General features: G+C 71.5%; 107 protein-coding genes and 6 pseudogenes (2 of these 113 cut by a window edge). 39 read left to right on the forward strand and 74 right to left on the reverse strand.

The features are described from left to right. The 3 genes from OG455_RS37830 to OG455_RS42180 all read right to left on the reverse strand — a co-directional run. Nucleotides 1-956, reverse strand: the 5' portion of a protein-coding gene (locus tag OG455_RS37830; RefSeq protein ID WP_266301293.1) for a site-specific integrase. 499 nt of this gene lie to the left of the window's left edge; only the first 956 of its 1,455 coding nucleotides appear in the window; its start codon is at nt 954-956; its stop codon lies beyond the left edge, outside the window. Nucleotides 957-1,076: 120 nt separating this feature from the next. Further along, the gene (locus OG455_RS37835) at nt 1,077-1,538 is read right to left on the reverse strand and encodes a hypothetical protein (RefSeq protein ID WP_266301294.1); all 462 of its coding nucleotides are present in this window, start codon (nt 1,536-1,538) and stop codon (nt 1,077-1,079) included. A 1,041-nt stretch (nt 1,539-2,579) separates the two neighbouring features. Beyond that, nucleotides 2,580-2,726, reverse strand: coding sequence for a hypothetical protein (locus OG455_RS42180; protein WP_323185667.1), 147 nt, complete (start codon nt 2,724-2,726; stop codon nt 2,580-2,582). Nucleotides 2,727-4,229: 1,503 nt separating this feature from the next. On the opposite strand from OG455_RS42180, the gene OG455_RS37845 reads away from it, so the two are divergent. Together OG455_RS37845 and OG455_RS37850 are read left to right on the forward strand one after the other, a co-directional pair. Further along, entirely contained in the window at nt 4,230-4,928 is a 699-nt protein-coding gene (locus OG455_RS37845) for an HAD family hydrolase (protein ID WP_266301295.1), read from the forward strand. Between the two features lie 66 nt (nt 4,929-4,994). Then, a pseudogene (locus tag OG455_RS37850) lies at nt 4,995-5,131 on the forward strand (NUDIX hydrolase); the annotation flags it as partial. 158 nt (nt 5,132-5,289) lie between these two features. Here OG455_RS37850 and OG455_RS37855 read toward each other — a convergent pair. Beyond that, a pseudogene (locus OG455_RS37855) lies at nt 5,290-5,439 on the reverse strand (ATP-binding protein); the annotation flags it as partial. 139 nt (nt 5,440-5,578) lie between these two features. Here OG455_RS37855 and OG455_RS37860 point away from each other — a divergent pair. The 4 genes from OG455_RS37860 (at nt 5,579) to OG455_RS37875 (ending at nt 9,415) form a co-directional block, all read left to right on the forward strand. Further along, nucleotides 5,579-6,643 (forward strand): tyrosine-type recombinase/integrase, encoded by a 1,065-nt coding sequence (locus tag OG455_RS37860; protein WP_266301829.1) that lies wholly within the window; start codon nt 5,579-5,581, stop codon nt 6,641-6,643. Continuing rightward, the gene (locus tag OG455_RS37865) at nt 6,640-6,954 is read left to right on the forward strand and encodes a helix-turn-helix transcriptional regulator (protein WP_266301296.1); all 315 of its coding nucleotides are present in this window, start codon (nt 6,640-6,642) and stop codon (nt 6,952-6,954) included. Before OG455_RS37860 ends, OG455_RS37865 begins: the two co-directional genes overlap by 4 nt. Before the next feature lie 663 nt (nt 6,955-7,617). Then, nucleotides 7,618-8,589: a hypothetical protein gene (locus OG455_RS37870; protein WP_266301297.1), complete on the forward strand. Its 972-nt coding sequence runs from the start codon at nt 7,618-7,620 to the stop codon at nt 8,587-8,589. 43 nt (nt 8,590-8,632) lie between these two features. Then, nucleotides 8,633-9,415 (forward strand): 2-phosphosulfolactate phosphatase, encoded by a 783-nt coding sequence (locus OG455_RS37875; RefSeq protein ID WP_266301298.1) that lies wholly within the window; start codon nt 8,633-8,635, stop codon nt 9,413-9,415. On the opposite strand, the gene OG455_RS37880 is transcribed toward OG455_RS37875, so the two are convergent. Next, complete coding sequence (locus OG455_RS37880; protein WP_323185668.1) at nt 9,372-10,109, reverse strand: ATP-binding protein; 738 nt, start codon at nt 10,107-10,109, stop codon at nt 9,372-9,374. The genes OG455_RS37875 and OG455_RS37880 overlap by 44 nt on opposite strands. After that, on the reverse strand, nt 10,109-11,632 hold the full coding sequence (gene istA, locus OG455_RS37885; RefSeq protein ID WP_266301299.1) for an IS21 family transposase: 1,524 nt from the start codon (nt 11,630-11,632) through the stop codon (nt 10,109-10,111). Before istA ends, OG455_RS37880 begins: the two co-directional genes overlap by 1 nt. 192 nt (nt 11,633-11,824) lie before the next feature. Between istA and OG455_RS37890 the strand changes: the two genes are divergently transcribed. After that, nucleotides 11,825-12,004, forward strand: coding sequence for a hypothetical protein (locus OG455_RS37890; protein ID WP_266301300.1), 180 nt, complete (start codon nt 11,825-11,827; stop codon nt 12,002-12,004). Nucleotides 12,005-12,111: 107 nt separating this feature from the next. Here OG455_RS37890 and OG455_RS37895 read toward each other — a convergent pair whose 3' ends face one another. The 4 genes and pseudogenes from OG455_RS37895 to OG455_RS37910 all read right to left on the reverse strand — a co-directional run. Continuing rightward, a complete protein-coding gene (locus OG455_RS37895; RefSeq protein WP_266301301.1) occupies nt 12,112-13,287 on the reverse strand; it encodes a cytochrome P450 in 1,176 nt (391 codons plus the stop codon). Nucleotides 13,288-13,289: 2 nt separating this feature from the next. After that, nucleotides 13,290-14,537, reverse strand: coding sequence for an MAB_1171c family putative transporter (locus tag OG455_RS37900; protein WP_266301302.1), 1,248 nt, complete (start codon nt 14,535-14,537; stop codon nt 13,290-13,292). A 16-nt stretch (nt 14,538-14,553) separates the two neighbouring features. Further along, nucleotides 14,554-15,048, reverse strand: a complete 495-nt coding sequence (locus OG455_RS37905) for a regulator component (RefSeq protein WP_266301303.1) — start codon at nt 15,046-15,048, stop codon at nt 14,554-14,556. Between the two features lie 253 nt (nt 15,049-15,301). Next, a pseudogene (locus tag OG455_RS37910) lies at nt 15,302-15,420 on the reverse strand (beta-ketoacyl-ACP reductase); the annotation flags it as partial. A 456-nt stretch (nt 15,421-15,876) separates the two neighbouring features. Here OG455_RS37910 and OG455_RS37915 point away from each other — a divergent pair. Continuing rightward, nucleotides 15,877-16,299, forward strand: coding sequence for a helix-turn-helix transcriptional regulator (locus tag OG455_RS37915; RefSeq protein WP_266301304.1), 423 nt, complete (start codon nt 15,877-15,879; stop codon nt 16,297-16,299). A 90-nt stretch (nt 16,300-16,389) separates the two neighbouring features. Beyond that, nucleotides 16,390-17,046 (forward strand): hypothetical protein, encoded by a 657-nt coding sequence (locus OG455_RS37920; protein WP_266290265.1) that lies wholly within the window; start codon nt 16,390-16,392, stop codon nt 17,044-17,046. Here the strand turns inward: OG455_RS37920 and OG455_RS37925 are convergent. Then, the gene (locus OG455_RS37925; RefSeq protein ID WP_266290267.1) at nt 16,955-17,920 is read right to left on the reverse strand and encodes an IS5 family transposase; all 966 of its coding nucleotides are present in this window, start codon (nt 17,918-17,920) and stop codon (nt 16,955-16,957) included. The two genes, OG455_RS37920 and OG455_RS37925, sit on opposite strands and share 92 nt — an antisense overlap. 88 nt (nt 17,921-18,008) lie before the next feature. Here OG455_RS37925 and OG455_RS37930 point away from each other — a divergent pair, with 88 nt between their 5' ends. After that, nucleotides 18,009-18,509 carry a hypothetical protein gene (locus OG455_RS37930; RefSeq protein WP_266301305.1) on the forward strand — a complete coding sequence of 167 codons (501 nt, stop codon included), beginning with the start codon at nt 18,009-18,011 and terminating at the stop codon, nt 18,507-18,509. Between the two features lie 84 nt (nt 18,510-18,593). Here OG455_RS37930 and OG455_RS37935 read toward each other — a convergent pair whose 3' ends face one another. Continuing rightward, complete coding sequence (locus tag OG455_RS37935) at nt 18,594-19,040, reverse strand: helix-turn-helix domain-containing protein (protein ID WP_266301306.1); 447 nt, start codon at nt 19,038-19,040, stop codon at nt 18,594-18,596. 428 nt (nt 19,041-19,468) lie between these two features. Here OG455_RS37935 and OG455_RS37940 point away from each other — a divergent pair, with 428 nt between their 5' ends. From OG455_RS37940 to OG455_RS37980, 9 genes are all read left to right on the forward strand, one after another. Then, entirely contained in the window at nt 19,469-19,780 is a 312-nt protein-coding gene (locus OG455_RS37940; protein ID WP_266301307.1) for a transcriptional regulator, read from the forward strand. 1 nt (nt 19,781) lies between these two features. After that, the gene (locus OG455_RS37945; RefSeq protein WP_266301308.1) at nt 19,782-20,831 is read left to right on the forward strand and encodes a hypothetical protein; all 1,050 of its coding nucleotides are present in this window, start codon (nt 19,782-19,784) and stop codon (nt 20,829-20,831) included. Continuing rightward, nucleotides 20,831-21,538 carry an ATP-binding protein gene (locus tag OG455_RS37950; RefSeq protein ID WP_266301309.1) on the forward strand — a complete coding sequence of 236 codons (708 nt, stop codon included), beginning with the start codon at nt 20,831-20,833 and terminating at the stop codon, nt 21,536-21,538. The genes OG455_RS37945 and OG455_RS37950 overlap by 1 nt, the downstream gene beginning before the upstream one ends. A 109-nt stretch (nt 21,539-21,647) precedes the next feature. Then, nucleotides 21,648-22,211: a WhiB family transcriptional regulator gene (locus OG455_RS37955; protein ID WP_266301310.1), complete on the forward strand. Its 564-nt coding sequence runs from the start codon at nt 21,648-21,650 to the stop codon at nt 22,209-22,211. Next, a complete protein-coding gene (locus OG455_RS37960) occupies nt 22,208-23,353 on the forward strand; it encodes a DUF2637 domain-containing protein (RefSeq protein WP_266301311.1) in 1,146 nt (381 codons plus the stop codon). The genes OG455_RS37955 and OG455_RS37960 overlap by 4 nt, the downstream gene beginning before the upstream one ends. Before the next feature lie 92 nt (nt 23,354-23,445). Beyond that, the gene (locus OG455_RS37965; RefSeq protein ID WP_266301312.1) at nt 23,446-23,670 is read left to right on the forward strand and encodes a hypothetical protein; all 225 of its coding nucleotides are present in this window, start codon (nt 23,446-23,448) and stop codon (nt 23,668-23,670) included. A gap of 263 nt (nt 23,671-23,933) precedes the next feature. Continuing rightward, nucleotides 23,934-24,284: a MobC family plasmid mobilization relaxosome protein gene (locus tag OG455_RS37970; protein WP_266301313.1), complete on the forward strand. Its 351-nt coding sequence runs from the start codon at nt 23,934-23,936 to the stop codon at nt 24,282-24,284. Further along, on the forward strand, nt 24,281-26,029 hold the full coding sequence (locus OG455_RS37975) for a mobilization protein (protein WP_266301314.1): 1,749 nt from the start codon (nt 24,281-24,283) through the stop codon (nt 26,027-26,029). Before OG455_RS37970 ends, OG455_RS37975 begins: the two co-directional genes overlap by 4 nt. 115 nt (nt 26,030-26,144) lie before the next feature. Continuing rightward, nucleotides 26,145-26,543, forward strand: a complete 399-nt coding sequence (locus tag OG455_RS37980) for a hypothetical protein (RefSeq protein WP_266301315.1) — start codon at nt 26,145-26,147, stop codon at nt 26,541-26,543. A 296-nt stretch (nt 26,544-26,839) separates the two neighbouring features. On the opposite strand, the gene OG455_RS37985 is transcribed toward OG455_RS37980, so the two are convergent. The 10 genes from OG455_RS37985 to OG455_RS38030 form a co-directional block, all read right to left on the reverse strand. Further along, nucleotides 26,840-27,883: a hypothetical protein gene (locus OG455_RS37985; RefSeq protein WP_266301316.1), complete on the reverse strand. Its 1,044-nt coding sequence runs from the start codon at nt 27,881-27,883 to the stop codon at nt 26,840-26,842. A gap of 479 nt (nt 27,884-28,362) precedes the next feature. Further along, a complete protein-coding gene (locus tag OG455_RS37990) occupies nt 28,363-29,448 on the reverse strand; it encodes a YncE family protein (protein ID WP_266301317.1) in 1,086 nt (361 codons plus the stop codon). 269 nt (nt 29,449-29,717) lie between these two features. Further along, nucleotides 29,718-30,071: a hypothetical protein gene (locus OG455_RS37995; RefSeq protein WP_266301318.1), complete on the reverse strand. Its 354-nt coding sequence runs from the start codon at nt 30,069-30,071 to the stop codon at nt 29,718-29,720. A gap of 43 nt (nt 30,072-30,114) precedes the next feature. Beyond that, complete coding sequence (locus tag OG455_RS38000) at nt 30,115-30,351, reverse strand: MarR family transcriptional regulator (protein WP_266301319.1); 237 nt, start codon at nt 30,349-30,351, stop codon at nt 30,115-30,117. A gap of 111 nt (nt 30,352-30,462) precedes the next feature. Next, a complete protein-coding gene (locus OG455_RS38005) occupies nt 30,463-30,792 on the reverse strand; it encodes an esterase (RefSeq protein WP_266301320.1) in 330 nt (109 codons plus the stop codon). Nucleotides 30,793-30,887: 95 nt separating this feature from the next. After that, the gene (locus tag OG455_RS38010) at nt 30,888-31,100 is read right to left on the reverse strand and encodes a hypothetical protein (RefSeq protein WP_266301321.1); all 213 of its coding nucleotides are present in this window, start codon (nt 31,098-31,100) and stop codon (nt 30,888-30,890) included. 50 nt (nt 31,101-31,150) lie between these two features. Next, on the reverse strand, nt 31,151-31,423 hold the full coding sequence (locus OG455_RS38015; RefSeq protein ID WP_266301322.1) for a hypothetical protein: 273 nt from the start codon (nt 31,421-31,423) through the stop codon (nt 31,151-31,153). Then, the gene (locus OG455_RS38020) at nt 31,424-31,822 is read right to left on the reverse strand and encodes a hypothetical protein (protein ID WP_266301323.1); all 399 of its coding nucleotides are present in this window, start codon (nt 31,820-31,822) and stop codon (nt 31,424-31,426) included. A 106-nt stretch (nt 31,823-31,928) separates the two neighbouring features. Further along, nucleotides 31,929-32,192, reverse strand: coding sequence for a MarR family transcriptional regulator (locus OG455_RS38025; protein WP_266301324.1), 264 nt, complete (start codon nt 32,190-32,192; stop codon nt 31,929-31,931). Nucleotides 32,193-32,319: 127 nt separating this feature from the next. Further along, nucleotides 32,320-32,667: a DUF317 domain-containing protein gene (locus OG455_RS38030; protein WP_266301325.1), complete on the reverse strand. Its 348-nt coding sequence runs from the start codon at nt 32,665-32,667 to the stop codon at nt 32,320-32,322. Nucleotides 32,668-32,883: 216 nt separating this feature from the next. Between OG455_RS38030 and OG455_RS38035 the strand changes: the two genes are divergently transcribed. Then, nucleotides 32,884-33,150, forward strand: a complete 267-nt coding sequence (locus tag OG455_RS38035) for a hypothetical protein (RefSeq protein ID WP_266301326.1) — start codon at nt 32,884-32,886, stop codon at nt 33,148-33,150. Between the two features lie 7 nt (nt 33,151-33,157). On the opposite strand, the gene OG455_RS38040 is transcribed toward OG455_RS38035, so the two are convergent. The 13 genes from OG455_RS38040 to OG455_RS38100 all read right to left on the reverse strand — a co-directional run bounded on the left by OG455_RS38040 (nt 33,158) and on the right by OG455_RS38100 (nt 42,993). After that, the gene (locus OG455_RS38040; RefSeq protein WP_266301327.1) at nt 33,158-33,646 is read right to left on the reverse strand and encodes a hypothetical protein; all 489 of its coding nucleotides are present in this window, start codon (nt 33,644-33,646) and stop codon (nt 33,158-33,160) included. A 32-nt stretch (nt 33,647-33,678) separates the two neighbouring features. After that, the gene (locus OG455_RS38045) at nt 33,679-34,215 is read right to left on the reverse strand and encodes a hypothetical protein (RefSeq protein ID WP_266301328.1); all 537 of its coding nucleotides are present in this window, start codon (nt 34,213-34,215) and stop codon (nt 33,679-33,681) included. Nucleotides 34,216-34,241: 26 nt separating this feature from the next. Beyond that, nucleotides 34,242-35,090, reverse strand: coding sequence for a DUF317 domain-containing protein (locus OG455_RS38050; RefSeq protein ID WP_266301329.1), 849 nt, complete (start codon nt 35,088-35,090; stop codon nt 34,242-34,244). A gap of 20 nt (nt 35,091-35,110) precedes the next feature. Beyond that, complete coding sequence (locus OG455_RS38055) at nt 35,111-35,980, reverse strand: DUF317 domain-containing protein (RefSeq protein ID WP_266301330.1); 870 nt, start codon at nt 35,978-35,980, stop codon at nt 35,111-35,113. A 20-nt stretch (nt 35,981-36,000) separates the two neighbouring features. Beyond that, complete coding sequence (locus OG455_RS38060; RefSeq protein ID WP_266301331.1) at nt 36,001-36,804, reverse strand: DUF317 domain-containing protein; 804 nt, start codon at nt 36,802-36,804, stop codon at nt 36,001-36,003. Nucleotides 36,805-36,919: 115 nt separating this feature from the next. Beyond that, nucleotides 36,920-37,750: a winged helix-turn-helix transcriptional regulator gene (locus tag OG455_RS38065; RefSeq protein WP_266301332.1), complete on the reverse strand. Its 831-nt coding sequence runs from the start codon at nt 37,748-37,750 to the stop codon at nt 36,920-36,922. A gap of 13 nt (nt 37,751-37,763) precedes the next feature. Next, complete coding sequence (locus tag OG455_RS38070) at nt 37,764-38,912, reverse strand: hypothetical protein (protein ID WP_266301333.1); 1,149 nt, start codon at nt 38,910-38,912, stop codon at nt 37,764-37,766. Further along, nucleotides 38,909-39,565, reverse strand: a complete 657-nt coding sequence (locus tag OG455_RS38075) for a hypothetical protein (RefSeq protein WP_266301334.1) — start codon at nt 39,563-39,565, stop codon at nt 38,909-38,911. The genes OG455_RS38070 and OG455_RS38075 overlap by 4 nt, the downstream gene beginning before the upstream one ends. Beyond that, nucleotides 39,565-40,062, reverse strand: a complete 498-nt coding sequence (locus tag OG455_RS38080) for a hypothetical protein (protein WP_266301335.1) — start codon at nt 40,060-40,062, stop codon at nt 39,565-39,567. The genes OG455_RS38075 and OG455_RS38080 overlap by 1 nt, the downstream gene beginning before the upstream one ends. Further along, nucleotides 40,059-40,301: a hypothetical protein gene (locus tag OG455_RS38085; RefSeq protein ID WP_266301336.1), complete on the reverse strand. Its 243-nt coding sequence runs from the start codon at nt 40,299-40,301 to the stop codon at nt 40,059-40,061. The genes OG455_RS38080 and OG455_RS38085 overlap by 4 nt, the downstream gene beginning before the upstream one ends. Then, nucleotides 40,298-40,909: a DUF4913 domain-containing protein gene (locus OG455_RS38090; RefSeq protein WP_266301337.1), complete on the reverse strand. Its 612-nt coding sequence runs from the start codon at nt 40,907-40,909 to the stop codon at nt 40,298-40,300. The genes OG455_RS38085 and OG455_RS38090 overlap by 4 nt, the downstream gene beginning before the upstream one ends. Nucleotides 40,910-41,046: 137 nt before the next feature. Further along, nucleotides 41,047-41,715: an HAD family hydrolase gene (locus OG455_RS38095; protein WP_266301338.1), complete on the reverse strand. Its 669-nt coding sequence runs from the start codon at nt 41,713-41,715 to the stop codon at nt 41,047-41,049. A 66-nt stretch (nt 41,716-41,781) separates the two neighbouring features. Continuing rightward, the gene (locus OG455_RS38100; protein WP_266301339.1) at nt 41,782-42,993 is read right to left on the reverse strand and encodes an MFS transporter; all 1,212 of its coding nucleotides are present in this window, start codon (nt 42,991-42,993) and stop codon (nt 41,782-41,784) included. A gap of 1,024 nt (nt 42,994-44,017) precedes the next feature. Between OG455_RS38100 and OG455_RS38105 the strand changes: the two genes are divergently transcribed. Beyond that, entirely contained in the window at nt 44,018-44,725 is a 708-nt protein-coding gene (locus tag OG455_RS38105; protein WP_266301340.1) for a TetR/AcrR family transcriptional regulator, read from the forward strand. Nucleotides 44,726-44,743: 18 nt separating this feature from the next. Here OG455_RS38105 and OG455_RS38110 read toward each other — a convergent pair whose 3' ends face one another. The 13 genes and pseudogenes from OG455_RS38110 to OG455_RS38170 all read right to left on the reverse strand — a co-directional run bounded on the left by OG455_RS38110 (nt 44,744) and on the right by OG455_RS38170 (nt 64,718). After that, entirely contained in the window at nt 44,744-45,946 is a 1,203-nt protein-coding gene (locus OG455_RS38110) for a hypothetical protein (protein WP_266301341.1), read from the reverse strand. 51 nt (nt 45,947-45,997) lie between these two features. Next, nucleotides 45,998-47,239 (reverse strand): hypothetical protein, encoded by a 1,242-nt coding sequence (locus OG455_RS38115; protein WP_266301342.1) that lies wholly within the window; start codon nt 47,237-47,239, stop codon nt 45,998-46,000. Beyond that, nucleotides 47,239-50,703 carry a hypothetical protein gene (locus tag OG455_RS38120; protein WP_266301343.1) on the reverse strand — a complete coding sequence of 1,155 codons (3,465 nt, stop codon included), beginning with the start codon at nt 50,701-50,703 and terminating at the stop codon, nt 47,239-47,241. Before OG455_RS38120 ends, OG455_RS38115 begins: the two co-directional genes overlap by 1 nt. A gap of 39 nt (nt 50,704-50,742) precedes the next feature. Next, nucleotides 50,743-52,875, reverse strand: coding sequence for a hypothetical protein (locus OG455_RS38125; RefSeq protein WP_266301344.1), 2,133 nt, complete (start codon nt 52,873-52,875; stop codon nt 50,743-50,745). 12 nt (nt 52,876-52,887) lie between these two features. Then, nucleotides 52,888-55,707 carry a DUF6603 domain-containing protein gene (locus OG455_RS38130; protein WP_266301345.1) on the reverse strand — a complete coding sequence of 940 codons (2,820 nt, stop codon included), beginning with the start codon at nt 55,705-55,707 and terminating at the stop codon, nt 52,888-52,890. Between the two features lie 476 nt (nt 55,708-56,183). Further along, nucleotides 56,184-56,336, reverse strand: a complete 153-nt coding sequence (locus OG455_RS38135; RefSeq protein WP_266301346.1) for a hypothetical protein — start codon at nt 56,334-56,336, stop codon at nt 56,184-56,186. A gap of 147 nt (nt 56,337-56,483) precedes the next feature. Beyond that, complete coding sequence (locus OG455_RS38140; RefSeq protein ID WP_266301347.1) at nt 56,484-57,650, reverse strand: DnaB-like helicase N-terminal domain-containing protein; 1,167 nt, start codon at nt 57,648-57,650, stop codon at nt 56,484-56,486. Further along, complete coding sequence (locus OG455_RS38145) at nt 57,650-57,877, reverse strand: hypothetical protein (RefSeq protein ID WP_266301348.1); 228 nt, start codon at nt 57,875-57,877, stop codon at nt 57,650-57,652. Before OG455_RS38145 ends, OG455_RS38140 begins: the two co-directional genes overlap by 1 nt. A 27-nt stretch (nt 57,878-57,904) precedes the next feature. Beyond that, complete coding sequence (locus OG455_RS38150; protein ID WP_266301349.1) at nt 57,905-58,876, reverse strand: phosphoadenosine phosphosulfate reductase family protein; 972 nt, start codon at nt 58,874-58,876, stop codon at nt 57,905-57,907. Between the two features lie 527 nt (nt 58,877-59,403). After that, a pseudogene (locus OG455_RS38155) lies at nt 59,404-61,192 on the reverse strand (type IV secretory system conjugative DNA transfer family protein). Between the two features lie 95 nt (nt 61,193-61,287). Next, the gene (locus OG455_RS38160; RefSeq protein ID WP_266301350.1) at nt 61,288-61,935 is read right to left on the reverse strand and encodes a hypothetical protein; all 648 of its coding nucleotides are present in this window, start codon (nt 61,933-61,935) and stop codon (nt 61,288-61,290) included. Nucleotides 61,936-62,708: 773 nt separating this feature from the next. Further along, nucleotides 62,709-63,989 carry a hypothetical protein gene (locus OG455_RS38165; protein ID WP_266301351.1) on the reverse strand — a complete coding sequence of 427 codons (1,281 nt, stop codon included), beginning with the start codon at nt 63,987-63,989 and terminating at the stop codon, nt 62,709-62,711. A 177-nt stretch (nt 63,990-64,166) separates the two neighbouring features. Beyond that, on the reverse strand, nt 64,167-64,718 hold the full coding sequence (locus tag OG455_RS38170; RefSeq protein WP_266301352.1) for a hypothetical protein: 552 nt from the start codon (nt 64,716-64,718) through the stop codon (nt 64,167-64,169). A gap of 84 nt (nt 64,719-64,802) precedes the next feature. Between OG455_RS38170 and OG455_RS38175 the strand changes: the two genes are divergently transcribed. Both OG455_RS38175 and OG455_RS38180 read left to right on the forward strand, forming a co-directional pair. Continuing rightward, on the forward strand, nt 64,803-65,252 hold the full coding sequence (locus tag OG455_RS38175; RefSeq protein WP_266301830.1) for a hypothetical protein: 450 nt from the start codon (nt 64,803-64,805) through the stop codon (nt 65,250-65,252). Between the two features lie 153 nt (nt 65,253-65,405). Next, entirely contained in the window at nt 65,406-65,870 is a 465-nt protein-coding gene (locus tag OG455_RS38180) for a calmodulin-binding protein (RefSeq protein WP_266301353.1), read from the forward strand. A gap of 232 nt (nt 65,871-66,102) precedes the next feature. Here the strand turns inward: OG455_RS38180 and OG455_RS38185 are convergent, their stop codons facing one another. The 8 genes and pseudogenes from OG455_RS38185 to OG455_RS38220 all read right to left on the reverse strand — a co-directional run. Continuing rightward, nucleotides 66,103-66,882: a hypothetical protein gene (locus OG455_RS38185; protein ID WP_266301354.1), complete on the reverse strand. Its 780-nt coding sequence runs from the start codon at nt 66,880-66,882 to the stop codon at nt 66,103-66,105. A gap of 337 nt (nt 66,883-67,219) precedes the next feature. Continuing rightward, nucleotides 67,220-68,725 carry an ATP-binding protein gene (locus tag OG455_RS38190; protein ID WP_266301355.1) on the reverse strand — a complete coding sequence of 502 codons (1,506 nt, stop codon included), beginning with the start codon at nt 68,723-68,725 and terminating at the stop codon, nt 67,220-67,222. A 16-nt stretch (nt 68,726-68,741) separates the two neighbouring features. Beyond that, nucleotides 68,742-69,191 (reverse strand): DUF6238 family protein, encoded by a 450-nt coding sequence (locus OG455_RS38195; RefSeq protein ID WP_266301356.1) that lies wholly within the window; start codon nt 69,189-69,191, stop codon nt 68,742-68,744. Nucleotides 69,192-69,225: 34 nt separating this feature from the next. After that, entirely contained in the window at nt 69,226-70,698 is a 1,473-nt protein-coding gene (locus tag OG455_RS38200; protein WP_266301357.1) for an SCO6880 family protein, read from the reverse strand. A 140-nt stretch (nt 70,699-70,838) separates the two neighbouring features. Further along, nucleotides 70,839-72,272, reverse strand: a complete 1,434-nt coding sequence (locus OG455_RS38205) for an ATP-binding protein (RefSeq protein WP_266301358.1) — start codon at nt 72,270-72,272, stop codon at nt 70,839-70,841. A gap of 27 nt (nt 72,273-72,299) precedes the next feature. Then, nucleotides 72,300-72,995, reverse strand: a complete 696-nt coding sequence (locus tag OG455_RS38210; protein WP_266301359.1) for a hypothetical protein — start codon at nt 72,993-72,995, stop codon at nt 72,300-72,302. Continuing rightward, nucleotides 72,995-73,303, reverse strand: a complete 309-nt coding sequence (locus OG455_RS38215; protein ID WP_266301360.1) for a DUF6112 family protein — start codon at nt 73,301-73,303, stop codon at nt 72,995-72,997. Before OG455_RS38215 ends, OG455_RS38210 begins: the two co-directional genes overlap by 1 nt. Before the next feature lie 79 nt (nt 73,304-73,382). Then, nucleotides 73,383-74,087, reverse strand: a pseudogene (locus tag OG455_RS38220) (C40 family peptidase); the annotation flags it as partial. Nucleotides 74,088-74,138: 51 nt separating this feature from the next. Between OG455_RS38220 and OG455_RS38225 the strand changes: the two are divergent. From OG455_RS38225 to OG455_RS38250, 6 genes are all read left to right on the forward strand, one after another. Further along, nucleotides 74,139-75,119, forward strand: coding sequence for an XRE family transcriptional regulator (locus OG455_RS38225; protein ID WP_266301361.1), 981 nt, complete (start codon nt 74,139-74,141; stop codon nt 75,117-75,119). Between the two features lie 57 nt (nt 75,120-75,176). Beyond that, entirely contained in the window at nt 75,177-76,430 is a 1,254-nt protein-coding gene (locus OG455_RS38230; protein WP_266301362.1) for a hypothetical protein, read from the forward strand. Further along, the gene (locus tag OG455_RS38235; RefSeq protein WP_266301363.1) at nt 76,427-77,377 is read left to right on the forward strand and encodes a hypothetical protein; all 951 of its coding nucleotides are present in this window, start codon (nt 76,427-76,429) and stop codon (nt 77,375-77,377) included. The genes OG455_RS38230 and OG455_RS38235 overlap by 4 nt, the downstream gene beginning before the upstream one ends. A gap of 140 nt (nt 77,378-77,517) precedes the next feature. Next, a complete protein-coding gene (locus OG455_RS38240) occupies nt 77,518-79,707 on the forward strand; it encodes a hypothetical protein (protein WP_266301364.1) in 2,190 nt (729 codons plus the stop codon). 200 nt (nt 79,708-79,907) lie between these two features. Then, nucleotides 79,908-80,291 carry a hypothetical protein gene (locus OG455_RS38245; protein ID WP_266288802.1) on the forward strand — a complete coding sequence of 128 codons (384 nt, stop codon included), beginning with the start codon at nt 79,908-79,910 and terminating at the stop codon, nt 80,289-80,291. A 20-nt stretch (nt 80,292-80,311) separates the two neighbouring features. Further along, complete coding sequence (locus OG455_RS38250; RefSeq protein ID WP_266288800.1) at nt 80,312-81,316, forward strand: IS3 family transposase; 1,005 nt, start codon at nt 80,312-80,314, stop codon at nt 81,314-81,316. A 173-nt stretch (nt 81,317-81,489) separates the two neighbouring features. On the opposite strand, the gene glsA is transcribed toward OG455_RS38250, so the two are convergent. From glsA to OG455_RS38280, 6 genes are all read right to left on the reverse strand, one after another. Beyond that, nucleotides 81,490-82,863 (reverse strand): glutaminase A, encoded by a 1,374-nt coding sequence (gene glsA / locus OG455_RS38255; protein WP_266301365.1) that lies wholly within the window; start codon nt 82,861-82,863, stop codon nt 81,490-81,492. A gap of 52 nt (nt 82,864-82,915) precedes the next feature. Continuing rightward, complete coding sequence (locus OG455_RS38260) at nt 82,916-83,521, reverse strand: dihydrofolate reductase family protein (RefSeq protein ID WP_266301366.1); 606 nt, start codon at nt 83,519-83,521, stop codon at nt 82,916-82,918. A 360-nt stretch (nt 83,522-83,881) separates the two neighbouring features. Next, nucleotides 83,882-85,117 (reverse strand): MFS transporter, encoded by a 1,236-nt coding sequence (locus OG455_RS38265; RefSeq protein ID WP_266301367.1) that lies wholly within the window; start codon nt 85,115-85,117, stop codon nt 83,882-83,884. Continuing rightward, nucleotides 85,114-86,769, reverse strand: coding sequence for a condensation domain-containing protein (locus tag OG455_RS38270; RefSeq protein WP_266301368.1), 1,656 nt, complete (start codon nt 86,767-86,769; stop codon nt 85,114-85,116). Before OG455_RS38270 ends, OG455_RS38265 begins: the two co-directional genes overlap by 4 nt. Further along, the gene (locus tag OG455_RS38275) at nt 86,766-88,067 is read right to left on the reverse strand and encodes a DUF6271 family protein (RefSeq protein WP_266301369.1); all 1,302 of its coding nucleotides are present in this window, start codon (nt 88,065-88,067) and stop codon (nt 86,766-86,768) included. The genes OG455_RS38270 and OG455_RS38275 overlap by 4 nt, the downstream gene beginning before the upstream one ends. After that, complete coding sequence (locus OG455_RS38280; RefSeq protein WP_266301370.1) at nt 88,064-89,098, reverse strand: phytanoyl-CoA dioxygenase family protein; 1,035 nt, start codon at nt 89,096-89,098, stop codon at nt 88,064-88,066. Before OG455_RS38280 ends, OG455_RS38275 begins: the two co-directional genes overlap by 4 nt. A gap of 231 nt (nt 89,099-89,329) precedes the next feature. On the opposite strand from OG455_RS38280, the gene OG455_RS38285 reads away from it, so the two are divergent. From OG455_RS38285 to OG455_RS38305, 5 genes are all read left to right on the forward strand, one after another. Then, complete coding sequence (locus tag OG455_RS38285; protein WP_266301371.1) at nt 89,330-90,175, forward strand: hypothetical protein; 846 nt, start codon at nt 89,330-89,332, stop codon at nt 90,173-90,175. Nucleotides 90,176-90,249: 74 nt separating this feature from the next. Beyond that, the gene (locus OG455_RS38290; RefSeq protein WP_266301372.1) at nt 90,250-90,477 is read left to right on the forward strand and encodes an acyl carrier protein; all 228 of its coding nucleotides are present in this window, start codon (nt 90,250-90,252) and stop codon (nt 90,475-90,477) included. Between the two features lie 5 nt (nt 90,478-90,482). After that, nucleotides 90,483-91,010 carry a 4'-phosphopantetheinyl transferase superfamily protein gene (locus OG455_RS38295; RefSeq protein WP_266301373.1) on the forward strand — a complete coding sequence of 176 codons (528 nt, stop codon included), beginning with the start codon at nt 90,483-90,485 and terminating at the stop codon, nt 91,008-91,010. Nucleotides 91,011-91,528: 518 nt separating this feature from the next. Further along, the gene (locus OG455_RS38300) at nt 91,529-91,669 is read left to right on the forward strand and encodes a hypothetical protein (RefSeq protein WP_266301374.1); all 141 of its coding nucleotides are present in this window, start codon (nt 91,529-91,531) and stop codon (nt 91,667-91,669) included. Nucleotides 91,670-92,281: 612 nt separating this feature from the next. After that, nucleotides 92,282-92,650 (forward strand): hypothetical protein, encoded by a 369-nt coding sequence (locus tag OG455_RS38305; RefSeq protein ID WP_266301375.1) that lies wholly within the window; start codon nt 92,282-92,284, stop codon nt 92,648-92,650. Nucleotides 92,651-92,695: 45 nt separating this feature from the next. Here OG455_RS38305 and OG455_RS38310 read toward each other — a convergent pair whose 3' ends face one another. Further along, a complete protein-coding gene (locus OG455_RS38310; protein ID WP_266301376.1) occupies nt 92,696-94,243 on the reverse strand; it encodes a Na+/H+ antiporter in 1,548 nt (515 codons plus the stop codon). Nucleotides 94,244-94,501: 258 nt separating this feature from the next. Between OG455_RS38310 and OG455_RS38315 the strand changes: the two genes are divergently transcribed. The 4 genes from OG455_RS38315 to OG455_RS38330 all read left to right on the forward strand — a co-directional run bounded on the left by OG455_RS38315 (nt 94,502) and on the right by OG455_RS38330 (nt 99,499). Next, nucleotides 94,502-95,356: a universal stress protein gene (locus tag OG455_RS38315; protein WP_266301377.1), complete on the forward strand. Its 855-nt coding sequence runs from the start codon at nt 94,502-94,504 to the stop codon at nt 95,354-95,356. Nucleotides 95,357-95,610: 254 nt separating this feature from the next. Next, nucleotides 95,611-96,849: an APC family permease gene (locus OG455_RS38320; protein WP_266301378.1), complete on the forward strand. Its 1,239-nt coding sequence runs from the start codon at nt 95,611-95,613 to the stop codon at nt 96,847-96,849. Between the two features lie 288 nt (nt 96,850-97,137). Next, entirely contained in the window at nt 97,138-97,611 is a 474-nt protein-coding gene (locus OG455_RS38325; RefSeq protein WP_266301379.1) for a hypothetical protein, read from the forward strand. A gap of 310 nt (nt 97,612-97,921) precedes the next feature. Further along, complete coding sequence (locus tag OG455_RS38330; protein WP_266301380.1) at nt 97,922-99,499, forward strand: metallophosphoesterase family protein; 1,578 nt, start codon at nt 97,922-97,924, stop codon at nt 99,497-99,499. A 150-nt stretch (nt 99,500-99,649) separates the two neighbouring features. On the opposite strand, the gene OG455_RS38335 is transcribed toward OG455_RS38330, so the two are convergent. The 6 genes from OG455_RS38335 to OG455_RS38360 form a co-directional block, all read right to left on the reverse strand. Next, the gene (locus OG455_RS38335) at nt 99,650-100,633 is read right to left on the reverse strand and encodes a PfkB family carbohydrate kinase (RefSeq protein WP_266301381.1); all 984 of its coding nucleotides are present in this window, start codon (nt 100,631-100,633) and stop codon (nt 99,650-99,652) included. Next, nucleotides 100,630-101,619 (reverse strand): zinc-dependent alcohol dehydrogenase family protein, encoded by a 990-nt coding sequence (locus tag OG455_RS38340; RefSeq protein ID WP_266301382.1) that lies wholly within the window; start codon nt 101,617-101,619, stop codon nt 100,630-100,632. The genes OG455_RS38335 and OG455_RS38340 overlap by 4 nt, the downstream gene beginning before the upstream one ends. A gap of 28 nt (nt 101,620-101,647) precedes the next feature. Continuing rightward, entirely contained in the window at nt 101,648-102,451 is an 804-nt protein-coding gene (locus OG455_RS38345) for a carbohydrate ABC transporter permease (protein WP_266301831.1), read from the reverse strand. 116 nt (nt 102,452-102,567) lie between these two features. Then, nucleotides 102,568-103,515 (reverse strand): carbohydrate ABC transporter permease, encoded by a 948-nt coding sequence (locus OG455_RS38350; RefSeq protein WP_266301832.1) that lies wholly within the window; start codon nt 103,513-103,515, stop codon nt 102,568-102,570. Nucleotides 103,516-103,541: 26 nt separating this feature from the next. Next, a complete protein-coding gene (locus OG455_RS38355) occupies nt 103,542-104,906 on the reverse strand; it encodes a sugar ABC transporter substrate-binding protein (protein WP_266301383.1) in 1,365 nt (454 codons plus the stop codon). A gap of 145 nt (nt 104,907-105,051) precedes the next feature. Continuing rightward, nucleotides 105,052-105,813 (reverse strand): DeoR/GlpR family DNA-binding transcription regulator, encoded by a 762-nt coding sequence (locus tag OG455_RS38360; RefSeq protein ID WP_266301384.1) that lies wholly within the window; start codon nt 105,811-105,813, stop codon nt 105,052-105,054. A 136-nt stretch (nt 105,814-105,949) separates the two neighbouring features. Here OG455_RS38360 and OG455_RS38365 point away from each other — a divergent pair. Next, nucleotides 105,950-108,100, forward strand: a pseudogene (locus OG455_RS38365) (BTAD domain-containing putative transcriptional regulator); the annotation flags it as partial. A gap of 1,225 nt (nt 108,101-109,325) precedes the next feature. On the opposite strand, the gene OG455_RS38370 reads toward OG455_RS38365, so the two are convergent. The 5 genes in view from OG455_RS38370 to OG455_RS38390 are tightly spaced (at most 24 nt apart) and all read right to left on the reverse strand, a layout consistent with a single transcriptional unit that may run on beyond the window. After that, nucleotides 109,326-110,069, reverse strand: a complete 744-nt coding sequence (locus OG455_RS38370) for a response regulator transcription factor (RefSeq protein WP_266301385.1) — start codon at nt 110,067-110,069, stop codon at nt 109,326-109,328. 24 nt (nt 110,070-110,093) lie between these two features. Further along, entirely contained in the window at nt 110,094-110,894 is an 801-nt protein-coding gene (locus tag OG455_RS38375) for a hypothetical protein (RefSeq protein WP_266301386.1), read from the reverse strand. After that, a complete protein-coding gene (locus OG455_RS38380; protein WP_266301387.1) occupies nt 110,891-111,616 on the reverse strand; it encodes a hypothetical protein in 726 nt (241 codons plus the stop codon). The genes OG455_RS38375 and OG455_RS38380 overlap by 4 nt, the downstream gene beginning before the upstream one ends. A gap of 14 nt (nt 111,617-111,630) precedes the next feature. Continuing rightward, entirely contained in the window at nt 111,631-113,127 is a 1,497-nt protein-coding gene (locus OG455_RS38385) for a hypothetical protein (protein WP_266301388.1), read from the reverse strand. A 22-nt stretch (nt 113,128-113,149) separates the two neighbouring features. Then, nucleotides 113,150-113,208, reverse strand: the 3' end of a protein-coding gene (locus tag OG455_RS38390; protein ID WP_266301389.1) for a hypothetical protein. It continues 217 nt past the right edge of the window; the window shows 59 of its 276 coding nt (coding positions 218-276); its start codon lies beyond the right edge, outside the window — the gene reads right to left on this strand; it ends in the stop codon at nt 113,150-113,152.

The raw sequence follows: 113,208 nt of genomic DNA on the forward strand, positions 1-113,208 counted from the left end.
CACAGCCACAACGGCTCCGGACCGTCGGGACCCTCGGTGAACAGCATCGCCCGCTCCCGCCAGGTCAACGAGTCCAGCAACCCCTCGAAGAGGACGCCGTCCCGGTCCCTCCAACGAACCTTGCGCTTGGGCCCCTGGGTCACCTCGGTGACCAGCCGCACATTCGTCAGCTCGTCGTAGCGGCCACGGGCCTGGGCCTTGCGCACTGCCCAGGCCCGCGAGGACTCCACGTACGACTCGATGTCGCGCACCGCCTCGGTCGAGCAGTAGAACGTCCGCGATGCCTTCGAGCGTGTAACCGCCCCCGACACCCGCCCGCGGCAGTAGCGGCTGTTGCCCAGCCGCGTGCCGGGGACCTCGAATGTCAGCAGCGAACCGCCTTCCTGGCGCCGCAGCCCTGAGGACACCGCCAGCCGCACGAACGCGGTGTTCCGATCCTCCAGCCGCCCCAGCCAGTCCGGCTCTACGTCCCCGTCCCGGGTGTGACCGCGCAGGCCGATGTCCGTCCACAGCCGCCACGTACGCGGCGTCAGCCAGTGCATGTCCGACACCATCGGCTTCTTCAGCCCGTCCGGAACCTCCCGCGTGCCACCCCGGGTGTCGGTAACCTGGCGCATCGTCACCGGACTCGCCGACACGTACCCCTGGTCCTTGGCCCACTTGTACAGGGCCGTGAACGCCGCCAGCTCCCGGTTCCACTTCGAGTTGCCCACCCGCGCCGGGTTCGACGGCGCGTCCAGCCGCCACGTCCCGTAATCCTTCAGATCCTTCTCGCTCGCATCCGTCCAGTGCCGGCCCCGCGCGGACAGAGAGGTCAGAAGCAGAACAATGTCCGTTGCGTAATTCCGCCGCGTCTCCCGCTCATATCCCCGGAAGACCGAGGACTGCCCGAAACGGCACAGCAGCGGATCGATCCGGAAACCCGGCCCAACGAATACCGCATCCCCCTCCTGCATCTCCCAATCCGCCGCCCCGACTCCTGGTGGACCCGACATCGTCAGCCAGTCCCGACCCACCCAGAACACTCGCCACCGCGACACCCGGCACTCCTCCTGTAGCGCTTCAACACGCTGACGCTATAGGGAATTGGTGCAGGCCAGGCAGAGCAGGAACGAGGCCGCGCAGCCGCCGCTCGGCGCGGGCCAGGGGCTGGCGTCGGGGTCCGCGCAGTCCGCGGTCGCGGTCTTCTGGTGTGCGGGGTCCGCGCGCTGCGTCAGGTGGGCGGCGAGGGTCACCTCGCGGGCCTGGTCCAGGGCGTCGGTGGCGCCGGCCGCGATCACTTCCACGGCCTCGTGCTGGATCCGCTGGTCGGGCAGCACGTAGCTGCGTTCCTGGGTGCGGTGCGTGTGCTGCAGGGGTTGGCCCTGCTCGGTCACCGCGGTCCGTCGCGAGCGTCGGAAGGGCTGCCCGGCGATGCCGTTCCGCACCGACCATGCTTGCGAATCGCCGTCGGTCAGGCCGAACGCGAGGGGGCCCACGGGGCGGGGCCGGTCCGGATGGTGGTGCTCGCGCCCCAGGTGGGCGCTGCGGCAGACCATGAGGTGGTCGGTGCCGGGGGCGAGCTGTTCGGCCAGGGCGCGCGCGGTGCGGGTCGCGGCCAGGGTCCTGGGTGATCAGCCGGCCCGGGGAGTGCGGCCCGGAGTCGGTGTGGAACTCGCGGGAGAACCAGTGGCCCGCCCCGGCCCGGCGCTTCTCAATCCGGACCTCGTAGGTCACCGCCTCCCCCGCGGCCAGAGCCGGGGAGGCGCGGGGCACGGGCAGGTGGTCGTAGACCGACAGGTTCCACCCGAACTCCGCGGTCAGCAGCACCCCCAGGCTGGTCAGCTCCGACCGCGACAAGAACAGCCGCCCCCACGTGCGGTCCCGTGACGTTCCGCCCAGCAGCCGGTGGTTGGTGACGTTGCCCCGGCTCCCCGCTTGCGGCGTGCGAGGAACGTCGCCGGTGCGGGCCAGGTGGTCCAGGACCCTTCCCAGACGCCACTCCTGACCGCCCTCGGCCGTCTCCCCAGCCCGCCAACGCTCCAGCAGGCGCTCGTTCTCCTCGATCCGCAGCAGCGCGGTCCGGAAATGGCGCCGCGCGATGAGCCTGATCTCGTCGAACTCCTCAGGTTCGTAGGACCGTGTCGTGCTGTCTGGCCTGGGAATCCGCCGAGCGAGCTCCTCTGCGGCTGGGCCGGCGAGCATCCGCGGATCCAGCCGCAGCAGCCCCCGAATCACCGTCAGAGTCTGCCGCCCACCCGGGGTGCCGACGTTCGCCAGCCGCCAGCGCCGCAGCGCGCCCGTTGTCAGATCCTCCAGATCCGCGGGCGGCGGCTGCAGCGAGGCCGCGAACCGGGAGAAGGCACCCACCATGCCCCACAAGCCCTTCGCGGTCGCACGACTGGTCCAGCCACGGCTGCGGGCCGCGAACACCGCGGCTAGAGAGCGCTGGAACGGCTCGGCCAGCGGCAGCGTCGCGAAGTCGAACACCGTCGCGTATCCGGCCTTGTTCACGAAGGTCACCCGCAGCCCGTCCGCCGCCAGCGGCGGCGCGCAGTGGAAGTCCGTCGGCGGCAGCGACGCGCGACGCCCACGGCCGCTCACCGAACCGCCTCCATCCGCGCGTCGATGTCCTGGATGCCGGCCGTCTCGCTCGCGATCCGCGCGAACACCGTGTCCAGGTCCTGCCCGTGCCCCGCGGGGCCGTCCCCGGCCACCGTCAGGATCGACGTCAGCCGCAGATGCATCACCGGAGCCAAGTAGATCCGCTTCGTCAGCTCGACGTCCGAATGCCCCAACAAGGGTCTGCACCAGGAACCACGGGTCGCCGAACAGCAGGGCGAAGTCCCGCCGCTCCGCGGCCGACAGACCATAGCGCCGCTCCAGCAGCTCGTTGAGCACGACGAGCATGTACAAGGCCATGGAATGCCTGGCAGAGTGCGGTGTGGCATAGGGCGCATACGCCTGGTGAAGGTCCCTCACCCGTTCAACCGGGGGACGCAGGACCTCCTCGCAGCGCAGGTTCGCACCCCGGAACACACCCTCCCAGGAGTGCGGCACCATCGGCAGCCCCTGCTCGGTCAGCCACAGCCACGCCGGCTCCGGGCCCTCGGGCCCCTCCACGAACAGCCACTGCCGCTCCTGCCACGACAACGCGGACAGCGCCCGTTCGCCGCGCACACCGTCACGGTCCACCCAGTGCACCCGCGGCTGCAGGCCCTGGGTCACCCTGGTGACCAGCCGCATCACCGCAAGCCGCTCGTATCGGCCGCACTGCTGGGCCCGGTGGACGGCCCACGCCCGCTCGCAGTCCTCGTACGCCTCCACCTGCCGCACCGCGTCCACCGACGCGTAGAACGTGCGGTCCCGCTTCGAGCGGGTCAGCGCCCCTGGGACTCGGCCATGGCAGTACCGGCCCCGCCGCAACGGCACCCGCGGCACCTCGAACGTCAGCAGTGCTCCGCCCTCCTGCCGCCGCAGCCCTGAACTGACCAGCAGACCCACGAACGCTGCGTTGCGCGTCTCGGTCCGCCCCACCCACCCCGGCGCCACCACTCCCTCGCGGGTGCGGCCCCGCAGGCCGATGTCCGTCCACAGCCGCCACGTGCGGGGCGTCAGCCACGACACCCGGTCCCTCCCGCTGTCCGGAGCTCGATCCCGGGCCAGCCCCACATCCACCGGCAGCGGCGTCACCCCAGCCCATCGGAACAGCAGCGTGAACGCCGCCGCCTCCCGGTTCCATTTCGATCCGCTGATCCGTGCCGGGTTCTGCGGCGCATCACACCGCCAGGCCCGGTAATCTCGCAGATCCTGCGGGCTGGCCTGCTCCCACCGCACATTCCGCGACCACAGGAAGTCCAGCAGCAGCCGGATGTCAGTCACGTAGTTCCGCTTCGTCTCGCGCTCCAACACCTGGAACCGTGACCGCCGGACGAAGTCCAGCAGACCCACGTCCACCCGGCAATCCGGGGCCAGGAAGACGGGATCGCCCGGCCGTAACCCCATCTGCGTCACCCGACCCGCCAGGTCCGATACCCCGGACACATTCGATCCCGGCAGGGCCTCCCAGCCCCACGGCTCCGGAACCCACTCCACGCGCCACCTGTCCACCGGTGTCCCTTCAGATCCCTTGAACAGATCCGATTTTGAGGGAAGACCGCATATCCAATCGGACTCCGTCAGGACCCGCAAGGACGTCCTGGGACGTGCGGCAGGCGACGCGCGCCCGATGCGCTGCCTAGGCTGGCCGGATGGCGCTCATCGTCCTGTGGGACATCGACCACACGCTCATCGACAACGCGGGTGTGAGCAAGGAGATATACGGCGCAGCGTTCGCGGCTGTGGCTCGGCGTCAGCCCTCAGGTCCCGCCGTGACGGACGGGCGGACCGATCGGCTGATCATGCGAGAGATGTTCGACCGGGACGGACTGGTGCAGCCGGATTGGGACATCGTGCAGGCAGCACTCGAGGCCGCCGGCCGCGAACGGTCCGAGGAACTGCGACAGCGCGGCCGTGCGCTGCCCGGTGCCCGGGATGTCCTGACCGCAGTTGGGAAGGAGCCTGGGATCATCTCGTCCGTGCTGACCGGCAATATCGCGGCGAATGCCCGGTTGAAGCTCGCCGCGTTCGGACTCGACGGTCTGGTGGACCTGGAGGTCGGCGCGTACGGCGCTGACCGTCTTGAGCGGGCAGCGCTCGTCCATGTGGCCTGCGACCGCATCCGCGCTGCGTACACCGTTCCAGGGAGGACGGTTGTGACGCTAGTCGGCGATACCCCGCGGGATGTTGAGGCAGCGCTAACGAACGGGGTTGAAATTGTCGCCGTCGCTACAGGGGTCAACTCCGCCGCAGAACTGCGCCGAGCTGGTGCCAGTGCGGTGCTACCGGATCTGACCGATACCGCTGCTCTGATGAGCCACTTCAAGTATCTCGCGGCCGAGGGGGGCTGAGGCATGGTCTGCTTGCTCCCTGTCCATGCGGCGGCGGTCCACCGAACGGCAGCGAGGAACCCACAGATGCCGGAGATCGTGAAGCGCAGCGCGAGGGCGGTCCTGCTTGATGGGGACCAGCTGGTACTGATCAAGCGGACGACGACAGCAGCGTCAAGGCCGCCTTGCACCGGGATCTCTTCGAGGAACTGGGTGCAACCGTGCACCCGCCGCAACTGGTGCTCTTGGTGACTGACGAGTTGGAGACCTGTCAACGGCCATCGCGCTCGCCCCACTGGCGGCCAGAGATTCGCCCCACCTGCGGTCTTCAGGACCGCCCCGGTGGCGGCCAGATAATCTCCCCGCCTGAATGAGGTGCTGGTCAGCTGAAGGGCTTCACTCCCTTGCCGGTGGTGGCCTGGGTGAGCCGGTAGCTGTCACCCTGGGTGACGACGATGTGGGCGTGGTGCATGAGCCGGTCGACCGTAGCGGTGGCCAGGGTCTTGGGCATGATCTCGTCGAACCCATCTGGGGCTGGCACTTGTTCCCTGCGGGGAGTCTGCCCTGTCACCTGGCCGTATCCCTCTCCTGCTGTCCTCGTTGAATCTCATGGCGGCATGTGGCTTTTCCAGGTGCTGCCTTGATGGTTCAGGAGCGAGGAAGGTGTGCCAATGGGCGAGGCGAGACTGCAGGTCATCGCGGGCGGCGCCGTCCCGCAGGAACCATTGACCACGGACCCGTGGCGCTTCCAGACCATCTGTGTCGACGCGTTCGTCGCCTCGTGGCGGGCCCGAGGGTTCAGCCCGGTGACCATCGACAACGACATCGGTCTGCTGGAACGGACCCTCACGGCGCTTGGCCGCCCCGCGTGGGAGGTCACGCCCGAGGACATCGACCGCGTTGTCGGCGATCTCGCGGTCCAGGGCCGCAAAACGTCGACCCGGCGCGAGTACGTGCAGATCTTCAAGGGCTTCCACCGGTTCCTGCAGGCCCGGAAGGCAGCCGAGATCGAGGCTGCCTTTGGTGTCCGACTGGTCTGCCCGGTCGATGAGTTCAACGCCTCCCGGCATGTCGGCGACGACTCCCCGGCCCTGCTGCCGCCCCCGACGCCCGAGCGGGTCACCGAGTTCTTCGACTTCATGAAGCGGCGGATCGCCACCGCCCGGAAGTACGGACCCGCAGCCCGGGACTATGCGATGTTCCGGACGCTGTATCACGCCGGCCTCCGCTCGGAGGAGGCCTCGCTGCTGGACCTGCCGGACCTGCACTTCACCCGCGGCCCGTTCGGCAAACTCCATGTCCGCTTCGGCAAGGGAGCCCACACCTCCGGCCCGCGGCCGCGGTGGGTGCCCATGCTCGACGGCCTGGACCTGGTGCTGAGATGGTTCCTGGAGGACGTGCGGCCCAAGTTCCCCGACTCGCCTGTCCTGTTCGCGGACGAGTCCGGCGGCAGTCTGCACCGCGGGACCATCCGCAACCGGCTGCGGTATCTGATGGAACTCGAAGGACGCCCGGCCGCCGAGCGATTCAGCCCCCATGCCCTGCGGCGGGCGTGCGCGACCCACAACTACGAACGCGGCGTCGACCTCGTGGCCATCCAGCAGCTACTCGGTCACTGGACGGTCAGTTCGACCATGCGATACGTCCGGCCCTCCGCAACGTTCATCGAGGACGCCTATCAGCGGGCCGTCGCCAGCACCTTGGCCGAGCTTACCGGGAAGGACTCCACGGCATGAAGATCCAATGGCGGCTGAGGATGGCCGCGGCCCAGCGCGAGGTATGGACGGGCACCGAACTGCGGCGGCTGCTGGCCGAGAGGGCCGGCCTGGAGCTGTCCTCGGCTTCGGTGTCGGCGCTGTTCACCAAGGAGCCCTCGCAGGTGAAGATGACCACGCTGGCAGCACTGTGCACCGCACTGGAGTGCACCCCCAACGACCTGATCGAGGTCGACACCACCCCAGTCGAGCGGCCGATCGCGCCGCCTCGACCGGTCGCCGACCTGCCGCAGGCCGCCTCCGCCCGTGGCCGGTCGATGCCGCCCCTGTGACGGCAGGTATTGATGGGTAAGAAGCAACGCGACTGCGTCACCTGCGGCGCCCCGGTCGGGTTCCTCGACCGCGAGCACTGCTGCCGCTGCGAGCGAAAGATGAGGGAAGAGGCTGCCAAGGCGACTTGTCCGTCCTGCGGTCTTGCCCGGGTGCTGCAGCAGGACACCGGCCGGTGCATCCTGTGCTCGCGCGTCTGCGGGCAGTGCGGGCATCCGGTGCGGTCCGCGGACAGCCCGCTGTGCCGCGACTGCCGTAACAGATCCCGGCGCCTGGCCGCCAAGCAGCCGTGTCCGCGCTGCGGCAAGCCGGGTCTTCTGCGCGCGGCGACCGGCTGGTGCGGGCCGTGCTCCCATCCAGGATCACCGAAGAAGCCGCCGCAGGTCTGCCGCGAGTGCGGGCAGCTGCGGCGGCATGAGGGACTGGGACTGTGCTCGGCCTGCTGGCAGAAGCACCCCGGCCGGCCGTTCATCCGCGCCGAACACCTCCGCGAGCATCTCTCCGAACCGCCATCCTGGCTGGGCGACTTCGTCGCCCACATCGCCGCGCGGCACTGCGTCTCGCGGGCCTGTGGCTTCGTCACCGACCTGGGACGGCTCTTGCAGGACGAGCACTCCAACTCGCCCCAGGCCCTGCTGGAACGATCACGAAGGCCAGGAAGGTCGATGGGTTCCTTCGCCCGCGCGCTGGAGGACTTCTTCACCCGCAACGGCCTGGCACTGCCCACTGACCAGGCAGACAAGCTGGCCGCAGGCCGCCGGCGGCGCCGCATCGAGGCCGTGCCGGGCTCGATGCGGCCGGCCGTGTCGGCGTTCGACACCTCCCGCATGCGAGCCCAGGACCGGGCCCGCCGAGCCGGCACCCGCCCCCGCAGCGACCACACGCTGGAAACCGCCCTGGCCACCATGCGCGACCTGGCACTCTTCCTGGCCACCAAGCAGAACAAGGACGACTGGGCTCTCGTCGATGTGCACGACATCGAAGCCTTCCTCGCAACGCTGCCCAAGGCCCGCAAGCGCCGACTGACGGTGCTGCGGCAGTTCTTCCGATTCGCCCGCGCCCACAAACTGGTGCTGGTCGATCCGACCCTCACCCTCACTGTCAAGGAAGCGAACGGCTTCCGCGGCCGGACCCTCACCCTCGACCAGCAGCGTCAGCTCTTCCAACGCTGGACGACCGACGAGCGCGTGCACCCGCACGAGGCCCTGGTGGGCGTGCTCGCCCTGCTGCACGGCGCATCCAGCGCAGAGGCCCGGATGCTGCAGGTCGGCGACATCGACGAGGTCGCCCAAACAGTCCGGCTCGGCAAACGGCCCCATCCCGTCCCCCTCGACCCGGCCTCCTGGACCGTGCTGCAGCGGTGCCTGGCCCACCGAGTGGCCTGGCGGACCGACAACCCCCACGTCATGGTCACCAAAGGAACGAAGGCCGGGCAGAGCCCGGCCTCAACTGCCTATCTCTCCCATGTACTTGACGACTGCGGCTTCCCGCCACGGATGATCCGCAGCACCCGCCTGGTCGACCTGGTGAACACGATGGACCCCAAGCTCGTCGCCGCCGCCTTCGGCATGGATCCCCAGGCCACCCTCATCTACCTCGCCGACCACGTCGATCCCGGACGGCTGCCGGGCCCGTAAACAGGCCACCCCAGTGATCCAATCGGTGAAATACTCGGTGATCATGAGTGACTGGTTCCTGCAGCAAGAGCACGGCGTCCGATTCGATTGGGGCCCCACCGGTGCCCAGCAGCTGGCCGAGAACGCCGCCTGCCTGGTAGTGGTCGACGTGCTGTCGTTCACGACATCGGTGACCGTCGCCGTCGAGGCTGGGACCCAGGTCTTTCCCTATGCCTGGCGCGATGAGACGGCGTCCGCCTTTGCCCAGGCGAGGACGGCGGTGCTGGCCGCTGGGCGGCGGGCCGCCACCTCGACCTCGCCGTGGTCCCTGTCGCCGGCGGCACTGCGGCAAGCCCCGTTCACACCCCGACTCGTGCTGCCCTCACCCAACGGATCCGCCATCGCCGCGGCGGCAGGCGATTCGACGGTGGTGGCGGGCTGTCTGCGTAATGCCACAGCTGTTGGACGATGGCTGGCCCGGCACCGCTATGGGACTGCGGAACGTCCCGTGGTGGTGATCGCCGCTGGTGAGCGGTGGCCGGACGGAACCCTGCGACCTGCGCTGGAGGACCTGCTGGGCGCCGGGGCGATCATCGCCGAACTGGGGTCGCAAGGCGTGGGCCCGCTGTCCCCCGAGGCAGCCGCCGCCAGGGCCTGCTTCACGCAGACTTCCGATGTCAGCGCTGCCGTGGCGGCCTGTTCCTCAGGTATCGAACTGATCCGGAGCGGGTTCGCCGACGACGTGGCCGTCGCCACCGAACTCGACGCCAGCACGATCGTGCCCGTCCTCACCGACGGAGCCTTCAGGCACAGCGCCGATGCCGCGAGGCCGCAGCCGAACCTGTGACGTTTCGGCGCTGCCTGGCACAGGTTCGCCGGAACATGTGCGCTTTGGAGGGGTGGAGGTTGCTGCTGACCGCGACCGAGCGCCGTTCGTAGGCCGCGTCGACCAGCCGGTAGAAGCCCTCGGCGGCGTCCGGCGAGACGGGCAGCAGGCCGATGTCGTCCACCAGAATGAGGTCCGAGCGGATGATCCTCGCCAGTGCCCGGGCGATCGAGTCGTCCGCGCGGTGTCGGCGGACGAGGACGCCGAGGTCCTCGATGGTGAACCAGGCGACCGTCATGCCGGACTCGACCGCGGCCTGGCCGAGCGCCTCGGTGAAGTGGCTCTTGCCCGTGCCCGACGGGCCGCAGACACACAGGTTCTCCCGACGGCCCACCCACTCAAGGGACTTGAGCGCGTCCTGGGTGTGCCGGGGGATCGCGGAGGCGGTCTCGTCCCAGTCGCCGAAGGTCTTGCCGCTGGGGAAGCCGGCCCGCTTGCGGCGGGTGTGCAGGTTCGCGCGGTCGCGGCCGGCGGCCTCCTCGGCCAGCAGGACCCTCACCACCTCGGCCGGGTCCCAGCGTTGGGCCTTGGCGGTGGGGATGATGTCGGTCAGCGAGCGGCGGATGTGCGGGAGCTTGAGCCGCTTGGTCAGTTCGATGGCCTCGGCCAGCGGGTCGCCGTTGGTGCCGTGGACGGTTCGGAGCGGGGTGGCCATCAGGACGGGTCGCTTTCGTCGTGGTCGAGCAGGGTGTTGAGGCCGAAGGAGGACCAGGCGGAGGTGCCCGGCTGGAGCGAGTGCTCCTCGCTGCGGCGGGTGGGTTCGGCCTGTCCGTGGACGGCCTGGTAGTCGAGGATCGAGAGCAGGTCCTTGTCCGCGAAGCGGCCGGTGACCGCCGCGGTGCCAAGCGCCCGGTCGACCTCCTCTGCGGAGAAGAGCTTGGCGAGGGCGACGGCCTGGGCCATCTTCGCCTTGATCCGGCGTGTGCCGGCCGCCGCTGCCTCCACCAGCCAGGACGCGGCGCCGGGGCCGAGTGCGAGGAAGGCGACCTCCTCGGCGCTGGTGGCCCTCGGCGTGCGGTCGGCTTCCTTGTTCTCGCGTGGCGGGTAGTGCGCGTCGTCCAGCACGGGCGAGCCCGGCTTGCCGGTCCGGTGCCGGGCGACCTCGCGGGCCGAGCCGCGGTCATCGACGGCGGTGACGACCAGCTCCTCGCCGTGGAAGCGGGCCCAGACCCGGGTGTCGATCAGCTCGTGCGGGACCGAGTAGCGCACCGCCTCCACCGAGATCGTCGCGTCCCAGTTGACCCGGCGGGTCGTGCCGAACGCCGCGGTGAACGGCTGCCTCGGCAGCGGGTGCAGCCGCTGGCGCTCCTCGGCGAGGCGGTCGACGGGCTTGCGTCGGGTCTCGCGGTGGGTGCGGGAGTTGACCTCCTCGCAGAACTCGCGGCAGGCGGCCTCCAGTTCGCCGAAGGTGCGGAACTCCTCACGCAGGTTCACGTCCTTGGGCACCAGGTCGGCCTTCGCGATCCGCACCGTCGCCTCCGAGCCGCCCTTGGACTCCGGGTCGGCCGGCACGCAAGTACGAATGGTCGTGCCGTAGTGCCGGGCGACCTCCACGATCTCCGGGTTGCGGACCGCGATCCCGGCGACGTGGTCGGTGGTCACCGTCTTCTCGTTGTCGGTGAGCACGTAGGCCGGCACTCCGCCGATCCGCCGCAGCGTGGCGTCCAGGCAGGCGGTGACCGTCGGCAGGGTCTTGTCCCAGATCGGGATCACCACCCGGAACCGGGACCAGGCCAGCCACGCGCAGAACAGCGTGGTCTTGCGGCCCTTGATCACCGGCCCGTCGCCGAAGTCGTACTGCAGCCAGAGCCCGGGCTCGGTCACCCATGGCCGGTAGACACGGCGCTGACCGGCCCTGAACTGGGCCTTCGCCTCGGCGACCGTGCGGCGGGTGGTGCGTTCTCCGCCCGTGAAGCCCATCGCGACGATCCGCCGGTGCACCACGTCCGCGCGGATGCGGCCCTGCGAGCGGACCACCAGCTCCTCGATCTTCGGAAGGTAGTCGTCGATCGCCCGGGCGCGGTGCCGGCGCTGGCCCGGCTCGTGTCCGGCCTCGCGCATCTTCACGTACCGGGCCACCGTGTGGTGGTCGCACCCGGCCAACTCGGCCGCAGCACGGTAACTACCTGTGAGGTCGTACGCCTCCAGGATCTCCATGATCTCCCTGCTGTTCTTCACCCGCTCCAGCGTCGCCGAGCGGGACCAATCGGGGCGAGCGGGGAGAAATATCTGGCCATACGCGGGGAATCCCGAGGCCGTAGATTGCGCCGTAAGTGGCCGCCAGCAGGGAGGATGTCATGGCCGCCGTCAGAGACCGGGATCGGCGTCCAGCGCATCCTCGCCGCCCGGCTCAAGGAGATGGACCTTCAGGTGCGAACCAGAACTGAGTTCAGCAAGCCCGAGCGGGGCAGCTACGAGGTCGTGCGCATTCCCTTCACCGCTGAGGCCCTGACCGCCATCGCGCTGATGCCACCGCAGCTGGCCGACTTCGTGGCGGGCAATACCGCGGCGATCCGCTCGGCGAGCGAGTGGCGAGCGGGACGTAGGTAGCGAACTCAGTGTTGATGTGATCCCTCGTGCCACAGCGGCGCCCTTCCACAGCCTGGCTGGCTGCTACCGCCGAATCCGCCCGGTCACGCAACAGCGCGAGGACGGACTCAAGGTAGGAGCGGAAGCGCCTCGAGGCCCCGCATGAGCCGTGTATGTCGCCATTTCAGCTCGGCACTGGGCACGGCGAGCCGGAGCTGGGGAAAGCGACGTGAGATGGCTCGGAAGGTGAGCTCACCCTCGGCACGAGCCAGCGGCGCCCCGAGGCAGCGGTGGATGCCGTGCCCGAATGCAAGGTGCCCGTTGGCGTTCCGGTCGAGGTCGAGTTGGTCCGGCTCGGAGAATCGGGTGGGATCGCGATTCGCGGCCCCGGGCGCGATGAGTACTGGAGAGCCAGCCGGAATCTCCGTGTTGCCGAGGTTGATAGGCCCGGTGGTGAAACGGAAGGTGGCCATGCTGATGGGGGAGTCCAGCCGCAGCAGCTCGTCGACAGCGGCCTCCGCCAGCTGGGGCTCCTGGCGCAGGCGGTGCAGCGAGGCCGGGGCCTGGAGCAGGGCCAGGAGGCCGTTGCCGATCAGGTTGGTGGTTGTCTCGTGTCCGGCCACCAGCAGGAGAACAGCGAGGGATAGGAGTTCGTCCTCGCTGAGCTGGTCCTCGCCGTCGCGGGCTCGGATCAGATCAGTGAGCAGGCTATCGTCGGGTGTTCGACGCTTGGAGGCGATGAGGTCAGCCATATAACCCGCGACGTGATGCGACGCGGAGTCGATCCGCTCAGGCTGCCCGGCCGCGAACAGGTCGTTCGACCAGACGCGCAGCTCTTCACGGTCTGTCTCAGGAACCCCCAGCAGTTGGCAGATCACCGTGACGGGGAGAGGGATGGCGAGGCTCTGGATGGCGTCGATCTGCTCGCCGGGCGTCCACTGGTCGAGCAGTTTGTCGACCAGGCTCGCGATGTACGGGCGGAGCCGTGCGACGGCTGCCGGGGTGAATGCCTTCGTGACGAGGCGCCGGAGTCGGGTGTGTTGCGGCGGATCGGTGGCGAGCATGCTCTGGGACACCGCCGGGTGCAGGCTCCGCCCGGTGTCCTTACCGGCGAAGAAGGCGGTCGTGTCCTTCGACAGCCGCGGGTCGGCGAACGCCGCTCGGGCCTCGGCGTAGCCGGTCACCAGGTAGCCGGGCCGGCCTTGGCCACCGGGCATCTTCATCACCGGTGCGGCGTTCCGAAGGGACGCGAGAGTGGGGTAAGGGTCCTGGAAGAAGGCAGGGTCCTGGAGCGGATTGTTCATGCTCATCCCTTCGCGGTCTCGAGTGTCGGGACCTCGTGTGCTGCCGCTCGGACGACGTCGTTTGCGGCATACGCCCGAGCCACCGAGCGTAGCCAGACCGTCTCGGCTCGCAGATCTCCCGCGCGGGCGGTGGTGCCGGGGGCCTGAGGTGCTCGCTCCGGTGCCGGCTCGCTGCCTGCCTTCAAGGCCCGGATGGCTGCTGCCAGGACAGCCGCCTCAACGATGGCGTCCCCGCCGGTGGTGCCAGCCAGGTTGCGCCGGGCCACCTCCCGCGCGGCGGCCTGGTGTACCGCGAGCGACCGGTAGGGCCGCAGAGAGAGGATGCCGTCGTTGATCTCGACGACGCGGCGGTGAAGCAGGAAGTCGGCCTCGCCGTCCGTCGTGGCGTCGGGTTCAAGGACGATCTCGGGCAGCACTGCGGTGAAGTCTTCCCAGAGCGGGTCGAGATCGGTGATCGACTGGCGCTCCCATCGACGGCGGAGGAAGAGCGTGATCGGCCAGATCGCGACGGGGAGCGTCAAGCCTGCGGTGATGAGCAGGACGCCGATGGCCGGCGCGGTGACGCTGAAGGCGCAGGACACCGGGGTGACCAGGCTCGTACAGCGCGGGCCGCCAGGGACGGCGTCCCAACCGAAGACTGCTGCAACGGCGTTGGTGGCCTTGTAGGCCGTGTAGAGCAGGGCGAAGATGCAACCGACTGCGGTCGTACGTAGACCGAGCCGCTGGCTCGCCCGGGTCGCGGTCCGCGACCTGGTCCAGGTCTGAGTGAGGCAGTCGTAAACCGCGTACCCGAGGTAGGCGATGTACGCGGCGGAGTAGACGTGCAGGGAGGTGGGCGCTTCATCGAGGTGGCCGTGGAGTTCCGCGGAGCTCCACCTGAGGCTGTTCGGGGTGATCGCGAAGGCGACGACCATCGTGATGACGGCTGTGGTGAGGAGCTGGAGACGTCGGCGAACCCGACGGCGCGCCTCGGCGGCATCGTGGTTGAGGTAGAGGAGCACGGAGGCGACGCTGGCTGCGGCGGACAGCGTCGCCGAGTTGCTCACCAGCCGGGAGAAGTCCGGCGTGACGGAGTCCTCCAGTGCACGGATCGCTGGGGCGTAGGCGCTGAAGGCGACCGCGAAGCACGCGAGGAAGGCGGACATGCTCAAGGTGCCGGCGGGACGCTGGCCGGGGCGGCGTCTGAACGCCCAGTAGAGCGACGAGGCCAGCAGCAGGATGGGCATGCCGCCGAAGATGGCGCTGATCATGGTCGGTCCTTCGGAATCAGGCGAAGATCGCGTCCCAGCGTTCGTCAGCGACTGTGGGCCGACGTGCTGGGAGGAGGCGTTCGCGGTAAACGCGCTGGCGGATGAGGGTGGCCATCAGTTCGGCCTCGCGCTCGTCCGTGGTGGTGTAGGCCGTGCGGCCGGACATGCGCTGAACGAGTGTCGGGTTGAGGCCGATGGCCGAGGTGACGTCGTCGCCGAGGGCGAGCGAACCTGGGTGGTCACAGAGGATGTGGCTGATCTCATGGGCCAGGATGTGCATCTGGTGGGCGGCTGATGTCCCCTGTTCGACGAACAGGACGTCCGCAGTGGGCGTCTCGACGCGGATGCCGCAGGGGGCGTCCGCAGCACTGTTCGGCAGGGCGCGGAGGACGATCGGCTTTCCGCGCATGGCGGCGACAGCCTGGCGGAGCTGCTGGGTGCCGAAGCGGTGGGGCAGTTCGAGGCGTGCGAGGCGCTCCTCGCAGGCCGCCCGCAGTTGGCTCTTGTCCATGATCTCCCCTTATAGGGAACGGTCGCTGGGGCGTGTCGGCCGGTGGGTGGCCGAGCAGAGGGGGTCGCGTGCAGCGGGTGGGAGATGGACAGCGAGTCGGCCACAGGGCGGTGCGTACCGACCCGCCGACAGCCGGTGAGGTCGTCGGTCGTGATTGGAACGACGGGCGTGCCTTGTCGCTGTCGGGGCGTCAGTGGCCCATCGCGACACCGCCGTCGACGGGAATCACAGCACCAGCTCCGAAGAGCCCGAAGGGAGGCTCGCCCGAGCGGTAGGTGACTGCGACACGGTCGCCTTCCTCGGTCATCTGCCGAGCCACCTCCAAGCCGTTCCCCGGCTTCCGCCGACTACCAGAACCGAACGTCCAGACATTCCCCGCTCCTTCTTGCACAACCAAGTCACAGGCCGGGCAGGAAGCACCACTTCAGACAACGAGCACGTTGTGCGGAACTGCTGCTTCCGGGAACCGGCGCCTGCTCACCATGCCCTGAGGTAGGAGGAAGTCTCACTTCCGGGAACTGGCGGTTCCGCTCACGGAGTGTGGCAGGACAGTGGCTTTGGTTGAATATTGAATGCAGAGCGCGATTTCGCATCGGGTTGAGGCGAGTGCCCTTGTGGCCAGTTGTAGGGCGGAGTGCACGGTGGCCGTTCGACTGATGTTTGAATGCGAGCCATGTTCCCAGTCCGGCCCATGGGCAATGGCTTGTGTACGTTCAGTGATACTGATCTTGGTGTCAAGATTTTCTGACACTTCGTCGCTTTTGGCGTGAGATGAGCCACAAGATCAAATAGGGAAGACGGTGCGGCGCCCCCGTAAAATAGCTCTTTATGAGCACCATGATCGAGGCGGCGCATCCGAGGGAAGTGCAAGTTGAGTCCCTGGGTGACCTGCTCCGGTATTGGCGCGGTCGCCTGGACCCCCAGCGCATCCCTGGCTTGGTTCGCGATGGGCGGCGGAGTTCGGGGCTGTCCCAGAAGGAAGTGGCTCGCCTCACGGGTGTGAGCGATCGGTGGTACCGCGAGCTGGAACTGGGCCGACAGGCGAATTTCTCCGCAGACTTCCTCGACCGTCTGGCGTTCACGCTCCGGCTGTCCGATGCCGAGCGGGGCGTCCTCTACCTGCGGGCTACGGATCGGGCGCCGGCGCCGCGCCGGAGCGCCGATGCACGGGCGATCCAGGCACTGGACGCCCCGATGCAGAAGCTGCTTGACAGTCAGAGCGTTGTGGTGAACCGCTCTGTAGCTCGATGAGCTGCGGTTTCCTCAGCACGGTGGTGTGTGGATGGCTTCTTCAGGGCAGCCAGCTGACGGTTGGTTGGGTCGGTGGTGGAGGTGTCGTTCGTGCCGTCGGTGATTGCGTTGCTGGAGCGTCGTGAGGCGCGGGCCCGGGAAGAGTTGGATGCCTGGCAGGAGCTGCTGCGCGAGGCCCAGGAGCAGGTGGCTGTCCATCAGGAGCGGTTGGAGTGTGCGCGGATCGGCCGGGAGGAGGTGCTGCGTGCGCTGGCGGAGGAGGCCGAGGCCGTGATGGTGCAGCCGCTGACTGCGGTGACGCCCACCGCTCGCGCGCTGGCGCCGGTGACGGCACCGCAAGTGCCGCCGCAGCCGCCGCACGAGGCGGGGGACGGCGTGCCGGAGCCGGCAGTGCCCGCGGTGCCTTCGGTCCTGCGGACGGGTTACGATCCGCGGCCGCCTGCGTGGCAGCCGGGCCTGGGCGTGGAGGTGCTGGCCGGGGCCTATCGGCAGGTCTTCGATGTGGTCGCGGGTGCGGGTGCCCCGGTGGCGGTCAAGGCGTTGACTGTCGCGCTGGGGCGGGACGCAGAGCGGCTGAAGGAGATCGAGAAGGTCCGTCACCGGGCCTATGCGCTGCAGGCCAGGGGCTGGCTGGGGCGGGTGCCGGGCGGGTTGTTCATCCCCGCGCCGGGCCCGGCGCGGGGAGCCGGTGCGGGCGGAACTCGGGCCAGTGCAGGCGCTGGCGGGCCATCCGCCGGCCGAGGGTGATCGAGGCGGCCCACCACACCATCTGCACGTGGTGGTCGTCGCGGCGCTCGTGGTCGCGGTTCAGGCGCCGCGAGCGCGAGAGCCAGCCGAGCGTGCGCTCCACCACCCACCTGCGCGCCAGTACCCTGAACCCCTTGGTTCCGTCGGTGCGCTTGACCACCTCCACTCTCACCCCGTGCGCGGCGAAGGCGTCGGCCAGTTCCTGGCCCTGGTAGGCGGAGTCCGTCCACACGAGTTCGAGCAGCCGTCCGGGCTCGGCCATGAATGCCTCGAGCAACTCCGGGGCGGCCTTGGAGTCGTGCACGTTGGCCGCGGTGACGGTGACCTCCAGCAGCAGTCCGCCGGTGTCGGTCAGGACGTGGCGCTTGCGCCCGTCGCGCAGCTTGCCGCCGTCGAAGCCGCGTGAGGTGGCCGGACAGGTCTCCGAGCCGTCCACGGACTGAGAGTCGATGATGCCCGCGCTCGGCTCCGTCGCCTTGCCCTGCTTCTTGCGCTCGGTGCGGCGCAAGCGCTGGTAGAGCTCGCGGATGTAGCCGTGGCGGCGCCAGCGGCGGAAGAAGTCGTACACCGCCCGCCAGAAGGGGTAGTCCGCAGGTAGATTGCGCCACTTGACGCCATTGTCGACCAGATAGCGCACCGCGTCGATCACCCCCCGGTGGCAGTGCGCCTCAGGGCGTCCGCCCTTCCCCTCCAGCCAGGCGGGCATCGGCATCGCGCCGCGGATCACCGCCCATTCGGCGTCCGTCATGTCGCTGTCGTAGCGCGGCGCGCGGTGCCCCTCCCCGATCGCCCCGTACAGGTGCACGTAGCAGTCACACCCCGGAGTGAGCGCAGTGGACTCGCCGGCACCGGGAGTGCTGAACTGGTTGGGCAACGGGCCTCCTCGGGCGAAAGCGGTCTCGACAACCAGCTCTCTACCAAGGGGCCCGTTGCTTCACGCCCAAGCGGTCACGGGCACCTGCGTGCGAACGCTCACCCTCCCCACCTGCAAACCTCGAACGCCGCACGGTTCACCACAACGCTCTCAGCTCCCGAACCCGGCCTACCTTTCCGACGAAGCCTGGAACATCTTTGGGCACAACCAGCCGCAAGCCGACTGGTTCCCCTGGATCCCCTACGAACCCAATCTCATGCGGTGGGCCTTCCTCTATCCGGAAGCCCGGGAGCAGTTGGTCAACTGGAGAGAGGACTGGGCCAGACCCTTCCTGGCTCAGATCCGCTTCGCTTGCGGTCAGCACCCCGAGAGTGAGCCGCTCAAGCAGCTCCAGCGCGATGTTCTGGCGGGAAACCCCGAGGCGCGCGAGATCTGGGACAGGCTTGAGGTGGTCGAGCATCCCGACGGTCATGAGCGCCGTCTGAGGCTCCCACATCACGGCGATCAAGAGATCGCGGTTCACATCATGGCCCTTGCGCCGCTCAGGAATTCGAACGCACGGTTCATCGTCCTCATGCAGTCGGATTAAAGCGCCACGCAGAAACGGCCGTGGGCGCATTCGAGTCAATAGCTCGAATGCGCCCACGGCCGTTTCTGCGTGGACGCGCGTAGGTCACTCATTCAAATCGAAGCCGGGGAAGTCGTCCCCAGCTGGCAGGCCCTCCAGATGCCGGGCCTGCGCGATGACCGTGTGCACCATCTTGAGGCTTGCCGTCGACAGGCCGGCGGACCGAAGCGCCACCTGGGCGATCTTCTCGTCCCTCATGGCCGCCACCAGCTGGATCTCGGCTTCCGTGTGCTCGGCGACCTCGTCGTCGAAGAAGTAGCCGGCGGGAACGCCGAAGAAGTCAGCCAGGGCCTTGATCGTCGCCATCTTCGGGTTGCCGCGTGTGCCCGTGCGAAGCTGCTGGATCCCGCTTGCGGTGATCGCGCCTTCGCCCGCCGCCTTGATGCCCTGGGCGACTTCGGCGTACGAGTACGGGCCACGGCTGTCGGGGTGGACCTCCCGGAACAGATGGTCCAGCCGCTCGGCGAAGGTCCGCCGCGGTCTCTCGGTCATGCCCACCTCCTGTCGTCCCGACGAGTCTAACCACTGCAGTGTGCGGATTGGTACCTCGGGCGGATTTGATCGACACAGCAGTTGACGAAGCAGCGCAACTGCAGTGTACGTTGTTCCCGCACGCAGTCGCTCAGTAGTTGATATCCGCTGGTGGCGAGGGGTGGAAACCACCCTGGACTGATCGCCCGGATGCCTCGTATGGTGCTGGTCCCGCAGACGGCGGGAGCCGCCGAGGGAGGAGAAGAGGGGCTATGGCCAACGGGCCGCCGTAACCACGAAGCCGGGGCGAAACGCGACCGGCGCCCGGGAGCTACCAACTCCTGGACGCCGGGCCGGCACCCATGAGGGCACCAATTCACAACTCGCGAGCGGCGGGGCTTTTGGACGAGAACCGCCGCATCGCGCTCCTACAAGCAACGGAGTATCGCATGCCCACCGCCGTGAGCGGAACCCTGACCTGCCCGGACAGCGACCGACAGAACCGCCTCGCCGTCCAGCTCGCCGGAATGATCCCCGGTGCGGTCAGCATCCGCGTCAGTCACACGGACCCGGCCAGGCGGTGGCCGGAGGCCCACGCACGGGCGACCGACGCCGCCGGGGAGCCGATAGCGCTGAGTCGTACCACGGCCAAGGTGGCGGCCCGCTGGATCCTGCGGGTCTGGCCGACCGCCGACTGGACCCGGGCGCACACGCTCGACCTCACCACCGGCGCGCTCGCATCCTCTGGCCGGGGGCGCTGACATGTCGCGGATCCGACCGGTCAAGCCGGAGGCGTACCAGTCCGAGACGCTTGCCGAGCTGACCATCTATGCCGAGCGCACCTTCTTCGGCCTGGCCACCGAGTGCGACGACCGAGGCCGTCACAAGGACCACGCGGCGATCATCTACGGCAAGCTCTGGGTGGTGCGCGCCGACCAGAATCCGGTCGACGTCGAAGACCATCTGATGCAGATGGAGCGGTCGGGCCTGATCCACCGGTACACCGGCTGCGACGGCAAGCGGTACCTCCACTACATCACCTGGGACCGCCACCAGAAGATCGACAAGCCGAGCCTGTCCCGGCTGCCCTCCTGCCCGCACTGTGCGCCGGAACGGTGCGGCCCCTGCAAGGGCCCGTGCACCCAGCGGGTCGCCGCTTCCCCCGCGGGTTCCCTCGGCATCGGGGCACCCTCGTCGAACACTCCCCGAGGATTCGGGGAGGGCTCGGCGAACACCCCGGGAGTCCTCGATCGGCCGATCGCGCCCTCGTCGGCGCCTCCCACCCCTGCGCTGCCCGCCCCTGCGGCCGCTCAGGACACCCTGCTCGACCTCGGCCAGGAGCCCGTCGGCGGCTCGAACAAAACCGCAGGTCAGACGGCTTTCGCCGAGGCTTCGGCGAAAGCTCTCCGAGATCTCCCGGAGCCCTCGGCGCCTGGATCTAGGATCTTGGATCCTGGATCTTCTTTCCCTACGGGGCGCGAGGCGCCCGACGAGACCGTCTCGGCCAACCAGCTCGTCGCCGAGTACATCGCCACCTGCGCCGAGCGCCCGCCGGGCAGCGTGATCGCCCACCTCGGCAAGGTCGTCAAGACGCTGCTGGCCGAGGGCATCGCAGCCGAGCACGTCCGCGCCGGGCTGCGGCGGTTCGCCGAGATCCAGGGCCACCCCTCCCGGCTGCCGAGTCTGGTCAACGACGCCATGAACGCACGGGGCGCAGGTTTGGCGCGGCCGGGATTTCGGCCTAACGTGCCCGCTCACCAGGCGTGGACCAACCCGGTCGACGCTGCCACCGCCTACGCCGAGGAGCTGTGATGCGCCGTACCCGTGACCCGCAGACCCTCGCCGAGAGCACCACGGTGCTCGACCGGATGGCCCGGATCCTGGCCTCCCGAGGCATCGACCAGGCCGTGGTCGACGCCCGACCCGAGGACCCCGAGCCGTTCTCGGCGCTGGACGCCCTGTCCGCCGGGATGCTGCCCCGCTACCGGGACGCGGTCGCGACCCACCCGCAGGTCCTGGCCTGGGTGCGACAGGTCGCCGCGCAGGCTGTCGCCCCGAGCACCGGTGCCCGCCGACAGCTCACCACCGGCCCGAGCCTGCTGATGGCCGGGGTGGTCGGGGCTGGGAAGACGCACGAGGCGTACGGCGCGGTGCGGGCGCTGGTGCAGGCCGGCATCGGCGTGCGCTGGCGCGCGACCACCGCCGCCGACCTCTACGCGGAGCTGCGGCCCAGCTCCGACACGGACGGCGAGCGGGTTCTCGCGGCCTACAGCCGGGTGCCGCTGCTGATCCTTGACGACCTCGGTGCCGCCAAGTCGAGCGAGTTCGTCGAGGAGCAGACCTACCGGCTGATCAACCGCCGGTACAACCACATGCTCCCGACCCTGATCACCACGAACCTGCGGATCAGGGACCTCAAGGTGCACCTCGGCGACCGCGTCAGCTCGCGACTCGCCCAGATGACCACCCGGGTCGAGTTCGACGAGGTCGACCGCAGACGCCTCCAGCGCGCCGCCTGACCCGCCGCTGTCCGGCCGCGCCCCCGAGCGCGCCGCCTCGCCCTTCACCGACCCAGCGCACCTCTCCGCCGACGCCGCCCTGCGCGCGGAGAGCGATCGGAGCACCCGCATGACCCGCACGACCAGCCCCGCCCGCTACCGGTCGCTCGGCGACCACACCTGGCAGGACCAGGCCGTCTGCCACCCGAGCGAGTACAACCCCGTCGACCCGGACACCTTCTTCCCCGAGCCCGACGAGACCGACAAGATCACCACCGCCCTGTCGCTGTGCGGACAGTGCCCCGTCCGCCGCGCCTGCCTCGACGCCGCACTCGAAGGCAACGAGACCCACGGCATACGCGGCGGCCTGACCCCGGAGGAACGAGCCCCCCTGCACGACAAGATCGCCAAACGCCTGGACTACGCCCGCGTCAACGCCACCCTCGCGGGACGGGACATCCACCTCACCACGGCCGAGCGCAAGGCCGTCGTCCTCGCCGGATACCGCCAGGGCGTCACCGTCGAACGAGTCGCATGCCTCCTGAAGATCACCGAGGAACACGCGCTGAAGCTCTACCGCAAGACCGGCCGAGCCATCCGCAACCGGCAACTGCAGCAGGCGGCACGGACCAGCCAGCAGCCCGGGACGAACGACGACCATCTGGACCGCGACGACTTCGGGACGGCGGCATGAGCACCGCCACCGCCACCGCACCGACCTCGGCACACATCACCGGCTGGGACCGGGCGGTCGTGATCGCCCTGGGCGCCGCCGGGTGCGCGCTGTCGTACGACGCGCTGCAGCAGATGGCGGTCGCCATCCACGTCCGGGGCCTGCTCACCTTCGTCTTCCCGCTCGTGATCGACGGGTTCATCGCCTACGGGGTGCGAGCCCTGCTGGTGATGCGCGACGCACCGCTGCCAGCACGGGCCTACTGCTGGACACTGTTCGGCGCGGCGACCACCGCGAGCCTGTGGGCGAACGCCCTGCACGCGGTCAGGCTCAACCAGCAGGACGCGACCACCGGTGGTCTGCGGCTGGGCGACACGGTGGTGGCGGTCCTGTCCACCATCGCCCCGCTCGCCCTGGCCGGGGCCGTCCACCTCTACATCCTCATCGCCCGGGGGCCGGTCACCGATGCCGACCGGGACCGCCAGAGTGACCGGAGCCGCCAGGGTCAGCGCGGTCAGGTCACTGACCCGGCTGACCGGGACAAGCCGGTGACCGCGCTGACCGACGGTACGGACAGCGCGCAGCTGACCTCCGGTCACTCCGGTGCCGACCAGCCGGTCAGCGGTTGGGTCACCGCACCGGCTGACCGGCCGATGCTGACCCTGGCCAAGCCGGTCACGCTGACCGCCGGTCAGCCCGCCCCTGCCCGGCCGGTCAGCGGTTGGGTCACCGCACCGGCTGACCGGCCGATGTTGACCCTGGCCACGCCGGTCACGGTCACGGTGACCGACCGCGCTGACCTGGGCGGTCAGCCGGAGAGCGCCTCGGCGGTCAGTGACCGACCGGCCAAGGAGGAGCCGGTCACCGCCCAGCCGGTCAGTGTTCCGGGACTCCCGGGTCAGCCGGTCAGCCCCTCGGTCACCCAGCCGCAGGTCACTGACCCGGCTGACCGGGACAGCGGTGACCGGCGCGCTGACCTGGACACCGAGGAGCTGCTGGAAATCGCCCGCGAGGCGGTCAAGGCGGAGGACAAGCTGACCCGGAGGGTGGTCGCCGGGGCGATCCGCGGTCAGAGGATCCCGCTGTCCAGCGACACCCTGACCCAGCTGATGGCCCAGCTCCGGGAACAGCACGGTCAGCCGGTCACCGTCAGCCGGGACTGACCTCACCACGACGGTCGGGGTGACCGAGCCGGTCACCCCGACCGGTCACCCGCCCACCTCGACGCCCCACCTCACCGAACCGGAGCCCCACCATGCGCACCACGCCTGCCACCTGGGTTGAGGCGGACTCCTGGCTGACCGTTCTGTGCCAGCGCGGCCACCTCCACCGCGTCGAAACCGGCTCCGATGGCACCCGGACGGTCCAACGAGGCCGGCACTCCCGCCCGTGGAGCCTGCACCACCCGGTCCTGGCGATCGACTGGATCGAGGATCTCGTCCGCGACATCCAGCAGCGGGACACGGAGACGAGCCGGTGACCGACGCCGAGCCGACCACAGCCATCCCGGCACCGGACAGTGACCGCGATCAGCCTCCTGGGGGAGCAAGTTATGGGGTAAGGAGTCCTTACCCCGCCCCCGCCCCGAAGGGGGCGCAGGCACCCCGGTCGTCGGCAGACCCAGGGGGGCCTGCCATCGACCGGGGAGTCGGCCCAGGGGTGCCGACCACAGGGGAGGAACCGCCGACGCCGCCGACCGCCGAAGCCGACCGTGCAGCCGCTCGCCGACGCTCTCGCCAGAGCATGCCGCGCACCAACCGCGTCTGCCCCCGATTCAGCGACGCCGAGTGGAGCCTCCTCCAGTACGCCGCCAAGCACGCCGAACTCGCCCCCGGCGGCTACACGGCCGCAGCCGTCATCGCCGCTGCCACCAGCAACGACCCGACTGCCGCAGTCGCCGACTACCGGCGCGGCATCCAGGAACTCATGGAGTCCAACCGCCAGGTGAGCGCTGTCGGCAACAACCTCAACCAGCTCGCGCACTACGTCAACGCCGGCGGGCAGCCGGGCGCTGGGCTTCGACAGCTGCTGGCCCGTGTCGAAGCCTCCCTCGACGCGGTCGACGAGGCGGTGGCCTGGATGGTCCGCCGGTGATCCCCAAGATCCGCATCGGCACCGACCGCAGCTTCCCCCTCGTCAACTACCTCTTCGGACCGGGCAAACACGAGGAGCACACCAACCAGCACCTCGTCGCCTCCTGGAACGACTACGCCCCCGACCCGGGCCCCAACCCCGAATCGCACCAGGTCGCCAAGCTCGCCGACCAGCTCGACCAGCCGGTCAAGGCCCTCGGCGACCGCGCGCCGGCCAAGAAGATCTGGCACTGCTCGGTCCGCACCGCCCCCGAAGACCGCCAACTCGACGACACCGAGTGGGCCGCCATCGCCCGCCGCATCGTCCACGCCACCGGCATCGCCCCCGAAGGCGACACCGCCGCGTGCCGCTGGGTCGCCGTCCGCCACGCCCCCGACCACATCCACATCGCTGCCACCCTGGTCCGCCAGGACGGCCGCCTCGCCAACCTCAGCTTCGACCGGCCCAAGGCCCAGGCCGAAGCCCGCCGCATAGAGAAGGACTACGGCCTGCGGCAACTCACCCCCGGCGACGGCACCGCCGCCCAGACCCCCACCAGCCAAGAACGGTGGAAGGCCGAGCGCACCGGCCGCACCGAGACCCCACGCGAGACCCTGCGCCGAGCCGTCCGCCAAGCCGTCGCCGGAGCCGCCACCGAGCAGGAGTTCCTCACCCGCCTGCGCGAGGCCGGCCTGCGGGTCAAGCTCCGCCACGCCCCCTCCGGCGACGTCCTCGGCTACAACGTCGCCCTGCCCGGCGACCGCAACGCGAACCAGGAGCCCATCTGGTTCTCCGGGTCCAAGCTCGGCCTCGATCTCTCGCTGCCGCGGATCCGCCGCCGCTTGGCCGACGGCCCCGCCAACACCCCGTCACCCCGACCAAGCGAGCCACGCACCGACCGCTCCGCCCCCGCCCGCAGCCGCCGGGAAGCCGCAGCAGTCGCCGAACGCGCCGTCGCCGTCCTGGACGAGGGAGACGACGAGGCCGGCGCCCAACTCGTCGGAGCCGGTGAACTCCTCGACGCGCTCGCCCAGACCTCCCCGGCCACCACCCGCGCCGAACTGCGAGACGCCGCCCGCGCCTTCGAACGCGCCACCCGCAGCCACGTCCGCGCCGAGAACGCCGACATCCGAGCCCTGCGCTCAGCCGCCCGCGGAATAGTCCACGCTGGCGGTGCGCTGGGAAGGGGAGAGGACGGCGGCACCACCGCTATGGTGGTCTCCACTCTCGTCCTGGTCGCCCTGGCCGCCGCCCGCTGGCACTCCGCCCGAGGCCATGCCCAGCAGGCCGCCGCTTCACGCGAGACCGCCGACCACCTGCGCGCCGCCTACCAGCAGGCCGCCACCACACCGATGCGAGCGATACGCGACAACGGCCGCGCGCTGCCCGAGCCCGAACGCCGCCGCCACGAAGCCACCATCCGCGCAGCCATCGGCGAACCGTACGACCAGAGGGGAACCAGCCGCAAGCACGACGCCCTGGCCGCCACACTCGCCGAAGCCGAGAAGGCCGGCCTGGACCCCAAGGCCCTCCTGGAGGAAGCCACCTCCTGGCGCGAACTCGACACCGCCCGCGACACGACCGACGTACTGGTCTGGCGCATCCGCCGCATCGCCCACCTGCCCGCCATCCCCGCACAGCCCGCCGCCACGAAGGCCGGCACCGCCCGGACCAAGCCCGCGCCCGGCCGGGCTGACACCCGCACCGTGCCGACGACCCCAGCTCGACCCGCCACCGACCCCTCGCGTCCGGCACCACGCCGCTGACCCACGGGCCCGACGGACGCTGCACGGTCCGCCGGGCCCGCCCCCGAAACCCCTCGACAGCCGGTTCCACCAGGTGTTACGCATGAGCCGAGCACCGTGAACGGAGACCACGCCAGTGCCCAGAACCGCCGAACAGCCCACCGCCAGCCCGACCACGCCCGCCGTGCAGACCCCGGCTGCCAGCGATCCTCTGCTCCAACTGGAATACGAGACCCAGCCGCCCAGCGGACCGGGCGCCGTCCGCTGCGCTCAGTGCCCGCACGAGCTGGCGATGCGGGGCATCCCGGTGACCTGCTCGGCTTGCCGGGCCCGCCGGGACTGGCTGCTGATCAACCACGGCCGCCGGGTCTGGATCCGTTGCCGGTGCGGAAGTGAGTGGCTCGAGCCGGAGATCACCCGCAAGGACTTCGACGCGATGCTCGTCGCCCCAAGCTGGACGTACTACCCCACGCTGGAGCAGGCGCGAATCGCTCTGGGGTTCGACGGGATCTTCGCCGGGCTCTACCTGGAGTAACGAGCGGTGTTGCATCAGATGCAACATTCGGCGTGACCGGCACAGGTCGCTGGCCTGCTGATTTCTGAGGGGGGCCGACTCCGGGCCGGCCCGCTCTCCCGGTGTCAGGGCCGGGGTTCGTAAGCGATGCAACGATGTTGCGTCAGGTGCAACGTGATCGAGCGGTGGATCTCCCTGTGCAGCGCACCTGATGCTGACGGCAGGCATCGTCTATCTCGACTCTGAGCCTGCCGTCCGGTTCCCGACCACTGAGACAGGGGGCTACATACCGTCCTCTGAGAAGTTTCAGTCGGCCGTCACCGAGCTGACGTGGGTGTGATGACGGCCTGGCCGGTGATGCGGTTGAAGCCGACGGTGTTGACCAGGAAGAACCGGACCCCGCTGTTGGACTGATCCGTGATGGAGTTGACCTTAGTGTTCGTGTCCGGAGATGGACCGGAGCCACTGGTGACGTCCTCCAACACGGGACCGCCACCAGGGGCCGCCAGGGTGACCCGAGTGCCTTGGGCGATCACGCCGTTGTTCTGCGGAACGTCCCCTTGCGCGTGAAGAACGGAAAGCTTCTGCGCGGGGGCGCCGGTATCGAGGGTCGTCGGTCCGCAGCCGTGAGCTTGACCGGCCTGCCAGCACAAGTTCACGAGCCTTTCCCAGATTGGGCGCCCGTCCGCGTATGTCCCGTCCGCCTTGGTCAGCGGCAACACGACGCTGCTCGCGGTCTGCTTCGGCGCACCGAGCGTCAGTGTTCCTCCGGTGGGTGTGAGCGCCACGGTGTACCCGTCGGAATGCGGTGCTCCCAACTGGGTGAGCACTGACATCAACTCTTTCGACTCCGGCGTGGGCCCACCCAGCGCGATGCCGAGGGTGCCCTGGGCGCCGCTGTCGCCGCTCTGGGCCTGGAACGCCTTGGCATCGGCGGCATCCTGGTCGATGACGCCGACCGCGACCGGCGCAGGCGTCGTAATTCCCGTGCCGGGGAAGGTGACAGTCGCATCGGCCACCCGGTAGTTCAGGGTGTTGCCCGCATCGGAACTCCCGTAGTGCACCGAGGAGGTACGCCCGGTGTCACGGACCCCGGAACCTACGGCACTGGCCGCCAGCACCAGGCCGCTGGACCCGGTGTCCAGGTGCACCGGAACCGCCGGCCCCCCGCCGACCGACACCATCACCATCGGGCGATACGGCGAACTGCCCTGGTGGCCCATGGTGATGGGAACCGTCGCCGCGGGGCCTGGTGCCGTCGAACCCCCTGCCGCGGAGGGCGGCGATGCGCTGGCACTGCTACCCGCGACGCTGCCGTTCCCCGCGCACGCCGAGGCCGTCAGTCCCACGATCAGCGCCACCACAGACGAGCAGAGTCGTTTCCTCGAGAACATCAAGTGCTCCCCCTCTTTCGCCGCCGAAACTGCGGCGAGGATTGCAAGGAACCTTGTGGATTCTCTGTGGGTGAAGTGGATCAAGACCCGGGCAGGCAGCAGCCACCCCGTGCCCGGCTCACTGCCGACACCGGGGTTCGTGCGGCCTGCCCACACCACGGACGCTGCGGGGGCGCGCGGACGGTTGCGCAGAGTGTTGATGCAGCCGTGAAGAGTCATCAGGTGGGGTGGAGGCGGTGTAGCGTGCGCCGTGGAGCGGGTCGCCCCGAACGGAAAAGCTTTCGTCCGTGGCGACCTTCTCCAGATCCCGCAGCAGCTCCGGGTCGACGACCATCCCGGCCGCGTGGCGCTGCGCGCGGGCGACCGTGTGGAGTCGACGCCGACCAGGCTGAGATCGACCTGCCCACGGGCTGCGGCAGAGATCTGCCGGAGTGCTCGTGTCGCCGTCACAGCCGGCCGGTGGCCGCCCCCATGGTGTCGCCGGCGCCGACGGTGATGGGGGTCACCGCTTCGGTAGCGGTGTTGATCGCGAACACCGTCCCCTGGGGTGTCCCGTGGCCGTAGGAGCCGACCACGTAGGCGCTCTTTCCGTCGGGGGTGACGGCCACCTCCGAGGGAAGGAAGTACCGGCCCGGCCCGTTGGCAGGTGTGGAGTCGCCGATGGGGATGGTCTTGGTGACCGCGTCGGTGGTGGTGTTGATCACCGACACCTTGCCCTGCGTGGACTTGTTCTTGACGCGGACACCGACCACGTAGGCACGGCTGCCGTTGGGGCTGATCGTCACGCCGCCGGTGCCGGCGCCGGGGATGGTGTGGACGATCTTCCGCTTCGCGAGGCTGATCACGGAGACGGTCCCGCTGTTCCCGGTGACGTAGAGGTGCTTGCCGTCGGGGGTGATCGCCATACCGTTGGCCGGCTCGTCGAGGTGGATGGTGGCGATGACCTGGTCGTTGGTGGTGTTGATCACGGACAGGCTGCCCCCCTTGTCGCCGCTCACGTAGAGGCGCTTGCCGTTGGGACTGATCACCACCTGGTGGGGCTTGCTGACCTGGATGGTGGCGGAGACCTGCTTGGTGGCGGTGTCGATCACCGACACCTTGTCCCCGTGGAAGGGGTTCTGGACGGCCACGTAGGCGTGCTTGCCGTCGGGGGCGATCGCTTCCCCGTAGAGGATGTCGGGAGAGAGTTCGCTGTTGTCGAAGGGGATGTTCGTGGCGCTCGTCTTCGCGATGTTGACCACCGACACGTACTTGAAGGCGTTGGTCACGTAGAGGCTGGCACCGTCAGGGGTGACCGCCACCTGGTCGGCGCCACCGCCGACGGTGGTCGTCGCGATCCCCAGGACGCTGTTGGTCCTCGTGTCGATCACGTACACGTGGCCGTCGAGGCTGGTGACGTAGGCGTAGGTGAGCCGGCGCGGCTTCGGCGGCTGCCCGGCGGCCGTGGCGGTCGTGGGCGTCAGGAGCGCCAGCCCTGACACGACGGCCAGCGCGGCGACCGTTCGCCGTACAGCGGATCGCTGAAAGTGCACGTGGACCTCCGGATTGACGTGATGGTCTCTCGTACCACCCGGTGTACCGCCGCGACTGACCAGCCGTCAGCGGATCAGTACGTCAATCACCCGGAGGAGTGTCAGGACGAGCAGCACGCGAGGAGGGAAGGCACTGGTCCCTCGACCATCACCTTGATCACACTCAAGGGAATACGACACGCGAGGAATAAGCACCCTCCGCCGGTATAGCGAGCAGACAACAACGAAGAGGACCGCCACCGGATCGGTGGCGGTCCTCTTCGTTTCGGTCAGTGCTCTGACTCTGCCGGACCGGCTGGAGCGGGAAGCCTGCCGCTCGCGGTGAGCCGGTGAACGCTGAGCCTGACGGCGGCTGGGCGATGGGCGAGTTCAGCGGCCAAGGCGTCGGTGCCAAGGGCGGGCGCCTGCCGCAGCCGCTGAAGGACGAGCTGGTTGGTCCGGATGTCGGCTGCCCGTGCGAGGCGGTAGGCGCTGAGCGCGCCGCCGCCGGTGGCGAACAGGCCGAGCGCGGCAACCGTGTAGGCGTCGTGGGTCGCGGCGAGGATCGCGATGGCGGCGCCGAGGGCCGCGAGGCAGCAGCACGCTGCGAGCCCGGTGGGCCGGCGGCCGAGGCGGTCGGTCATGGGCAGGGATCGTCCTTCTCTACGGTCTGGCCTTGCTCGACGGTCAGCTCGGTGCGGGGTTCTCGGGGCCGGGCGTGCTGTGGAGGTCGCTGCGGAAGCCCCGGCCGACGGGCTTCCAGTTCTGGAAGGTGGAGGGTCTCCAGCGGGGCCGGTCCGGGATGCTGTCGTCGTCGGGGGCGGGCAGAGCGCTCCGGCTCTTGCGGCTACGGGCCGCCCCGACGCTGATGCCCAGGTGGGCGGCGACCTCGGGATATCCCCAGAGCTGCTGGTCGTCGGCCATCGTGTCCTCCTCCGTTGTTCGGTGACGAGCGTACGCGCTGCCCGAGGGGGTGGACGTACGGCAAGGCCGCCCCTGCCGGTTCGGCGCGGGGCGGCCTTCTGCTGGTGATGGTCAGGACGTGGCGAGCCGGTTGGCGAGGTTGAGCGCGGCGGTGGCGACGGCGAGGGCGGAGCACAGGCCGGTGGCCTCGCGGACCGTTGGGTGGACGAGGCGGGGCCAGTCGTCAGAGGCGGCGAGCCAGGAGGCGAGGTGCACCTCGGTGGTGGCCAGGCCGAGACGGGCGGTGACGTCCCAGCCCGCGCAGGCGGCCGGTTCCCACCGCAGGCTGACGCGGCCGAGAGGAAGCTGCGGGGCGTCAGCGGGCAGCCACAGGACGCTGATGGGGGCTCCGGGCGAGGCGGGGGCAGTGCGGACGAGGGCGCCGCGGACTCCGTGCGGCATCGGCCGTATGGCGAGGTGGTCGAGTGGGTGGGGCGTTCTGAGGTCGGTGTGAGAGGTGATGTGCTTCTCCTTCTTCGGGACCGGGACGATGGCGGTCAGGACCAGGCAAGTTCCTCGCGGACGGAGGTCGGCAGGTAGCCCTCCTGACCGTCCTCGGCGATGAACGCCATGCCGTCGCGCACGATGACGTCCGTGCCGATGTAGTGGGCGAATGGCCAGTCGGGGTTCACGGCCAACCGCAGGCGCAGGTTCGGGTCGACGTTCTGGAGCTGGGCGAGCAGGTGGCCGACGGTGAAGTACTCGGGCATGGCGGTTCTCCAGGGGGTTTGAACGGGACGGGGGACGGGGGTGGTTGTGGTTACGGGAGGTCGAGGCGGAGCAGGTCGCGAAGGACCTTCGGCGCCTTGGCGGGCGTGGGGTGGGTGGCGAGGTGGCGTTTGCGGCATTCGTCGACGTAGCCCTTGCCGGAGTTCTTGAACTCCCAGGTGCCGCAGGTGCAGATGGCCTGGGAGTAGGAGCGGCCGGGGCAGTTGGGGTGTAGCGGCTTGCCGGTGCTGGTGTGCCTGTGGTCCGGCGGGCAGGCTGATTCGTCGGCGTGGTGGTTGGTCAGCGGGGCGCGGTGGGCGGCCATTCAGGTCCTCGTGGTCGGTGGGGCGATTCGCTCGGCGGGGGGAGCCGGTGGCCGGGCGGGCAGGCGGTGGCGGGGCTGGATGAGGATGAGGTCGTCGGCGGGCCAGGGGTCGCAGGTGTCCCAGGGCTGGCCGGTGGTGAGGACGACGGTGCCGTCCGGGCCGTCGACCTCGGGGAGGCCGCAGACACCGCAGCCGCAGGTCGGGTCGTAGCTCTCTGGGTGGGCCCGGTAGGGGCCGGGGGCGAGGTATCCGGTCCGGGGAAACCGTCCGGACCCTGTGGGTTCGAAGCCGGAGACGATCAGGTCCCCGGCGCGGACCTGGTCGGCGCGCACGATCCGCAGGCGAGGGCTGACGAGGATGCAGCAGCTCGCGTGGTGCTCGGTGGTGGCGGTGACCACCACCGCGTGGAACTCGGCGCGATGGGCGCTCGTGGCGGTCTCCCTGCTGCTCGGCGGACACCTCCCTGGGCGTCGGGCCCGGGGAGAGCACGCGGATATCGGTGGTTCAGTCGGCCAGCCGGTAGGAGCGCATCGGCAGCGACTCGCCCTCGGTCTCGCGGACAACGAGGCCGTCGGCGGCGAGCCGGGCGAGCGACTTGGCGACAGTGGCGTCACGCAGGCCCAGCGCGTTGCCGATCTGCCGGACACGGGAGCCCTCGGGTGTCTTGACGAGGTGGGCGACGACATTCCGGTCGCGGCGCAGGTTCAGCTGGTCGGCGTTGTTGAGGGCGATCGCCAGGCCGCAGAGGGTCAGGCTGAGGCTGGGCATGAAGGCGGCGGAGTTCGGCTGGACGGAGCAGGCTTGGAGCAGGCCGGACCCGGCGATGACCGGACCAGTGATGCGAGCGAGGACAATGGCGAGCTTCAGGGGAGGACCTTTCGGTGGGTGAGCTGGGTCAGCGAGAGGGAGTGGCGACTAGGGCGGCGAGGAATCCGGCGACGGCCTCGGCCGGGGTGTGGATACCGAACTCCTGCGTCCACGGCTGGGCGTTGGCGGGCTGGACCCGCACGCGCCAGACGATCTCGCGCTGCCAGGCGCCCGGGTCCTCGGGGAGCCAGCCGACGTAGAGGCGGCCGTCGGGGCTCGTGCAGTGGATGTTGGCCTCCGGGGTGTCGACGATCGGCCAGCCGAGCGCGCCGAGGAGTTCGAGCACCGGCTCCGCGCAGTGGTCGGAGGCGAGCCAGGAGCGCTCCTCGATCGCGGGGCGGAGAGGGGCGGGAAGGAGGTTGCTGGGCGTGTTCATGGGGGACGGTCCCTTCGTTGACCTGCGGGTTTTCCCGACACCCGTACTTTGACATGCGGCATGCCGAGGTACGTAGTGGTTTCGGGAGGGTGCCCGTCTGCCGTGGGCGAACTGGACCGGGACGGCAGGGCATCGGAGGTGCGGAATGGATCGACGAGCCGGATTGCTACACCAGGGCTGCGGCATCGGGCCGTACGGCGCCGAAGGGGGACGAACATGGGGCAGCCGGGCAGAGGCCGGGACGGCGCGGCGCTGGAGCGCAAGATCCGCGCGGCGGGGCGGCCGTGGACGATCGGCGATGTCGTGATGGTCGCCGACGGGCAGTGGGCGGTGCCGACGAAGACCGCTACCGAGTACGCGCAGGACCGCCTGGCCGAGATGCGCACAGCGGACAGCCGGCGGGTGGAGATGACGCTGGAGGAGCTGGCCCGCGCGGTGGGTGCCACGGATCCCGGCACCCACCGTGACGCGGACGGTAACTGACCAGGCGTTACCGCCGAGGCCCCGAGCCCAGCCCCGGCGGGCTGGTGGGCGCTGGCGGGGCGGGCTGGGTGGCCGGCATCCCGAGGGGGCGTGGTGCCTGCGTGGAGCGGGCGGTGGCGGCCTGGACGCGCCCGGCGCTCGGGTCGGCGCCCGCCTTGAGCGCGGCTTCACGGGCGTCGACGCCGTAGCGGATCGACTGGAGCGCGGAGTTGCATTCGGCGTGGGCCACCCGAAGGTCGGCCGCCGCCTCGGTGATCCGGTTGAGGTTGTAGAACTCCAGCACCCGGCCGGGCCGGGTCAGCGCGTGCAGACGGTCCTGGAAGGTGAGGACGTCGCGGTCCGTGCGCGAGAGAGCGTCGTGGGTGCGCATCACCGACGTCAGGAGCGGATCGTCGCCGGGCTTGCGGACGGCCTGCCGGTGGAGGACCTCGACGGGCTGCCCCCAGGCCCGTTCGATCATCGCGGTGGCATGGTCGAGGGCGGTGGTGTCGGGCATCGGATGGCCTTTCAGCTTTTGGGCTGGCGGATTCAGCGGCTGTGCAGGGCAGTTGGGGAAGCGCCGACAGGGGTCGGCCTGTCTGCGGGGCCGGTGTAGGCGGCGGTCTGTGCCGGTGGCCGGACGGTGGACCGGGCGTAGAAGGCCGCGATGCGCGGGTGGGGTGCCGGTGCGGGGGCAACGGCGTAGTAGTCGGCGGCCGTGAGGACCAGGTTCGCCTGGCGCCGCAGCGGCAGAGCGTCGATCTCGGCGAGGTAGGCCGGCAGCGCCGGAGCGAACAGGCCGCCGGGAGGCAGGCCGGCGGCCTCGGCCACCAGGCGGGCGGCCTCGGCCTCGATGATCGGTGCGAAGGACTCGTCGAGGTCGCTGAAGGAACAGACGGCCTCGCCGCCGCCGACGAGGGCCTCGGAGAACACCAACTCGTCATCGAAGCGGTGGACCAGGAGATCCAGCAGGGTCAGCGTCGCATCGTGGAGCTGGGTGGTGAGCGCCGCGTCCGAAGCCCAGACGGCGGGCGGGACTGCGGCATCGGCCTCGTGGGCAACGGCGGTTTCCGGAGCGTCGGACATGGTGTCACTTCCGTTCGGTTGGTCGGTCAACGGGTGCTCCCGGCAAGGCCGGGCTGCGGAGCCGCTGGCCTGGCGGCCGTGGTGCAGGTGAGGCGGGCGGCTGGCGGGCGGAGGCTCGTGGTGGAGCGGGCGGTGGCGGCCTGGATGCGTGCGACCTCCAGCGGGCTCGGCGCGATTGGGGTCGCGGTGGCCTGGGCGGGCAGGTGGTCGAGGTCGATGTGCCGCAGGAGACGGTGGACCGGTGCCGGGTCGGTCACTGCGGCGGTGAGGCTCTGGAAGAGGTGCTCGGGGAGGCGGGAGGAGGCGGTGGCGTACCAGACGCCGCCGGGCGGACCGACCTCGAAGAGCCAGCGTTCGGTGCCGCCGGTCATCTCGTCCGCGTGCCGCAGGCGGTTCTCGCGGAAGTGGAGCCGGATCTGCTCGTCCGGGGACCGGTAGGTGAGGAAGGGGGTGGTCGGGCCCAGACTCCAACCGTCGGAGAGGAGTTGGAGGCACGTGTCGACCCCGACCGCCCGGTCGTCTTGGTTCAGGTAGGCGTTGGAGCCGAGGGTATAGGCGTCGGCGAGCGCGGTGGTGAAGTCCTCGACGGCCTCGGGCGGAGTGTTGTGATCGAAGGTGACCAGCCACTGCGGCGGGGCGAAGGCGTCCGGGCCGGCACTGATCTTCCACAGCGTTGGGCCGTCGCCCTCGGGGAGGTGGGCCAGGCGGGCGCGTAGGTCCGGTGAGGTGACGAAGGTGTTCCCCGGTTCGTCCCGGCTCTGGGCCCAGCCGGCATCGAGCAGGGGCTGGATGGCGGCGGAGCCGTCGGCATCCGCGTTGGCGAGGTATCGGGGAGCGACCCGGTACTCGCGGGGCTTGTCGGGCGTGTAGGGCATAGCAGGGTCCTCGCCGCGGGTCAGCGGGCTCGGCCGGTGAGCGCGGGCGTCGGAAGCACCGCAGACCGGGTGGCGGTGGTGTAAGCGAGCGCGGAGGCGCTCGCCCTCGGCGTGGGTGTCGAGCGGGCGGTCGCCGCCCGGATCCGCGCGACCTCCAGCGGGCTCGGTGCGGTCGGCGTCGCGGTGGCCTGGGACGGAAGGTGCGCCAGTTCGGAGGGCCGTAGGTACCGCTGGACGGGCGCCGGGCTGGCGATGGCGGTGGTGAGTGTGTCCAGGAGGTGGTCGGGGAGGTTCGAGGTGGCGGTGGCGTACCAGCGGTGGCCGGGCGGGCCGACCTCGACCGTCCAGCGCTCGGCGTCGCCGGCCATCTCGGTCTCGGGCCGCAGGTAGCCGAGCCGCTTGTGCAGTGCCAGGAGCCCGTCGGGCGACCGGAAGACGGCTGTCGCCCCTTCGCCCTCCAGACGCCAGCCGCGTTTGTCGAGGAGGTGGTCCGTCATGTCCCAGCCGCCCGTGTCGCCGTGCAGTACGGAGCTGGGCGCCGCAGAGTGGGTGGCGGCGAGGGCGGCGGTGAACTCGCCGACGATCTCGGGTGGGGCGGACAGGTCGAGGGTCACCTGCCACTCGGGCGGGGCGAACGCATCGGCGTGAGCGGTGATCATCCACAGGTCGCCGCGTTCGCCCTCGGGCAGGAAGCCGAGGCGGACCGTGTGGTCGGGCGAGGTGACGAGGACGTTGCCCAGGTCATCGCGGCTCAGGGCCCAGCCCGCGTCGAGCAAGGGGAGCAGACCGGGGTCGCCGGTGTGGGTGGAGCCGGCGAGGAAGCGCGGCTCGATCCTGTACTCGCGGGGTCGGGCGGCCCGGGGAGGTGAAGACGCAGGGGAGTTGGTCATGGAGTACCTCTCGGGAAGGGTCAGCGGCGCCGCGCGCCCACAGCCGAGGCTGCTGCGGGCGGCGGAGCGGCAGGCGTGGCCGGGCGCTGGGCGGCCGGGCGTCGGGGCTGGGCGGGGGCAGTGGCGGGTCGCGCGGTGACGTGGGGCAAGCAGCGCGGGGGGATCTCACCCAGACGCCGCCTCACGGGCTCGGCACTGCTGAGCGCGAGCGCGGCGCGGGTGAGCGGGTAGAAGGGGACGCCGATGGTGAACTCCGCCTTCCATCGCTCCCGTTGGGCGCCGCCGACCATGGCCCAGGAGCCCGGGACCTCGCCCTCCAGCTCGGCCTCGTGCGGGTGCCACCCCAGCCGGTGGCGGTAGGCGGCATGCCCGTCGGGTGAGACCTGGTCGTGGTACCCCTTGGCCGGGGTCGGCTGCCAGCCGCGGTCGGCCAGGACGGCGGCCGGGCTGCCGGGTGGGTGGCGGACGCCGCCGTTCATGTAGTAGCGGGGGTTGGTGCGCAGGCCGTCGACCAGGGCGGTGGTGAAGGCGGCGGTGATCTCGGCCGGTGTGCCGTGGCCGAAGGCGGCTCCCCAGACAGCCTCCGAGGACGGTGTGCGGTAGCCGCGTACGGCCCAGCCCCCGTGCTCGCTGTCGGGCAGGTGGGCGATGTGGACGCGCTGGCAGGTGCTGACGTAGTGGACACCTGTGGTTGTCGTGACCTTGTCCCAGTCCGCGGAGGCGTCCAGCGGAGCGGTGATCAGGCGCGAGTCGCCGGGACCGGCGAGGTGGACCGGGCTGACGAGCAGGGCGGTCTCGGGCGGGAGGGAGGTGAGGGTGGGCACGGGCGCTCCTGGTGGTGATCGGGGAGCGGGCTCGCGCGCTGTCCAAGGCGGGGGACCTGGCGGCGCGCGAGCCCGGGAGGGCTGCGGCCGGGTCTGGGCCGGAGGGTCACGGTGGTCACCGGCCGCGAGCCGGACCGGGGGCCGTGGCGGTGGCGGGTACGCGCGGCTGCGGCTGCGAGGAGTGGCTGAACAGGGCAGCCGGCACCGTCGTGCGCCGAAGTGCCGCCGCGGTTCGGATGCCGTCCGCGCCGTTCACCGCGCTGCCGAGGGTGCGAACGGCTGTCGGTGCTGGCGTCGTTGGCGCGGGTGCGTTGCGGTCCTCCCAGCGCTGCACGGTCGCGTAGACGGGCCCGAGCGCTCGCCCGGCGTCGGTGAGCGTGTACGGGTCGCCGTGTCGGTTGCCGGTGCGGGTGACCAGGCCGTCCGCCTGGAGCCGGGCGAGGCGCTGCGTCATCAGCTGCTCGTACACGCCGGCGGCTTCGGCGACGTGCGTGAAGCGCATGCTGCCGTTCTCGGTCAGCAGCTGAACGACCTTGGTGGTGTTGACCGGCTGCAGGCGCTGAAGGGCGTCCTCGATCCGGTCGGCCCGCCCCCGGGTGCCCCGGTCGACGTGGTCCGACGACCACTGCGCCACGGCGCGGTACACCGGGCCGAGGGTGAGGGCCCGGCTGGTGAGGCGATACGGGGCGGTCCGGTCGAACTCGGCGTCGCGGACCACCAGGCCGGCCTCGGTCATGGTGCCCAGCCGCTTGCCGATGTTCTGCTGGCTGATCGACGGGAAGTAGTGGCTGAGGTCGCGTATGCGCATCTCCGGCCCGTACTTGGCGATGGTGTGGACGAAGGCGGTGGTCCACTTCGGGGCGAGCTGCTGGAGTGCGTTCTCGACACGTTGCGGATCGGCGCTGGTGGTCGTCGCAGCGGCGGAGGTGATCGGCTGGGAGGGCATGGTCGTGCTCCGGTTAACGGGTGCGGGAGTGGACGGAGGGCCGAGTCGCTGGGCCAGGGGCCAGCGGGGCCAGGGGAGTTGGGTCGGCGGCAGGGCTGCTGCGGTGGAGCGCTGCGGACACCCGGGAGGAGGCTTTCTGTGCGGCCCGCAGAGCCACCTCCCCGTCCGGCGTGATGGACAGCTCCTGGCCGACGAAGAGGGAGGTACGCACGTCCTGGTGGACCCAGCCCCTACGGTCCATCGCCTGCACGGTGGAGTAGGTGATGTGCGCCCGCGAGGCGGCGTCGACGACGATGCCCATGGCCACGCTGGTTTGCTGCAGCCGGACCTTGCCCCGGGCGATCTCTTCCAGCGCCCGCTGCTGAGCCGGGGAGGGGAGGTCAGCGGCGCGCTGCGGACTTGGCGGCAGCCCGAGGTCTGCCGAACGCGTGGCTGGCCCGGCGACGGGGGTGGCCGCGACGAGGTTCTGCACCGCGCCGACCGCCTGGACGGTGGCCCGGCCACGGTCCGTCAGTGAGATCGGCTGGCCCTCATAGGTGGAGAAGGCCGTGTCGGTGGTGACGAGCTGCTCCTCCTGGAGCCACTCGACGGTCTCGTGCCGCAGGTAGTGGCGGATGTCGGAGTCGTTGCGCAGAGAGAGGTTTCCGGCGCCGGGGTGCTCGTGGAAGCGGAAGCCGCCACGCTCGATCGTCAGCAGCGCTTCGTGCTTCTGGTTCGGAGCCGTCCCCCAGGTGTCACCGCGCTGTTCGGGGTCGTCGTGCGCCGCGGACAGCATCCACTCCCCTGCGTGGCGGTGAACGGTCCGCAGAGCCTCCTGGTAGGTGTCGAGCTGTCGACCCAGGTGGGCGTACGCGTTGTGGCACTGGAGGGCGAGGAGGTCGACGCGAATGGAGGAGTCCCGCAGACGGTCGTAGGTCGGTGCGGGTTGGGCGCCGTCGTGCCGGGTGAGGTCTTCCAGGGTGCCCAGGGTCGAGCGGACGCGGTCGAAGAGCTTGGCGTTCAGCTCGTCCGCTTTGCCCGCAAGGTCGTTGACGGCTTCGGCGACCGGCCGCAGGCGGCTGCCGTGCGGGTGCAGGACCGGAAGGGCGCCGGCATCGGTGACACCCAGACGCCTGGCGACCAGATACGCCCCGGGGCGCTCAGTGGGGTTGTGCGGGTTCACTCCGTCGCCTCCATCCGGGCCAGCAGGGAGCGGACCAGGGTGGGGAGGCTGCCGGGGCCCTCGCCGATCCGAACGTCGCTGGTGGCCTCGGCGAGGACGTACTGGGCGTCCTCGATCAGGCCGCTGCTGATCTCCATGCAGGCGTCGGTGATGACGGCGGCGGCCCGCAGTGCCTGGGCGAGCATCTCGACGTAGACGCCGGGTGTCATCCCGGCCGCGTCGGCGGCGCTGCGGATGGCAGCCAGCTCCAGCGCGTTGAACGAGTAGTCGAAGCCCTCGTCGTCCTGCGGGTTGAGCGCGGGTTCGGCGGTCGCGGGCGTCAGGACGGGGATGCCTGCGCGGGTGCAGATCGCGTCCACCGCCGTGGTCAGTTCGGCGAGGGACTCGGTGAGCCAGCCCAGCGCGGAGGCGTAGGAAGCGAGAGCGAACAGGCCCAGTGGCGTGGCCGGCAGCGGCTCGTCGAAGAGGTCCTCCAGGCGGAGGTTCAGCTCGCTCACCACCTGGGGCCCGGCAGCCAGCGGGCCGAGGACCGGGTGAAGGTAGGAGCGGCCTGCTGGGGTGGGGTACTCGGCGGTGAGGATCCCGGAGACGGCCTGGGCTGCCTCGGTGAGCCACCCCGCGAGGTCGGAGCGACTGGGGGTGTTGGTGGTCATCATCGGGCCTTTCGGGTAGCGGTGGCGGTGGGGGCGAAGCCGGGCGAGGCGGTGGTGTAAGCGCTGGTTGAGGCGCCGCGGTTCTGCGCGGGCCGTACGGAGCGGGCTCGGGCCGCCAGGACGCGGGCCTCCTGGGCCGGGTCCGAGTCGGCAGGCAGGCTGGTACCGGTCCGGCCCAGCCGGTTCTGGGCCGAGCGGTAGACCGCGTAGTCGAGCCGAGAGCCGGCAGCGACGAGGTAGACCTCGCGGGAGTGCTGGGAGGTGGGCGGGGCATCGCGGAACTGCACCACCAGGCGGTGGGAGGCGAACTGGTCGCCGACGCCGAGATAGACCTTGTGGTAGCCCTCCAGCCGGCCTTCGAGACGGGTGGCGACGCGCTCGCCGTGGACGAGATCCTGCAGATGCAGCAGGGCCTGGTCCCGGATGCCATCGGGGAGTTGGCGCAGATCGGCGATGGCGTCGGGGTGCGCGGCGAACGCGAAGCGGGCGCGGGTCACAGTGACCTCCCGGTGGACTGCTGAGGGGCGATGGGCTTGGCGGTGCTGGAAACTGCCGGCCTTGCCGCCCGGGGAGTGGCAGCCGTGGCGGTGGTGTCGAAGGCGACGATGAAGCTGCGCTCGCCGCCGACGTCGTGCTGGGAGATCGCCTCGAAGCCGCCTTCCCCCAGGCGGTCGTGGAGTTCGGCGGTGTGCGCGTCGGCGGGGTCGAGACCGTCCAGACGGAAGTCGGGGGTCATGCGGCAAGACCCAGCTGGCCGGGCGACGCGAGGACACGGTGGTTGGGACGGGACGGGCTGGTGGTGCACGCGGCGAACGGGCCGTCAGCGCTCCTGAGTTGGAGCAGGGCGTGGTCGAGGTGGTCGCGGTGCCACGTCGAGGGGCCGCTGAGTCCGGCCTCGGCATCGGTCAGCTGCTGCCAGGCGAGCCACAGGGCGTGGAGGCGGGCGACGGCCTCTGGGTGCTCGTACCAGAGCGAGCACCAGGGGCGGCCGGAGCTGATCTCCCGGCCGTAGGCCGGCAGGAGGATGTGGGTCACCCAGTTGCCGAGGCCGACCAGTTCGGCGGCGTACTCGGCGCCGCCCAGGGCGAGGATGAACACCGAGGCCGGACTCTCGGCCTCGGGCGCGGTGGGCTCCGTACCCGGCTCTCCAGCCTCGGGCGCGGTGGGGGGCTCGGGGTCGGAGCCGAGGCGGTCGAGGATGACGCCGTGCTGGCGGACCTCGGCGATGGTGCGGGCCAGGGCGCTGGCGAGGTCGTCGAGGTCCTCGTCGGGGATGCGGATCGGTTCGGGCTCGGTGCCCGTGGTCGGGTCGGGCTCGGGGGCGCCCGTGGTCGGGTCTGACATGGCACATCCAGGGGGTTGGGGCGGGTGGGGCGGACCGGGTCGGGCGGTCTTCTTCGGCGGTTCACGGGCGCGCTCCAGAGGTGCGGATGGGAAGAGGATCCGCGGGATCGGCGGTTTGGCAGGGCCGCCAACTCGTGCTAAGCGGCTACCGGGTGGGCACTGCGGGCGGTCAGCCGCAGGCCGAGGGCGACTGCCTCGGCGAGGGTGTCGGTGAGGGGGTGGCCGGCGGCGGCGAGCTTGGCGGGGTGGTGGAGACCGCCGGTGTGCAGGACGGCCAGGGCGCCGTTGGCGTGGGCGGCATCCGCGTCGTCGACCGCGTCTCCGACCAGCAGCACCCGGTGGCCCTGGCCGGTGAGGCCGAGGGCGTCGAGGTGGGCGGCCAGCGGTGCGGCCTTGGTGCCGCCGGAGGCGCCCGTGCGGCCTTCGACACGCTCGAAGAAGTGCCCGATCCCGGCCTCCTCGACCTCGCGCACGAGGGTGGTGTGCGGGCACAGCGACAGCAGCGACTGCGTGTGCCCTGCCTCGCGCAGCGCGGCCATCAGCTCGACGGCTCCGGCGCGGACCCGGACGGGCTGGACGCGCAGGTGGTCCAGGAAGGCGTTGTCGCTGGAGATCCATTCCTGCTCGGTGATCGTCCGCCCCAGCAGTCGGGCGTAGAAGTTGGGGATCGGCACGGTGTGCTTGGCCCGGTAGGTCTCCCGGTCGACGGGGGTGCCGCCGAGGGCGGGAAGGGTGGCGTTCAGGGCCTGCACGTGGTCGTCGAGGTCGTCCTTCACCGTTCCGTTCCAGTCCCAGACAACGTGCATGCGAGAGGAGGGAGTTGCGGGCGCGAAGGCGAGGTTCATGGTGATTCTTTCGGCTGGTGAGGGAGGTCAGGCGGACAGGCGGTGGTTGACGCGGTGCAGCAGCCAGAGCGCGGTGCAGGCTCCGGCGAGCGGGACGAGCGCAGCGGGCAGTGGCCCGGCGGAGTCGGCGAGGGAGGCGAGGCCGGTGCCGACGGCCTGGCCGACGCCGATGCAGGCGATCAGCCAGGCGAACGCCTCCGTGCTCTCGCCCTTGGGCGCGAGCCGGTCGACGGTCAGGAAGCCGGCGGTCAGCAGGGGTGCGAGGAAGATGCCGGGCAGCGCGGCGAGGACGACGGCGACGGCGGGCGCGGGGTCCGGCAGCAGTGGCAGCCACCCGGCCGCGAAGCCGACGGAGGCGGTCACCAGGTGCCGGGCCGGAGTGCCGGGCCAGGTGTGGCGGCCGTAGGCGAGGCCGCCGATCATGCTGCCGATCGACAGTGCGGCGGGCATCACCCCGGCCAGCCAGCTGGCGTGGTGGCGCTCGGCGGCAGCGAGGGCGAGCACGTTGACCGCGCCGAGGGCGACACCGATCCCGGCGAGCGCGGCGAACAGGACCCGCAGGCCCGGCACTCGCAGCGGCCCCATCCAGTGCATCCGCTGGGCCGAAGTGTTCGGCGTCCAGGCGAGGGAGGGCTCGGCGGTGATGACCATGCCGGTGCCGAGCAGGCCGAGCGCCGCGGTCGCCACGAGGGCGCCGTGCGGACCGGTGGCCGCCGAGATGCCGGCGGCCAGCAGCGGCCCGGCGATGAACACCAGGCCCTGGGAGCTGCTGTCCAGGGCGAGAGCGGCGCGCTGGCGCTCGGGGTCGGGCAGCAGCACCGGCCACAGGGCTCGAAGCCCCGCCTCCAGCGGCGGCGTAGCCAGCCCGGCGACCACGACGGTCAGAACCGCGAGCACCGGATGGCGTACCGGTCCGGTGCACGGCAGCAGCAGGAAGGCCGCGCTGGCGGCCGGGGCGGCGGTGTACAGGACTGCGGTCTGGCCGTGGCGGTCGACCAGGCGTCCGAGCAGCGGCTGGCCGATCGCTGCGGCGAGCCCGTACAGGGCGCCGAGCAGTCCGGCGAAGGCGAGCGAGCCGTGCTCGGCCCGCACCAGCAGCAGGATCGCGATCGGCGCCATGCCTGTGGGCAGACGGCCGATCAGGGTGCCGCCCAGCAGGCGGGCGACGTGGCGGGTGCCCAGGACAGCCCGGTAGCTGCTGTCCTGGGCCGGGCCGGAGACGGCGGGGGTGGTGCTCAAGGAAGGTCCTTCGGTCGTGCGGCGGTCGGCGGCGCGCGGGCAGGCGCCCGGCGGGCCGGGGCATACGCAGGCATGACAGCCCTCTCGGTTGGTGCGGCTGCCGGGGAGAAGAGTCCGGACAATCCGCGATTTGGTGCGGCCGGGAAAAGCAGGTAGAAGCCGCCTACCGGGCCCGGCAGCGCGGGCAGTCGGGAAAGGGTGGAACCAGCAACTCCAATGCCCTAGAAGCCTGTTGGGGGACGACTCCGTTGCCGAGGGCGGTGAGTTGGGCGGGGCGGCCGAGACTCGGGGTGGCGGTCACCCAGCCCGCCGGAACCCCTTTCGTCGGGGTGGATCTGGGGGCGGGCACTGTCGCACGGGGAGCGCTTCGTCCGCGTGTGCAACTGCTTCTGTAGATTTGTCGGGCATGTCTGGCATGGCGTCTCCCTGAGGTTGGTAGTGCCAGGTGGGAGGCGTGATGGAGGAGTGCCGGTCGTTCTTGGTGAGGCTGCCGTCAGGGGTCAACTACTGGAAGGTTCTTGATGCGGGGCTTCGGCCGGTGGCTGAGGCTGACGAGTTCTTGATCAATGCGCGGTTGGGTCGGGATCTGGCGGAGTCCACGACGCGCGCGTGCGCAACCTCGATCGCGTTGTACCTCCGGTGGTGCGCGCGGATCGGGCTGGACTGGCCGCAGGCGACGGTTCGGCTGGGCCGGTTCGTGCACTGGTTGCAGCACGACGTCGGCGGCGGCGAGAGCCTGGTTGTGCTGGACCGTCCAGTGCGCGGCGCCCGGCGGGTGAACTGCATCCGGTGGCCGACGACACCGCGCTGGACGGCGAGACCACGATGGCGCTCGCCGCGCTGGTGGCCCATCTGGCGAGGGGCGAATAGGAGCAGGTGGTGGGTCTGCGGGGCCGATCGTGCGGCCTAGAATTGAGGGCATGACGGATCCCAGCAGCCCGGCCCCCGATCCGCCGGCGCCAGGCGTGGGCGGCCGGCGTCCAACACGCTCAGCCGGGAGCGCATCCTGGATGCGGCGCTGGCGGTGCTGGAGTCGGAGGGGCTGGAGGCGCTGACGCTGCGTCGGCTCGGCACCGACCTGGGCTCCAACCACACGGCGGCGCTGCGTTACTTCGCCGGCAAGGACGACCTCCTGCTGGGGCTCGCCGAGCGGCTGATCGCCGAGGCGGTCGACGGATTCGAGCCCGGCCCCGGCTGGCGGGCGACGCTGACCGCGCTGGCCCGCCGGGTGCGCCGGGCCTGCCTGGCGCACCCGGCGGTGGCCGTGCTGGTCGCCTCCCGGGTGTCCCGGCGCGACGCGGAGTTCCGGGGTGCGGACCTGGTGATCGGCGCGCTGCTGGAGGCGGGCTTCGGTGCGCAGGAGTCCGCCCACTACTACTGGGCGCTGGTCGACGTCACGCTGACGATGAGCTCCTTCGAGGCGGCCTCGGCTGTCCCTGGACGGCGCGCAGCGGGAGGGCGACCGGATGGCCTGGCGGCGCGAGTACCTGGCCCCCCAGCGCTTCCCTCAACTCGCACTGGTCACACCGTATTTGGCGCTGGCCGACGAGGACGATCAGTTCGAGATCGTGATGGAGCCGCTGCTGGACGCGGTGGCCGCGCGCTCCGGCCGCTGGTAGCCGGCCTGCCGGAGCCCGCCCGCCACCGGCATCGGCGGCACCGCCTCGATCACGGTGGCCGCCGCGAGCACCGCGCCGCTCAGCGCCGCGCCGCCAGGAATCGCTGGCCCTGATGGCGCGGACGCGGGGCATCAGACGGGGCTGGAGTCGCCGAGCGGATGCCAGTTGACGGTGGCCGTCGTCGGGTAGGGACCGCTGCCGCCCCTCGTGTCGACCTCCAACTGGACCCTGCTGCCGCGCCTCACCGGAAGGGTCACCGACAGCTTGTCGGTCCTGCTCGGGTCGGAACGGACCACCGTCGGCTCGCCGTCGATCCGGACCGTCAGGGACTCGGGGTAGCTCTGGGCGTTGTGCAGGACTCCCACGATCCAGCCGTCGGTTCCGGCCGTGAACTCCTTGGTCTTGTTCCCCCCGTTGAGGATGATCGCCTGCCTGTCCCGCTGGATCTCCACCGCGCCCTTGGCGGCGAGGAGGCCATTGACGGTGAGAGCCTTGCCCGTCGCCACGGTCACGTCGCCCTTGGCCTCGATGGTGCCGTTGACGACGAGGCGGGCGACTTCGAGGTCGGGAACGGGAACGGTGACCTGCGTGGACAGGATGCGCTCCACCGTTCCGGTGCCGGCCTGGACGGTGGCGCGCAGGTAGAAGACGGTGCTGTGTCGGACGTCGTTGACGGTGTAGGTGCTCTGGTTGAGCACGTTGACCTCGGCGACGTCGTAGAGCAGCTTCAGCGAGGAGGCCCCGCTGGACTCCCAGTTGAGCTTGACGCTGCCGCCGTTGTCGACGACGAGCCGCTCGGGGATGAAGTTGCGAAGCACGAAGTCGGCGGGGAACTTGCCGACGTCGATGGTCAGGGAGTCGGTGCTCCAGTAGTCCTCGCCGCTGTCGGACCACTCGACGTCGATCCGCAGTGGGGAGCTGCCGACCACGGTGTTGATCCGGAGCCCCATCAGCTGCAGCGTCACGCCCTCGTCTCGGCCGATGGTGGCGTGGCCGGAGGCCGGAGTGAAGGTGACGGTCTTGGTGCTCGTGTTGGTGATGGCGGTCCACCCCGGCAGGCTGATCTGCGGCGTGGCGCTGTTCAGATCGGAGGTGAGGTCCGGGGAGTTGGGTCCCGTGGGGACGTTGAGCACGATCTTGCGGCAGTCGACCGCGAGCAGGCTGCGGCGGCTGCCCACCAGGACGAAGTCGACGCGCGACGGGTCACCGGTGGCGGGCGAGACCCGCACCGGGTCCGGGTTGGTGTTGAGTTCGAAGTGGAGCGGGGGTGCGGCCTCGGTCCCGTTCTTGTCCTCGGGGCCGGTGGTGGTGGTGATCTGCGGGATGGTGGCCATCAGTGCGGGATCTCCCTCTTCGGTGCGGACGGTGAGACGCGTGAAGGTGTGTCAGAGGCCGATGCCGCCGATCGACCACCATTCGAGCACGTGGTTCGGGCTGCCGGCCGAGGTGAGCTGGAACTCGGTCTCCGCGTTGGCGAGGAAGGTGGCCGACTGACCGGGCCCGACGGTGGCGCGGGCCATGACCGTCCCGTAGCGCTTGAGTTCCAGGCTCGCTGTCCCGCCGGTGCCGCGGTTGTTGAGGACGAGGTAGCCCGCGCTGGGCAGGGCCCGTTGGTACGAGCCGGCGGTGATGGTGTTCTTGAGCTGGAACAGGTAGCTGTCAGCGTTCGCGCTCAGCGCCCCGCGCACCTGGGTGGCCTGGACCGTGCCCGTGAACGTGGCACCCTGGCCGTGGACGCTGCCCTCGAACTCCGCCCCCACCCGGAAGGTGGCGTTCCCCGCGAACACGGTGTCGGCAGCGAACGACGCGCCGGCGTCGAACGACGCGGTCCCACGCACCTTCAGGTTCTGCACCTCCAGGTCGGGGACGCGGACGGTCACGGTGGTGGAGAGGATCCGCTCCACGGTGGTGGTGCCGACCTGGACGGTGGCCCGCAGGTAGAAGACCGTGCTGTGGCGCACGTCGTGCACCGTGAAGGTGCTCAGCCTCAGCACATTGACGTCGGCGGCCTCGTAGAGCAGGCGGAGCGAAGATGCCCCGCCTGCCTCCCAGTTGAGCTTGACGGAGCCGCCGTTGTCGATGATGAGGTCTTCGGCGATGAAGTTGCGCAGGTAGAAGTCGGCGGGGAACTTGCCGATGTCGATGGTGGTGGAGTCGGTGGTCCAGTAGTCGTCACCGCTCTCCGCCCACTCGATGTCGATGCGCAGCGGCGAGCTGCCCACCACGGTGTTGATCCGAAGGCCCATCAGCTGCAGGGTCACTCCCTGGTCCCGGCCGATGGTGGCGTGGCCGGAAGCAGGGGTGAAGGTGATGGTCTTGGCCGTGGTGCTGGTGGTCGCCGTCCAGCCGGGGAGGCTGATCTGCGGCGTGCCGCTGGTCAGATCGGAGGTGAGGTCCGGGGAGTTGGGACCCGTCGGCACGTTGAGGACGATCTTGCGGCAGTCGATGGACCCGAGGGACCGCCGGCTGCCGACGATCACGAAGTCGGCGCGCTCGGGATCTCCGCTGGACGGCGAGACGCGCACCGGGTCAGGGTTGGTGTTGAGCTGGAAGTGGAGCGGAGGTGCCGTCCGTTCGCCGTCCTTGGCATCGGACTCGGTGACGGTGATCTGCGCGATGGTGGCCATCAGCGGGCTCCCTGCTCGTTGCCAACGGTGCTGCGGGTGGCCTGGGCGGCGTCCTCCAGGACCAGGAACCCGGTGCGGATCTGCGGGTTCTCGCCGACCGGCAGCGAGGCCGGGTCGGGGACGGTGATGGGCAGTTGGGCCCAGTCGGCCCCGGCGCGCTCGGCCCAGGACCAGCTGCCGGTGGCGGTGGTGGGCTGCGGGAGGGTGGCCGCGCCGTGTTCGGTGGTGGCGATCAGCAGCGGGCCGGTGCGGAAGTTGACGGCCATGTTGGCCAGCGCGGTCTCGGTGAACTGCGGCGGCACCAGGACCGAGCCGACCGGCAGGATGTCGGTGGTGGCGTGCACGGGCGCGCGCGGGTCCAGCAGCAGCGTGACGGTGGCCGAACTCTCGCCCTCGAAGGCGAGCTTGAGGCGCTGGCCGCGGTCGATGGCCCGCAGGTAGCCGCCGTGCTCGCCGCGCGGCTCCAGCACGGTCTCCAGGTGGTCGTAGTCCTCGCCGAGGACGTAGCCGACCAGCCCGTCGTCGGTCTGCAGGGCCTCGCCCAGGCGCACCGCCCACTGGTAGCCGGGCATGTACGGCTCCGCCTGGGCGATGACGTTGCGCCAGGCGACATCGGTGCGCGCCGGGCCGTGCAGCTGCAGGTCCAGCCGGGCCCGGACCAGGGCGAGGGGCCGGCCGAGCAGGAAGGCCAGGCTCTGGTCCTCGGCGCCCTCGGGGTCGATGGCGGCCAGGGTGTCGTCGAGCTGGGCGCGCACCGCGTCCAGGACCTCCGGGCCGAGCCGCTGGATGGTGGCGAGCAGCTGGTGGGCGTGTGGGGAGATCGCCGCGAGCTGCGCCAGCTCCTGGACCGGCGAGCCGGGCAGGGCCGTCCAGTGGACGATCCGTCGGCCGCTCGGGTCGAGCACGGTGCGCAGGTCGCCGAGGGCCTGGCCCTCGGGGTCGTAGCAGGCCAGCGAGCGGTCCAGGCGGTTGTGCAGCAGCCAGGCGCAGACCGGGTTGGTGCCGGGGGTGAGTTCCACGTCCTCGTCGCCGGTCGCGGAGAGGAAGTCGAAGCCCAGCCGGGCGGGTTGCAGCAGGCGGGGGCCGAGCTCGGCGTAGCGGTCGGTCTGGATCTCGCCGACGGCGTGGTCCGGGGTCATCGAGTCGGGCTTCTTCAGCCGGTCGAAGTGCAGCGGGTTGTCGATCAGGTTGACGGCGCGGCCGAACCGGTCCACCACCGAGAGCTTGGTGAACATCAGGTGCCCGGAGCGCAGTTCCTGGAACGCGACCAGGTCGACGTCGTCCCAGTCGTCCCAGGGGTTGATGGGCTGGCCGCCGGGGTCGGGCAGCGGCCCTGTGCCGTCGGCGATCAGATCGCCGAGGCCGCCGGTCGGGATGGCCGAGCCGCCGGCCACCCGCTGCCCGACGGCGGTGCTCAGGCCGTCCAGCCGCTGCGAGAGCTGGTCGAGCTCCCGGGTCTCCTCGCGCAGCCGGGCGATCAGCTCCGCGGGCAGGTCGGCGCGCCCGGCGGCATAGTGCTCGATCTGCCCTTCCTGGTCGTATCCGCTGGTGGGGGTGAGGATCTGACGCCCGCCCACCGTCCTGGGCACCGGCAGGGTGCCCTCGCCGTCCCAGCGGTAGCGGTGGCCGTCGAAGGTCCAGTACTCGGTGCCGTCCGCCTGGAACGGGATGGCGGTGTACTCGGCCTCCCAGAGCAGGTAGAGCGGCTGCCAGGGCTGGCGCCACGGATCGGTGCCGTGCTCGGGCAGCCGGCCGTCGGCGTCCTCCAGGCCGACGCCGGTCTTCCGGGCCTGGTCGAGGATGAAGAACTCGCTGAGCAGCGCGGGGAGCACGGCCGGCAGGCCGGCCGTGTTCACCTTGGCCACCTCGGCGGCCACGCTCGCCGCCGTGATCGAGCCGACCCGGGTGACCAGGCGCTCCTGGACCCGGCACGGCAGGTCGGAGCCACGGGTCATCGGGGCGTTGAGCTTGGCGCCCTGCAGCATCAGCACCGGGTCCGCGCTCTGCTCGAACGGCTCCTCGGGCACCCGCTGCAGCACCTGGGCGGCGCGCAGGCCGTGCTCGGCGGCGTACTCACGGGCCTGCCTCGCAAGCTCCTCCTCCTCGGTGGACCAAGGGAGTTCGGCCCGGGCGGCGGCGACCTGGGTGGCTAGCGCCCTGGTCCGGCCGGCGGCGCCGCTCGGGTACTCGGGGTCGAGCTCGCGCCGGACCGGGGTGCTGAAGACGTCGGGCTGCTTCTTCTCCTGGCTCAACGCCCAGAGCACGTAGAGGTGTTGCCGGGCGCTGTACAACTCGCGCTCCAGCGTGCCGAGTTCCCGCTGGGCCCGGTTGAGCCCGGCGGTGACGTCGGCGGCCCTGCGGCGGTCGGCGGCGCGTTCGGCGGGGCTGCGGGCCGCGCGGGCGGCCTCGGTGTCGCGGTCCACCACCCGCCAGGAGTAGCCGGCGGGGACGGGGCCGAAGCCGGAGTCGTGGCGGGCGCGCTCCGGGAACAGGTCGCCGTCCGCGCGCTCGAAGTCCTCCAGCACCCCGAGTGTGAAGGCGGCGTAGCGGCGGGCGTCCTCGGCACTCAACGCGCCGCTGCCGCCGGCCTGTTCCTGCATCACAGCGGCAGCCTCGCCGACGCTGTTGCCGATCGCGACCGCGATCGAGGCGGCGAGCGGGGAGTCGGACTCGGGGATGCCGCCGTCGGGCCGCCAGGCGACGCTGAGCGCGCTGCCGGTGTAGAGCGAGCGGCGGGGGCTGCCCATGCCGGGGGCCAGGATCCACTCCAACTCTTCGAGCAGTTCGGCGAAGTCCCGCTGGTCGTTGCCGTCGACGACCAGGATGTCGCTGCCCGGGTCGGCGTACCAGCCGGCCACCGAGTAGCTGAGCCGGTCGTCGCCGGTGAGGTCCTCCAGGGTGTCGTGCAGCGAGAACACGTTGCCGTTGTAGGGCTGGTAGACGGAGAAGGTGAGCAGTCCCGGGCCGATGGCGGTGAGGAACGGGGCGGGGGCGTCGGCGGGTTCGCGCCACGGGTCGGTGGCGGTCAGCTCGACTCGGCGCCCGATCTTGGTGGCGGTCGCGGTGGCGGCGTCCGGGGCCAGGTAGGAGACGGTCCCGGTGCTGCGGTCGAGGTGGTCGGACTGCACGACCCAGGACCGCACGCCGCCGTTGGAACGGCGCACCACCAGCCAGCGGTTGGGGACCAGCGGGAAATCGCCGATCTCACCGTCCTCGTCCTGCCGGCCTTGGCACAGCCCCTCGGGCAGCTGCCACTGCAGGTAGACGCCGAGCCGGCGGGCGTCACCGGTCCACATCTCGGTGCCGGCGAACGGCGCCGGCTCGGGCGCCGCGTTGTCGTTGACGAACGGGACGTAGTTGGCGATCCAGCGCTGCATGACGTAGCTGCCGTCGGTGTCGCGGGTCTGCGCGTTGACCGCGAACGCGGCGACCTCGACCGGCACCACCAGCGTGTCGTTGGGCATGGGGATCCTCTTCGGGAGCGTGGAGCGGTGTCGGTGGGGTCAGGGCCGGACGAAGAGCTGCAGCTGCGGCGCCTTGGTCATCTGCAGCGCGAACTGGGCCGGGGACAGGGTCGCCCGCTCGTGGGCGGCGGCCAGTTCGGTGAGCAGGTCGCCGGCCACGTCCAGCACGTCGCGCCCGCCCGGGCGCAGGAAGCGCCGGAAGCCGTACTCCTCGGGGAAGTCGCCCATCGGGTAGCCGATGTCGCCGGTCAGCCGGCGCAGCTCGATGGTGCCGTTGTCGCTGACGCCGAAGTGCAGCCCCTGCGGCGGTTCGGCGAGGGCGAAGGTGTCGATGACCCGTGGGTAGAGCAGCAGCAGCACGTCGCTGCCGTAGTGCAGCCGGTGCACCGGCTCGACCGTGTCCTCGCCCGCGAAAGCGGTCATGATGGTGCGCGGCCAGTTGGGGATCAGTTCGGAGCGGATCAGCACCGCGCAGGCGGGCGGCGCGGGCACCTCGGCCGCCAACTGGTTCAGGTCGGCGTCCAGCGCGTGGCCGACCCCCACGCTGAGCGCGCCGTCGACGGCCGCGCGGATCCATTCCGCGTCCAGGTGGGCGAACCGGATGCTCTCCGGGGGCAGCATCCGCGGATCGGGCACCAGATGGTCGAAGGGGATCATCTCCAGCCGGCTGAGGTTCGCCAACCACTCCTGGACCGGCTCCCGTTCGGGGTCGGTGGCCTCCCGGAGCACCTCGCGGACCCGCTCGGAGGCGAGTTGGGCCCGCAGGTCGGCGGCCGCCAGCGGCAGCGCCGCGGCGGTGCGCGCGGCCGGGCGGTGCTCGGCGGCGGCCAGGTCGGCGCCGGTGCGGGCCAGCGCGGCGGGCAGCGCGGTGCGGATCAGCCGGTCGAAGGCCGCCCGCTGCGGGTTGGCGTTCAGCTGGTCGGCCGCCTGGCGCACGGTGCGGGCCGCGGTGACCAGTTCGGGCCTGGTGGCCAGGCGGCGCACGGCCCGGCGGGCGGCCTTGCGGAACTCCAGCAGCTTGCCGCGGAACGGCGCGTCGGCCATCGCCAGGGTGCGCCCGAGGCTGAACGCGGAGGCGTAGCCGGTGTCGAAGACGCCGTGCTCGCGCAGGTAGACCAGCGCCTCGCCGGCCGACTCCAGGCGCGGGTCGGCCGGTGCGGGCAGCTCCTGGGCGGGGGTGGCGGTGAGCGGGCCCCGGTAGAACGCGAAGCTGCGCTCGCCGGACTCCAGCCGGTGCGGCAGCGCGGTGGCGCCGCTCGCCAGCCGCTGCGGCACGTCGCCGTCGGCGCCGCCGCCGTTCAGTGGCAGGCGCAGCAGCGTGTCGGGGGCGGCGGCCAGGTTGGCCACGACGTCGCCGAAGCCGATGCCGGAGTCCGGCAGGGTCTCGAACGACCAGGTCTGCAGCGAGACCAGGCGCAGGCCCTCGGCGGGCGGGGCGGTGCCGGTGATGTAGGGCTCGAAGCCCTCCAACGAAACCAGGTGAAACACCTGCTGACCACCCGTCGCGGGCGGGAAGCGGTTGGCGACGACCACCGAGTTGAGGTTCTCGGTCAGCGGCTCCGGGTCGGTGCCGGCCACCCGCACGTGGTCGGCGTCCGGCGGGCCGCCCTCGCGGATGTGCGACAGCAGGGCGAGCTCGGCGGGCTCGGGCCGGATCGCGGTGAACAGCTCGGCTGGCACCAGGATGCTTCGGCAGGCTTCCTCGTCCTCGCCGGGCATCAGGCTGTCGGGGTCGATGTCCGGTGCGCGGCCGGCGCCGGCCTGGCCGTCGAGGAGCTGGCGGACGGTGCTGACGGTGACCTGGCCGACCGCCTCGCGGTCGCCGGGCAGTTCGCCCTCGCCGAAGAGAAGCAGCGCCACCCACGGCACGCCCTCCGGGATGTCGCCCTTGAGCCGCCGGGCCCAGGGCAGCGCGGGCGCGTCGAGCGTGATGTGCGGGAGGATCTGGCTGTAGGTGCCGATCGCGCCCGGCACCGGGTAGGCGGCCTGGACCTCGGAGGCGGCGACCGAGAACCGCGGCTGGCGCACGTCGAAGCGCTGGACGCGGTCGGGGAGCGTGCTGCCGGTGTTCAGGCCCTGGATGGTCTCGCTCACGCTGGCGGCGTAGCGGCCAGCGTAGAGCGAGGGGAGGCGGTGGTCGAAGAAGCGGGTGCGGTGGCCGACGGTGGCCATGCGGGTCCCCTCTCAGCTGGCGGCGACCAGCATGGGCTCGGCGGTGAACGCGGTCCGGGCGGCGAGGGCGTAGCCGGACAGGTCGCTGTCCAGCGGGCCCAAGTCCAGGCCGAGGGCGGTGAGCTGGCCCGCCAGCCGGGCGCGGGCGGTCGTCTGGGGGCCGGCGGCGACGGTGTCGGCGATGGTGGCGATGACCCCGCCGGGGCGCCGCGGCACGGTGCCCTCCGGCCCGGCGCCCGGGTCCAGCGGCTGGGTGCCGTCGGGGTAAATCGGGTCGAAGGCCAGTGCCTTCTCGTCCATGTAGCCGGTGGAGGTGCCGTGCCGGGCGGCGGGGGAACTCAGGCTGACGCCGGTGAGCTGGTCCTTCAGCACCTGCTGGTCGCCGTCGGGCAGCGTGCCCTGGGCCGAGGTGCCCCAGAGCTCCTCGGGGACGGCGGCCAGGCAGCGGCTGCGCGACCAGGTCGCGGGGTCGATGGCCGAGCCGTCGTGGGTGAGGGTGACGCGCTGGCTGCTGACCAGGTTCCGTTCCCGCATCGGCCGGATGTTCAGGGCCGAGCCGGTCTCGGCGGCGGTGCTGGAGGTGCCGAGGAAGATCTGCTTCAGCGGGACGGCGCTGTCGGTGGAGAGGGTGAAGCCGTTGGCGGAAACCTCCCAGCCGGCCTCGGCGCCGCGCGCGCTGCCCGGGTGGTGGTCGACCAGCAGCCCGATCCCGGGGGTGACCCGCACGGTGGTGGGCGGCGGCGGGAGCATCTCCTTGAACCCGGCCCAGTCCAGCACCTTGTCGGCGCCCTCCCGGCTCTTGCCGAAGTTGATGGTGAAGGAGATGAACCAGAGCTTGATCTTGGCCTGCCCGCCGGTGGGCGGCCCCCAGATGCCCAGCGCGACGCCGACCTCGACGGTGATGCTCACCTTGACGAAGAGGATCTTGACGGTCGCCGAGACGCCGATCCGCACCTGCAGGCCCACGTCGACGTAGAACGGCTTCCACTGGATCAGCGCGTCGACCTTCGCGATGCACCAGGCCCGGATCACGCCGGAGTGGAAGCGCACGTCCAGCGCGCCACCAGCCATCGCGGCGGCCGGGGTGATCGCCAGGTAGGCGCTGCCGGAGATGGTGACCGAGCCGGTCAGGTCCCAGTCGAAGCCCAGCCGCGGCACCTGCGGGTAGCGGCTCGGGGCCTTGAAGTTGGGGTGGTAGCCGCCCACGGTGTAGACGAAGTCGCCGGCGTGCGGGCTGGGCCCGAACCAGCTGCGGAACGCCACCCCGCCGCGCAGGCGGCAGTTGGGGTCCAGCAGGAAGGAGTTGGGGGTGAGCTCGGCGTCGAACTGCAGCTCGCCCTGGCGGGGCTTGAGGACTGCCCGCAGCGCCGCCTCGATCTGCGCGTACTTGCGCGAGCCGCTCTTGGGCAGCGCGGCGGCGGCCGTGCCGAGCAGCGCGATGGTCAGCTCCGCACCGGTCTGCACGACGGCCATCGCCCGGCCCTCGATCAGCTCGGCGATGGTGAACTTGAGACCGGCGGCGACCCAGAGCTCGTCCTGCGCCGGGGTGATCCAGGCGTCGGGGCCGGTGGCGATCCGGCGCAGGATCTCGATCGGGTTCTCGTTCTCGGCGCCGATCGACCCCGGGTCGTCCAGTGCCTTGAGCAGTGGGAAGTCGCCGATCTCGGAGATCTCGGGCAGCCGGATCCGGCTGTTCCAACCGAGGCCCGCGGCAACGCCGTTGAGCCGGATCGCGGGGATGCCGAACCCGGGGTCGGCGCCCAGGCCGGCGAAGCCGAAGAACGAGGGCTTCGCGCTGGCGGAGTCCGGCACCACGTAGGCGCCCACGCCGCTGCCGTACACGCCCCGGCCGGCCTTGGCGCCGTCAGCCGGGTCGCCGCCGCCGAAGGAGAACATCAGCACGCCGCCGACGACCGACCGGTACGGCGGCTCGGTGGGGAGCTTCCCGAGCCCGCCGGTCACCCGCAGCGGCGCGTAGTCGTAGGCGAGGTTGATGACGGCCTCGTCGTCGCTGATCTCCAGCTCCCAGCGGCCGTTGCCGCGTTCGCCGTCGGCGCCGGCGAGGACGGCGAAGCCGGTCTCGGTGGCGATCGCCCGCACCGGGCGCTCGAAACGGCGTGGCTCACGGGCCGTGCGGGCCGGCAGCGCCCGGCCCAGGCCATCCAGCCGCGACCCGTCGGCCACCACGGCCGGCCGGGCCGGGCGCAGCGGAACCGGCCGCCGGGCGGCACCGGGCAGCAGCAGCCAGGTTCCGGCGGGCAGCCCGCCGAGGTAGGGGCCGGGCCGCGGAGCGTCCGACTCACCGGCGAGGGCGATAAGTTGATCCTGCGTCAGCTGATGGTCCGTGCAGATCACCTGCCAGCCGTCCGCCTCCGCCAGGAACGCGCGTCCGGCGCCGGTCAGGATGCGCACGCGCACACCCGGCCCCTCGGCGGTCAGCGTGCCGCCGGTCGGGACCGCGGTGATCGTGACCCGCTTGACCGGCGGCCCCGGCAGCGGGGGCACGTCGAGCCCCAGTCCCCCGGCCAGCAGGTGGGCCGGTGCGCCGGCGCCGCCGATCCGCAGGTCGATGGTGAACGCGCTCGCTGCGACGCCGTCCGGGCTGATCGCCAGTTGCAGGGCGGCCGGCTGTGCGGCGAACGGCACCGTAGCCGTTCCCGCTGCTCGCAGCGCCTGCGGGTCCCCGCCCTCGCGGACGAAGCGCAGCACCCCGTCGGGGAACAGCGCCCGCACCGCGTCCTCGCCGAACCCGAGGGCCTCGACCGGCAGTTCCACCTCCTGACCCAAGGTCGTGTCCAACAGCTTGCGCAGCGCGTCTAGGTGGACCGCCACAGGTGCTCCCTTCGCTGCCGCCCGCGCCGCACGGCGCGGACTCGCCTGGTCTTGCCCTGATCTCGCCAAACTGCACGTGCCGCCGTTCCAGGTGCCCGTGGGGCGACTCCGGATGGGCCAAGGGCGCGTCGAGCAGCTCGATCGAGCACCCTTGGTGATCAACTCGAAGCAGAGGGTATACGAAGTGGCTGCCCACCGGTCAGAGCGAAACCAGGACGGTCCCGGCATCGCCGCGTGTCCACCGGCGGGCGCGCGCCCCCTGCGTCCGGGCCGCGGGTGGATCCCCGTCGAGATACTCGCAAGTAGCCCGGAGGAGAGCTGACTGTTCGTCAGTTCCTCACTCTTTCGAGTGAAGACTGGAAATTTCAATTGACGGGGAGTGTCGAGCGTTCACAATCCGGCGATGCGTCCGGCGGCGAAGCCGACGCAGCCCGGCACCAGGACCGCGATCACCAGGGCAACCGAGCCGGCCTCGATCACCGCGACCGGGCGGCCACGGCTTCGGCGCCGCTCCCCAGCCGCGCGGTCGCGGCGGCCGTCGCGGCGCGGCCGGGCAGGGCCAGCGCGGGGAGCATGCCCGCCAGGCAGATCGCGGCGGCCACCAGGCAGGCGATGTGGAAGCCGTGCATGAAGGAGTCCTGAACGGCCGTCAGCAGAGCGGGTGTGTTCGTTGAGCCCGGCGCGGCGGCCGGCGACCGAGACGTCTTTGACAGGGGAAGCCGGCCGCAGGGCCTTCGCATGGGCGTGGAGGGCGAGCGACTCCTGGACGGGGGTGTTCACGGGGGGCTCCGAACGGGATGGCGAGGGCTGGCACGGACAGTCGGGCCGATCAAGGCCGCACCGGCGGGCAGGTCGGCGCGGCTGGGTGTCGCAGCCGGTGGGCCGGACCGGGGTGTGCTGCGCGAGAGCGCGGCGCCGACCCGGGCTGCGGGATCGCCCTGGGGCCACGCAGGGGTTGGGAGCGTGGCCGCACGCCACCGGATCCGAACCTCGTCCAGCGGGCCAAGGGCGTGCAGGGCCTGGCTGATGAGGCGGCCGGGTGCCAGGGTCTCGTCCTCGGCGAGCGTCTTGATCGACGCGGCGGCCTGGGCGGCGGTGCGAACGACCGCGGATCGGATGATCTGGTCGCCCAGCCACTCGGCGGAGCCGACACCTGGCCCGCCGAAGAGAGTGTCGAGCTGGTCCTGCGTCAGCGTGCCGTCGGCCAGCAGGCCCCGCCGCTGGACCTCCCACAGGGCGGTCACCTGGTCGATCGGCTCGCCCCGGTGATGGAGCGCACCCAGGCAGCGGTAGAGCTGGCCGTGACCGGCGTCCGCGAAGTCCTGGGGCCGCAGCCAGCCGTAGACCTCCTCCATCGCCGCAGGCTGATCGATGAGGACAGCCAGGAGGAACCGCTCGTCCTCGGTCCGCTCCGACCTGACCAGGGTTGGTGCCGGAACCGGGCCAGGCCGGGGCGCCGGGCGCAGTTCGGTGCCCCAGCGGCGGGACAGGTCGCCGAGCACGTCCGCCAGGACGTCGACATGGTGCAGAACACCCTCCACCTGCTGCTGCTCGGCCTCCATCCGGGCGGCGTGTTCCAGGCGGACGGCATGCTCCGTCACGGTCCGGTGAATGGAGCCTTCGAGCACCATCCGCCCGTAGACCGGCGCGTGCTCGGGGCGGGGGCAGGCGGCGATCAGGGTGTGCGCGTACGAGGCGGTCAGCCCGCGCACATGGCGGCCAGCCTCAGCGACGGTATCGGTCACCCACGACAGCGGCACCTCTCCTCGCACGCCGAGAGCAGCCAGCCCGGCTGACTGGAGCTTGCGCATCGCGGCGAACAGCGCCCGGTGTGCGGGCCGGTAGAAGTCGGCGGGGGCCAGCCAGCGGAGCGTGTCGAGCTGGGCCGGGTCCAGGAGGACCGCACCGAGCACGGCCTGCTCGCCCCTGAGTAGCGGGTCCATCACCGCACCCCCGTACGTGCGGCGGCGCACTTGGTCAGCAGCCGGGCGACCTCGCGGTCGGCGGCAGCCATCGCGGCGGCGAAGCGGTCCAGCTCACCGGTGAAGGTCGGGTCGGTGGCGAGGATCGAGCCGGCACCGGTGACCAGCCACCACTGGTCGCCCCGGCGCACGACTGGAGAGCCAGCCAGCCGCTCGGGGCGCGGCACCCGGGAGGTGTGCTTGAACATGGGTAACTCCTTCACATGGCAGGGGATTCAGGCGGCGAGGGCGAGATCGGCCGTAGCGGGTGCGCCGGAGCGGCAGGCCCACGGGGAGCAGCCGTCCGCCTCCCCCTTCTCCAGCTCGGCGTCGGCGATGGCGTCGAAGATGTCGCCCTGGCGGCCGGACCACTCATGGGCGGTGACCCGGTCGATCGGCGCCTCGTCGAGTGGTCGGCGGCTACGGTGCAGATACGCCTGGCCGAGCAGCGGCGTCCCTTCCGCGGTCGCACGCGCGTTGCCCGCCCGGATCGCGCTGTCGAAGGCGACGACGTCGCGCCACTCCTCGGGCGAGCCGTCGCGCAGGGCCCGCCACTGGGAGTTGCCGTGGTAGGGGCATCCGAGACAACTGCTCTTCGGGGTCGATTCGAGGCCGCGCGAGCGCAGCAGCCGCAGACAGTCTGAGCGGGAGAAGCCCTGCTCGATCAGGGGGAAACGATTCTTCATGTAGGCGACGTCAGCGTCCTTCGCCCGGTGGAACTCGTCCGTGCTGATGCCGATCCACTGCTCGACGAATACGCCGGTCGGGATGCGCAGTGGGTGCGGGTGGCCGAGGAGTTCGCGGACCTTCTCCTTGATCGGTTTGATCTTGTACTGACCCGTGCACTGCCTGCGCGACATCCCTTCGCCGCCATCGGAGTTGAGGATGTGCAGCGGCATCGACGTGAAGCGCTTGGCCGGGTCGAGGGCGTCGTTGCGGATGTTGCCGGAGGAGACGCGCAGGATCGGGATGCCGGCGGGCTCGGCGATCTCCCGCTCGAGCCGGTCGAGGTGCTCGTAGACGGCCCGGGGCTCCCAGCCGGTGTCGGCGAAGATCGCGACATCGAGACCGGGTAGGTGACCCTCGGCGGCCAGGAGCAGGAGAACAGAACTCTGGACGCCCGCGCCCAGGGAGAGGACCCGGAGCGTGGGGCCGCCAGTCGCGAGTGCCGCGCGGCCGTGTGCGGTGGGCAGGGTGGAGATGGACATGGGGAGGCTCTTTCGGGTGAGGGGTCAGCGGCTGTGCCGGGAGGCGGCCGGTTGCGCCGGGCGTGTGCCGGCTGGGGGCACCGCTGGCGCAGGCACAGAGCCTGCGACGGTGCGGGCGGGTGAGGTCGCGGAGGCGGCGCGCACCCTGGCCTCATCCGGCGCCGCGCGTTCTGCGGCGCGCAGCGTCCGGGCGGTTTCGTTGAATCGGCGGTGGGCAGCACCGGGGCCGTCCGGGGCCCACCGAGCCGCGTTGTCGGTGAGAGCCGGGGCGAGGGCGGCCACCTCCTCCTCGGGTACGTAGCCGAGGGCGAGCAGCCGGAACTGTGCAGACCACAGATCCAGGTACCAACTCCCGTCATGAAGCTGGAGCGCCTGCACGTGGGTGGCGTCCACAGAGGGCCGGTACACCCAGGTGCGTCCCCGGCTGCTCCAGCCGGGCCCGACGAACGCCGGATTGGTCAACGCAATCTCAGGCCCGGATGATTGGCCGACCCACGGATGGAGCAGAAGAGCCGTATTTAGCCTGCTCACGACGCCAGCCCGAAGTCGTCGCGGTCAACGGCCTTGGCCAGGGCACGCTCTGTGATCGCCGTGGTGGCGCGGGCGGAGGCCGGGCCGATGGTCTTGGCGGAGGGCTCCTTGTACCAGGGCTTGAGGTCGAGCATCGCCACCCGCATGCCGGTGGCGAACAGCAGCACCTTGCCCTTGGGCAGTGCGCGGATGGCGTCCGGCGGCAGGATCCGCTCGGTGCGCATTGACACTGAGGTGGACTTGCCGCCGTCGGAGGTGGACACGGAGGTGGTCTGCACGTCGTGTTCGCCGATCTGCCGGGAGAGCTTGTCCGCCCAGTCGGCGTCGTCGATGCCGCTGCCGACGATCTTGACGGTCGCAGCGCTCCAGAGTGCGTCCATGCCGGCCTCGCCCCAGCAGCGCTGGCCCTGCCGGTAGGACTGCAGGATGGTCATCGGGATGACGCCCCGGCTGCCCAAGTGTGAGTAGAGGTCCGGGAGATCCGAAATTTTGCAGACGTTGGCGGCCTCGTCCAGGACGCACAGCGCGGGCGGGTCGAGGCGTCCACCGGAGCGCTCGGCGACGATGACGGCCGCGCGCATCACCGCGTCGGCCGCTGCCGCGATGATCGCCGAAGCGGATCCGCCACCGTCCTTGCTGAGCAAGTACAGGGTGTCGCGCGAGGTGGCGAAGTTGAAGGGCTTGAACTCCTTCAGGCCCTCGGTCGGGGTGACCCAGGCGGCGATCTCCGGGTCCAGCAAGCAACTCGCGTACTGGCGCGCCGTCTCGTAGATGCCGTCCCGCGTTTCCGTCGCGCCGCTGACGGTGCCCTGGAGCTGGGCGGCGACGGCGTGGTGGCCGGCGTCGGAGAGCAGGTCGACGGGGGTTCGGTCGGCCGGGGAGGCGAGCCAGGCCAGCACGTCGGTGATGGGGCGCCGGTGGCTGGAGGCGGCGAGGAACAGCGCGCCGAGCGTGTTGCTCGCTGCGGTGCTCCAGAAGTCGCTGCCGCTGGACTCGTCCACGGAGGCGGTGACGAAGTGTCCGGCGAGCCGCTTGGCGCCGGCGAGGTCGCGGGCGTCGGCGAGGATGTCCCACCACATCGTCCGCGGGTGGTGGGCGATCTGCTGCGGGTCGAGCGTCCAGACGGTGCCCACCTCGGCGCGGGCGTCGACGGTCGTGGTGTAGGCGTCCTTCGCCGCCTTGTTCGACGTCAACAACACCGGGCCGGGGGCTGCGAGGATCGCGGGGATCGCCAGGCCGGAGGTCTTACCGGATCGCGGCGCCATGATGGCGACGACGACGTCCTCCCAGGAGGCGCGGACCTCGGCCCGGCCCGGGGAGAGCGTGCCCACCAGGATGCCCCGGTCGTTGGGTGCGACCTCTTTTACACTCCCGGCCGTTCAGGCTCGGGCGCAGGCTGCGGGCCTTCGCCGTGACGTCCTTGTCGAGCAGCGGGGCGAGGTCGGCCTTGCGGGCGAGACCGGTCTTCGCGCCGCCCCGCCAACGCATCCACAGCACCAGGCCGGTGGTGACCAGGGCGATGTTCAGCAGGCCGGGGATGAGGCGGGCGCCGACCAGCAGTGCGGGGGAACTGAGATGCGGCCACAGGAGCTGGGGGTGCAGCAGGGCGTCGGTGACCCGGAATGGGGTCCACGGCCCGGTGCCGACGAGGGCGTTGGTGAGGTTGCCGGTCAGCCAGGCGAGCGAGCCGAAGCCAAGGGCGGCGCCGAGGACGCCGAAGAGGAGGTAGAGGAGCGCGTCGGACCCGGTGGTGGTCGACGGCGCGCTGGTGCGCGGGGAGGGCAAGGCGGATCCTGGTGGGTGCGAGCGGGCGGGGGCGGGGCGCGCTCGGCTCTCGTACGGTTCACGGGGCTGTTCCTTGCGGATCTAGAGGGAACGTTTCAGCTGGTGGCGGCGGCCGGAGCCGGGACAGCGGACGGCTGGGCGGCGGAGACGTTGTCGTGGAGGTCGAGGAGGTTCTCGCCGATGAAGCCGTAGACCGAGGTGATGGTGTCCAGCCGCCGGGCGATGCTGAGGAACTGGTCGGCGATGGCCCCGGCTTCCTCGGTGTCGAAAGCGGCCAGGTTGTGGGCGGCGGTCCGGGCGAAGTTGTCGACGGCGAGTAGGACGCCCTCGCCCTCGTTGAAGATCGTGTCGGCGATGCGCGCGATGTCGGCGGCGTCCTCGCAGTGGTACAGGGAGTCGGAGAGCTGCTCGATGGCGGCTTCGAGGGATTCGGTGGGGCTGAGCCGGTAGGTGAACCGTTCGGCATGACCATGGATCGTCTTCAGCTCGGGCGGCATCGCCATCACGTACCGGGCAGCGCGGAGCATGTGGTCGGCGTATGCCAGCACGTCCCGGGTCGCTTCGAGCTCCAGGCCGCCCGGCAGGGAAGGGAGGGCGGAGGGTGTGTCCGCGCCGTGGGTGAATCCGGCGTGCGCGAGGATCTCGGCGACCAGTCCGGGGTTGGAGTCGGCCTCGGCAGTGAGGTTGCCCTGCGCGTTCCAGGCGAAGGTGACCCGGGGTGCGGGGGTGAGGCTGTGGAACATGGGATTCTCCTAACCAGAAGGGGAGTTGGGGCGATTTCGTGACGCTCAGCGGGTGCGGCCGGAGGGTGGTGCCGCTGGCGCGGTGGGCGGGCTGGCGGTCGGTTCGCGGGCGAGGCGCCGGGTGCGGCCGGGCGGCGCGCGGGAGCGTTGGGTGAGGTTGAGAGGGCGGCCTGCCGCCGGTTCCTGTCGTGGTCGGCCTCGGCCGGGGAGCCGGCGCCCATGACGTCGTGCAGCAACTCCCGGGTGCGCAGGGCCCGGACAGCTTCGTGCTGGCTCGGGTCGCTGCGTTCGGCAGGGCAAGCGGCGACGCCCGCGATGGCCGCCTCCAGATCCTCCTGGGCCTGGGCCAACCCCTGGTGGGCGGAAGCCAGACGTGCCCACACCTCGAAGGTGGAGTTGTGGTGCGGGTTGTCGAAGCTCAGCCGGGCTCGGGTCCAGTCCGCGGTCGCGGCGACCAGCTCGGTCAGCTGAGGCAGGGGGCCCACCAGCGCGCCGGTCGTCTCCTCAATGATCCCCGCTACTTCCCGGGGGCTGGCGCTCTCCTCCAGCCGGGCGATCATCCCGGGCACGGAGTACGGATCGGCGGACGGCGGGGGGAAGTAGCGGACCTGGAGCGGCGGGTCGGCGACCGGCGCCGGGCCGTAGGCGAGACGGATGTTGTGCTGCATGGCAGCGCCGATCGCCTCACCGATAGAGGAATAGTGGTCGGGCACGGCAACTCCACTGCAAAGATCGGACGTTGGGTGGGGGCGAGCAGTCCGGGGAGGCGCGGCTCACCGCGTCCGAAGGCCGGTGGACGGTGCCGGCACCGGGAGCGCGGGCGCGGCGGTGGCGGGAGGCGTCTTGCCGAGCGCGGCTGATGCCCGGAGCACGGCGGGTGAGGTGGCCAGGGCTGCGCTGGTAGTGGCCGTTGTGAGGTTGCCGGCGGCCAGGGTGGTGTCGGCGGGCGCCTGGTGGGTACGGGCGCGCTGGACCTCGTCGAGCACGCCTACCAGCTCGCTCTGGGCGGCGCAGACGAAGTCGGCAGCAAACCCGAAGCGGTCGGAGAGCGCGAACTGCTCGGGGTCGAGGTCGGTGATCTGCTCGGATGCCGCTTCCAAGGCTTCCTGTACACGGGCGAGTACGCCGTCGTCGGGGTCGAGAAGCTGGTCGAGAGCGGCAGCGGCCTCGGCGGCAGTGGCGGCGCCGCGGATTCGGTCGGTCAGTTCCAGGACCTGTCGGCCGGCCACCTTGCGGCCGAGCGGGTCGGTGGGTGTGGTCACCTGAGCGGTGTCCAGAGCCGGGTCGAGGTCGACGTTGTAGCGGGCGGCGCGCAGCATCTCGGCGGCGTGCGTGGCGATGGAGGCCCGGTCGGTGGGGGCGGTGGTGGTGGGCAGCCGGTGGCGGCGGCCGTGCCAGTCCTCGATCTGCCGGAATCCGGCGTGCCTGAGCAGGGTGGCGGACAGGTCGTCGCTGGCGCCCTTGGCGGCGACGCTGCCGCTCGGCTCGATACTGATGGTGATGACCGGGGCGGGCATCCGGTACTCCTTCGCGGTGGTGACGGAACGGACGGACTGCGGGAGATGGCCCAGTTCGGTGGCGATGCGGTGGCATTCGGCCTGCACGTGGAAGGCGTCCCGGTAGGAGCGGTGCACCTGGCCGTCTTCGCGGACGACGGTGGCCACGATGTGCACCGAGCGGGCGAGGTTGCGGATCGCCACCCACCGGGAGCCGAGCGGGTCGTCGTCGGGGGCGAGCCCGGTGGCGGTGACCAGGCGCCGGGCGACGTCGCTCCATTGGGTGTCGGTGAGGTCCGGGCGGCGGGGGTCGGAGCGTACCGAGCACATCCACACCGGCTGCTCGGGTGCGCGAGCACCGAGCCGGGCAGCTGGGTAGTCCAGCACGCCGCCGCTGAGGGCCTCCTGGGGGTCACCGAGGAGGGGCAGCTGGGCGTCGGCGCTGCGGTACTCGGCGGCGATGAGCCAGGGGCGCAGGTGATAGCGAGGATCATCGGGCCCGTAGAGGGCGGGAATCAGAGCGGCCGTGGTGGCGGCTCGCTGCAGATGGGCGATCACGGAGTCCCCTCCCGGGTCGATCGACGGCGCGCCCCCGTGGGCGGCCCGGCACGGGAGAGGATCCGCAGAATCTGCGGCTTGGTCTGGCCGGGGAACGGTGGTAGAAGCGCGGCGCCGGACCGAGCCGCGCCGTGCCGGAGCGGGGTGGTGCCCTGCTGTGGCAGGGCACCACCCCGGTCAGACGAAGGGGTTCTCGGTCGGGCGGTCCGCGCTGGTGGCGGCCTGCAGCAGTTCGGGCAGATCGCCGGGCTCCGAGGAGCGCTGGTCGATCCACCACCCGGCCCGCGTGATGGTCCGGGCCGAGTCCTCGACCTCCTGCCATTCGGCTTCGGGCAGGTCGCCTTCGAGGACCATGGCGGTGTAGGCGACGGCGAGGAGCTGGTGGCGGCACCGCACGCCCCAGCCGATGCCCCGCTCGGTTCCCTCCAGCGGCGGCATCCGGTACTGCGCGGACCAGGCGTCGGACTCCGCCTGCTCGGCGGCGCGCTTGGCCTCCAGCCAGGCCGCCTTGTCCTGCTCGTCGTCGGCCTTGGCAGCCCGCCAGCAGTCGGTGCACTCCTGCTTGGCGAGCCAGGTGGCGAAGCCGGCACGGCGGTCGGCTGCCCGGTCGGACAGGTCACGCTCGGCCTCGTGCCCACAGGTGTGGGTGATGGTCCAGACCTTCTTCACTCCCGGGGAATTGCAGTGGATGCGCGATCCGGAGTGAGCCGAGCTGTTCTGCGAGTTCATGTCGTCTGTCTTTCTTCGAGGTTGAGGCCATTGCCCTGGGGTGTTGCGTGCGCGAGTGCATCTGATGCATGATTCGCGCGATTGGTGGAGGGGAGGGGTGAGTGTCCGGAGCGGCCCACCAGCCGCATCGCCCGGCTCACCACCGACCAGGTCAGCGACCACGGAGACAAGGTCACCCTGCGGCTCGGGCGCGAACCGGTGGAACTCCCGCCGCCCCTGGACGGCCTGGCCCGCCAGCTCGTCCAACGTCGACACGGGCGCGCCGTCACCGCCCCCACCGAGGAGCCAGCGTGGCTCTTCCACAGCATCTATCCGGGCCAGCCGATCGACCCCCACCGCCTCGGCCGCCGACTCAAGGCCATCGGCATCTCGCCACGCGTAACCCGCAACGCGGCCCTGATGGACATCGCCTCCGAGCTGCCGGCCTACGTCTTCAGCCGCCTGCTCGGCTTTCACCAGAGCACCGCCGACAACTGGGACACCGAAGCCTCGGGCTTCGGCGCCGAGTACGCCGCCGACCTCAGCCGCCGCTGAGCTCGCCGCTGGCCCGGCTTCGAAGAGCGCGCCGGTGGCCATCACCCTCGACGCGAACTGCGACATCAACGAGATCACTCCCTGTTACTGATTCAATGCTTTAAGTGGTCAGTCGTGACGTGCACGACGCCCGGGAACGAGGAGAGAACCCCTATGCGACGCGTGTTCATCAAAGCGGCCAGCGTGGCCGCCGTCGGCGTGCTGGCCTTCGCCGCGGCACAGCCCTCCCAGGCCAGCACCCTGAGCAACCAGCCGGTCCGCGCCGCCGCCGAGGGGCCGGCGTACTTCGTGATGACCGACATCACGCGGGCAGAATTCGTCATCAAGCTGACGAAGAGCGCGGAGATCGAGCACGCCCGTGAACTGATCAGCGGGGAAACCGACGCGATGCCCCACGTGCTCACGCGGATCATCAAGCGGCCGGCCTCCTACAACCCGCGCTGGAGCTTCCAGGCCAACCCCGACCAAACGCAGTTCTTCGACCAGGCCATCGAGGTCTGCGACTCGACCATCCCGTACGTCGAGGAGCACCTCGACGAAGCCGGCGGCCCCTTCCTGCCCGGCCTGGTCTGGTGCGACTGGAGCTCGCGCCTCGTCAGGGAAATCCCTGCCCCGTAGGTGACCGGCCGGGCCGATCCGCGTCATACCCATCACGACGCCCCGCCCCGCAGAGGTCTGCTCGGGCCGAAAGCCACCACCAGCCGGCCCGAGCCGACCGTCCATCGCCGGTCTCGGCCTGACGCGAGAGCAGCCGCAGAGCAGCCGCCACCGGCACAGGTATTCAGCACGTTCTGATATCCGGGTTCACCAATAACGGCCATGGAGACTGCTCCTTCGGTGAGTTGGGTGTTCAGCGGGGGCGGGAGAACGCGATGCGGGGATCCACCGGGCGGGCCGGTGGTGCCGCGATCTGGGGCGCGGCGGCCGGAGCCTTGCTCGGCATGCCGCTGCGGGCCGGGCTGGCGGCGAGGGCAGCAGCGGTGCGGGGAAGCGCGTGCGGGACGAAGCCCTGGGTGCGCTCGGAGCGGCTCGTAGCCACCGGCGGGGGTGAGCGGCGGGCGACTACAGCCGAGGCGAGCTGGGGATGAACGGCCACCTGGAGGTCGCCAGCGCGGTGCAGAGCCGTGGTGGCCTGCGCCACCCGGTCGAGCGCCCCACCGCGCTCGACACCGTCGGGCAGGAGGTAGATGTCGAGCTGGTGGTCGAACTTCCAGCCGTGTTCTTCGAGGATCGGCCCGCCCCGGTCGACCGCGTTCATGGTGGAGGCCGTGGCGGCGACGACGCCGAGCCGGGGATGCTCGGCGAACGCGACATCGGGCTCCGCCGGGTGCGCCCGATCCCGGTCGCGGGCCGCAGGCTCGTCAGGGGCGGGCTCGAACTCCGGGTCATTGCCCACGCGGAAGCCGGCGCGGCGCAACGTGGTGATGGCCATCCGGGTCCGGTCCTGTCCCTGACGGTCAGGCTCGACCAGGGCGTAGAGGCTTTGCTGGTCGGCCACTTGGCGGAAGCCGAGGCGCCTGAGCATCCAGTCGCTGGTGGGAATCTCGTGTAGGCAGTCGGCGACGATCCCGTACTCGCGATGGCGGCCGACGACGATGTCGGGCTGGGCGTTGTTCTCAGAAGCGGGCATGGCAGATCCGTCCAGGTTGGCTGTGTGGGCTCGGGTGTGGGGGCGGCGTCGCGCGGGAGGGCGCGGTCAGCGGGTCGCAGCGGCGGCGCGGACGGCTGGTGGTGGCGTCGGAATCGGAGAGGGGGCCGGCGTCGGCACCGGGGAACTGGCGGCGCGGGCCGCTGCCGGTGATGTCGCACGGGCGGCAGCCACTCGGGCGTCCACGGGGATGGTCACCGCGACCGGGGCAGGGCGACCGAGCAGGCAGTGGTCGGTGTAGCGCACAGCGGGTCCGTTCTGTCAGACTTGGGGCGCCCGCACTGGGCGCCCCAAGTCCCCTTCCGTCAAAGCGGTTTGGTCAGGCGGCCATGCGGAAGTCGGTGTCGTACAGTGCCCGTTCCCTGGGGTGCAGGAGGTGCTGCACGATGAAGCTGAGGCCGGCGACTTTCCACAGGCCCCTGCCGCGGGTGAGGGCGGCGATCGCCTGGGCTTCGACACCGGTCAGGCCGAGCAGGGACATGGAGACCGCGACCTGGTCGGGTTCCTGGCGGTAGATGATCCGGGTGCTGCAGTCGGCCAGGAGGCCCTCGGCCAGGACGCGCCCGCGCGATCCGGCGTCGCCCGCGGACAGCAGGTCGGAAAGGCGGTGCAGGATAAGGAGGTTGGCGATTCCCAACCCGCGGCTGAGCTTCCACTGCTGCTGCATCCGCTCCAGCAGCGGGACGTGCCGCATGATCCGCCACGCCTCGTCGTAGATCACCCACCTCCGTCCGGCCAGCGGGTCGGCGAGCGCGGACTCCATCCAGGCCGAGGCGCAGGTCATCGCCAGGACGAGGGCCGTGTCGTCCCCGGTGCTGCCGAGTCGGGACAGGTCGATGGAGAGCATTGGCGAGGTCGGGTCGAAGCGGACCGTGGACGGTGCGTCGAACATGCCGCTCAGGTCACCGTGGACCAGGCGGCGCAGGGCGTGGGCGAGGTCGTCGGCGGCGTGCCCGATACCGCCGCTCTGGTCGCCGAGGGCCGCGTCGAGGCGTTCGGGGTGGCCGAGGATCTGCGCGATGTCGCCGAGCAGCGGCACCGTCCCGGCGGCGTGGGCCTGGGCGACGACCAGGTCGAGTGCGACGTCCAGGCCGGTGTGCTCCATCGGCAGCAGATCGCGCTTCAGCACGGTGCTGGCCAGGCTCGCCAGCAGCAGGAGCCGGCGCTTGCGGACCTCGCCCTGCCAGTCCTCCTCGTCGACCCCGGCGGGCCGCTCCGGCGCGTCCAGGGGGTTCAACTTCCCCGGGAGACCAGGGCCCAGGGCGATGGTCTGGCCGCCGAGGGCCTCGGCCAGCCCGGTCCACTCACCCTTCGGGTCGGACGGGATGTAGATCTTGTACCCGTGGGCGATGGCCCGGGTGGCGATGGACTTGGCGAGTGCGCTCTTGCCCATGCCGATCACGCCGCACAAGATCGCGTTCGGGTTGGTGAAGCCTTCTATTCGACCGGAGTTGTACAGGGAGAACGGGTCGAAGCAGAACGAGCCCTCGGCGTGGAGGTCGCGACCGATGAAGATCCCTTCGGAGCCGAGGCCGGCCTCCGCCAGGAAGGGATACGCACCCCCCGCCACGGCGGTGGTCATGCGGTGCTTGGGCAGCCGCAGGCTGCCGCCACGGGCGGAGGCCGGGCCGGGCCGACCCGACGGCGGGTAGGTGGCCTGGAGCTCGGGGTCCACACCCTCGTGCTCGCGGCGCTCGTCGGGGGCCTGGGCGCGGCGGGCCTTGGTGCGGGCCTCGGCGAACTCAGCACGTGCGGCACGCTGTTGGGCACGGGAGGTCTTGCGGGGGACGAACAGCGGGCTGGCGGTGGCGCGGTTCCTGGGCATGATCACGGATTCCGGGTCAGTGGCGGACGAGGCCGGTGAACGGGGAGTGCAGGTCAGCGGGGGTGGTGCGGCGCCGGACCAGCTGGGCGGCTTCCTGGTGCCGGCGGCAGATGGACATCTCGGGTGCGCCCTCGGGCAGGCGGGCCCGGCAGGCTTCGCGATCGGGGACCTCGCCGCTGACGGGCCGGGGCGCGCAGTGGTAGGCCGCGTGGAGGTGGTCGGCGGCCTGCCACAGGCGGGTCCGGGTGGCTCGCAGGTGGTCTCCCTCGCCCGGGAGCAGGGGCGAGGTGCGCTGGGTGTGGGCGTCGAGGAGGCCGTGCAGGGCGACGAGGTGCTCGTGCAGGGAGTCCAGCTCGGCCCGGGAGGCGACGAGGGGGCCTGCGGGGATGTTCAGCGCGCGGTGGAAGTCGAGGGCTGCGGTCGCGTACGGGACGAAGTCCTGCGCGGTGGCGGCGGTGGCCGGCATGGCGGTGCTCTTTCCGGAGGAGGGGAGGCCGGCCTCAGGCGGCGAGGGCGAAGGGCAGGGCGGCGACGGTAAAACTTTCGGCCTGCTGCCAGGTGAGCGGGCGCACGTCGAGCTGGGCGCCGACGGCGGCGGTCTCCACCACCGCGCAGGCCGAGCGCAGTTCCTCCTCGGTAGCGGCCGAGACGGTGACCAGGCCGGTTAGGGCGACATCGGCGTGTCCGGCGATCAGCTGGCGTTCGCGGGTCTTGATGTCCTGGTACTCGACGGAGTCGCTCTCGGCCTCGACCTGGCCCTTGCGGGCCCGCTCGGCGGCGTCCGCGATCACGCTGGCTTTCTTGCGCTGCACGTCGCGCATCGCCGCATCCAGGCTCTTCGGCTCGTAGGAGAGGGAGACGGTGCGGCGCACCCCGGAGGCGAAGAGCATCTGGTGCAGGAACCCGGGGTTGGTCTCGGTCCTGGGCCAGTTCTCCACCCAGTAGGTGGCGTGCACGGCGGAGTCGGTGGTGATGTGGTCGGCCTTCTCCAGGACCACCACCGGACCCGCCGCAGCCGGGTCCGCGCCGGGGCGCCCATCGGCGGACCAACGGTCAAGGGCGGCCGAGGACTTCGGATCGTAGGCGGTTCGGGCAACCGCCGCGATCTCGGCGGCGGACAGCCAGCCGGTCGGGTTGAGCCCTGCGGTGCGGGCGGACTGCTCGAACGCGGAGGTCAGTTGGGCCAGCACGCTGAAACCGCCGGTGAGCCCGCCACCGGCCTGGTTGATCAGGCGCCGCGCCGCCTTGAAGTCCAGCGCGATGGCCACGTACGCCTCGTGCGGGGCGGCGGCCGGGCCAGCGTTCTGGATCAGCTCGCCGTACAGGGCACCGGCCAGCGGCGCGTCCGGCTTGCCGTGCTCCTCCCAGTACCGGCGAAGCGCGTCACCGGTGCCGGGCACGGTCCGCTCCAGCACCTGGATCCGGGCGACGTGCCCGGTGCGGGACAGGGCCGCCAGCGCCCGGCCCCAGCCGCTGACGTTGGCGTTCTGGGTGCCGGGGTCGAGCAGGGCGTACGCGCGGCTGCTGACCTTGACGATCGCGGTCAGGGTGGCGGCGTGCGGGTCGTGGACGGCGCCGTAGCGACGATCGGGGGCGGTCACCACCCGCAGGCTCGCCGCGCTGCCGGGCAGGTGCAGCAGTCCTTCGCGGACCGGGCGGCGGGAGGGACGGACCAGCCAGACCAGCTGGCCGCGCAAGCGCCGCAGCGCGTACCGGGTGGCGATGGGAGCCCAGTCGGCGAGGGTGCGGCCCCGGTAGCGGATGAAGACGAACGCGGCGACGGCGGCCCACAGCGGGATGAGCTGGAGGGCACCGACGATGCCGCGGGCGAGGATGACCGCGAGCAGGAGCAGGCCGGTGGCCGAGACGACGATCAGCTGGGAGGCGCTGAGGCCGAGCAGCACGCCCCGGCGGCTGCGGTGGGGGAACTTGACGGAGACGGGGGTGACTTCGGGCTGCGAGGGGGAGGGCATCGGAAGATCCAGGTGGTGAGCGTGCGGGCGGCGGGCGGGGGCGCGGCGCTCTTCTGGACGTCATGTCGGGCTCCTCTGCTGGGGTGGGGTGGCCCCGGGGCGGGCGTTGGGCCCGCCCCGGGGGAGATGAGTCGGCTCGGTCAGGAGCCGGCGGGCGGGGGCTGGTTCGGGAAGACCCAGCGGGTCGGCACTGCAGAACCACCGCTCGGGGCCGGTTGCGGCGGCGCGGGTGCCGCAGCAGGAGCCGGCGCCTGCCCACCTGCGGATGGCGGCGGTGCTGTCGCCGGTGCCGGTGGGGCTACCGGGCCCGCGTTGTAGGAGCCTTCGGTGCTCGGCGCTGCGTCAGCTCCCTGAGCCTCGCCGCCTCCCTCGCCCTGGCCGCCGCCACCGGCGGAGGCGCGGGTGATCAGGGCGGGGATGCCCGGCCGCTGGACGAGCGCCCGGCCGCGGTCGCCACCGGCACCCGGATCCTCGCCGAAGCGGAAGGTGCTCGGCTGCTGGGCCGGTCCGGCGTCGATGCCCTCCTTGCTCATGCGCCCGGCGGGATCGATACCGGAGGCGACGCCGTCGCTGCCCATGCCCGGAACCTGGGCGGGGCCCTGCGGCGCGGGGGCACCGGTGCCCATCTGCATGGCGAGGCCGGCCGCCGTCTTCGCGGCGCCTGCGGCGACCGCGACTCCGGCGATTCCGGTGCGGTGCATGTCGTCGTGGCCGCCGCTGTCGGTCGCCCAGTGGACGAACTTGTACGTGGCGTAGGGGCACAGCAGGACCAGGACCATCACGACGATGCCGGCCAGCGCATCCGACAGGGCGGACATGCCGTCCTTGGCGTCCGACTTGCCCATCGCGGAGACGCCGATCAGGAACACCACGGTCATCAGCAGCTTGCTGACCACCAGCGTGGCGGTGGCCTCGGTCCAGCCGCGCCGCCAGCGCTTGGCGACCTCCCAGCCGCCGCCGCTTCCCGCGAAGATCGCAAACGCCACCAGGATCAGGACCCCGACCTTGCGGGCGACCATGACGCCCCAGTACATGAACGCCCCGATCGCGCAGCCGAGGGCGATCAGCGACGGCACGCCCCAGCCGAGGCCGTACATCGCGCCGATCTCGTTGACCTCGATCACCCGGCGGATCGCGTCGCCCACACTGGTGTTGGCCGCCTGGAAGAGCCCGTCGCTCAGGGCGTCGACCACGGTGATGGCCACGCTCGTGAAGCCGACGGCGCAGAAGGAGAACAGGACGCCGGTCATCGTGCCGATCGCGGCCTGGGCGAGGGCGCGCTCGTCCCGCCGCCAGGCGGCGAACATCAGCTGCAGGCAGAACGTGCCGACGATGAGCGCCAGGCCGATCGGCAGCAGCAGCTCGTAGTCGGTTCGGAACCACGAGGCGTTGAGGTCGATCGCGGTGGTGGAGTTGACCGCCTTGGCGGCGAGGTCGGCTGCGCTGGAGGCGAGTTCACCCGCGGACTTGGCGATCCACGCGCCGATGCCGTCGGTGACGGCCCCGGCGGGGTTGTTGGCGAAGTTGACGGCGTCGCAGACGTCGTTCATCAGCGGAAGGTCGCAGACTCCCATAGCTATGCCTCCTTTCCGGAGCGGGGGTCAGGGCGCGACGGCCGGCAGGACGCCGACCAGCGCGCAGGGCTGGGACGGACGGCACTGGACCGCGAGCGTGGTGACGCGGTCCTCCGCGCCGCCGGCGGGCGAGCCGTTCCACGCGATCGACTGCTTCCCGGAGACGGTGACGGCGTAGACGTACGCGGTGGTCAGCGCGCCTGGGTCGGCCTGCAGGGCCCGGGTGAAGGAGTCCGGGAAGTGCGCCTCGGCGACAGTGGCGGTGGCGAACTGCCCGTTGGTGGCCATCTCCTGCCACAGCGTGGGCGAGGGGACGCCGGCGTCGACCGAGGCCGCATCGGCGTACTTGGTCTCGGTGGTCAGCCACCCGTGCAGGGCGCTCAGCAGCTCGGGCTGGGTGTAGGCGCGGGTGTCGTAGGACCACAGCGCCACGGCCGCCGCCTTCCCGAAGGCGATCGGGTCGTGCGTCGACGGTGCAACGGGCAGCGCGCTGTGGCTCCCCGGGAGCTGGGGCGATGAAGATGCGGCAGAGGACGGGAGAGGAGTGGAGAGATTGGCCGAACTCGGTTGCGAGACAGGAGGCTTGGGCGTGGTCCTGCCGTCGCGGGTGAGGTAGGCGGCCAGGCCGGCGAGGGCGACGAGCACCACCAGGGCGGCGGTGCCGAGCAGCGCCCGGCGGCGCATGCGAGATGCGCCGCCGGGGTTGTGGCTTCGGGCAGGCATCAGTGGACCTGCGTCCCCAGCGTGCTGAAGAACGCGACGATCCCGTTGCCCGCGCCCAGCAGCAGGGCGGCGCCCGCACTGACGAGGACGCCCTTCTTGCCGTTGGCCTCGGCCTGGTGGCCGCCCGAGTGGTGGCCCCAGGCCCACACGCCTGCGCTGACTGCCAGCGCGCCGACCACGGCGATGATCCCGAACAGGTTGATGGAGCCCATCACCTCCTTGAGCACGCTGAGGCCCGGCAGGCCGCCCTCGTTCGGGCTGATCCCCGGGTCGTAGGCGAGCTGGACGGCCTTGTCGGCGAGGTACATAGGGAACTCCAGTTCGATTTTGGGCACGCAAAGGTGCGCCGAGAGAGGCGAGGGGGAAGGGGGGAGGGTGAAGCGCCGGTCAGACGACTCGGCGGGCAGCGACGATCTGCGACTGCCAAGAGGCGAGCGTGTCGATGGAGACGACCGCGCCTGTGTGCGGGGCGTTGATGATCAACCCGGAGCCCATGAACATGCCCACATGGCCCGGGTTCGCGGCGCTGCCGTCGCTGCCCGCAGTGAAGACGAGGTCACCCGGCTGCAGGGCGCCGACCGAGACCGGCTTGCCCTCCGCGACCTGGGTGAACGTGGTCCGGGTCAGTGACACCTCGGCCGCCTTGTAGGCCATCTGCATCAGTGAGGAGCAGTCGCAGCGCCCCATCGGGTCCGGGCCGTGGGAGTCCGTGCAGGAGCCGCCCCACTGGTACTGGGTGCCGAGCTGACCCATGGCCCAGCGGATCGCCGTCTGCACCTGAGCCGGAGCACCGGCAGGGATCGTGTACCCGGCCGGCACCGAGCCCGGCGGGATGGTCCCGAAGTCCGTGCCGTCACCGCCGCTCGAGCAGCCGGCAGCGGTACTCGGGGCGGGGCTGCTCGATCCTGCGGACCCGGACGGCGACGGACTGGGCGACGCAGTGCCGGTCTTCGTCAGCAGCGGCTCGATCGCCTTCTGCAGCGCGGTCGCCAGCGGCTCCCACTTCGCATAGGCATCCGGCAGCCCCGACTTCTGAACGGCCTGAGCCGCCTGGGTGACGGTCATCGACTGCCAGCCCGGGACCTGCTGTAGTGCCGTGAGCGAGGAACTGAGACCCTGGCGGACCTGCGCCGTGTTGCGGGTATGAGCACGGAAGAGACCGCTTCTATGCTTCGGCGCAAGCAGGGCGCGCAGGGTCTGCACATCAACGCGGAGAAGATCCGTGACCTGGAACGCGGTAGACGCGTACGTGGCTGGATGTGGCGATCTCCCGAAACGCTGGGGCAGGTGGCGCGCATGCTGGCCCACGTCTATAGGGTTCCCGACCGGGTGGTGATGGATGCCTGGCACCGCAGTCGCCCGGAAGACCCTCTCCCGGTGCTCCCTGGTAGGCGTGGCGGTCAGCCGTCCGAGGAATCAATGACTGCCTGGCACGCCCTAAACGACCGGCAGCGAGACTATCTGACCTGCATTTTTCAGCAGGATCAGGAGGCCGAGGAGGAACAGCGGCAGAACCGCTATGCGGGAGCTGAGCACCGGCCTGCGACTGAGTGGCGACGCATGACACTGGCGATCTACGCACCGGCCGACGTCGTCGGCTACACCCGCATTCAGTCGCGGCTGCGGGAGTCTGGCGTTCATGACTCGGGGGTCGGTTCTTCGGTGGCAGCCCTGGAACGACGCGGTCTGATCATCGCTTATCGGGACCGGGTCTACATCGACGGGCTAGGAGACGTACCTCGCACCCTGGTGGAGATGACCCGGCGTGGCCGGGCGGTGGCCCGCGCAGCGCTCGGTGTTCGCCGCGAAGCGGAACCGCCCGCGCCGCTGCTGTCGTCGTGGCTGTGGAAGATCGTGCTCCGTGTCGCGCGCGCCGGGGCGCATGGGGTGGACGGCAGTCTCTCCGGACGGGGGCCGCACTACCTCGCGGTGGGGCAAAGTCCTGACGGGCGCACCCCGAGCCGGGGTTTCATTGTGCTCCGGCACCCCGATGGGGTGACTCACGGGCCGTACCTGTGGTTCATCACCGACTCCGGGCGGCGCCACATCACTGACCATCTCAGCGCCTACCGCGCCCTGTATCCCGGTATCGACACCCAGGGCATCGAACAGATCTTCGCCTGAACTTCCTTAAGGGTTCCAGGGGTTCACTGTCAGTGCCCTGCCGTAGGGTTCCGACTCGTGATTCAAGCTGACGACAGGACAGACATCCAGCAGACTCATGTTCTGCTGGAAATCGTCAAGGCTTTCGCAGTGTGCGAGCACGCGATGGCTGGCGAAGAGCTGGACGGCCCGAAACGTCTGGACCGTCTTATCGAGGCCCACGGCATCCTGATGGCGGCATGTGGCCCCGGGCATCTGATCCGGTTCGATGAGCTGCTGGGCAGGCTCACCGGCGACCGGGCGGGCTCCCTGGAGGGGCTGCTGCCGGACTGGATAGACACCAAGGATCTCGCCGGTGTGCGGCTCATGGACAGCGAAGGAGTCGCCACGGAAGACGGGTTCGACTTCCGGCAGGAAGCTCAGCGCGTCATGCGGGCCGCGCAGAAGGTCGGCAAGTTCACCGGTCAGGTGACGAAGCCCAAGCTGGATGACGAGTACAGTCAGGAAGCCGTCTTCAGTGCGATCAAGGGCCCCTTCTATGAGAGGCACCGCACCACGCTGGTGGAGAACCCGACGGTCCCCACCGGCAGCCTCTCGGACCTCAAGCTGCCGTCCCGTGCCAACGACTTCTACAAGTCGATCGCCCAATACGCGCAGTACAACGGCTGGTGGTGGCCGTGCCCTGCCTGCAAGTGGCCGATGAAGGTCGCGGTCACCAGATCCGGCGCACGCACCCAGGGCAGGGTGCGGTGCCTGTACCCCTGGCACGAGGAGACGGGCGCGTCCTACGAGTTCGTTGTGACCGCCCGGAAGAAGACGGCGCCTTCCCTGAGCCCGACGTTTGGGTGCCGGGTCCCGTCGGGACGGTTCGCGACGCTGTGGACCGGGGCACTGCCGCAGGTGCCGCAGGCCCAGCCGGTCGAGGAGCATTCGGTGCTGGTGCGGCCAGTGTGGCGCTACACCGTCGTTCCCGGCCTCCCGGAGCTCAGCCTTCACCGGGCCGTCGCGGCAGCTCTGGACGGAACCGGCTGGACGTCACATCTGTGGCCCAATGGCGACCAGTGTGACCACTGGATTACCCACCAGGACCGCGAGAAGCCTTGGTTCCCGGCCGACTTCAAGGACTACACGTGGGTGAACCACCTGGTCAGCAAGCTCCACATGGACAGTGGTGACAAGGGAGGTGCGGAGTACCTGGTTGTGCCTGACTACCGCCAAGAGCAGGTGGCCCAGCTCGACATGGTGTGCCGCGGGTATGGGATGAAGGCGGCGATGACCGCGACGGCCTACCTGGAGATGGTCGTTACCAAGATCAAGGAGGGCCGGGCGTGAGCGGGGAGATGACGGGGCGGGAAGCTGGTCTGGCGGGGGCGCTCGCGCTGGCGGCTCACTACTTCCCCCGCAAGGACGATGAGGGCCGAGTCCTGGCCGGTTTCGAAGAGGCCACCTTCTTCGCCCACCGCAAACCGCGCGCGTGGTCGGAATGGGCAAGGCTGCCGGTAGCCGAGCGGAACGTCATCCGTCAGGTGATGGTCCTGATGTCGCAGGAGTGGACCGACCCGAAGAGGCTCAAGGCAGCAGCCCTCGCGCTGATCGGAGCCCTCGCCCCCGACCCCGACATGGCTGACAGGTCAGGCGGTTCGCTGCGGCTGCCGGCCGGGGAGCCGCAGCTGGCCGACGCGGTGATCCCCCGGGTGGGAGGGGATTGCCTCGCCTACGCGCAACGCATTACCGGCCCCTTCTTCACCTTCGGCAAGCGTCCCAAGGCGCAGGCGTTCGCGGGCCCGGGAAAGCACAAGACGAGGACCGCCTACCTGGGAAAGGAGCACGGCACGACGAGCCGGGACATCCACATCCAGGAAACCCCCGGCTTCCTTGAAGCACCTGGCCACGAGGTTCTGCCGCAGGTGAGGACCCGCCCGCAGCACGACCGGGTGGCACCAACGGTGAAGGAACTCCTGACGGTCGCCAAGACCCTCAGCGGCCGGGACAAAAGCGTCGCCTACCTGCACAAGACCCTGAAGCGCTTCTTCAAGGGCATGAAGACCACCGACGGCGAGCTGACCGAGCTTGACTTGACCTCGGGGGATCTCCAGGTCCTCAACGCCCCCACGGGAAGCGGCAAGACAGTCCTGGTACGGGTCATGGCGTCCTGGGCGGCGCTCAACGGCATCCGGATCGCCCTCGCCGTCACCGACGTCCGCGCAACCCTGGACATGGCAGCCCCGGGAGGCCGTCCTCGTGGGCATGGTGTCTTCAGGCCATGTTCTGCCATGTAGCCATGGGGAGCCCGCCGTTCGCGTCATACTGTCCACACTGCCTCACGCAGTGTGATCAAAATGAGGGCGGCTCCCGCCCGGAGCCTCCTGTTCCCCGGATGGGAGCCGATATGGCAAGGCCTTCACGCTTCCCCTTGCGCGTGCTCATCCCCCTGCTCGGCATTGTCCTGGCCACCCTCGGCCTCCCTCGGCCGCCGGCCGCCTGGGCCGACACGACCGCGGCGGTGGTCTCCCCCGAACCGCCGGCCGCACGACTGGTCGGGCTGGACCGGAACGGCGACCTGGAAGCCTTCGTCCGTTCCCCCGACGACGGCACCGTCTGGCACGCCGGCCAGCAACAGCCCGGCACCAACTGGAGTGACTGGACCTCGCTGGGCGGCGCCTCGGACACCGACCCGGTAGTGGCGACGAACTCGGACGGACGCCTGGAGGTCTTCCTCCTCAAGAACGGCGTCCTCACCTCGCAGGCGCAAGCCGGCAACGGCTCCTGGGGCACGACCTGGACGCAGCCGCATCCCGGACACCTCGACAGCGAGGTGTCGGTCGCGGCGAACCTGGACGGGAGCCTCCAGGTCTTCGGGGTCGCGGCCGGCGGCCTGTGGACGATCGCCCAGACGGTGCCCGGAAGCGTGCAGGGGGAGAACTGGGACCCCTGGACCACCGCGGGTGCCCCTGGTCCCGGCGTCTCCCTGGTCGGCCGGCCGGCAGTGGCGCTGAACGCCAACGGGCAGCTGCAGGTGTTCGTCCGCGGCAGCGACACCGAGATCTGGGGCGCGACCGAGACCAGCGCGAACGCGAAGGAGTCGTGGAGCGCCTGGACGCCCATGTTCGGGAGCACCCAGGGCGACCCCGCCGTGGCCCGCAACCAGGACGGACGGCTGCAGGTCTTCGCCACGGGCATGGACGGCAACGTCTGGTACGACACCCAGACGAGCGACGGGACGGGGTGGACCGGCTGGGGGGAACTGGCGGGCGGGGGGACCCCGTTCGGCACCATGGCGGGCGACCCGACCGTGGCGACCAACGCTGACGGGCGCCTGGAGGTCTTCGCGCACCTGTCCGACGGCACGGTCTGGCACACCAAGCAGACCCAGCCCGGCAGTACCACCTCGTGGAGCGTGATGAGCGCTCTGGGCACCGCGGGCGGCGACCCGACCGCGGTCGCCAACCAGGACGGGCGCCTGGAGTTCTTCGACCTCCAGAGCGACAACACCCTTGGGCACCGCGCGCAGAACGAGCCCGGCGCGCCCCCTCCCCCCACCGACGACTGGGCCGCCTGGGACAACCTCGGCTACGGCTTCGACCCCTGCCGGGGCACCGGCACACCGACCTGCCTGAGCATCCTCAACGCCGGCGACGGAACCGCCCTGGCACCCGCGAACACCACCGACGCGAGCCCGTGGGTCGTCTCGGCCCCTGCCCAGAGCGGCACCGCCGCCCAGCAGTGGACGATGGTCCGGGACAGCAGCGGAAGCGGTCTGTTCCAGCTGAAGAACAAGGCCATGAACAACCTGTGCCTCGACACGGCGTTCGACCTCGGGCAGGGCGCCTGGCGCACCAACCTGGTGACCTGCAACAGCCAGGATGTCGGCCAGCAGTGGTACGTCGAACCCGGCAGCACACCGGGGACCTACCAGATGAAACAACTGAGCGGCAACGACGGCTTGGTGGCCACCTCACAGGACCCCGGCACGGGCGTGGACACCATCGTGATGGGGGATTCCGCCCAGTCGTTCGGGGGCTACAACGTCTGGAAGCCGGGCACGTCCTCCGGCGTCATGACGGGCATGGCCCAGTTCGCGGCCCAGTACGGCCTGACCCTCTGCGCCAAGGACAACAGCACCTGCAGCTTCAGCGTCGACAAGAGCCTTCCGACGGCCTACATCGAAGGGCGCACCTGCCTCAAGGGCACGCTGTACTACAACGCCACCAATTCCGTTCAGACGCCGTTCGCCAGCATCACTGACACCACCGGCTGGGAGAACACCGTCGGAGGCTCCCTCACGCTCGGGGGCTCAGTGGGAACCGGGCCGGAGGCTGCCATCTCGTTCCAGGTCTCATCGTCCGTCACCGCGTCCTACTCGCACAGCTTCATCGGGACGCAAGCGATCCAGTACTCCTCCTACCTCACGCTCCAGCCAGGGCAGTACGGCTGGCTGGAGACCGGAACCGTCACCAAGAAGGTCACCGGTACCTGGTCCTTCGACAAGAACCGGGTCGCCTGGACCACACTCGGGCAGAGCTCCGTCCACGCCTTGGACGGCACCGACAACGCCGGCAGCACCGTGAAGATCGTCGAGACCTCGACGAACCCGCCCAGCAACTGCTGACTCCCGACTCCTGGGTCCGGGTGAGGTGAGTCCGGCGGCGGTTTCCTCGACGGCATTCGCCAGGTGCGTGAAGTAGCACTGACGTCCTCACGCCGCACCCGCACACCGCACCCGCGGCCACCCCTCTCTGTCAGCCTTGGGTGAGACGTCCCGCTTTGTCGGGTTAGCCTGAGAGGGCCCGAGTAGGAGTTCCATCCCTGATGACCAGCACCAATCCGTCCGCTGCCGACCCGGCTCCCAGGCCGAAGCGCCGCACGTTCAGTCCCGAGTACAAGCTGCGGATCGTCGCCGAGTACGACGCCGCGCCCAAGAACGAGAAGGGTGCGGTTCTGCGCCGCGAGCGCCTGTACCACTCGCACGTCACCGAGTGGCGGGCCGCGCGCGATGCCGGGGCCCTGGAGAACCTGGTCGACCACCGCACCAGCCCGGCCCGCCCGAAGAAGTCCGCCACCGAGGTCGAGAACGAGAAGCTGCGCCGGCAGGTGGAACGGCTGGAGAGGGAGCTCGCCCGGAACAAGGCAGCGTTGGAGGTCCTGGGAAAAGCGTCGGCGCTCTTGGAAATGATCTCCGAGAGCGCGGACTGAAGCACGCCGCGGACCCCGTCGTGGACGAGGCGTTCACCGCCGTCGAACACGAGCTCGGCACCACGGCCGCATGCCGGCTGACCGGCCGCTCCCGGGCCACCCACTACCGCAGGCTTCAGCCGACGCCCGCACGCAAGCCCAGGTCGCCCCAGGTCCAGCCATCGGCCCTGACAGCCGAAGAGCGCACTGCGGTACTGGAGTTGATGAACAGCCCCGAGTACGCCGAACTGGCGCCCGCGCAGATCTGGGCCCGTGAGCTGGACACCGGGCGCTACCACTGCTCGGTCTCCACGATGTACCGGATCCTGCGTGAGCGGGGGCAGTCCGGTGAGCGCCGCCGCCAGGCCACCCACCCGGCCAAAACGGTGCCCGAACTGGTCGCCGACGGCCCCTCGCAAGTCTTCACCTGGGACATCACCAAAGCTGCCGGCCCCAGGAAGGGCATCTGGTACCACGCCTACGTGATCATCGACATCTTCAGCCGCTACATCGTCGGCCACACCGTCGAACTGGCCGAATCAGCCGAGCGGGCGGAGGAGTTGATCCGCGAGACCATCGCGCGCAACGGCATCGTCCCCGAGACCGTGCACGCCGACCGGGGCACCTCGATGACCTCCAAGAAGGTCTCCCAGCTGCTGATCGACCTCGGCGTCACCCGGAGTCACTCGCGTCCGAAGGTCTCCAACGACAACCCTTACAGCGAGGCCCAGTTCAAGACCACCAAGTACATGTCCGACTACCCCGAGCGGTTCGACTCCCTGGCCCATGCCCGCGAATGGTTCGACGCCTTCATCTCGTACTACAACCACGAGCACAGGCACTCGGGTATCGGACTTCACACGCCCGCCAGCGTCCACTTCGGCACGGCGGAGGAGATCCGCGACCAGCGGTCCGTCACCCTCGCCGAGGCCTACGCGCGCCACCCCGAACGCTTCGGCCGCCGTCCCAGACCACCCGAGATCCCGAAGACGGCATGGATCAACGACCCCGCCAAGCGCAGGGAACCCGCACCACAAACCTCATAACGTCACGACCGTCTCACTGGACTTGAAATCTTCCGCACCGGTTGGGCCCGGTCGTGCTCCACGCGGGGTCTGGCAGGCGTCCATGGCGTCCATGGCGTCCATGGCGTCCATGGCGTCCACCACCCCTGAGGTGGGCGCGACCGGGCTCGCCCCCGGCTGCGACGCGGACGGAGTCACTGCGAGTGCGGTGCGATGTCCTGAGCTCCAACCGGGTGTTCCCCGCTGAGGAACCGGTCCTCGCACCAGGCCACGGCGTCATCGCGGGTGGTCGTCCAGGAGCCGGGGTGTCCGTCGGCCTGGTCGAGGAACGGCTGCTGGAGGGCGATGGCGACGTGGTGGCCTCGTCGTTGGAGGTCCGCCAGGGTGGCGATGATCATGGTGGCGGGGCCGGGGCTGATGCCGGTGACGGCCGTGAGGTCCAGGACCATCGCGCCGGGTGTGGCAGGGGTGGCACGCACCACGGCGTTCAGGAGCTGTTCGGTCTCGGTGAACTCCAGGTCACCCTGGGCGCCGACGACGGCGATGCGCCGCGGGTCGCGATCCAGGACCGCGGCCTGCGCGGAATCGCGGGCACGGGAGGACCGTGCCGCGTGCACGGTGTCCGTGACCGTGGTCGTCAGATGCACCGGCGCGTGCATGAGGTGCAGTGAGAACCGTTCGGACATCTCGGTGAGGGCGGCCACGGCCCGTACGGGGTTGCCTTCCGTGTCCAGCGGCGTGCTGTAGAGCGCGATCCCGAAACGACCTGGGCTGGCCGCGATCAGACCGCCGGCGACGCCGCTCTTGGCCGGCAGGCCGACGTTGAGCAGCCACTGCCCGGCACCGTCGTACATGCCGCAGGTGGCCATGACGGCCAGGGTCCGTACCGCGACGTCCTGGCTCACGACACGTTCACCGGTGACCGGATTGAGGCCGCCCTTGGCCAGGGTCGCGGCCATGACCGCCAGGTCGGCCGCGGTGACGCGCACGGAGCACTGGCGGAAGTAGGTGTCGGTCACGGAGTAGGGGTCGTCCTCCAGCGATCCGGCCGAGCGCATCAGATAGGCCAGCGCGCGGTTTCGGTCGCCGCTGGCCGCCTCGGAGGCGTACACGTCCTCGTCGTGGTCGAGGGGGCGGCCGGCGAACGCCGAGAGCCAGCCCAGGATGCGGGCGGAGCGCGCCGCGGGGTCGGCCGCCTTGACCAGGGCAGTGGTGGCGATCGCGCCGGCGTTGACCATCGGGTTGGCCGGCCGGCCGGTGCCCGGCTCCAGACTGATGGCGTTGAAGGCCTCACCGCTGGGCTCGGCACCGACGTGCCGGAGCATCTCGTCGGGCCCGAGGTCGGTCAGGGCCAAGGCGTAGACGAAGGGCTTGGAGACCGACTGGATGGTGAAGGCGGTGTCGGCCTTCCCCGCCTGGTAGCGGTGGCCGGACATGCTGGTGATCGCGATCCCGAAGTCGTCCGGGTCGGCCTGGGCGAGTTTCGGGATGTAGGAGGCGACTTCACCGCCCGTCAGTGCGCTGATGCGCCGATGGAGCTCGTTGAGGGACTCCGTCACCGGATCCATGAATGCCTCACGCTTCCTGTCGCCGCTTCACTCGCCTGGCGCGGGCCGGCCACTAGTAGCTGTCGTAGCCGGGCTCACCGTTCGGCCGGTAGACGCCGACGACGGTGCCGCCCTTCGTCGTCGAGACGCTGACCGGCTCCAGCGCGGTGGGGATCGCTCCACCGGCGAACAGCCGCTTGCCGGTGCCGATGATCACCGGGTGGATGGTCAGCCGGTACTCGTCGACGAGTCCGTGATGCATGAGGGTCTGGGCGAGGTCGCCGCTGCCGACGACGTTGATGTTGCCGCCGTCGGACGCCTTCAGCCTGCGCACCGCATCGACGGTGTCGCCCTCCAGCAGCGTGGAGTTCTGCCACTCGACGGACGTCAGGGTCCGGGACGCCACGTACTTCTGCATGCTGTTCATCCGATCGGTGAACGGGTTGTCGGGATCGGCATTCGGCCAGTACGACGCGAAGATCTCGTACGTCTTGCGGCCGAGCAGCATCGCGTCGGAGTGCTCGTACCAACCGGCGATGGCCGCGCCGACCTCGTCATCGGACACCGGTTTCTGCCAGCCGCCGTACTTGAAGCCACTCTCGGCGTCCTCGTCCGGGCCGCCCGGCGCCTGCATGACGCCGTCGAGCGTCAGGAACGCGCAGACGATGATCTTGCGCATGGTGTACTCCGTTCGTCGATGGGTAGACGGTACAACCGCCTGGAGCTCATCGGCGGGACTGCCGCGGCGCGGCACCGAGCCCGATCGGCACGATGAGCGCCCACCGGGTCGAGGCGCCGGCAGAAGTGCGGAAAGCAGCGCGCGGTTCGAGCGTCGAGGTACGGCAGGTGGCTGATCAGGGTGCGGTGGATCCACCCTGTCGTCCGGCTGCCCTGGACGGTGACCCTGTACCGCTGGGAGCCGAACGACGAGGTCCACGTCTCGATGATGTCGATCCGGTCGCCCAGGTGAGCCACTCCGACGACGACCGCACCGGTGTCATGGTCGGCCCGGACGTCGGGCGGTGGGTGCGCCAGGGGGTCAGGCCGGGGCCCTGCCCAGGGTGCGGATGGCGGGGACGCAGAGCATGGCGGCGAGGCAGAGCAGGCCGATGACGGAGGAGCCGAGCAGGACGTGGTTCGGGCCGAGGGCGTTGGCGACGGGCCCGGAGAGGGCGCGGCCGAACGGGATCACCATGATCGAGCCGGCGACGTCGTAGGCGGAGACGCGGCTCAGCACGGTGAGGGGGATGTGGGTCTGGATGGTGGTGGCCCACATGACGCCCCAGAAGGCGTAGCCGCAGCCGGCCAGCACACCGGTGAGGAGGGTCACGGTGAAGGACCAGTTGAGCGCGGGGGCCAGCGGGCTGAGGGAGTAGCACAGCATGGCGAGGACACCGGCGACCAGGGGGCGGCGGGGGCGCACCCGCATGCCGAGCAGGCCACCCACGATGGTGCCGGCGCCGTCGGCGGAGGCGATCCAGCCGTAGCCGGCGGAGCCGTGCTGGCGGGTCAGCAGCACGGCGGCGAGCGGGATGGCCGGACCGAAGAGGAAGAGGCCGTAGGTGGACCAGAGCACGATCACGCTCCAGAGCCAGTTGCGGGCCCGGAACTCCTGCCAGCCGATGGCGAGGCGGTGCCAGATCGGCTCGTCGCGGCCTTCGGGGACGGTGCCGAGGCGGCGCAGCGGGAGCAGGCCGAGGGCGCTGGTGGCGAAGGTGGCTGCGATCACCAGGAAGGAGCCGGCAGGGCTCCAGAGGGCGACCAGGAAGCCGGCCAGACCGGGACCGAGCAGGGTGGCGCAGGCCTCCGCGATCCGGAGCAGGGCGTTGGCGCGTTGGATGTCCTCGGCCACCCGGGGCACGATGGCGGCCAGGCCGGGCTGGAACATGGCGGTGGCGGCGCCGCTCAGGGCCAGCAGGGCCATGATGTGCCAGAGCCGGATGTGGCCGGTGGCGAGCAGCAGGCCCAGGGACAGCATGGCGACGGTGCGGACGGCGTCGGCGCCGACCATCATCAGCTGCGGGGTGAACCGGTCGGCGAGCACACCGCCGAAGAGCACGAGCAGGGCGGTGGGTGCCATCCAGGCGGCCAGCGCGTAGCCGACGGCGTTGAGGCCTTCGCCGGCGTGCAGTACGGCGGCGGTCAGCGAGACCATCAGCATGCCGTCGGCGAGCAGCGAGGAGCTGCGGGCCAGGAAGAAGAGTCGGAACGGGCCCGAACGCCAGGGGCTCGGCAAGGTGTCCGGCTGACGATCCGTGAGCTGGTCGGTGGTCATCTTCCGCTTCCTTCCGCGAGGGGGCGCAGTGCGCGCCAGTCGCCGCCGGCGGGCGCGGCGGGCACCAGGACGTACCGGCGCGGGGCCAGCACACCGGTGCGGGCCGGGAGCCGGGCCAGCAGCGCGGTGTGGGCCGCCGCGGGGGTGAGGGGCCGGCCGCCGGTGGCGATCCAGGCGGTGAGGGTGCCGTCGTCCTCGTCGGCGACGTGCGCGGGCAGGCCGTCGAGGGCCTCGGAGAGGGCTTCGGCGATGGCCTGCGGCCGGACCCAGCAACCGTCCACCCGCTGCCAGTCGGGGCCGCGGTCGGCCGGCGCGACACCGGTGACCGCGGTCAGGTCGGCCAGCGGGAGGTCGCCTTCGGCGGCCGCTTCCAGCAGGCGGAGCAGGCCGGTGAGGAAGCCCTCGGCCTCGGTGCGCTCGAAGAGCGCGGGATCGGCCCAGAGCGAGAGGTGGAGCAGCGGGTCGATCTGGTGGGCGAAGCCGAGGAGCCGGGTGGGCAGGGCCTGGGTGGGACCCCAGGTGAGCTCCGCCTCGGGCAGGTCGGTGCGGTCGGACTCGCCCAGGAAGGCGTTGAGCGCGCTGACGTCGTTGAAGACCACGTCGCGGGCGAAGTGGCTGCCGCGCTCGGTGGTGGTGCGGTCGATCATCTCCCAGAGCCGGTGGGCGTCGAACCGGCCGTGCCGGTAGGCGTTGAGCGCGGCGCCCCAGGTCTTGCGCAGCAGGCCGTCGAAGCCCGGCACCCGCAGGTCGAGGAGGAGCAGCGCGTCCTGGGAGAGCGGGGTGATCGAGCGGGCCAGCCGGGAGTTGAAGCGGTTGGCGGTGGGCATCGCGGTGACGCAGGCGCGCTGGCCGGCCCGGTGGCCGACCAGCGCGCACCAGGCGGCGAGCAGTACGGTGGCGGGCGGTGCGCCGGTGCGTTCGGCGGTGCGGGCGAGCGCCCGCGCGCCGCGCCGGGAGCGCAGGGTGAGCCGGGGTGCCGGGCCGTCGGCGTTCTCGAGTCGCGGTTCGGCGAACACGGCCTGGGGGCCGGTGCGGATCACCTGCTCCCAATGCCGCATCGCGGCCTCGGACTTGAGCTTCCCGTCCGGGCTCGTCTCCTCGGCGGCGAGCTCGATCGGGGTGAGGCTGTCGGGCGCGGGCAGGTCGGCGCCGCCCAGCAGCGCCAGCCAGTCCTCGCGCAGCACGGCCAGCGCGCCGCCGTCGGTGAACACGTGGTTGGCCGCCACCGCGAGGTGAACGGGCTCGCCGCGTACGGTGAGCAGCGAGAACCGCAGCGGCAGTTCCTCGGCGAGCCGGAAGTCCCGGTCGCGGTCCCGGCGGGCCAGCTCGTCGGCGATTCGCGGCAGGTCGGCCGGCAGGTCGACGTGCAGGTCCTCCCGGTCCACCACGATGACGGTGAACTCGCCTTCCGCGAGCACCAGTTGCTCGTCGTGGTGGGGCAGCACGGTGCGCAGCGCCTCGTGCCGCAGCACCAGGGCGCGCAGCGCGTCCAGCACGGCCGCCGTGGTGCTGCCGTGCGGCACCGGCCAGACGTCGTGGATGTTGGTGAGCGCGGCGCCGTCGCGCAGCAGACAGCGCAGCATGTTGGACTGCCCCATGGTGAGCGGGCCCGAGCGCTCGGCGCCGCCACGGAAGGTGAGGGTGTGCTTCATCCGGCGAGCTCCGTCCGGGCGGCCGCTTCGATCAGCGCGGGCCAGGCGTCGGTGAGTCGGGCGAAATCGTCGAGATCGCGGACGGTGTCGGTGAGCAGCCGCGCGCGCCGGTCGGCCAGGGCGTCGGCGGCCTGCGCCCAGGGGCCGCCGAGCCGGCGGTAGCAGCGGTCCAGCACGTCGAGCCGTTCGGCGTTGCCGGTCTGCTCGACCTCGGCGACGGAGCGGACGAGGTCGGCCACCGTGGCGTTGTCCAGCAGCCCGTCGGGAGTGAACAGGTCGGCCGCGGCCAGCCGGGCGTAGAGCGCCTCCAGGTACGGCGCGGCCAGGAAGTACTTGGCCAGCCGCTCCTGGTAGGCGAGGAATCCGGGGCCCGTGCGCCGCTCGTCGGTGTGGAAGTTGACGATGTGCCGGTTGTGCAGCACTCCGGGCAGGCCGGCCCGCTGGACCAGGTGGATCAGGAAGTAGTCGCTGCCGATGGTGTCGATGGCCGGCGGCAGTGGGACCCTGCCCCACACACCCGCGTCGAGCGCGATGTTGCACATGTCCACCCGGGTCGCGCTGACGTGCGTCAGGGTGGTCCGGTCGTGGGTGAACGCGGTGCTGCCGGCCCCCCGGAAGGACTCCCGCACCAGGTGGTCGCGCCAGATCGGCGGGCAGTCGGCCGGGATGGACAGCCCGATGATCTCCCGGTACACCTCCGGGTCGGCCTGCTGGATCGCCGCCAGGTCCACCGACATGGCGCCGATGAACGAGCCGCCGACCAGCGCCACCGGCAGCGGCGCGGCGGCCGGCGGCAGCCGGTCGGTGCTCAGCAGCGGCGCCACCTCGGCCGCGCGGCGGCCGATCGCCGTCAGCTCGTGGTCGATCGGGTAGACGGGAACGCCCGCCAGCTCCTGGTAGCGGCTGTCGGAGTCGCGGCGGTGCACGGAGGAGCAGCCGAGGGCGGCGGCGAGCAGGAAGGCACGGTTGGTGCAGGCGCCGTAGGAGACCCCGGCGGGCAGCAGCAGATCCAGCAGCAGCTTCGGCTCGGGCGCCCCGGAGCGCTCGACCGCCTCGGCCAGGAAGGCGCGTTGGGCGGCTTCGTCGATGTGGTGGACGACCACACCCGGTGCCGCCGGCAGCTCGGCGACCGTGGCGCGGTGGGCGGTGAGCGCGGGGCCGCCGCAGGAGTCCAGGACGAGCACGTGCACCTGGGCGTCGAACCGCGCCGCGCCGTGGGCGGCTTCGGCGGCCAGAGCGGCGATGGCCGGGGCGCAGTCCCGGTTGGTGGGCAGTGCCAGGCAGACCCGCGTCGTCACACCGGCTCCCCGTGCCAGGCCTTGAGCCCCAGCAGCTTGCTGCCCAGGTCGGTCAGCTCGGCGGTGGGGTAGCGCTCGGACTCGTGCAGCACCGGGTCGCCGACCAGGGTGCGGTTCCAGCGCGGGGTGCGCAGGTGCTGCCAGGAGTTGATCCGGGACTGCCGCAGCCGGTCGTGCTCCTCCAGGGCGGGCATCATCGACAGGTACTGGACCGCCCGCACGCCGTCCACCGAGGTGTTGCGCGCCACTCCGTGGGCCAGCAGGCCGTTCCAGATCAGCAGGTCGCCTGGGTGCAGGTCGGGCCGCACCACGGGGAACTCCGCGCGGTCGACCGCCGGGCGCAACGGGTCCCGGCCGGCCGGCTGGGCCACCCGCCACTGCTCGAACTGCCGGAACAGCTCCGGGTCGCACTGGAACCCGCCGGTCTCCGGGCTGGTGTGGTTGAGCGCGATGATGCCCTGCACCCGCTGCGGCGGCACGCCGATCACGGTGTCGATGTCCCAGTGCAGCTCGATGTCGAAGCCGCGGTCGGTGGGCTCGATCAGCGCCCGGTCGCGGTTGCGCACGTTCGGCGGGTTGAGGTTGAGCCGGTCCAGGGTGACCCAGAGTTCCTCGCAGTCCCAGACGTCCGCGAACGCGTCGTAGACCCGCTGCGACTGCCGGCTGTTCCAGAGCAACTGGTGGTGGTATGCCTCGACGAAGCCGTAGACGTGCAACTGCCGGTCCAGCTCGGTGCGCCACGGCCGGTCGGCGTACCAGCCCTCCCGGTCGTCGGGGCTCAGGCCCTGGAACTCCCAGGTGAAGTCCAGCAGTTCGCGGGCCGACCGAGCCGGTATGGCCTCGCGCACGATCACGTAGCCGTAGGTCTGCCAGTGCGCGAACTGCTCCTCGGAGAGCACCCGCAGCGGCCGCGACTTCTGGAGTTCGCGCAACGTGGTCTGGGCGAGGTACGACTCGCCGTCGTTGCTGAAGTACGGCCGCTCGCTCGCCGCCCGGTAGAGGCGGGGACGGGGACTGGGCGCAGATGTCATCACGTGCGGGCCTCCGGAGGGCGGGACGGGCGAGGGAGTACGCCAGGGCAGGTGGCGACCAGGAGGGGGACACGCCCTCCGGCAGGCTCGCTGTCGCAAAGATTGGTCCAGACCACATCTCCTGTCAAGTCGCCTTTAAATCAGGGGACATGTCAAATTTTTACTATCGCACCGGGTGAACCGGACTGCGGATCGGAGCCGTTGTCTCCTCACGAAAAGGAGGCACTTGCCATGACCGACACCATGGGCCTGCCGGAGATTCGGCTCAACAGCCCCGGCCCCGGCCTCATCCCGCTGGACCCGACCCACACCGCGCTCCTGGGCGGGTTGAACGACCTGCTCACCGGCCTGGCCACCCGCCTCGCCGCCCCCGAGGTCACCGGGCCGCCGCTGCTGCCCGCCGAGCAGCTCGCCCGGCTGGACTACTTCCGCAACTTCCCCCATCTGGGCCTCAGCGCGGGCAGGTTCGCCGCCGAGAGCCACGACGCCCTGGCCGGCGGCGCGGCCCCCGCGGGGCTCCCGCTGGAGCCCACCGGCTACCTGCTGCCCTCCGCGACCTGCTACGGGCTGCTGCTCAGCCTGGCCGGCCAGGACATCGGCACGGACGGCCTGCGGCTGTCCGCCGTCGGCCGATGCTTCCGCAACGAGACCCACTACGACGGGCTGCGGCGGCTCTGGGGCTTCACCATGCGCGAGGTGGTGTTCCTGGGCGGCAAGGACGAGGCCACCCAGCACCTCGACCGAGGAGCCGAGTTCATTCTGGAGGCAGCAGGCCGACTGGGCCTGGAGCTGACCCGGGCCGCCGCCGACGACCCGTTCTACGACAAGGGCGGTTCCCGCGCCCGGCTGATGGCACTGGACCCGGTCAAGCACGAGTTCCTCGCCCCGGACGGCACCGCCATCGCCTCCGTCAACCGCCACCGCAACTTCTTCGGCGAGCGCCTGGAGATCACCGCCGGCGAGCAGGGCCCCGTCCACAGCTCCTGTGTCGCCTTCGGGCTGGAGCGCTGGGTGCACGCGATGGTCCTGACCCACGGCACGCCCGAGCGGGCACTGGCCCGACTCGCCCGCGCCTGACCCCGCCCTTCCAACGCCCCCCTCTTTTGACGACCCCCTTTCCAACGACCCCACCGTCTCGACCGAGGAGAACCATGGACCGCGTCACCGCCTGGCTGCACCACAAGAACCCCGGCCTGGACGGGCCGATCGCCACCGACGAGGACCTGATCGAGGCGCGCTTGATCGACTCGATGGACTTCCTGGACTTCGTCGACCTGCTGGAGGGCATCACCGGCAACGGCATCGACCTTCAGGAGGTCACCATCGACGACTTCCGCACCCTGGACCGGATACACGAGCGGTTCCTCGCCGTCCGATGACCCGGGTGCTGGCCGCGACCACGGCCGAAGTCCTGGCGGAGCTGGACCCCGGCCTGCTCGCCGACTGGGAGCGGCGGCGGCTGCGGCGCATCCGGGTGCCGGCCCGCCGGGCCGACGTCACGGCCGCCCGCCTGCTGCTCCGCCGGTGCGTGGCGGAACAACTCGGCTGCCTCATCGCCGAGGTGACGATCGGTCAGGTGTGTCCGGAATGCGATGCCCCGGGCCATGGCCGGCCGTACCTGCCGGGCCGTCCGGACACCGGGATCAGCCTGAGCCACGCCGATGGCATGGTCGCCGTCGCGGCCGGCCCCGGCCCGGTCGGCATCGACCTGGAACCGCTCGACCGCCCACTCCCGCGCCCGCTGCACCGGCTGTTCCCGCAGGCCACCGGCGACCCGGCCCGCCTGCTGCGTCTCTGGGTCCGCCGTGAAGCCGAACTGAAGTCCGGCGGCACCGGTTTGCCGGTACGGGAGTGGACGGACCGCCGATTGGGCGCCGTGCTGGCGGTAGCGGGTGGTCCGGCCGCGGCGTGAAGCTGCCGCGGTCGCCTTCTACCGCCGCGCCGACCGGGTCGGCTCCACCGGTACAACGGCTACCCGCACCCGGCGACATCCGGCCGCACCCGGCCGGGGACGGGGGCCGCCGGGTGCGGGGCTGGTGATCCCAGGCCCCCGGGTGGAGCTCAGGCTGCCCGGGGCGAGCGGGTTCGGCGGAGCCCGCGCCATGGTCGTTGACCGTCATTCGGTTGGCGCACCACGGGATATCGCACAGTTGGGGCCCGCCGAGTCCAGCCGCACCGCTCCGCCGGTCACGCTCCTCAATGAGGCCTCACCGAGAAAGCCTCATTGACCATCTGCCCTTCGCTGGGTGGGAGCTGCGATCACGGGCCAGGAGTGGCGCGCTGCGACACGCCGAGCCCGCTTTTCGCGGAGTTCAAAGATCCTTGAGATCTCGCAATGGTTCGCATGCATTGTTATGGCGTTCGAGTGAGGCCCCTCTTCGGAGGGTGCAGGTGGCCCAGCGAAACAGCGAGCCCGTGCACGATATGGCCGTGATCACACGAAGCGGATTTCTCACCGCCACCTCCGGCACGGACCCGGCCCCGGCCGCAGCCACGCGCCCGGCTGCGGCCGGGGCCGGGTCCGTCGCCTCGGGCGTCGAAGCCGCACTGCGGGTCACCACCGATGCCTGACCAAGGCGCGCCTCCTCCGATCCCGACGCTCCCCGACACCCCGGCCACCTGCAATCCGTCCGAGCCGCCGCCGACTCCCCCTACCGCATCCCCCGAACCGGCGAGCCCGCCCGCCGCCTCCTCACCCCCGCCGACCAGCGCATTACCCACCGCCGGCTCTCCAGCGCCGTCACCTGCTGTGCCCGCCACGCCCGCCATGCCCGCCATGCCCGCCATGCCCGCCATGCCCGCCATGCCCGCCGCAGCCTCCCCCCACCAGGCCGACACGCCACGGCCCGGAGCCCTCAGCCCGACGAAACCGTCCGCCTCACCACCGGCCCAGCCACCTCAGCGGCCCGCCGCCACCGTGGTGCCCACGCACCCCGAGCCACCGCCTCCCCCGCAGACCCGGCCTGGACGAACCACGGCACCGGCCACCACCTCGGCGGCACCGCCCACGCCGATCAGCGCCCAACCGGCCCTCACCCCGCAGACCGTGGCCTCACCCGCCGCTGCCGCCGCCCAGCCAGGCCAACCACCCCACGACATGGTGGTGCTCCTGACCACGCTCCTCCTGGTGATCGTCCTCATCCCCGCCCTGACATCCGCCTGCAGCCAGAGCTGGAGAAACCGTTGATCTTCATCCTCATCCCAGCCGCGGCGGTTGCCTACGCCATCGGCCTTCTCGCCTTCCTGCGACGGCGCAGGCCCGCCGACACCTCCCCGCACAGCGCCCTGGCCCCGGTCCCGAACCTGCTGGCCTCCATCGTCGTCCTGCTGTCCAGCTTCGAGGTGGTCACCGGGTGGGCCGCGCACACCACCGCCCAGGCGGTCCACCCGCCCGAGGTCGTCTTCGGCATCGACGTCCTCGCCTCCGCCGCCCTCCTCGCCTACCCCGCCCTCGCCGGACTCCCGTTCACCCCTCGGTACCAGGTCCTCGTCGGCCTCTTCGCGGCCCTGGTGGGCGCCGTCGTCGCGCTGTCCTGGCGCTTCCAGCACTGACGCACGCACAGCGCAGCCCGTACCGGGCGATCCGGGACGGCGCGCTCACGGCGTGCCGAGGGCGGCCTCCTCGCGGTCCAGGTCGTGCTGCAGGCTCCTGCGGGTGGCGTCGCTGATCCGGTGCTCGTCGTAGAGGCGGTGCAGTTCCGTGCTCTGGACAGCGATCACCTCGTGCCACAGCTCGCGGTAGGCGGCGTCCGCGGTGCTGCCGTCCGGGCCGTCGACGCTCTGGTCGAGGCGGGCGATCAGCCCGCGCCGGACCCGGTCGATCACGGCCTCGGGCATCGCCTCCAGCGAGGCGAAGTCGTCGACGAGGGCGAGCGCGGCGCGGTCGAGCGCCTCGCGGGCGTCCACCTCCTCGCGGGCGGTGTGCTCGGGCTCGAGCACCAGGCCGGAGCGGTTGACCACGGCCGCCAGGCTGAAGCCCTGGACGACCAGGGTGAGGACCACGACCGCCGTCGTCAGCACCAGCACCAGCGGGCGGCCGACCAGGGCGGCGCCGTCGCTCGCGGCGAGCGGGATCGACAGGGCCGCGGCCAGCGGCATCACGCCCCTGGTGCCGGCCCAGGTCACCACCCCGGCCACCCGCCAGGACAGCCGGCCCCGGGAGGGCTTGACCGCCCGGGTCAGCGGCAGCGTCGACAGCACCCGCACCGCGATCAGCACCGCCGCCAGGGCGAGCGCCTGAAGCGGCCACCAGCCGCTGCCCGCGGGCAGGTTCCGCACCAGCGCGGGCAGCTCCAGGCCAACGATGCTGAACACCACGCTCTCCAGGATGAACACCACCACCGCGTAGACGGCGTGCAGTTGGAGGCGGATGTGGGCGTCGGTGAGGCGGTGGCCGCTCCGGCCGAGCAGGACACCGGCGACGACGACCGAGGTGATGCCGGAGGTGTGCGCGGCCTCCCCCACCACGTACGCCGCGTACGGGGTGATCAGGGCGATCACCGTCTCCAGCACCGGGTCCGTGGTGCGGCGGCGGATCAGCCACACCAGGCCCGCGACCGCCGCGCCGATCAGGCTTCCACCGCCCCCGAGCAGCAGGAACTCCCCGCCCGCCGCGGGAAGGCTCACCGCCGCCCCGGTGGCCACGGCGATCCCCGCGGCGACCTTGAACAGCACCAGCGAGGTCGCGTCGTTGAACAGGCTCTCGGCCTGCACCAGGACCTGGACCCGGCCCGGCAGCGCGAGCCGGCGCCCGAGCGCGGTGACCGCCACCGGATCGGTGGAGGACAGGACGGCGCCCAGCACGAAGGCCATCGCCGGTGGCAGCCCGGTCACCGCGACCGCCGCGAAGCCGACGGCCGCCGCCGAAGCGAAGACCAGGCCGAACGCGAGGATCGTCACGGGCTTCCAGACCGCCCGCAGATCGCGCAGCGACAGTTCCTCGGCGGAGGCGTACAGCAGCGGCGGCAGCACGACCAGCGCGATCGCCTGCGGCGGGACGCGCAACGCGGGCACGCCGGGTATCAGCGCCGCTCCGAGACCGGCCAGGACCAGCAGCGATGGTGCGGGCACCCGCCAGCGCCGGGCGAAGGTGGCCACGGCGGTGGCCAGGACCACCAGGAAGAGAACGATCCCCACAGCGCGCATCCGCGGAAGCCTCCATCACGACGAGCGGGGGCACCGCCGCCCGATCGCCGCGGTCGTCCCCCGAGCCGACCAGACTTCCCGGCACACCAAAGGTAATTTTGTCGGGATTTTAGCAGTGCTCGGCGGGGGTGACGGCGGGCGCCCGCCCCCGAAGCACCGGCCCCCGGGCCGGAAGCGCTCCGGCCACGACAGCGGGCGATCACGGGTTCACGATGGAAGAGCGTGTACGTCGTCCTCAGCGACCGAAGGGAGCCGGCGATGGGCAAGCCCGTCATCGTGGGTGTGGACTCGTCACAGGCCAGCAGGGACGCGCTCGACTGGGCGGCCCGGGAGGCTTCACTGCGTGGCGAGCCGCTGAGCGTCCGCCACATCTGGGGCGAGGAGACCGTGCGGTCGCCCGACGGCCGGGAGTCGCCGCCCAGCAGGCAGGCCGGCGAAGCGCTGCTCGACGAGGTGCTCTCCCAGGCCCTGCGGCGCTACCCCGACCTGGAAGTCTCGATCGAGCTGTCGGACGGGCGGCTGCGCGACGCGATGACCGAGGCCGCGCACAGCGCGGACCTGCTGGTGCTGGGCGCGCGCGGGTCGGGTGGCTTCCCCGGGCTGCTCGTGGGCTCCACCAGCCTCTCCGTCGCCGCACGCGCCGCCTGCCCGGTGGTGGTGGTCCGACCCGCCGATGCCGGGCCGGCCACCGGCGGGGTGGTCGCGGGTGTCCACGGCGACCGGGGGGACGACGAAGTGCTGGGTTTCGCCTTCGAGTTCGCCCAGCGGCGCGGCCTGCCGCTGCTGGCCGTCCACGCCTGGTCCTACCCGCTGATCACGATGCCCGGCCACGCCAACCCCCCGGTCTTCGAGGAGAGCCACATCGCCGCGGAGCGGGCCCGGCTGGTCGCCGAGGTGCTGGCCGGCTGGCGTGAGCGGTTCCCCGAGGTCGACGTCACCGGGACGGCCGTGCGGGCCCAGCCGGCCGGGGAGTTGGTCACGCGCTCACACGAGCGCCAACTGGTCGTGGTGGGCCGGCGCGGCGAGCCGCACGGCCCGCTCGGCCGCCTGGGCTCGACGAGCCAGGCCACCGTCCTCCACGCGGCCTGCCCGGTCGCCGTCGTGCCCACCTGACCCGCGCCGACCGGACCGCCGGCGATGGCCGGACCTCGGACGGGCTGAGCCCCGGTTCACCGGCATCGCGGGGGTTCACGGCCCGGGGACGGGTCCAGCGCGCGATCGAGCGCACTCCTCCCTCGCCTCCGGTCCCTCGTCTCCCAGTCCCTCGCCTCCGGTCCCTCGTCTCCCGGTCCCTCGTCTCCGGTCCCTCGTCTCCCGGTCTATCGTTCCCCTGGTCGCAGGTGGTCTGCGGGGGCGAGGAGCGGGTTGTGGAGACGTTGCGGCGGCGCCTGGGCGTGTTCGACGCCGTGGTGATCGGACTGGGCTCGATGATCGGCGCGGGGATCTTCGCCGCGCTCGCCCCGGCCGCCCACGCGGCGGGCTCCGGCCTGCTGATCGCCCTGGCCGTGGCGGCCGTGGTGGCCTTCTGCAACGCCACCTCCTCCGCCCGGTTGGCCGCCCGCCACCCGCAGTCCGGCGGCACCTACGTCTACGGCCGCGAACGGCTCGGCCCGTTCTGGGGCTACCTGGCGGGCTGGGCGTTCGTGGTCGGCAAGACCGCCTCCTGCGCGGCGATGGCGCTGACGGTCGGCTCGTACGTCTGGCCGGGGCGGGAGCACCTCGTCGCCGTCGCCGCGGTGGTGGCGCTGACGGCGGTGAACTACGCCGGAGTACAGAAGGCGGCCTGGCTCACCCGCTTGATCGTGGCGGCCGTCCTGGCCGTGCTGGCCGCCGTGGTCACCGCCTGCCTGGCCGGGGGCACGGCCGTCGCGGCCCAGCTGGACGTCGGCGCGGACGCGCGCCCCGGCGGCATACTCCAGGCCGCCGGGCTGCTCTTCTTCGCCTTCGCCGGCTACGCCCGGATCGCGACCCTGGGCGAGGAGGTCCGTGACCCCGGCCGCACCATCCCCCGCGCGATCCCGCTGGCGCTGGGCATCACGCTGGCCGTCTACACGGCCGTGGCGGTCGCGGTGCTGGCCGTGCTCGGCCCGGACCGCCTCGCCCAGGCCACCGCACCGCTCGCCGACGCGGTCCGCGCGGCCGGTGCCCCGGGCCTGGTGCCGGTGGTGCGGGCGGGCGCCGCCGTCGCCTCGCTCGGCTCGCTGCTCGCGCTCATCCTCGGCGTCTCGCGCACCACCCTGGCGATGGCCCGCGACCACCACCTGCCGCCTACGCTCGCCGCCGTCCACCCGCGCTTCCACGTCCCGCACCGCGCCGAGCTCGCCGTGGGCACGGTGGTCGCCGTCCTCGCCGCGACGACGGACGTACGCGGCGCGATCGGCTTCTCCTCGTTCGGTGTGCTGGCCTACTACGCCGTGGCCAACGCCGCCGCCTGGACCCTCACCCCCGCCGAGGGCCGGCCACCCCGCGTCGTCCCCGTCCTCGGCGCGGCCGGCTGCCTCGCCCTGGCCCTCTCCCTACCGGCCGCCTCGGTGCTCTCGGGAGCCCTGGTGCTCGCCCTGGGCGCCGCCGCCTACGGCCTGCGCCAGGCGGTCACCCGCGACTGACCTGAACCACGGCTCCCCGTCTTCGTGCCCGCCGACCGCACCGCGCACGGTCGTCCGGCAGCGCTGCCGGACGACCGTGCGCGGTGCGGGCCGCGATTCAGACGACTTTCAGAGGAGCGGAACATGGCATTTCCGGCGCGCCGCCGCCAGCATTGACGGCACTACGTCAAGTCGGCGTCCCGGCGGTGGCGCTCCACCGCACTGCTCCGGAGTCCGCTGGGCCGGCCACGGTGCCCGACTCGTCCGCCGGGCCGTCCGCCCGGTGTCCCCAACTGCCCGGAGGCCCTCATGCCCCTGTCCGCCGTCCCCCGTGCCCGCTTACTGGCCCGCGTGCCCGCCGCGCTGCTCTGCCTCGCGGTGTCCTGGATCCACGTCCAGGACCAGGGCGGCTTCCCCGGCGACAAGACACCGCACTACGTCGGCGTGGGCTACTACCTGCTGGAGGCGGCGGGCGTGCTCTGCGCGGTGCTGCTCCTCGCCGGCGGCCGGCCGCGCGCGTTCCGCGGCGACGCCCACCCCGTCGCGTGGCTGCTCGCCGCCGGTGTGGCCGTCGGCCCCCTGCTGGGCTTCGTCCTCTCCCGGGGGCCCGGCCTGCCCGACTACAGCGACGACAAGGGCAACTGGACCGAACCCCTCGCCCTGATCAGCGTCGCCGTGGAGGGCGCCCTGCTGATCACGGCCGCCGCGGTCCTGCTGGCCGTGTCCAGGACGGCGCGGACCGCCCCGGGGCGGCGCGTGCCCAGCGCCTCCACCGCCGGCTGACCGAAACAGGGACCGGGACCGAAGCCCGGACCGGGACCGAAGCCGGGACCGGAACCGAAGCCGGGGCCGAACCCGTCGGGCCGTCACCCCGGTCGGATCCTGACGCACCGTCATCGCGGCTGGATCCGGCCGGATCCCCGGCAGGCGGCCGCCGGTGGCCACTGCCCCGGTCAGCCGCCCGGAAGCCGATTCGTCCGGTACCGGGCGGTCGTTCCCCGCTCGGTCACCGACTGTTTCCACGGCGCTGGGCCGTTGGCGGCCCGTACCTGCGAACCTCCGGGCGATCCCCCGCCGGCCCAGGAGGCAACACATGGCACATCCCTCGCGCAGGACCGTTCTCCGCACCACCGCAGTGGCAACCTCGCTGGCCACTGTCCCCGCCTCCACCCTGCTGTGGAGCCGGCCGGCCGTCGCGGACGCTCCCGGCCCCGAGCAGGTGCACCTGAGCTTCGGCGACGATCCCTCGCGCGAGATGACCGTCTCCTGGGCCACCGCCGCCTCCGTGAGCCGTCCCCGGCTGCGCCTGGGCACGGCAAAGGGCGGGCTCGGACGGGTCCTCGACGCGGAGACCCGCACCTACGTGGACGGCCTGAACAAGGTCGAGACCTACACCCACCGGGTCCGCCTGCACGGCCTGCGGCCTGACACCCCGTACGTCTACGAGGTCTCGCACCAGGGCGCCACCGCGAAGCGCGGCACCTTCCGCACCGCGCCCGAGCAGGGCCGCACCGCGTTCCGGTTCACCAGCTTCGGCGACCTGGGCACCGGCTCCGCCGCCTTCACCAAGTCCTCCATCCACGGGGCCGCGGCCGTGCGGCACGTCGAGCAGTTCGCGCCGCTCTTCCACCTGCTCAACGGCGACCTGGCGTACGCCAACAACAACACCGGCGTGCAGCCGCAGGCGTGGGACGCGTTCATGAACAACATGTCCGTCTCCGCCGCGAACCGCCCCTGGATGCCCGCCCCGGGCAACCACGAGGTCGAGGCCGGCGGCGGCGAGCTCGGCTACGCCTCGTACCACACCCGCTTCGACCTGCCGGACAACCACACCCGCGACTTCTGCGGCAACTGGTACAGCTTCCAGGTCGGCTCCGTGCTCTTCCTCTCCCTGGACGGCAACGACCTCGCCGTCGAGGACGACGCCAGCATCGACCCGGCCACCGGCCACTCCATCTACATCTCCGGCTACAGCGAGGGTGCCCAACTGCGCTGGCTGGAGCGCACCCTGGCCCGTGCCCGGGCCGGTCACGACGTCGACTGGATCGTGGCCTCCATGCACCAGTTCGCGATGTCCTCCTCCGCCACCAGCCACGGCGGCGACCTGGGCATCCGCGAGCAGCTCCTGCCCGTGTTCGACCGCTACCAGGTCGACCTGGTGCTCTGCGGGCACGACCACGACTACGAGCGCACCTACGCCGTTCGCGGCACCGACCCCGGCAGCCTGCTGCGCCCGAGCGTGGTCAGCGACGAGATCCACGACATCGACACCTCCAAGGGCACCGTCCACCTGATCCTGGGCGGCGGCGGCACCGCCTCGAACGACGACACCTACCTGACCGACCCCACCGGCGCGGGCGTGCCGGACGCCTTCGTCCGCACCCAGCGGCTGACCTTCAAGGCGGACCCGGACGCGAAGGAGAAGGCCACCTGGTCGGCGGTCCGCGACCCCGACACCGCCTTCCCCTACGGCGTCGCGGTCTTCGACGTCGACCCGGGATCCCTGATCGGCGGGCGCACCACGATCACCGTCAGCTACTACCACACGCCCGCCGCGACAGCGGCGACCCCGGTCCCCACACCGGTGCTCTTCGACCGCTTCACCCTGCACCGCCTGCGGCGCGATGCCAAGCCCGCCCACCACGGCGACCTGGCCACCGCGGGCCGCTGAGGACAGCCGGGGCCAACCTGGGCCAACCTGGGCCAACCTGGGCCGGCCGAACCCGTCAACCGGGCCCGACGGGGTTGTCCCGCGCGGAGGTGGGCCGGCGCCGCAGGACGCTGCGCCGCCGGTCAGCGGTCGCCGGTCAGCGGTCGCCGGTCAGCGCGCGAGGTCGGCCCGGTGCGGTGGGTCGGCGCCCGGGCGGGTGCAGGTGAGGGCCGCGGTGCGGGCGGCCAGCGCGAGCGATCCGACCACGCTCGCGGGGAGCCGGTCCGCACCGGTGGCGGCGCGCAGCTCGTCGCGGGCGGGTACCCGTCCGGGCGCCGAGCCGCCGCCCAGCAGCCCGGCCCGCAGCAGCCCACCGAGCAGGCCGGCCATGAAGGCGTCGCCGGCACCCACCGTGTCCACCACCTCGACCGGGATCGGGGCGACCCGGTGGCTGCCGTGCCGCCAGAAGGCCAGCGCGCCGCCGGCCCCGCGGGTGAGCACCACCAGTGCGGGGCCGGTCCGCACCCACCGCGCGGCCGCGGTGGCGCTGTCCTGCCCGGGGTAGAGCCAGCCGAGGTCCTCGTCGCTGGCCTTCACCAGGTCGCTCAGGGCGACCAGTTCCTCGACCCGCGGCCGCTCCCGCGCCGCCGTGCCCAGCAGCGCGGGGCGCAGGTTCGGGTCGTAGGAGACGGTGGCTCGCGGCCGCGCCGCCCGCACGGCCGCGAGCACCCGCGCGGCGCCGGGGGCGAGCAGGGCCGCGACGGATCCGGTGTGCAGGTGGTCGACCGGGCCGGTGGCGGCCAGGTCGATCACCAGTGGTGGCAGGCTCCAGTCGACGTCGAAGCGGTAGCTCGCCGCGCCGTCGGCACCGAGCACGGCGGTGGCGGTCGACGTCGCGGCGTCGGCGACGACCGACCCGTCGGTGAGCAGCACCCCGCTCCCGCCCAGGCGGCGCCGCAGCTCCCGGCCGTGCCCGTCGCCGCCGATCCGGGTGGCCAGGCGCACCGGATGACCGAGCCTGGCCAGGCCCAGCGCCACGTTCGCGGGGCTGCCCCCGGGCACGGCGCACCGCCGTCCGTCCGGTCCGGTCAGGATGTCGGTGAGTGCCTCACCGATGACCAGGGTGGACGGCGCTCGGTCCGCTCCCCCGGTCATGGCGTGATGACGATCTTCCGGCCCTTGCCCGCCTGGAACTGCCGCAGCGCGGCGGCGTAGTCGGCCAGCGGGAGCCGGTCGCTGATGAAGACCCGCGGGTCGAGGACCCCGGCGGCGAAGAGCTCGGCCGCGCGCTCGTAGCTGTGCAGGACCGCCATCGAGCCGGTGATGGTGATCTCCTGGTTGTAGATCCGGTAGGGCTCGATGGTCGCGCGGGCGGCGTAGTCCGCGACGCCGAACTGCAGGTAGGTGCCGCCCTTGCCGACCCGACCCAGGGCCTCCTGGATGGCCCGCTCGTTGCCGGTGGCGTCGATGACCACGTCCCAGCCGCGCGGCCGCTCGATCTCGTCGGCGGCGGTGACGGCGTTGCTGCAACCCAGCAGGCGGGCGGCGGTGAGGCGTTCGCTGTTGACGTCGACCATGTCCACGCTGGCCGCGCCGGTGCGCTTGGCGAGCTCCAGCATCATCAGGCCCATGGTGCCCGAGCCGTAGATCAGCACGCTGCTGGCCAGCCGGCTGCGCAGCACGTCGTAGCCGCGCACCGCGCAGGAGAGCGGCTCGATCAGGGCGGCGTCCTGGGTGCGGACGTGCTCGGGCAGCCGCACGCAGTTGGCGACGGGGGCGAGCGCGAACTCGGCGGCGGCGCCCGGGACGGTGACCCCGATCGCGGCGAAGCGCTCGCACAGGTTGCTCCGCCCGATCCGGCAGTAGTGGCACTCGTGGCAGGGCAGCGAGGGGTCGACCGCGACCTGGTCGCCGACCGACAGCTCGGTGACCGCGGTGCCCAGGGCGACCACCTCCCCGGCGAACTCGTGCCCCGGGACGATGGGCAGGGTGGGCGCGAACTCGCCCTGCAGGATGTGCAGATCGGTGCCGCACAGACCGCAGGCCGCCACGCTGACGATCACCTCCCGCGGGCCCGGCGTGGGATCCTCGACGCTCTCCACGCCCACCACTCCGGGCGAACTGATGACAGCGGCCTTCACCGCGGGGCCTCCAAGGAGATCTGACCGGTCATTTGACTGCTCCGAGCGAGAGGCCCTGGACCAGCTTGTCCTGGGCGGCGAAGCCGGCGATGAGCACCGGCACGGAGACGCAGACGGCGGCGGCGCACACCTTGGCCAGGAAGAGGCCCTGGCTGGTGACGAAGCCGGTGAGGAAGACGGGCGCGGTGCCGGCGACCACGCCGGTCAGCACCCGGGCGAACAGGAGTTCGTTCCAGCTGAAGATGAAGGAGATCAGCGCGGTGGCCGCGATGCCGGGCATGGCCACGGGGGCCACGATCCGCCCCAGGACGGTCAGCAGGCCCGCGCCGTCGATCGAGGCGGCCTCCAGGATCTCCCTGGGCACCTCGGCCAGGAAGGAGCGCATCATCCACACCGCGATCGGCAGGTTCATCGAGGTGTAGAGGATGACCAGCAGCCAGATGTCGTCCAGCATGCCGGTGTTCTGCGCGATCAGGTAGACCGGCAGCAGGCCCGCCACGGCCGGCAGCATCTTGGTGGAGAGGAAGAAGAACAGCACGTCGGTCCACTTGCGCACCGGCCGGATGGAGAGCGCGTAGGCCGCGGGGATCGACAGCAGCAGCACCAGCAGGGTCGAGGCGACGCTGGCCGTCAGGGAGTTGATCAGCGGCGGCCACGGGCTCACCCCGGTGCCGGCGCCGAAGAACTCCCGGTACCCCTGCAGGGTGAGCCCGGCCCCGATGCTCGGCGGGTTGGTCGCGGCGGCCGACTCGCTGTGCAGCGAGGTGAGCACCATCCAGGCGAACGGCAGGAAGAAGAGCACGCCGCACAGCCAGGCCAGCAGCCCGAGCAGCGCGCCGTTGCGCCGGGCCGAGGCGGTGCGGCGGCGCGCGGCGGCGCGGGAGGCGGAGACGGAAGCGGAGGCGGAGGCGGAGGCGGAGGCGGACGGGGTGGTGGTGATCGCGGCCGTCACAGTGACTCCTCCCGGAACAGCGACGAGACGGTCCTCAGGGCGAAGGTCGCCAGGAGGATGGTGCAGATGACCACGAGCACGCCCTCGGCGGAGGCCTGGCCGTAGTCGTGGCCCTGGTAGAAGGTCTGGTAGACGGTGTAGGGCAGGTTGGCGGTGCCCAGGCCGCCGGAGGTCAGCGTGAAGACCGCGTCGAAGTTCTGCACCACGTAGATGCTGCCGAGCAGCGCGGAGAGCTCCAGGTAGCGGCGCAGGTGCGGGAAGGTGAGGTGGCGGAAGACCTGCCAGGTGCTCGCCCCGTCCACCCTGGCCGCCTCGATGACGTCGACCGGCCGGCTCTGCAGGCCGGCGAGCAGGATCAGCATCATGAACGGCGTCCACTGCCAGATCAGCGAGGCCTCCACCGCGAGCAGCGGAGTGCTCGACAGCCAGTCCGGCTGCGGCGCGTGGCTGCTGCCGAAGAGGCTCCAGAGCCAGGTCAGGGTGCCGTTCAGCAGGCCGTAGGTGGCGTTGTAGATCGCGTGCTTCCACAGCAGCGCGGAGGCCGCCGGCACGACCAGGAAGGGCGTGATCAGCATGGTGCGCACGATGCCCCTGCCCCGGAAGCGGCGGTCGAGCAGCAGCGCGAGCACCAGCCCCAGCAGCAGGCTGACCAGCACCACGGCGGCGGTCAGCAGCACCGTCGTCCCGATGGACGAGCGCAGTGCCGGGTCCTCGAACGCCGCCGTGTAGTTGGTCAGGCCGCCGAACCCGCGGTCGCCCGGGTCCAGCGCGTTCCATCGCATGAACGAGATCACCACGGTCCCCACGAAGGGGAGTTGGGTGACGACGATCATGAAGATCAGGGCCGGGAGGAGCGGCGCCCGCCGGGACCAGGCGCCCCGGGCCCGGCGGGTCGTCGGCGGGTGGCCGGGTCGCGGCGCCGGGGGGCGCCTGCCGCGCGGCATCGAGATGGTGCTCAAGGGTGCCTCCGTCACTGTCCGGCGTACTTGGCACCGACCTTGGCGGCCAGCGCCTGACTGTTCTTCAGTGCCTGGTCCACGCTGGTCTGGCCCGCGATCGCCGAGCTGATCTGCTGCGAGACCTGGGTGCCCAGATCGGTGAACTCCGGGATGCCGACGAACTGGATGCCCGGCGCCGGCCGCGGTTGCACGCCCGGGTTCTGCGGGTCGACGCTGGTCAGCGCGGTCTCGGTGGCCTGGGCGAACGCCGAGGCGGCGGCCACGTAACTCGGGTTGCCATAGGTCGAGGTGCGCTTGCCGGCCGGGACGCGGGACCAGCCGAGGCTCTGCCCGACCAGGTTCTCGTACCCCTGCCCCGAGGCCCAGGAGATGAACTTCCAGGCGTCGTCCTGGTGCTTGCTGGCCTTCTGCACCCCCCAGGCCCAGGTGTAGAGCCAGCCCGAGCTCTTGGTCTGGTCGACCGGCGCGGGCACGTACCCGACCTTGCCGGCCACCGGCGAGTCCGAGGCCTCCAGCGAGCCGGCCGCCGAGGTCGCGTCGTACCACATGGCGACCTTGCCCTGCTCCATGTCGTTGAGGCACTCGGTGAACCCGGACTGCGCCGCGCCCGCCTCGCCGTGCGCCCGCACCAGGTCGACGTAGAAGCTGGTCGCCGCGGTGAAGGCCGGGGAGGTGAGCTGGGCCTGCCAGTTCTGGTCGAACCAGGTGCCGCCCATGGTGTTGACCACCGTGGTCAGCGGCGCGATCACCTCGCCCCAACCCGGCTGCCCGCGCAGGCAGATGCCCTTCATGCCCGGCTGCGCGCCGTCGGCCTGCGCCGCGAGGTCGGCGACCTGCTGCCAGGTCGGGTTGGCGGGCATGGTCAGGCCCTTGGCCGCGAACACGTCCTTGCGGTACATCAGGAAGGACGACTCGCCGTAGAAGGGCTCGGCGTAGAGCTGGCCGTTGTACGTCAGGGCCTGCGCGATGGTGGGCAGGATGTCGCTCTGCTGGAACCCGGTGTCGCCGCTCGCGTACCCGCTGAGCGGGGCCAGCCAGCCGTTCTTGGCGTAGAACGGGACCTCGTAGTTGCTGATGGTGGCGATGTCGTACTGGCCGGACTGGCTGGAGAAGTCCTGGGTGAACTTGTCCCGGGCGTCGTCCTCGGGCAGCACGGTGAAGTTGACCTTGATGCCGGTGCTCTTGGTGAAGTTGGCCGCGGTCAGCTTCTGCAGGTCCTCCATCTGCGGGTTGTTCACCATCAGCACGTTGATGGAGTGCGCCTGCGAGCCACCGCCGGCGCCGCCCGCGCCGCCGCAGCCCGCGAGGGTGCCGGCGCAGAGGGCCGCCAGGCCCAGCGGCAGGGTGGTGCGCAGGACCGCCTGTCTGATCGTCATGGTGCGTGTTCCTCTCCCTGGACGAAGCCGGTCGGGTGGGACCGGTTCGGGGCGCGCCGGATCGCGGGGCGGCGCCCGCGCGTCCTGCGGAGACGGCGGCCGCCGCGCCGTGGCCGGCGGCGGATGGTGCTCGGGGCCCGGTGCCTCAGGCCCGGATGACGTGCGGTCCCAGCAGGGCGTATCGATGGGCTTCCGCGCTGGACAGTTCGGTGTCGGTGACGATCGTCTCGAAGTCGCCGACCTCCGCGAAGCGGCAGAAGCTGCCGGCGCCGAACTTGCTGTGGTGGCCCATGAAGACCCGTCTGCGGGACACCTCCAGGGCCTTGGCCTTGACGTCGGCCACCACCGGATCGGGGGTGGTCAGGCCGAGGTCCCGGGAGATCCCGTTCGCTCCCAGGAACGCCAGGTCGATGACGAAACCGGAGAGCATCGCGCAGGCCCAGGAGCCCACGGTGGCCATGGTCCGGCCACGGACCCGGCCGCCCAGCAGCAGCACGGTCATGTTGGCCGCGTCGGCCACGGCCGCGGCGGTCGACAGCGACGCCGTCACCACGGTCAGCGGACGGTCGTTCGGCAGCAGCGCGGCGAGCAGTTGCGGGGTGTAGCCCTCGTCGACGAAGACGCTCTCCGCCTCGCCCACCAGCTTGACGGCCTCGGCCGCGATCCGGCGCTTGGCCTCCACGTGCCGGGTGACGCGCTGGGCCAGGTCGGTCTCGAAGCCGGTGCTCTCCACCGGGTAGGCGCCGCCGTGGGTCCGGCGGACCAGCCCCCGGCGCTCCAACTCGCTCAGGTCACGCCGGACGGTCTCCAGCGCGACCCCGAAATCGGCGGCCGCGGCGGTGACCTCGACGCGCCCCTGCTGGCGGGCCAGGACCAGGATCCGGTGTTGCCGCTCCGCTGCCCGCATCTCCCGTTCTCCCTCCGCCCGTTCGGACATCGGAAGCCCGAATGTGCCCGCAAGAGATTTATACCGCCCGGCACAAGTGACGGACAGCTCCGTGGCCGACCGGAACACGCCCGAATTCTGCCCGCTCCCGGTGGAGATGACCGCAGGTCAGCGGCGCGGGCCGGGTTTGCGGCCGCGCCCCTGGTGCCCGAATGCCCGGCTGCGTGCTCCCGGTTCGGACCGGGAGCACGCGATCGGGTGCGCCGGGCGGGCCTCTCCAGGGCCTCTCCGGGACCTCTCCGGGGCCGCGCCTGAGCACCGGCTCCCCCTGGTCAAGTCCCCTGACCACGCACGGCCGGCGCGGTCGGAGGGCTTGACCACGCTCTCGGACACCGCGACACTCGGACCCCGATGGTCCGGGTGGGCCGCCATCTTGTGCCGATGGTGGCGAGGCCTCACCCGCCGGAGTTCAGCCGAACACTGTCACGCTGAACCGGTCACGGCCGGGACCGACGAGCAGGTCGGTCGCCGACGACCGTGGGATCGACCCGGAGCCACTGCGGAGCTGGATCCGGGAGCGGGGCGCGCCGCGTGCCCCTGGCGCCGTGTGCCCCTACCGCGACAACAGGCTCCGCAGAGCGAGGCGACACACCGGGTGTGTCGGGGCTCTGCCTTTTCCGAGGGAGAGACCGTGTCCGAGGGACAGACCGTGTTGGAGAGCGGTTGCCTGCGGGTCGAGACCCTGGGACCGCTCCGTGCCTGCGCCCGGGGGCGCGAACTCCTCCTCGGCTCGCCGAAGCAGCGGGCGGTGTTCGCCGTTCTGGCGCTCAGCGGCGGCAGCGTCGTCTCGCGCGACGAGCTGATCGACCACGTCTGGGGCACCTCTCCGCCGGCCACCGCGGCCGGCAGCCTGCACACCTACGTGTCCGGACTGCGCCGGGCCCTGGCGGGTCTGGACGAGCCGCTGGCCAGCTCGGGAGCGGGCTACGCGCTACGGCTCGGCGCCGGGCAGCTCGATGTCCGGGTGGCCGAGCAGCTGGCGGCGCGGGCCCGGGGCAGCCGGGCCCGGCAGGACCCGGCCGCAGCGGTGACCGCCCTCGATCAGGCACTGGCCCACTGGCACCCGGGCGCCGCGCTGAGCGGCCTGCCGGGCCCCTTCGCCGCCGAGCACCGGACCTGGGTGGCGGATCTGCGGCTGCGGCTCGTGCTGGAGCGGGCCGAGCTGCTCCTCGGGCTCGGGCGAGCGGCCGCGGTGGCCGAGCAGTTACGCGGCCAGGTGCCGGAGAACCCCTACCACGAGCGCCTGCGCGCCCTGCTGATCACGGCGCTGCACCAAAGCGGCCGGACCGCCGACGCGCTCGCGCAGTACCACGACCTGCGCGCGCTGCTCGCCGAGGAGTTGGGGATCGACCCGGCGGCCGAGCTGCGGGCCCTGTACGCGTCGCTGCTGACCGACAACGCCCGGCCGTGCGAGCGCCCGCCCCGCGCGGCGGCCGGTCCCGAGCGCCCGGCCGCCGCCGTCCGGCCCGCGCAACTGCCGCGCGGTGTCGGCGCCTTCGTCGGCCGCACCGCCCAGATCGGGCAGCTGCTGGAGGCCGCGCGCACCGGGCCCGCCGGCAACATGCCTGGCGCGGCGGGCGGCAGTCCACAGATCGTGATGGTCGTCGGCGCCGGCGGGATCGGCAAGACCGCGCTGGCCGTGCACTGCGGTCAGCTGCTGGCCGGTGACTACCCCGACGGCCAGCTCTACGTGAACCTCCACGGTTTCGATCCCGGACAGCCGGCGAGCTCCCCCGCCGACGCACTGCACCAGCTGCTCACCTCGCTGGACGCGCCGCGGATCCCGGCGGACCAGGAGGAGCGGGTCGCGCTGTGGCGCAGCATCGTGCGCGACAAGCGCCTGCTCATCGTGCTGGACAACGCCGCCTGCGCCGACCAGGTCGAGGACCTGCTGCCGGGCGGCGGCCCCTCCTTCACGGTCGTGACCAGCCGCAACCGGCTCAGCGGCCTCGCGGTCCGCTACTCGGCCCGCCGGGTGACCCTGGTCCCGTTCACCGCCGAGGAGTCGCTGGAGCTGCTCTCCGACGCGATCGGGAGCGCCCGGGTCGGCGCCGAGCCGTCCGCGGCACGGCGCCTCGCCGAGCTCTGCGACCACCTGCCGCTGGCCCTGCGGATCGCCTCGGAGCAGGTGACCGCGGGCCCCCGCTCCCGGATCGCCGAGCTGACCGCCGAGCTGGAGGACGTGCGGCGCCGGCTCGACACCCTGCGGCTCCCGGACGACGAGCTGCACTCCGTGCGCGGCGTGCTGTCCTGGTCCTACGCCGGGCTCGACGCCGCGGCAGCCCGCGCGTTCCGCACGCTCGGCCTCTTCCCCGGCACCGGCATCGGCCTGGCGGCGGCCGCCGAACTGCTGGACCTCCCGCCCTCGTCGGCCGCCGCGGCACTGCGGAGCCTGGCCGCCCAGCACCTGGTGGAGGTCGCCGACGGCAGGTACCGGATGCACGACCTGACCCGCGGCTACGCCGACGAGGTGGCCCGCGCCGGCGAGCCGAGCGCGTCACGCCGCGCGGCCATCGAGCGGGTGCTGCGCTGGTACGTGCTGGCCCTGGCGCGGGAGCACCGGCCCACCGGCCGAGAACTCCCGTTCACCCCGGCGGCCGGGGCGGGCCGCGAACCGCGGCACTTCGACGATCAGCGGGAGTTCGTCGCCTGGTGCGCTCGGGAGTGGGAGAACCTCGCACCCCTGGTCCGCACGGCGCGGCGGATCGGCTGCCACGAGCAGGCCTGGCAGCTGGCCTACCTGCTCTTCGACTACTTCGCCGCGGCCGGGCGGGCACCGGAGTGGGTGGACACGCTGCGGATCGGGCTGCGCAGCGCCGAACTGCTCGGGAACCGGCGGGCCCAGGCACTCCTGCTCGACCAGCTGGGCACCGCCCACTGCCGGTCGGGGCAGCACGAGACCGCGGCGCGCCGGCTCCGGCAGGGCCTTCGGCTGGCGGCGGAGCTCGGCGACGACGTACTGCGCGCCGGGCTGCTCGGCACGCTGGCCTCCGCGCTCGGGGCGGCCAAGGACTACGCGGCGGCCCTGCCGTGCGCGGGAGCGGCCCTGGAGCTGGCGCAGCGCGCCGGCTCGGCGCACCACTTGGCGGGCTGCCTCGATGTGCTCTGCGAACTGCAGCTGGAACTAGGTGAGTTCGAGGAGTCGCTGCGCTACGGCAGACGCGGGCTCGCGGCCGCGCGGAGCTGCCGCGACGGGCTGTTCGAGGCCAACCTGCTGATCAGCCTGGGCCTGGCGGAACACGGCCTCGACCACCTCGGCAAGCCGCAGCGTCACCTCGGGAAGCCCCAGCGCCACCTCCAGGACGCGCTCGCGCTCGCCGAGGCCGGCGGCGACCGGTACCACGAGGCCCTGGCCCTGTTCGGCCTCGCCCGGGTGCGCCGGCCGACGGGGTCGGCCCGGCCGGGCGCCCACGGCCTGGCCACCCGGGCGCTGCGGCTGCTGAGGGAGTTGGAGGCCGAGCAGGCCAACGACGTCACGGACTTCCTCCGTACGCTGGGCGCCGGCTCCCGACCGGCACCGGCACCGGCACCGGCACCGGTAATTGCACCGGCCTTGGCAGCGGCACCAGCACCGGATCCGGTGCGCCGCGCCGGATAGCGCCTTGCGGCCGGCCGCGCTGCCAGATGAGCACCGCCTCCACCCGGCTGCCGGCTCCGAGCGACCGGAAGATCCGGTTGATGTGGTTCTTCACGGTCTTCTCGCTGACGTGCAGTCGCGCGGCGATCTCGGCGTTGCGCGCGCCGCGCGAGACCAGGGCCATCACCTCGTGCTGACGCTGGGACAGGGCGGCCACCGGGCCGTCGGCGACGGGGGTGGGGCCGGTGGCGGTGGCGGTGTCGGTGGCGGTGTCGGTGTCCGGCGCCACGGTCAGTCGCGGTCGGCCCTCCCCGGGCGACCGCTCGGCCGTCGGACGGCCGCCGACCTCGACCACGTTCAGCCGGTACTCGGCGCAGAGCCGCCTGGCACCCGGAGCACCCACCCGCGGGTCAGGGCCGACCACCCCCTCCAGGGCCGCCCCGGCCACGGACCGGTCGGTGGCGGCCGGCCCGGCCGCCGGCCGCACCGTGACCTCCACGTACGGCATCCGGACGATGTCCACGACCAGGTTCTTGCTGGCGAAGACCTGCCGGATCCGGGCCAGGATGTCGGGGCTGGTGATGGCGATCCGCACACAGGTGGCAGGAGCGGCCGGCGCGGAGGTGGCGGCGAGTGTCATGCCTCCAGCGTGGCGGGGCCGGCTTCACACATCCTTCAGGTCCGGTCCAGACGGCCCCCGGTGTGCGGCGCCCGCCGACCGGGCCTGCTCATTCCGCTGGTCCTGCTGGCCATGCTGGACCAGTTGGTCCTGCTGGTCCTGCTGGTCCTGCTGGTCCTGCTGGTCCTGCTGGTCCTGCTGGTCCAACTGGTCCAACTGCGCGAGTACTTCGGCCTCGGTGGGCACGTCGTCCCGGTCCGCCCAGCGTAGCGTCGAGACGATCATGTCGAAGAGCAGGACGACGGCCCGGACCGGCTCGGCGTCGACCTCGCCGTCGGTCAGCACGGTGAAGGTCAGCAGCCCCCACACGCCGGGCGCGTCCGGGTTGGCGACGTAGTACGAGACCCGCCAGGACGGTGCCTTGCGCCGCACCCGGCCGCTGTCCACGACCGAGGCCACCCGCACCGCCGGGGCACCGCCGACCTCCAGGTAGGTCCCGTCCGCCCCCGCGTCGGCGAGGATCGAGGCGAGCAGTTGCTCGGGGTCCTCGTCCTCGTCCCCGCCTTCGAGGACGGTCACCAGCATCGATCCGGGCAGCCGGATGCCGCTGAACTCCTCCAGCGGCAGCAGCACCGAGCGGGCGCCCTGCCGGGCGGCCTCGTCGGTCGCCTCGGTGAGCTCCTTGCGCAGCATCCGGCGCCACGGACCGACCTTGTCCCGGGGCAGCGAGTCGGGCAGGTGGTGGCGGATCACCCCGTCGATGACCCGGCGGCGCAGCGTGACGGTGTCCGGGGTGGTGGGAATCTGCACCCAGCCGTCCGGGAGGACCAGTTCGAAGTCGATCACGATTCTCCCCCGTCACCGGCCGTGACGAAGCCGAGCTTGGCCGGGCTCGCGTCGGCGGGCGCGCATTCGTCGGCTATCCGGTGCATCAGCTGCTCGACTCCGTGACCGATCAAGGCCATCAGTCCCATCTCGAAGACGAGCGTGGTCAGCAGCACGTCGATGCCGACGCCCGGCGCGCCGCCGGTCGGCGGCACGTCGAGGCGCAGCGCGGCGTGCAGGCGCGCGTAGGCGGCGCCGTCCGCGCTGCGGCACAGGGCGAACACCCGCAGCCCGTCGCCGATCGAGGTGGTCACGTAGTCGACGATCGGCTCGCGCGCGTCGCCCTCCAGGCCGCGGGCGCCGACCAGGTGCATCAGGTAGTTGGGATCCCCCGCCACGGGCCCGGTGAACTCCACGACCACCGGGACGGGCGCCCACCTGGGCCGGCCGTTCACGAACACCGCGCCCCAGGCCAGCCGGGACCACGCGGGCAGCCGGCCCGCGCGCTCCAGCAGCCAGGCGGCGGCGTCACGTCCCACCAGCTCCGAGGTGAAGGGGAACGCCGTTCCCGCGTCGGCGGGCCAGGCCGCGCGCGCGGCGACCATGCCCTCGGCCGTCCACTCCTCGAACAGGGCCACCAGGTGCTCGGTCCACGCCTCGTGCGCCGGGTCGCCCGGTCGGGCGGTCGGCACCCACTCCCAGTGCCACGGCAGCCGGGTCAGCGCCGCCAGATCGTTGCTCATCGCCCCTCCGGCGCTCACGAGGCGGCCACCTTGCCGGGCGGGTTGACCGAGGGGATCCAGCCCATCAGGCGCCCGCCGGTGTAGACGAATCCGGCGCCGAGGCCGAACGCGCCGTTCAGGCCGCCCCAGGCGAACCAGAGCGGTGAGATGCTCCCCAGGCCGCCCGCCTTCATGATCGCCGAGAGGTCGAGGGGGCCCTTCAGGCCGGTGATGATGCTCGCGAAGTCCTTGCCGAACTTCGCCGGATCGGTCAGCAGGGTGGCCCACATCTCGCCGGCGCCCTTGAGCTGGGCCCAGGCCGAGGCCCAGAACCCGGTGTCGGGGGTGATGACACCGAGCTTGCCCAGCACCCAGTTGGTGGCCGGGTTGTTGAACCAGTCCGACATGTTCTTCCAGTCGGCGGCCGCGTTGGGGCCCGGCGCCGGGACCGGCTCCGGTTCGGGGCGGACCGGCGGGGCGGGTTTGATGGGCGTGTTCCCCGGCCCGAACGGCCGGGAGTAGTTCGGGGGAGGTCCGCCGGGACGCGGGTTGCCCGGCCCGAACGGCCGGGAGAAGTTGGGGACCGAGCCCCCCGGTCCGTCGCCGGGCGGCCTCAGCGGCACCAGTTCGATGTCGCCGCCGCCGCCCGGGCGCTCGGCGAGGGCGGCGGTCTTGGCAATGCTGGACATCCCCTTGCCCACCAGCGAGACGACGGCGCCCAGGCCCGCCATGCCCAGCCCGATGGCCCCGAGGATGACGTCGACGACGCTGCCCTTGCCGTCGTGGTAGAGCACGATGTTGGCGATCAGCGTGACCGCGCCCGCCACCACGCCCGCGATGACCAGCACGTCCACACCGGGGATCAGGATCGCGAGGGCGCCCAGGATCATGCCGATGATGGCGAAGATCTGGCTGATCTTGGCCATCACGGCGTCCAGCTTGTCCTTGTAGGAGTCGGTCAGCCCGTCGTCGTACCTCCTGGCGCTGACCGCGTCGCCGAAGCGCTTGCCGGCCACGTTGAGCGCGTCCAGCGCGTTGTTGAGCCGTGTCTTCGCCGCCGCCATGCCCGCGTTCGCGTCGGACTGGGCCTTGGTCTTGTCGGTGCCCTTCTGCTGCTCCTGGGGGGTGGTGGTGCCGTCCGAGCTCTTCTGCGGGTCCGGCATGCCGTTCGCCTTGGTCTGGGCGCTCTTGGCCGCTTCGGCGTCCGTCAGCGCACCGGCGGTCTCGCTGAGCCCCTGGTCCAGGTCCGGCTCGTACTTGTTGATCTCGTTGGCGACGTCGTGGTAGCGGACGGCGGCCTTGCTGAGCCTGTCGTTGAGCGAACTCGCGCCGGACTTCAGCCCCTCGACGTACTGGCCGGCGAGACTGTCGCTGTTGCTGTCGACGATCTGCCGCAACTTGGCGGTCGCGTCGTCGATGGTCGAAGCGATGAGGGCGTAGCGCTTCTGGGCCGCGTCCACCACGTCGGGGTCGGCGTGGACGGGGTCCGATTCCAGGTCCAGCGGCGACCAGTCGAGATGCCTGATGCTCATTCGGTCCTCCTTTCCCGACTCGTCAGCTCTGGAACGAGTCCAGCAGCTGCTGGTCTCCCTGCGTCCACGCGGCGTCGACCT

It is taken from the genome of Kitasatospora sp. NBC_01287 (assembly GCF_026340565.1).
Taxonomy (GTDB): Bacteria; Actinomycetota; Actinomycetes; order Streptomycetales; family Streptomycetaceae; genus Kitasatospora.

Coding starts and splice junctions, on each gene's coding strand:
- OG455_RS38205 (WP_266301358.1), bottom strand. CDS start 72,272: ATGGGAGTCTGCGACCTTCCGCTGATGAACGACGTCTGCGACGCCGTC.
- OG455_RS38245 (WP_266288802.1), top strand. CDS start 79,908: ATGACCAGCACCAATCCGTCCGCTGCCGACCCGGCTCCCAGGCCGAAG.
- OG455_RS38065 (WP_266301332.1), bottom strand. CDS start 37,750: ATGCCCTCCCAGCCGATCACCTCCGCCGCTGCGACGACCACCAGCGCC.
- OG455_RS38170 (WP_266301352.1), bottom strand. CDS start 64,718: ATGAACTCGCAGAACAGCTCGGCTCACTCCGGATCGCGCATCCACTGC.
- OG455_RS38350 (WP_266301832.1), bottom strand. CDS start 103,515: ATGCCGCGCGGCAGGCGCCCCCCGGCGCCGCGACCCGGCCACCCGCCG.
- OG455_RS38195 (WP_266301356.1), bottom strand. CDS start 69,191: ATGCCGGCCACCGCCGCCACCGCGCAGGACTTCGTCCCGTACGCGACC.
- OG455_RS38315 (WP_266301377.1), top strand. CDS start 94,502: ATGGGCAAGCCCGTCATCGTGGGTGTGGACTCGTCACAGGCCAGCAGG.
- OG455_RS38120 (WP_266301343.1), bottom strand. CDS start 50,703: ATGCCCAACGACACGCTGGTGGTGCCGGTCGAGGTCGCCGCGTTCGCG.
- OG455_RS38035 (WP_266301326.1), top strand. CDS start 32,884: ATGGGGCAGCCGGGCAGAGGCCGGGACGGCGCGGCGCTGGAGCGCAAG.
- OG455_RS38385 (WP_266301388.1), bottom strand. CDS start 113,127: ATGAGCATCAGGCATCTCGACTGGTCGCCGCTGGACCTGGAATCGGAC.
- OG455_RS38280 (WP_266301370.1), bottom strand. CDS start 89,098: ATGACATCTGCGCCCAGTCCCCGTCCCCGCCTCTACCGGGCGGCGAGC.
- OG455_RS38310 (WP_266301376.1), bottom strand. CDS start 94,243: ATGCGCGCTGTGGGGATCGTTCTCTTCCTGGTGGTCCTGGCCACCGCC.
- OG455_RS38140 (WP_266301347.1), bottom strand. CDS start 57,650: ATGGACCCGCTACTCAGGGGCGAGCAGGCCGTGCTCGGTGCGGTCCTC.
- OG455_RS38380 (WP_266301387.1), bottom strand. CDS start 111,616: ATGAGCAACGATCTGGCGGCGCTGACCCGGCTGCCGTGGCACTGGGAG.
- OG455_RS38200 (WP_266301357.1), bottom strand. CDS start 70,698: ATGCCCTCCCCCTCGCAGCCCGAAGTCACCCCCGTCTCCGTCAAGTTC.
- OG455_RS37915 (WP_266301304.1), top strand. CDS start 15,877: ATGAGCACCATGATCGAGGCGGCGCATCCGAGGGAAGTGCAAGTTGAG.
- OG455_RS38085 (WP_266301336.1), bottom strand. CDS start 40,301: ATGACCCCCGACTTCCGTCTGGACGGTCTCGACCCCGCCGACGCGCAC.
- OG455_RS38355 (WP_266301383.1), bottom strand. CDS start 104,906: ATGACGATCAGACAGGCGGTCCTGCGCACCACCCTGCCGCTGGGCCTG.
- OG455_RS38215 (WP_266301360.1), bottom strand. CDS start 73,303: ATGTACCTCGCCGACAAGGCCGTCCAGCTCGCCTACGACCCGGGGATC.
- OG455_RS38030 (WP_266301325.1), bottom strand. CDS start 32,667: ATGAACACGCCCAGCAACCTCCTTCCCGCCCCTCTCCGCCCCGCGATC.
- OG455_RS37945 (WP_266301308.1), top strand. CDS start 19,782: ATGTCGCGGATCCGACCGGTCAAGCCGGAGGCGTACCAGTCCGAGACG.
- OG455_RS37860 (WP_266301829.1), top strand. CDS start 5,579: ATGGGCGAGGCGAGACTGCAGGTCATCGCGGGCGGCGCCGTCCCGCAG.
- OG455_RS38330 (WP_266301380.1), top strand. CDS start 97,922: ATGGCACATCCCTCGCGCAGGACCGTTCTCCGCACCACCGCAGTGGCA.
- OG455_RS38185 (WP_266301354.1), bottom strand. CDS start 66,882: ATGCCCGCTTCTGAGAACAACGCCCAGCCCGACATCGTCGTCGGCCGC.
- OG455_RS37970 (WP_266301313.1), top strand. CDS start 23,934: ATGCCGCGCACCAACCGCGTCTGCCCCCGATTCAGCGACGCCGAGTGG.
- OG455_RS38225 (WP_266301361.1), top strand. CDS start 74,139: ATGAGCACGGAAGAGACCGCTTCTATGCTTCGGCGCAAGCAGGGCGCG.
- OG455_RS38055 (WP_266301330.1), bottom strand. CDS start 35,980: ATGACCAACTCCCCTGCGTCTTCACCTCCCCGGGCCGCCCGACCCCGC.
- OG455_RS38260 (WP_266301366.1), bottom strand. CDS start 83,521: ATGCGCAAGATCATCGTCTGCGCGTTCCTGACGCTCGACGGCGTCATG.
- OG455_RS37935 (WP_266301306.1), bottom strand. CDS start 19,040: ATGACCGAGAGACCGCGGCGGACCTTCGCCGAGCGGCTGGACCATCTG.
- OG455_RS38290 (WP_266301372.1), top strand. CDS start 90,250: ATGGACCGCGTCACCGCCTGGCTGCACCACAAGAACCCCGGCCTGGAC.
- OG455_RS38210 (WP_266301359.1), bottom strand. CDS start 72,995: ATGCCTGCCCGAAGCCACAACCCCGGCGGCGCATCTCGCATGCGCCGC.
- OG455_RS37995 (WP_266301318.1), bottom strand. CDS start 30,071: ATGACCGACCGCCTCGGCCGCCGGCCCACCGGGCTCGCAGCGTGCTGC.
- OG455_RS37950 (WP_266301309.1), top strand. CDS start 20,831: ATGCGCCGTACCCGTGACCCGCAGACCCTCGCCGAGAGCACCACGGTG.
- OG455_RS38180 (WP_266301353.1), top strand. CDS start 65,406: ATGCGACGCGTGTTCATCAAAGCGGCCAGCGTGGCCGCCGTCGGCGTG.
- OG455_RS38005 (WP_266301320.1), bottom strand. CDS start 30,792: ATGCCGCACGGAGTCCGCGGCGCCCTCGTCCGCACTGCCCCCGCCTCG.
- OG455_RS38325 (WP_266301379.1), top strand. CDS start 97,138: ATGCCCCTGTCCGCCGTCCCCCGTGCCCGCTTACTGGCCCGCGTGCCC.
- OG455_RS37895 (WP_266301301.1), bottom strand. CDS start 13,287: ATGAACAATCCGCTCCAGGACCCTGCCTTCTTCCAGGACCCTTACCCC.
- OG455_RS38110 (WP_266301341.1), bottom strand. CDS start 45,946: ATGGCCACCATCCCGCAGATCACCACCACCACCGGCCCCGAGGACAAG.
- OG455_RS37835 (WP_266301294.1), bottom strand. CDS start 1,538: ATGGTCTGCCGCAGCGCCCACCTGGGGCGCGAGCACCACCATCCGGAC.
- OG455_RS38115 (WP_266301342.1), bottom strand. CDS start 47,239: ATGGCCACCATCGCGCAGATCACCGTCACCGAGTCCGATGCCAAGGAC.
- OG455_RS38335 (WP_266301381.1), bottom strand. CDS start 100,633: ATGACCGGGGGAGCGGACCGAGCGCCGTCCACCCTGGTCATCGGTGAG.
- OG455_RS37875 (WP_266301298.1), top strand. CDS start 8,633: ATGAGTGACTGGTTCCTGCAGCAAGAGCACGGCGTCCGATTCGATTGG.
- OG455_RS37845 (WP_266301295.1), top strand. CDS start 4,230: ATGGCGCTCATCGTCCTGTGGGACATCGACCACACGCTCATCGACAAC.
- OG455_RS38285 (WP_266301371.1), top strand. CDS start 89,330: ATGACCGACACCATGGGCCTGCCGGAGATTCGGCTCAACAGCCCCGGC.
- OG455_RS37870 (WP_266301297.1), top strand. CDS start 7,618: ATGGGTTCCTTCGCCCGCGCGCTGGAGGACTTCTTCACCCGCAACGGC.
- OG455_RS38010 (WP_266301321.1), bottom strand. CDS start 31,100: ATGCCCGAGTACTTCACCGTCGGCCACCTGCTCGCCCAGCTCCAGAAC.
- OG455_RS38125 (WP_266301344.1), bottom strand. CDS start 52,875: ATGGCCACCGTCGGCCACCGCACCCGCTTCTTCGACCACCGCCTCCCC.
- OG455_RS37965 (WP_266301312.1), top strand. CDS start 23,446: ATGCGCACCACGCCTGCCACCTGGGTTGAGGCGGACTCCTGGCTGACC.
- OG455_RS38135 (WP_266301346.1), bottom strand. CDS start 56,336: ATGCACGGCTTCCACATCGCCTGCCTGGTGGCCGCCGCGATCTGCCTG.
- OG455_RS38075 (WP_266301334.1), bottom strand. CDS start 39,565: ATGACCACCAACACCCCCAGTCGCTCCGACCTCGCGGGGTGGCTCACC.
- OG455_RS38015 (WP_266301322.1), bottom strand. CDS start 31,423: ATGGCCGCCCACCGCGCCCCGCTGACCAACCACCACGCCGACGAATCA.
- OG455_RS38000 (WP_266301319.1), bottom strand. CDS start 30,351: ATGGCCGACGACCAGCAGCTCTGGGGATATCCCGAGGTCGCCGCCCAC.
- OG455_RS37905 (WP_266301303.1), bottom strand. CDS start 15,048: ATGGACAAGAGCCAACTGCGGGCGGCCTGCGAGGAGCGCCTCGCACGC.
- OG455_RS38145 (WP_266301348.1), bottom strand. CDS start 57,877: ATGTTCAAGCACACCTCCCGGGTGCCGCGCCCCGAGCGGCTGGCTGGC.
- OG455_RS38090 (WP_266301337.1), bottom strand. CDS start 40,909: ATGTCAGACCCGACCACGGGCGCCCCCGAGCCCGACCCGACCACGGGC.
- OG455_RS37900 (WP_266301302.1), bottom strand. CDS start 14,537: ATGATCAGCGCCATCTTCGGCGGCATGCCCATCCTGCTGCTGGCCTCG.
- glsA (WP_266301365.1), bottom strand. CDS start 82,863: ATGGATCCGGTGACGGAGTCCCTCAACGAGCTCCATCGGCGCATCAGC.
- OG455_RS37865 (WP_266301296.1), top strand. CDS start 6,640: ATGAAGATCCAATGGCGGCTGAGGATGGCCGCGGCCCAGCGCGAGGTA.
- OG455_RS38040 (WP_266301327.1), bottom strand. CDS start 33,646: ATGCCCGACACCACCGCCCTCGACCATGCCACCGCGATGATCGAACGG.
- OG455_RS38265 (WP_266301367.1), bottom strand. CDS start 85,117: ATGACCACCGACCAGCTCACGGATCGTCAGCCGGACACCTTGCCGAGC.
- OG455_RS42180 (WP_323185667.1), bottom strand. CDS start 2,726: ATGCATCTGCGGCTGACGTCGATCCTGACGGTGGCCGGGGACGGCCCC.
- OG455_RS38150 (WP_266301349.1), bottom strand. CDS start 58,876: ATGTCCATCTCCACCCTGCCCACCGCACACGGCCGCGCGGCACTCGCG.
- OG455_RS38370 (WP_266301385.1), bottom strand. CDS start 110,069: ATGACACTCGCCGCCACCTCCGCGCCGGCCGCTCCTGCCACCTGTGTG.
- OG455_RS38045 (WP_266301328.1), bottom strand. CDS start 34,215: ATGTCCGACGCTCCGGAAACCGCCGTTGCCCACGAGGCCGATGCCGCA.
- OG455_RS38160 (WP_266301350.1), bottom strand. CDS start 61,935: ATGTTCCACAGCCTCACCCCCGCACCCCGGGTCACCTTCGCCTGGAAC.
- OG455_RS37880 (WP_323185668.1), bottom strand. CDS start 10,109: ATGGCCACCCCGCTCCGAACCGTCCACGGCACCAACGGCGACCCGCTG.
- OG455_RS38050 (WP_266301329.1), bottom strand. CDS start 35,090: ATGCCCTACACGCCCGACAAGCCCCGCGAGTACCGGGTCGCTCCCCGA.
- OG455_RS38190 (WP_266301355.1), bottom strand. CDS start 68,725: ATGCCCAGGAACCGCGCCACCGCCAGCCCGCTGTTCGTCCCCCGCAAG.
- OG455_RS37960 (WP_266301311.1), top strand. CDS start 22,208: ATGAGCACCGCCACCGCCACCGCACCGACCTCGGCACACATCACCGGC.
- OG455_RS37940 (WP_266301307.1), top strand. CDS start 19,469: ATGCCCACCGCCGTGAGCGGAACCCTGACCTGCCCGGACAGCGACCGA.
- OG455_RS38360 (WP_266301384.1), bottom strand. CDS start 105,813: ATGCGGGCAGCGGAGCGGCAACACCGGATCCTGGTCCTGGCCCGCCAG.
- OG455_RS37955 (WP_266301310.1), top strand. CDS start 21,648: ATGACCCGCACGACCAGCCCCGCCCGCTACCGGTCGCTCGGCGACCAC.
- OG455_RS38025 (WP_266301324.1), bottom strand. CDS start 32,192: ATGCCCAGCCTCAGCCTGACCCTCTGCGGCCTGGCGATCGCCCTCAAC.
- OG455_RS38095 (WP_266301338.1), bottom strand. CDS start 41,715: ATGCACGTTGTCTGGGACTGGAACGGAACGGTGAAGGACGACCTCGAC.
- OG455_RS38270 (WP_266301368.1), bottom strand. CDS start 86,769: ATGAAGCACACCCTCACCTTCCGTGGCGGCGCCGAGCGCTCGGGCCCG.